We start from the raw sequence: 115,104 nt of genomic DNA, 5'->3' as shown, positions 1-115,104 counted from the left end.
AGCTCCTTCTCTGTTCGCTCGACTTGCATGTATTAGGCACGCCGCCAGCGTTCGTCCTGAGCCAGGATCAAACTCTCCATAAAAAGAAATTTGATAAGCTCAAATTGTTTTGCTGGCATCATGTTTGATGTCCAAAATTTTGTTTCGTTCACTAACTCAAGGTTAGTTACTAAAAACTTTATTGATTACGTTTTGCTTGTTCAGTTTTCAAGGTTCATTTCGTTGTCGTTGTTTTTTCAGCGACTTCTTTATATTAACATTTAACTCAATTCATGTCAACAACTTTTTTAAAAAGTTTTTTTCCGTTCGTTGAGTTTTTTATTATGTCTTAGCGACAATTAATATAATACAATATCAATTAATTAAAAGTCAATAACTTTTTTATAAAAAATATCGAGGTATTTTTCATACCTCGATAACTAGCATACTACAGTCCTTGCTCCATTTCTAGAGCTTCTTTATTTACCTTATAATGACGGTGGAATATCATTTCACTTTTCGCAACGATCGGTTCAATTTGAATATAACCTTTGTCCACTAGATATTCTACAAATACTTCTAAATCTACTGAGTAATTCATGAGCTCACCATGATCATGCAATTCCTGAATAGTCCAAGTATCCTTTGTTTGCATGACTTCTAAAATATGTTGGGCGCCGTCTCGAGTACGTGAATGTATTAAAAACTCACTCGCTAAAAACAATAGCTCTAATCGTTTCTCTATTGGCTCAGTACTTGTAACGAGCTCCTCGTACAATTTATAAATCGCTGGTTCTATTTTTTTCACCTGTGCCCAAACAGTTACTTCAGGATAAAGTCCACTATCAATAATGGATAAACGTCCTAAGTGATGTAACGAATCTACTACATGATTATAAGCATCAAGATAGCTACCTTTATCAAAGTATTCTTTTCCTTCTAAGTAGCGACGAATTAATTTTGAAAATTGAATGCCTGTTTTGATTTTACGACCACTAAACGGAAACTCCTGTAATTCAATTTTTAATTTATGAAGAAATTCATTACGATCAAATAATACTCTTCCAAAGAAAATCCAATCGACCACTTTTTTATTCGAGCCAATAAGCAACCATTTTCGTATTATTTTCTCGGTAACCGTATGTAAAGCTACTTTATTTCCTTCATATAGGTAATGTTTCGTAAAGACTGGCTGTTCTGCTTCTTTTACGATAATAAGTAAGATTGTATCAAATGTATCTGTAACATTACTTTGTTCCTCTCGTTTTTCCACTAAAATAACGCCTAGTGTATTCGACTGACTTGCACGTTCTTGATATATTGGACGCAAAACTTGTTCCATGTTCAGTCCCCCTCTATTTGTTTGTAACCTTTTATCTTCATTCAGTGGATGTCACGGATTTACACTGTGCTCAATTACGCCAAGGCGAAATTGATTTCGTTAAAATTTCGACATACTCTAAAAGTAATCCTTCTTTCCACGTTTTCAAAGCTAAAATACTTTGTTCTTATATGTTATAGTAGATTTTAGGTTGGGAGGCAAGATGATAAATGAAACCTTACAAAAGTAAAATTAATAAAATCCGTTCATTCGCATTAGCACTTATTTTTATCGGCTTTGTAGTTATGTATGGGGGAATTTTCTTTAAAAACTATCCTATTCTAGTCTTAATTTTCATGACCCTTGGTGTACTTTGTATTATTGGTAGTACAGTTGTTTATGCATGGATTGGACTGCTCTCAACAAAAGCTGTTCAAGTCGAATGCCCTAATTGCCATAAGCATACAAAAGTATTAGGCCGTGTAGATATGTGTATGTACTGCAATGAACCATTAACTCTGGATCCAACTCTAGAAGGAAAAGAGTTCGATCAATCTTATAATAAGACAAAAAATTCCTAGCCCTCATAGAAGAGCTAGGAATTTTTTATTGTACTTTTGCAGATACATCTTTACACGATGGACAAGTGCCGTAAATTTCTAAACGATGCGCATGCACATCAAAGCCTGTTACCTGTGATGCAAAATGTTCAATTTCGTCGAGACCAGGATAATGGAAGTCGACTATTTTTCCACAGCATTCACAAATCATATGATAATGATCGTTTGTAACGAAATCAAAGCGGCTTGAAGCATCACCGAAAGTTAGCTCTTTTACTAGACCAACTTCACGAAATACGCGAAGGTTATTATAGACAGTCGCTACACTCATATTCGGGAATTTCCCTTCAAGTGCTTTATAAATTTCATCGGCAGTTGGATGTGCCATTGTTTGAATTAAATATTCCAAAATAGCATGACGCTGAGGAGTAATACGAACACCAGTTGTTTTCAACGTGTCAAGTGCATCCTGTAAATGCATTTCAGACATCGTCATGCACCTCTTCCATAAAGATTATTAATTGATAATAGTTATAATTAGTGTATCCAATTTAACTTACTTCTGTCAACATTCATACACATTTCACTTTAACTTCAGTCAACGGGTGTCACGGAATAATGCCGAGGTATAATTGATTTAGGACCGCCGCTTCAATAACCTCTTGATAAATCTAGCCTATTTTCTACATCTGTTTCACCACGTAACCACTTCTCTAAATTCGGCTTAAAAATCTCTAAGCTACGTTCAACATAGCGAGAAGAGTGACTTGAAATATGCGGAGACACAATGACATTCGGCAAAGTCCATATTGGATGATCCGCAGCTAAAGGCTCTTGTTCAAATACATCTAAAACAGCGTAACCAATTTCACCTGTTTGAATGGCATGCATCAAAACAGTCTCTTCTACTAAATTCCCACGACCAAAATTCATAAAAATGGCGTCATTTTTCATCGCTTTAAAATGGTCTGCTTTCAATAAATGTGTCGTCTCTTCTGTTTTAGGTAAAACTGAAATGACAATATCAGCCTTAGGTAAAGCTTCGGCTAATTGCTCAAAACTCACCAATTCATTCATATATGCCGCTTCGTTCCCTGAACGGTTACAGCCAATTGTTGCAACACCAAAAGCTTGCAATAAGCGACCTACTTCCGAGCCAATAGCTCCAGGTCCCAAAATAAGTGCTGTGCTATCTCGCAACTCGGTTTGTTTCGCTTTTTTTGACCACTCGCTTTTCTTCTGCTGTTCATACACCCATGGTAGTGCACGCTTAATCGCTAAAATATGAGCAAGCATTGACTCTGCCATTGGCGTTTTATGAATGCCACGCACATTCGAAACTACTATTTCTCGGTCAATAATGGCTTGAGCTGGCATTTTTTCGATCCCTGCTGAGGCTACAAAAATCCATTTAACCTTTGTCGCATACTGAATATTTTCATCATTTAAATCTTCACCATATGTCACAAGCACATCTGCTTCTTGTAGCTCATTTTTTGATAAACCATTTTCAAAAACAAAATCCACTTGTGGAAATTCTGCTATTAGTGGTTCACGTAAATCTGGTCTTGGTTCAAACGTAAAATAAATTCTCATTGCTTCGCCTCCCATTCTGCTAAATATGTATATACTTCTTCAATATGATTTTTCACACGTACTTTACGCCAAGCCTTTATCAAATTTCCTTCGGTATCAATTAAAAATGTTGAACGTTCAATCCCCATATATTCACGTCCATACATCTTCTTCAGCACCCAAACTCCATAGGCCTCTGCCACGGCATGATCCTCATCCACTAATAGTGAGAATGGTAATCCATGTTTATCTATAAATTTAATATGCCTTTTAGCTTCGTCAGGGCTAATACCAAGCACAACTGCATTTAATTTACTAAAATCCTCATGCTTATCACGGAAGTCACAAGCCTCCGTAGTACAGCCTGGTGTCATATCTTTAGGATAAAAATATAAAATAACGTTTCGTCCTTTAAAATCCGCTAACTTTACTACTTCTTCTTTTTCATTCATAAGGGAAAAATCCGGTGCTTTTTTACCTTCTATTAAAGCCATATCAATCTCCTCCTCTGTACGCTTTATTTTACTCTAAATAGCAAAACAAATCATATCCCTTAATTTCTTTGGATTTCTTGCACTGATAGGTCTACAATAGATGAAGTATAAAGATTTAGGAGGCAATATATATGAATCACACAAAATCTGAAGCAGTACACGCAGAAGCGCTACAGCATATCGTTGGTGGTGTAAATAGCCCTTCTCGTTCTTATAAAGCAGTCGGTGGAGGTTCACCTGTTGCTATGACTCGTGGGAAAGGTGCTTATTTTTGGGATGTCGATGGTAACCGTTATATCGACTATCTAGCAGCTTACGGTCCAATCGTTACTGGTCACGGTCACCCACATATCGCAAAGGCTATTACACACGCTGCTGAAAATGGCACTTTATTTGGGACTCCAACTGAATACGAGGTTACTTTTGCTAAGATGCTTAAAGAAGCAATGCCATCTATGGATAAAGTACGCTTTAATAACTCTGGTACAGAAGCTGTCATGACAACAATTCGTGTAGCACGTGCTTATACTGGCCGTACAAAAGTTATGAAATTTGCTGGATGCTACCATGGTCACTTTGACTTAGTATTAGTGGCTGCTGGTTCTGGTCCTGCGACATTAGGTACTCCAGACTCAGCGGGTGTTACAACTTCAACAGCCGAAGAAGTAATCACAGTACCATTCAACAACCCTGAAGCATTTACAGAAGCGATGGATAAATGGGGCGATCAAATCGCTGCCATTTTAATAGAGCCTATTGTTGGGAACTTCGGTATTGTAGAGCCTAACCCTGGCTTCCTAGAATTAGTGCATGCTACAGCGAAGGAAAAAGGTGCATTAACTATTTACGATGAAGTTATTACTGCTTTCCGCTTCCACTACGGCGGTGCCCAAAACTTGTTAGGTTTAACACCTGACCTAACAGCGCTAGGCAAAGTAATCGGTGGTGGTTTACCAATCGGTGCATACGGCGGCCGCAAAGAAATTATGGATACAGTTGCTCCACTTGGACCAGCCTATCAAGCGGGTACAATGGCAGGAAACCCCGCCTCTATGCAAGCTGGTATTGCCTGCCTAGAAGTATTACAAACTCCAGGTATTTATGATGAAATGGATCGTCTTGGAGCTATTTTAGAGGAAGGTATCCTAGCTGCAGCAAAAAAACACGATGTAACAATTACTGTTAATCGCCTTAAAGGTGCTCTTACTATTTACTTTACAGATGTGAAAGTAGAAAACTATGAGCAGGCTGAAAACTCAAATGGTGAAATCTTTGGACGCTTCTTTAAATTAATGCTTGAACAAGGCATTAATTTAGCACCATCAAAATATGAAGCATGGTTCTTAACAACAGAGCATACAGAAGCTGATATTCTTGAAACAATCAAAGCAGTAGATCTTGCATTTTCACAATTGTAATTTGTAATTTTAAAGGCTAAACGCCTAGTGAGAAACGCAATTTATAATAGCATCTAGATTATCTAACTTTTAAAGACGACTCCCATGCGAGTCGTCTTTTTCTTTAAATGACATACAAATCTATGTATTTTATGAGCACTTCCTTCTATAATGTAAAGAAGCATTATTTATGCAGCCTGAGTCCCTCTATTTCAGCGGATGTTTGAACACCTGCTGAATAGTAACTAAGTCTGCATCGGGAGACTTGAAGTTAAAAATTTTAGACAGAAAGGACATCCATTTTCTATGAAATTAGGTGCCCGTGTATTTAAAACTGGTGTTGCCATCGTGTTTGCACTATTTATTGCTGAGTTGCTAGAGCTTCCTTCACCTGTTTTTGCAGGAATTGCAGCAATCTTTGCGATTCAGCCATCTATTTATCGCTCCTATCAAACAATTGTGGAGCAAATACAAGCCAATATTATAGGAGCTACCATCGCGGTCATTTTTGGCTTACTTTTTAGTCACCATGTAGTAGCAATCGGCATTGCAGTCATAGTTGCTATCGGTATTATGTTGAAATTTAAACTTGAAAAATCGTTGTCTCTAGCACTTGTTACTGTTGTAGCTATTATGGAGATTCAAGGAGATGACTTTCTTACATTTGGTCTTATTCGCTTTCTTACCATATTAGTTGGGGTGTTAGCAGCATTTGTTGTCAACCTGTTCTTCCTACCGCCAAAGTATGAAGTAAAGCTATTCCGTAAGATTTACTTTTTACAGGATGATATTATTCGATGGACGCGACTTGCTGTTCGTCAAGCATCTGAGCATACTTCTACTAAAGAAGCATTAAGCAAATTTAAGTCGCGTATGCAACGCGTTGATACACTATATGATTTTTATAAGGAAGAGCGTAATTACTTTAAAAATAAAAAATTTGTAAAAGCACGTAAATTAGTTGTGTATCGTCAAATGATCACAACGTCAAAGAAAAGTTTAGAGCTTCTTCATCGTCTTCATAATCATGAAAACGAATTAGCCCAGCTTCCGACACAATTTCATTTAATGATTCAAGAGCGGCTTGATTTTCTGCTAACTTACCATGAACAGCTACTGTTAAAATACACAGGGAAGTTAAAGCCCGAACATTCGGAGTGGAGTAAAAACATCGATTATGTTCAGCGTAACGAGTTAATGGAAATATTCATCAAGCAGATCAGTTATGCGCATGAGGAAGGCGATACAGAATTTTCGAGCTATCACTTGCTTTATATTTTATCGCGTATTTTAGATTACGAAGAAAACCTAGAGCATTTGGATACGCTCATTGTGTCGTATCAAACTCATCACGGCCATGAAATCAATGTGGAATTTGAAGAGGAATTTGTTTAACAATTTAAAGAGAGCGAAGAGTTGGCATGATGTCCATCTCTTCGCCCTTTTTTATTAGCTTTTCATTTTCGGATCAAGCGCATCACGTAGGCCGTCACCCATTAGATTAAACCCGAGAACCGTTAACATAATAGCTAAGCCTGGGAAAATCATCGTCCACGGAGCCTTTAATAAATATACGCGGGCATCCGCCAGCATTTTCCCCCATTCTGGTGCGGGTGCTTGAGCTCCTAATCCAAGGAAGCCTAGTGCTGCCGCTTCAATAATCGCTGTCGCTATCGCTAGTGTTCCTTGTACGATGATTGGTGTCATCGAGTTTGGCAAAATATGCGAAAACAAAATTCGCGAGTCACGCATTCCAATCGCCTTTGCTGCTACGATATACTCCTCTTCTTTAACACTCAATACTTTCGAACGAATTAAGCGCCCAAAATTCGGTACGTTAATAATGGCAATGGCAATCAGTGCATTTTGTAATGATGGTCCAAGTACTGCTACTACCGCAATCGCTAGTAAAATACTAGGAAATGCTAACAAAATATCGAAAATTCGCGAGATTATCGTATCAACCCATCTTCCATAATACCCCGCAATAATGCCAAGGAAACTACCTACAATAACAGAAAGAATAACCGATAAAAAGCCTACTTTCAAAGAAATTTGAGCTCCATGAATAACTCTAGAGAAAATATCCCGTCCGAAGTCATCCGTTCCAAACCAATGCTCACTTGATGGTGCTAATAAACGCATCGAAAGGTTTTGTTCATTCATTCCTTCAGGAGCAATCTGTGGACCAAATATAGCAAGAAAAATAAAAAATAGTACAATACCTGCACCTACCAGGGAGATTTTACTCTTTTTAAAGCTACGCCAGCCTTCTCTCCAAGGACCTGCCGCTCGTTCACGTCTTGGTGCTACTTCTGTTTTTACATCCATGGCTCCAGTCATTAGTGCTTCTCCCCTCTATTTGTATTTAATCCGCGGATCAATCACTGTATACAGTAAATCCACAATTAAGTTAATCACGATAAAAATAAAAGCAATTACTAAAATACCTGATTGAATAACAGGGTAGTCTCGGAAGCCAATGGCATCATATATATAACGACCAATTCCAGGCCAGCTGAAAATTGTCTCTGTTAAAATAGCACCACCTAGTAGCAATCCTGTTTGCAACCCTATGACAGTTAACACTGGGATAACTGCATTTTTCAATGCATGCTTATAAACAACAATAAACATTTTTTGCCCTTTTGCTCTAGCGGTGCGTACATAGTCAGAACGCATTACTTCAAGCATAGAAGACCTAGTCATTCTTGCAATAATCGCCATTGGAATTGTCGCAAGAGCCATGCCCGGTAATACTAATCGTTTTACTACCTCGGTAAATTGATCAAAGCGGCCTTGGATGAGCGTATCTAGTAAATAAAAATGAGTAATGGCGGTTATTGGGTCTCGCACATCTTCTCGCCCGGATGTCGGGAACCAGCCAAGCTGATTACTGAAAGCCCATTGTTCCATTAAACCGAGCCAGAAAACCGGTACAGACACCCCGACTAAAGCAACTACCATTGCCACATAATCGAACCAAGAATTTTGGAACCATGCAGAAATAATGCCTGCATTTACGCCAATAATCACTGCAATAATCATGGCAAACAGCGCTAGCTCAGCTGTTGCCGCTAAATACGGGAAAATTTCCTCTGATACGGGTAATTTAGTACGTAATGATACTCCTAAATCCCCCTGAAAAATGCCACCTAAATAACTAAAATATTGTGTATACCACGGCTTATTTAATCCTAAACTTGCGTTTAACGCTTCGACCGCTTCTTTCGTTGCCTGCTGCCCTAAAATTACTTGTGCTGGATTACCAGGAATTGCACGAATTAACATGAAGACGATGAAAGTCATTCCAAGCAAAACTGGGATTAGTTGGGATAATCGTTTCCCCATATAGTGAACCATTTTTTTCACCCCTCTGTTATTTTCATAATATACTTTTGCACTAAAAGCATTGAGGTCTTTACACATACTGTAGAAAGGGTCAGCTTTCACCAACAAAAGAATCCGCTAGATTTCTACGGCTTACCCGCAGAAAGCAAGCAGATTCTTTAAAATTTCTTCTCTTCTTAAATTAAAACCTGTTGGGATAGCCGTTTAAACCTACTTCACATCTACTGTATCTAAACGGTCAGAACCTGTCGGATGTGCAACATAGTTTGTAACTTTAGTATTAGCAGCTAAAATTGGCGTAGAGTGAGCAAGCGGAACCCATGGTGCATCTTTAGAGATAATCACTTGTGCTTGCTTGTAAAGGTCATTACGCTTGTCCTCATCCATTTCAGTTTGTGCTGCAACAAATAATTCGTGCACTTCTTTGTTGTCATAGAATGTATAGTTGTTAGAATGGATATTATCTCCGTCTAATAAAGTGTAAAGGAAGTTATCTGCATCCCCGTTATCACCTGTCCAACCAAGTAAGAACGCATCTGCCTCTCCATTTTCCGCCTTTTCTAAATACGTAGCCCATTCAAACGTTACAATCTTAGATTTCATACCAACATCTGCTAAATTCTTCTGAATGGCTTCTGCAATTTTTTGACCGTCAGGCATGTACGGACGTGGTACAGGCATTGCCCATAGCTCGATTTCTTTACCATCATAGCCAGCTTCAGCTAATAATGCTTTTGCTTTTTCTGGATCATAGTCATAGCCTTCAACCTCATCGTTGTAGCCTGCAATTATTGAAGGCATCGGATTTTTTGCTGTCTCGCCTAAGCCTTCATAAAATGCATCTACTAATGCTTGCTTATCGATTGCATGATTTACTGCTTGACGAACCTTTACATTATCGAACGGTGGACGAGTTACTGTTAATCCAAGATAACCAACATTCATAGAAGGACGTTCGATTAATTGTAAATCTGCATTTGATTCGATTGAAGCTTTATCAGATGGACTTAAGCCATCAACTACATCAACCTCAGCGTTAGTTAATGCATTGAATCGTGCGGAGTTATCTGGAATAGAACGGAAAATAACTTTATCTAATTTCGGCAAATCTGCAATACGGTAATCAGGGTTTTTCTCAATAGTGATAGAATCATTTCGTTTCCACTCTACAAATTTAAATGGACCTGTACCTACTGGATGATCTTTAAGTGCCTCATCATTCTTTTCAAATGCTGTTGGTGAGGCAATAGCAAATGGTGACATCGCTAAGTTTTTCAAGAATGGTGCTTGTGGCTGAGCTAGTTTAAATATAACTTTATAATCCCCATCAGCAGTGATCGACTCAATTACTGACTTTTCATTTACCGTGAATTGAGAAGCGTAGTATGGGAATTTATCAGCACCACCAGCTTTCCAGCGCTCAAAATTTTTCACGACTGCTTCAGCATTAAAGTCAGTACCGTCATGGAACTTAACCCCTTCTTCAAGTTGCATAGTATACGTTAACCCATCTTCTGAAGATTCCCAAGATTTTGCTAGCCCTGGGTGCAACGTTACATCGTTCTCTCCAAAGTTAATTAGAGTCTCATAGATATTTACGGTAACTTTAAACGATTCACCTTCTGTTACTGTCGCTGGATCGAGAGCAGTAGAATCGCCACCACGACCATATACTAATGTTTTTGGTCCACTACTGCTAGTTGAGTCACCACCACTTGATGTATCTTTACTACCCGTATCCTTAGAATCTGAACCGCCACAAGCAGCTAAGATTGTCGAGAGAACAAGGATAAGCATTACACCCAAAGTCCAAAGCTTTTTTTTCTTCATTCAATTTCCCCCTAAGTTTTTTTATATCATTGAATGTTGGATTGCATCGTAAAGTGAAAGTTTAATAAGTGTTTTTTCATCCCCACTGTATTAGTTTTCACCAATCGGGCATTTACGGGCAGGTTACTCTCCCACCTAGCTTCTTTACTTTCATTGAATTTTTAGGAAGGAGTCTTGTACCTATCGCTAAGCTTTAGATAAATTACTGCCCCGTTAATGCTGGATAAAGATGACAAGCAACAAAATGACCCGGTTTCACCTCTTGCATTTTCGGAACTACTTGAGAACACTCTTCTTTTTTAAATGGACATCTCGTATGAAAAGTGCACCCACTTGGTGGATTCGAAGCACTCGGAATATCTCCAGAAATAACAAGCTGTTCACGTTCAAACATAGGATCTGGAACAGGTACCGAGGATAGCAACGCCTGTGTATACGGGTGAAGTGGCTCAGCATATAAATCTTCACTTGCTGTCAACTCCACTAATTTCCCTAAATACATCACACCTACACGATTACTAATATGGCGTACAACCCCTAAATCATGGGAGATAAAAATATAAGTTAGCTTTAAATCCTTTTGTAGGTTTTGCAATAAATTCAATACTTGAGCCTGTATAGATACATCGAGAGCTGAGACAGGCTCGTCCGCAATAATCAAGCGCGGATTCGTCATCAGCGCACGGGCAATGCCGATACGCTGTCTTTGACCACCACTAAATTGGTGTGGATACCGTTTCACATGATATTCATTTAACCCAACAATTTCGAGAAGCTCTAACACTTTCTTCTTCCGTTCTTTTGCATTGCCCATCCCATGAACAATAAGGGGCTCCTCCAATATCTTCCCAATATTATGTCTAGGATTAAGAGAAGCATAAGGATCTTGGAAAATCATTTGAATATCTCTACGGGCTTTGCGCATCTCATTATTGGATAATTCAGAAATTATCTTTCCTGCAAATTCAATTTTGCCCTCAGTTGGCTCAAGCAATCGCATTAAAAGTCGACCAGTCGTTGATTTACCGCACCCGGACTCACCTACAATACCTAATGTTTCTCCTTCAAAAACTTCAAAGGAAACATCATCTACTGCCTTTACGTCCCCAACTTGTTTATTAAGGACCCCCTTCCGAATGGGGAAGTACTTTTTCAAACCATCAACTTTCAATAAAGTTTTCGACATGTTGCTCCACCTCCTGTTTCTCTAGTAAAAAGCATCTTGATTTATGCTGCTCTCCTGCTTCATATAAAGGTGGCGTTTCTTGTACACAGCGTTCCATCGCAAATTCGCAACGTGCTGCAAAACGGCAGCCTACCTGAATACTTCCGGGTTTTGGTACACTGCCTGGTATAGAGTAAAGGTTGTCCTTCTTATAACGCATATCTGGTACAGACTTAATAAGTCCTTGTGTATAAGGGTGCTTTGGATTAACGAATATCTCCTGAATAGGCGCCTCCTCTACGATCTGACCTGCATACATCACAATCACTCGCTCGCATGTTTCTGCCACAACGCCTAAATCATGCGTAATTAATAAAACAGCTGTATTTAAACGTTTATTTAAATCTTTCATCAGCTGCAAGATTTGAGCTTGAATCGTAACATCTAGCGCGGTAGTCGGCTCATCAGCAATCAGCACCTTCGGATCACAGACAAGCGCCATCGCAATCATGACCCGTTGTCGCATTCCCCCAGATAGCTGATGTGGATAATCTTTTAATAATTCCTCAGCACGAGGTAAACCTACAAGCTTCATAATTTCAACTGCCCTTGCGAAGGCTTCTTTTTTCGACCATTTTGGATTATGGATTAAAATCGCTTCTTTTAGCTGATCCCCAATTGTAAACAAAGGATTCAAGGATGTCATAGGTTCTTGGAAAATCATCGCCACATCTTTCCCACGAACTTTCTGCATTTGTTTATCAGATAATGTTACGAGGTTTTTGCCATCTAACCTTATTTCCCCTCCTGTTATTTTTCCAGGTGGTGACGGTATTAAGCCCATAATGGACAGGGATGTAACACTTTTTCCACTTCCTGATTCCCCTACTATCCCTAATATTTCTCCCTCATGAACAGAAAAATCAATATCATCTACGGCAGGAATTTGTCCATCATCTGTAAAAAAGGTTGTCTTTAAGCCTTTTATTTCTAGCAGCTTTTTTCTCATGATCAATCTCCCATCGTCCTATATTTTTACTTAATCACTCTAACTATCACTCAATTCCCTATTTTCAGATAATTCTAACCAAAAAACATCGCTCTTTCAATCATAATTGTTCTGCAATAAACATAGATTTTCTACATCGTTCGAGTTTCATATTAATAATGTCTTATTAATTGATACTAATTTATAAATAAGACAAAAAAATAGCCTTCCATTTATACTTAAACGGAAGGCTATTTTTAAATTATTGACTCATTAATAAAATATTGGGATGATATTTTTGCTAAAAACCATAGGTCATGGAAATTAATCCCATGTTATAGATTTTTTCTATTATAACGTGGTGTATCAATCTAAATGTTGCACCTGGAATAAACTAAAGTAGGTGCCCTCTTTTTGCATTAATTGCTCGTGCGTACCACTTTCAATTAATTGTCCATGATCTATAACAATAATTTTATCTGCATGTGTAATCGTAGATAGTCGGTGAGCAATTATTATTGTCGTACGTTCATGTGCAAGTACATCCAATGATTCTTGAATAAGTGCCTCACTTTCTAAATCCAATGCAGAGGTTGCTTCATCCAGTATTAAAATAGGAGGATTTTTTAAAAACACACGAGCGATCGCTACCCGCTGCTTTTGTCCACCTGATAACTTCACACCGCGCTCCCCGACCTTTGTGTCATAACCATCTGGTAAGCTCATAATAAAATCATGTGCATTGGCTGCTTTTGCCGCAGCAATAACCTCTTCATCAGAAGCATCTGGCTTACCCATTAAAATATTTTCTTTTACGGAATCACTAAACAAAATATTATCTTGTAGGACTATTCCAATTTGTGAGCGTAAAGAATGTAGAGATACGTCACGCACATTATAGTCATCAATACATACGGTGCCACTCGTTGTGTCATAAAAACGAGGAATTAAACTAATGATCGTTGATTTTCCTCCACCACTCATTCCTACAAACGCAACTGTCTCGCCAGGTTTAATTGTAAAATTGATATTGTTTAAAATTTGTGAGCCCTCTTCTTCGTATTGAAAGTTCACATTGTCAAAACGAACTTCACCTTTTACCCGAGGTAGCTCTAACGCATTAGCCTTGTTTTTTATTTCATAAGGTTCATCTATTAATTCAAACATTCGATCCATTGATGCAATGGACTGTGTTAACATTGTTGATGAACTTACAAGGCGACGAAGTGGACCATAAAGTCGTTCGATATAGGCAATAAAGGCAACCATCGTCCCGATTGAAAGAGATCCATTAATAACCTGATAGCCTGCATAAGCAATGACTAGGAGTGGTGCTACATCCGTGATTGTATTCACCACTGCAAACGATTTAGCATTCCATCTCGTATGATCCAGCGCTTTCTCTAAAAATTCTCCATTTGCTTCATCGAATAATTTTTGCTCATGTTTTTCGAGCGTAAAGCTTTTAATAATACTCATTCCAGCTACACGTTCATGTAAATAGCTTTGCACTCCAGCTAGTGCTTGTGAACGTTTACGTGTTAAAGACCGAAGCTTGCCAAAGAAGAACTTTACGCTAAACGCATAGAATGGGAACGCAATCAATGCTACTAGCGTTAACTTTACATCCATAGCAAACATAATACCGATTGCAATAACAATTGTCGCAAGGTCCAGCCAAACGTTCATCAAGCCTGTCATAATAAAGTTTTTTGTTTGTTCCACATCATTAATCACTCTTGAAATCACGTCGCCAGCTCTTGTATTGGCATAATATCTTAAACTTAGTCGCTGTAAATGTGCATATATTTGTTTTCGAATATCGAAAAGCACTTTGTTACTGACATTTTGAGCAAAATATTGACGGTAATACTCAATCGGTGGTCGAATAATAAAGAATACAATGATCGTGCCACCTAACCAATAAAACAGTTCTTTAGTCTTCTCTGCATCCGTTAAATGATCTGCAGCAATAATATCATCTAACACAATTTTTATGAGTAATGGAATAAATAACGGAATTGCAAATTTCACTATACCAATTAAAATCGTTAAAATTATTTCCCATGTATATGGTTTTACAAATCTCATATAACGCTTTATACTACCCAATTCATTATCACATCCTTATCAAAAAACCTTTAGCAAATGCAAGGGGAACTCCTTGTATCACTTCGTACATAAAAAGAAACAGACATCCACAAAATGAATGCCCAAACGTATTATAGCAATATTTTGTTTTAAATACAGTTAATTTAGCTTTGTCACGAACTATTTTACAAACAGCTTATGTAACATTCCTTTTTACATTTTTTCCTTTAATCTTTTATATACAAATTCTAGTAATATAAAGATTAAACCTACTAGTATGAACCCGAAAGAAGGTACGTATAATTCCTTATTCATATGTATAGAATCATTCACAAAGTGACCCAAATATCGGACCGCCTCAGCTACAAGTCTGTGCATGAACAACATAAAACTACCAGTCAAAAAAAATAATGTACCTATAATATAACCTGTATTCATAGTTTCCCTCCAAATATTTGTAATACTTTACAATATTACTATAACAAAAACACTGGTAGAGAATTACTTATTTTTCCGATAAAAAAACACCTATTAGTAAAACTAATAGGTGCTACTAACAATCATCTGCTTGCATATCGAGCTGAAACTTATATCGACTTGTCCAGGCATCGATAAAATCAGGTGCAAAGGGTCCTCTTTTTTGTTGAATCCAGCTAATTAATTTATCGACATTGCGCTTTAAAATTTTATCTATGACATCTGGATAAGACATTTCCTTACGATGCAGCTCATATTCATCCTCATCTAAGAGTGAATAAGACAGATCTGGGAAAACTTTAATATCTAAATCATAGTCAATATATTTAATGGCATTATTATCGAAAACAAATGGTGAGCTTAGATTACAATAATAATACACACCATCTTCACGTAGCATGCAAATGATATTAAACCAGTACTCCGCATGGAAATAACAAATAGAAGGCTCTCTCGTTAGCCACGTTCGACCATCGGATTCTGTCACAAGTGTCCGCTCATTCGCACCGATAATGATATTTTTTGTTCCTTTTAAAACCGTTGTTTCTTGCCAAACACGGTGGATACGGCCATTGTGTTTATAACTATGTATTTGTATCGTTTCTCCTTCTACCGGTATTGCCATCTTTGAAGCCCACCTTTTCGTCTATGCTACCTAAATCTAGCAGTCTCTAGTATATTATAGCAATGTGTAGGCGAAAGGTGTAGTTAGAAAACCACAAATTTCCCTGCGCTCTTTTAAATTTGTACTAAATTTCGTTAATTTAAAGCTATCATAACACTAACCTAATTGGAATTTTTTGTTTAAATTCATGTATCGGAGCATGGTTTTATCAGCTACCCGAGCAGTTCCTTATCACCTGAACCGTTTTCTATCTTGCTATAAAAAAATTCAAAAGGAGCTGCCTTTTTTAATCTTTTCGATTTTAGACAGCTCCTCAGAGGTAAATGCAATTATGCAATTACAAAGTGTTATTCACCAAGATCTTGGTTAGTTTTATTGAAGTTACCTGAAGCTTGAGCTTTTTTCTGCTCTGCTTTAGCATTTTGCTTTTGCACTTCATTAACGTCTGTTTCATAACCAAATTCTTGACTTTGACGTTGCATGTTTTTATTCGGTTGGAAATTCTGGTTGTTTTGCTTTTTCATTTTCATTCACCTCCACGCTCATTATTGTGTACCGAGGTGAATGCTTTTATGCCTAAAAATTTTATATAAATAATTTTCTAGATTAATCCTTTATTTCCTGCCAAATTTTTAGCATTGGAACGGACATTGGTAACAATTCTATTTGTTCACGAGTCAGCCATTCGCCCTTTTCTGCTGAGTTACATTTCATAAAATAGCTATTTATATGCCATGTTAAATGTGAAAAAATATGTTTAAATGTCAGCAAATCCTGTTGCGATTGAACATTCATAGCATAATCATTAATAAAAGTATCTATTGAATCTTTACCATGCTCTAGCATTGGGAACTGCCATAGATCAGCTAGTAAACCCTCTGCTGGACGCTGCTCTAATAAAATTCGCCCTTTGTCATCTTGACATACAAGCACATCGTATGTGAGATGCTTCATCTTTATTTTTTTAGATTTGATAGGTAATTTTTCAGGCTCGCCTTCATTAAAAGCAGTACAGTATTCCCGAACTGGACATAATAAACACTTTGGTGAAGTTGGCGTACAAATAAGTGCACCCAGCTCCATTAAGCCTTGATTGAAGGACGATGCATTTTTAGGATCAATTAGTTCTTCAACAGCCTCTTCAAATATCTTTTTAGTCTTTGGAACGGCTATATCATCATGAATAGTAAGCACACGACTTAAAACACGCATAACATTCCCATCCACTGCATGTTCGGGTTTATTATAGGCAATACTTAAAATAGCTCCAGCAGTATACGGACCTACGCCTTTTAATTTTGAAATCTCATGGCGATTATCGGGTACTACCCCACCGTAGTTTTCTAATACCTCACGAACACCCGCTTGTAAGTTACGTGCACGGGAATAATAGCCGAGGCCTTCCCAATGCTTTAATAAGTATTCTTGTGGAGCTTCCGCGAGTAATTCTAATGTTGGAAAACTTTCCATGAAACGATTGTAATAAGGAATAACTGTGTCGACACGTGTTTGCTGTAGCATCACTTCCGATACCCAGATTTTATAAGGGTCCGTCGTATGCCTCCAAGGTAAATCACGTTTCTCAACATTAAACCATTCGACTAAAGATTGTCGAAATTCTGTTACATATGGATAATTCACAGTGACCTCCAGTGTTTTTACGATTTTATTTATAGTAAAAAGAGTATACAATTAAAAAAAGACCATCTGTATAAAACGACAAAAAGCGCCATTATTTTCTAGCTTCAAGATTTAACACGACAGTCTTAATAAGTATTACGGATTATTGAAATATACATGTATGCAAATTGTACTCTATTTAGATGCATACAAGGAGTGGATATTTTTGGATTCAGGCACACATTTCGTTATGGGTATAGCCCTCGGTGGTCTTGCGTTAGCTGATCCCGTTGTAGCAAGTCATTCGATGACCTTTACCGCAGTAATGGCAGGTACAATTATTGGCTCGCAGGCACCTGATGTCGATACAGTTTTAAAACTGCGCAACAACGCAATTTATATTCGACATCATCGTGGCATTACACATTCACTACCAGCAGTAGCTATTTGGCCCATCTTAATTACAGCGGTTTTAGCACTTCTTATTCAAGACGCAAATGTGTTTCATTTATGGCTTTGGACATTTTTAGCTGTAGCACTTCACGTCTTTGTTGATATTTTCAATGCTTATGGTACACAAGCACTTCGACCGTTTTCTAGAAGATGGGTTGCACTTGGTGTCATTAATACATTTGATCCTATTATTTTCACCCTACATTGCATCGGCATTTTGCTTTGGGCATTTGGTGTTAATCCTGTTTGGACATTTAGTATCATGTATCTCATTATTATCGTTTACTACATTTTACGATTCGCAGTCCAAAAGGCTGTAAAGAAAGCTGTGCATAATACCATTCAGGATGAAGAGTATGTTATTGTAGCCCCTACAATGCGGTTCTTCCACTGGCGAATTGCAGCAAAATCTAAAACGCATTATTATGTTGGCCGTGCTTATGGGCGAGCTGTTAATATTTACGATAAATTCGAAATAAAACCTTTACCGAAAACGCCTCTTATTGAAATAGCATTGAAAGATCCCAATCTCGCTGCATTCGTGTCATTCTCACCATTGTATCGTTGGGAAATTTCAGAACTCGATAATGGCTTAACAGAAGTTAGATTAATTGATCTGCGTTACCGTAGTGATAATCGCTATCCTTTCGTAGCTGTCGCTCATTTAAACGAGGACAATGAGATTATCACTTCATACACAGGCTGGATTTTTACAGAAGATAAACTCCAGAAAAAATTACAAGTTGGCGCAAGTAATTAAACATCAGTAAACCCTGGCCATAATTTGGCCAGGGTTTTGTTATTGTACCATATCATCACTAGCATCAAGTAAATGTGCGTACTTGGGATTACGTCCCGCAAATGCATGCAGTTTATCGCCATAGCTGGCAATTAATTGACGCACCAAATTTTCAGTGTATTCCGTACCGCGATAAGCGTAACCAGCTTTCGCAGAAGTCGATTCAAAATCACTCCATAAAAGCTCGATCCATACTCGTGCACGCCCTACTGACATTTCTGGATTTTTTGCAAGCAACTCAGCTGTTAGCTTTTCAATTTTTTCATCCATTTATTTGCCCACCTTTACAGGTGATAGCATTGAAACAGGTAATGCCTCTTGGTATTTTTCGCCCCCTAAGCGATGGCCCCATGCGAAACGTCCTTTTAAATAATCCACTTGGAAAAATTCATTTTCAGAACCGTCAATACGATACATTTCTCCAGGAATTATTGTATCTAAATCCACTAAATAAGCTGCAGCCATTAAAGCCTTGCGCTCGTATACTGCGAATTCATTAATGATGCCTAGCTGTTCCGCCTTACGTGCTTTTTCCTTTATCCTAGCTATTTCTTCACGTAATTCATGCTCTGACATCGCAGCATAATTTTTTTCGTTCATTCCTCATTCTCCTTCTCTTCTATAAAACGATCTATAACTTCTATAGGAAAACCCTTTTGATAGAGCGCCTGCTTTATTTTCATTTTCAATTCAAAACCAGTATACTTCGATGAATACTTTTTCCAAACTTTTTCCCCTTGCACATCAAGTAGCTGTTGCCATTCATCTTCCTCTTGCTCAATCTCTATTTGACTAAGCACCTCATCTACAACACTAAAAGAATAACCTTTTCTCATTAAAAAATCTTGAATTTTAACTTTTATTTGTGTTGGCGTTTTCTTTTTTTCCGATCGAATGACCTTTTCAGCCAATTGTGTCGCAAGCTTTACCTGTTCCCCATGACTATATGTAGCCAATACCTCATCCTGTAAGCTTTTATCAATCCCTTTTTTCATAAGGTCTTGCCTAATTGCTTTGGGTCCTTTTTTCATCGTAGCCTTTTTCGTATCGAGCAACGCCTTGGAGTAAGTCTCATCATTTAAAAAGCCATACGATTTAAGCTTTTGTATAGCCTCTAAAATAACCGCTTCCCCAAATTCTAACGAGAGCAGCTTTTTCTTAACCTCATGCTCACTGCGAATTTGATAAGATAAAAAATTTAACCCTTTATTAAAAGCTTTTCGAATCTCATCCTCATAGGCAATTTCCTGAATATCAAATTCCTCAAGCACTTTGCCCTTCGTTAACCCAAATTGAATGAGAATTGCCTCATCTACAGGAAAAGCGTATTCTTCGTTCAAATATATATTATAACGTTCTGGATTGTTTTTTTGACGTGCAATCTTCGTAATAACACGCATTCGTAACACCTCACTATAACCATTATAACATTTTTCGTGAGTATTGCTTTTTAGGTACTTTCTTGGTTAGCGGGTATTCGCTTCTCTTCCGCGGGTATTCACTTCTCTTCCGCGAGTATTCACCTCTCTTCCTATAGAAGTGGGAGACTCCCGCTAAAAAAAGTTAAATTTCCCTATTTAAAAGGAACTTTTTTAATGAAATCAAGTAGGATAATTTTTAAAAAAATAACACATTCTAATAAAAAAGAAAGGATGCGTTTTTATGTGGAAACAGCATATAGTGGGATCGGTAATTGCTACTTTTATTATTGCCGCGGCAATTAGCTTTAATCCATTTTCGGCCTCCGGCTCTGATGAATACAACTGGGGCATTAAACGAGCGAAAAACGGTGAACCAGCTGAAGCTGGGGCACAGCTTGATCAGATAGTTGAGAAATATGGTGCCATTTATAAAGGAAAGCCTGATAATAAAGTTGCTTATTTAACCTTTGATAACGGATATGAAAATGGGTTTACGGAAAGCATTTTGGATACGTTGAAGAAAGAAAACGCACCAGCTACCTTCTTTTTAACTGGTCATTATTTAGAAAGTGCCCCTGATTTAGTGAAACGCATGGTTAAAGATGGCCATATGATCGGCAACCATTCATATGGTCACCCAAATATGGCGAGACTAACTCCCGATGGTATGCGTACAGAATGGAAAAAGCTTGACGATAAACTGCGTGAATTGACAGGTATTGAACGTACAACATATGCTCGCCCTCCTGAAGGTACATTTAATGCGAAATTATTAGAGGTAGGCAATGCTGAAGGCTATCGTCATATTTTCTGGTCTGTTGCCTTTAAGGATTGGGAAAGGGATGTACGACGTGGCGCAGATTATGCGTATAACGCATTAATGGAACAGCTTCATCCTGGTGCCGTAATATTAATGCATACTGTTGCGCAGGATAACGCTGAAGCTCTTCCTAGGTTTATTGCTGAAGCGAAAAAACAAGGCTATACATTTTTATCTCTTAACGACTTAGTTTTAGAACATGAAGATTTCCCTGTCGCTTTGCAATCGTCTACTCCTTAGTTATAATGGGGAGATGATATTAAAAGAACAGGGACGTGGAAAGCTTGACGCAACAAACAATAATGGAAGTAGGACAAAAATTTCCTCTAATAATAAAAAGACTAGGTATTAATGGTGAAGGCGTAGGCTTTTATAAGCGTAATGTCGTATTTGTAAAGGGTGCCATTCCTGGTGAAGAAATTACAGCACAAGTGACTAAAACACAGCGAAATTTTGCTGAAGCAGAAATAGTAACGATTCGCAAAGCTTCAAAACATCGCCAGGAAGCACCATGCCCAGTTTACAACGAATGCGGCGGCTGTCAGCTTCAACATATGACATATGAAAAACAACTGATTGAAAAGCGTGATATCGTCGTTCAAGCATTAGAACGTTATGCTAAACCATTAGCTAATTCAGTCGAAGTTCGTAAAACTCTAGGGATGGATAATCCATGGAATTACCGAAACAAAAGTCAATATCAAGTACGTAAAGAGGGTAAGCGTGTCTATGCAGGGCTATTTGCAGAAGGTAGCAACAAGTTACTGAACATCAATGATTGCCTAGTGCAACATCCGATTACATCAAAAATCACGGTGGCAACACGTAAAATTTTACAAAAACTGAATATTACTATTTACGATGGTCGTACGCTTGATGGCTTAGTGCGTACGATTGTTGTTCGTACAGGGATTCGTACAGGTGAAACACAAGTCGTGCTTGTCACAACACGTAAGGAAATTCCACATCTAGCCGAGCTCATTGCACGTATTAAAAAAACCGACCCAAGCATCGTGTCGATCGCTCAAAATATTAATCGTGAGAAAACATCGTTAATCTTTGGCGACGAAACGATTGTCCTCGACGGTAAGGAAACGATTCACGAGGAGCTTGGTGAATTAGCCTTTGATTTATCAGCTCGTGCCTTTTTCCAACTGAATCCAACACAGACTGTTCATCTCTATGATGAAATCAAAAAAGCAGCAGCATTAACAGGCAGAGAAACAGTTGTTGATGCTTACTGCGGTGTTGGAACAATCGGTTTATGGCTAGCTGACAAAGCAAAAGAAGTTCGTGGGATGGATGTTATTCCAGAAAGCATTCAGGATGCACGTAAAAATGCACGTAACCATGGCTTCAAGCATACAAAATACGCAGTCGGGACAGCAGAAAGTGTTTTAGCAAAATGGCGCAAGGAAGGATTTACACCAGATGTTATTACAGTGGATCCACCACGCACAGGTCTAGCACCAGAGTTTATCCGCACGGTGTTGAAGCTAAAACCGAAGCGCTTTGTCTATACGTCTTGTAATCCGTCAACATTAGCGAAGGATTTAAATGAATTATCGAAGTTTTATGATGTAGAGTATATCCAGCCAGTGGATATGTTTGCACAAACGGCACAGGTGGAATGCGTTGCGAAGCTTGTGTTGAAAAATAAATAATGTGAAGAAGGACGTCTTGAGGTATACTCTAGGCGTCCTTTTCGTTTTAAAATCGTCCATTTTATATACTAATTCGATGCACCCTAAAAAATGAGTTCTTATAAAAGCAAAACAAACGTCTCCTAAAATTAAGAGACGCCCGTTTTGTATTTTATTTTACTATGTAATGGACAGCTCTGGCTGCATGGATTAGTCATCTAAGTTAAAGTTCTTCTATTATATAGCGATAGACATCAAAGTCCCAATATTACTTGTCAGCAAATTTTATTTGATTTTATGTTTGCTTGTCTGTATAATATCATTCTAGGTGCCAAACCTATGTGACTTGGACGGAACATCCTTGTCACGCAAAGAACGCCATAACAGCACGGATTTGCTGGGCGTTTTTTGTTTTATGAGCGGGAAGATGAGCCCCGCTCTTTTATTTTGTCCAAAATTATACATAGCGCAAAAGCTTCCAAGCTAGCAATTTACTCGAGCTGTTACTTCCTCTACCCGAACTATTTGACTGACTCTCTTCTTTCCGCTTCAAGGATGATTTCAAAAAGACATTACATCGACACTATTCGCTTATTTTTATTTCGTCCAAATACTAACAAAATAATAGCTATAATTAGCAAAAGCATCGCTACTAATAAAAGGAAGCTATAATTTACATATTCTAAATAAATGCCGCCTAAAAATGGCCCTGTTAAGCTACCGATACTAAGGGCAATGCCACAAAGCAGATTTCCTGTTGGTAGAAGCTCTTTTGGTGTTAGGTCTGCCATATAAGTAATACCTAATGAAAACATCGAACCGACTAATGTACCTGTAAAGAAAAATGCTACGGCTACTGCCATTTGAGAATACTCTAAAAAACTGGCAATCCCAAAAATAATAGCCCCTCCAAATGACCCAATCATCAGGACATAACGTCGTCCTATTTTATCCGCTACTGCACCAAGCGGCACCTGCGTTAATATTCCGCCAAATGTAAAGACTGATAACATAATAGGAATCATATTGACGTCAAAATCTTTACGTAAAGCATAGACCGGGAACAAAGCATTTAAAGCAGATTCTAAAAATCCATAAGTGAATGGCCCTAAAAATGCAATCCATCCAAATGCAATGGCTATTTTATAACGATGCCAGCCTCTTGCATGTAAGTCTCCCGTTAAACGCTCTGGTTTTTCATTATGTAAAAGGAATACAAAAGCCCATGCAAATAAACACATAGCAGAGGACACAATAAACGGTAATGCTTCTGCAACTTGTATAAGTTTCACCATTAAAGGTCCAACTGCGAAACCTGTACTAAAGGACAGGCCGTAAATGGCCATACCCTTTCCTAAGCTTTTATGATCTGTGGTGCTTGTAATCCACGTTTGTGTCGCAAAGTGTAATGCATGGTCTCCTACTCCAATGAGTAAGCGTAGGACAAACCAAAAAGTCACACTTTTCCATAAAGGAAATATTAGCAGTGAAACAAACACAAATGCACCGCCAATTAATATAATCGGTTTATAGCCCCATTTTCGTAATGGCTGCTCGATAAATGGTGAGATTAATAAAGTTCCTATGTATAGACCTGTTGCATTCAATCCGTTCAACGCGGAGGATACCCCATCACGTTCGAAAATAATTGAAATTAACGGTAAAAGCATCCCTTGTGAAAAGCCTGAAATAGATACAATCAACACTAGAACGGCAAATCTTTTTTTGCTGTAATCTGAGAAGTACGTCATCTTTTCCTCCAACATCCAATCATTATTCCAAAGAACAGCATACCAAAAAGCCTTAGCGCTCACCACATGTGATTTTACGCTAAGGCCTAACTAACACTTATCTCCATTTAATTGTATAAACACGAATTTCGGCTTTTATATTGGCCGAGTACTTGTTTAAACTCCCTCCTTTTCGAGTTAGAGTCTTTTTAGATTTTTTAAATCAGCTCCTTTGCTTTTTCTTAATATTAATTTAACACACGCCCTCAATATTGTAAATATTCTGTCTATTAATTTTTTAAAATAATCGCTAAGTCCTAGGTGTTTACCTAAACATTGAAATTTAGTCCCGAATCAGCTAAGATGGAGGGGACGAAATGAGGTGTACGTATGTCAAATCCAATCACTGATAAAAAACAGCAAATGAATTACTTAAAAGAGCGTCTTGAAATGTTTTTAGAAGTTTTAGATGCCATCGATCCTGAAACAACTGAATTAGAGGATATTGATCGTTTAATTCAAATGATGGATGATTTAGAGGACAAAATGGAGCAATTTAATGCTCGTGAACAATAACTGATAAAAAGCAAGTGGAAACGCATCCACTTGCTTTTTATTTAAATTAATAGCAATCCCAATTATATAGAACTTTACTAAAATCTTTACGTTTTAGTTCATCCTCTGTGATGAAAAAGTTGCCGACCCCGACATCCCCCCACAGAATATGATCACCTACACTGTCAATTTGAAGCAACAAAATTGTTGAATCTGTATAGTCACCATAAGCTCTTGGATCTTCTTGAGTAAAGAATGGGTATCCCCCGATTTTATGACCTGTACTATTTAATGTTTCATAAAATGAGTCTACTAATTGATCATCGTCTTCGATAGCAACAAGGATCTTCGCATATGTTTTTTCACTTCTAAAGTCATTTGCTGATAATGGTTCATAGCCTGTTCCAAAGGACAATGCCATCTCTTTTTCCACAGGAAAGTATAATTCTTCTTCGTTCGCTTCAACAAACGAGAAATCTTGTACTAACTGTGACTCATCACTAACAATATGTTCGTGAAAAACAACGCGGAAGCCCTCATGATTTTGACCATTGTCAAAATCCATCCCAAGTACATCATCGTAGCCATCAATATAAAACTGCAAGATTCCCTCTTTAGGGAAGTTTGGTAAATGCTTCGGAACATCTGCAAAATTAATTTGAGCTAGTAATTTTAATGGTTGCCCTTCTGGACTTTTCGGATACTCCATTGACAGTGGAAAATACGGATCGCCAGCAAACTTACTTTCAAATAAAGAAGTTTTTCGTACTTCCGTTTCAATCAATACAGTCGGCTGTATCGTATCCTCTATTACAGTCCTATTTTGTTCAAATGCTTCAGGTAAATTAAGTAACTTCATTCTATTACCTCCTAAAGTAAATTCACATTAATTATAGAACAAACGTTCCGTTTTAACAATCTTAATTATGATGAATCGATAGCATATGAATAAGGCAAGAAACTTCCGTTCAGCGGTAGGTATAATCAAATAAGTCCATAAATCAAGTGCTTCTCGGAAGTTTTATCTTACCAGTTCTTAAATCCATCTGCTTCTCGGGAAAACGACTTCGATTCCTACTATATTCCTCTTAAGATATTATTTATTACCCTGCTGCAATTATCTTATTACAACCTTAACAATAAATTGATTAACATAATTTCACATTTATATTTCCTCTTTTTGAGAATAGGCCTTTAATTCCGACCACAATGAGTTGAACTCTTTTTTTCATTAGTTGAAAAGAGTATAATATTACGTGGGAATAATCAAATTTTTATGGGGGGCAATACTAAATGAATATCCAAACTTTGGAGAAAAGTCTTTATGATTTAATTACTGAAACGTCTACGAATCTACCAAAAGACGTACGTCGTGCTATTAAGAAAGCTAAAGAAGCTGAGACTTCAGGTACTCGTGCGGCAATGAGCTTAGACACAATCTCAAATAATATTATTATGGCAGAAGATAATGTATCACCAATCTGTCAAGATACTGGTCTACCAACATTCAAAATCTATACTCCTATTGGTGTAAACCAATTAGAAATTAAAGCAGCTATTAAAAAAGCTATTGTCGATACTTCTGCAGATGCAAAATTGCGTCCAAATGCGGTTGATTCATTAACAGGTGCTAACAGCGGTAATAACCTAGGTGACGGTCTACCTGTTATGAAATTCGAACAATGGGAAAAAGACTATATCACAATTAAATTAATCCTTAAAGGTGGCGGCTGTGAAAATAAAAACATTCAGTATAGCCTACCTTGTGAGGTTGAAGGTCTTGGCCGCGCTGGTCGTGATTTAGATGGTATCCGTAAATGTATCCTTCACTCAGTATACCAAGCGCAAGGTCAAGGCTGTTCAGCTGGTTTCATCGGTGTAGGTATCGGTGGCGACCGCTCTTCTGGTTACGACTTAGCGAAAGAACAATTATTCCGTCATGTGGAAGATACAAATCCAAATGCTGAACTTGCTAAGTTAGAAGAGTATGTAGTGAAAACTGCTAATACATTTGGAATCGGTACAATGGGCTTCGGTGGTGAAGCAACATTACTTGGTTGTAAAATTGGTGTTATGCACCGTATCCCTGCTTCATTCTACGTATCAGTAGCTTATAACTGCTGGGCATACCGTCGTATGGCTGTGGACATCAATCCTCAAACTGGCGAAATTATTAACTGGCATTATCAAGAAGGCGAAAAAATTACATTTAAAGAAGATGAAGTTGCAGCAACAACAGAAGATACTACTACAGATGTAGTGGAACTTACTGCTCCTATTTCTGAAGAACAAATTCGCTCTCTAAAAGTTGGTGACGTTGTATCAATCACTGGTCGTATGTATACAGGCCGTGACGCAATTCACCATCATTTAATGAGCCACGATGCTCCAGTTGATCTTAATGGACAAGTTATTTATCACTGTGGCCCTGTAATGGCAAAAGACGAAGAAGGTAACTGGACAGTAAAAGCAGCTGGTCCAACTACTTCTATTCGTGAGGAGCCATATCAAGGTGACATCATGAAAAAATTCGGTATCCGCGCTGTAATCGGTAAAGGCGGTATGGGACCAAAAACACTTGCTGCATTAGAAGAACACGGTGGCGTTTACTTAAATGCAATCGGTGGTGCTGCACAATACTACGCAGACTGCATTAAAGGTGTTGACGGTGTTGACCTAATGGAATTCGGTATTCCAGAAGCGATGTGGCACTTAAACGTTGAGAAGTTCACAGCTGTTGTAACAATGGACTCTCACGGTAACTCACTACACGCAGATGTAGATAAATCATCTCTAGAAAAACTTGCTCTTCACTCAGAACGAGTATTCTAATAAAGAAGCAATTTCTTTCAGAAGTTAAGCCATTTTTACTACACAAATTTGAAAAGCACAGAATATTCCTATGAATATCTGTGCTTTTCATTTGTTCAAAAACATTTCAAAAAGCCTCACAATCACCCCAAACTCCATCTAATTCCACTTATATTCCACTTTCTATCAATTATGCCTCGGCATAATTGCGTTTAAAATCGACTTCGTGCTTAGGCCTGCTGAAAAAAGTTAAAGTCCTTTCTAATTTCACACTTTCTTTTTCCAAATTCCTTTGTTATAATAATTCTAAATTAGAAAGAAGTTAATTGAAATCTATTTTCAATTAGAAAAAGTTTATAATCATTGATTTATATAGATTTTGATATTGATTTTCATTATCAGGAGGGATAAAAATGGAGTATACTAATCGAGAAAACATTAGCTTAATTGAGAAAACAAAAGAACATGCTGAATTAATCGCCGCCCTTATAGCAGGTTTGTTTATTTTGCTTGCATGGCGTTTAGATACTAGCGAGCAAACAACAGCTTCTATTCTTTTATATATTATTGCATTTTGCGTTGGTGGATTTGCTAAAGCAAAAGAAGGTATTGAAGAAACCATTGAGAATAAGGCGCTTAACGTTGAACTATTGATGGTATTAGCCGCGCTTGGTTCAGCAGCAATAGGTTATTGGACGGAGGGTGCTATTCTAATCTTCATCTTTGCTGTGAGTGGTGCTCTTGAAACATACGCAATGAACAAAAGTCACCGTGAAATTTCTGCACTCATGAATTTACAACCCGAAGAGGCATGGCTTGTTCGTGGTGGTTTTGAACCAATGAAAGTTGCTGTATCAACTCTACAAATTGGTGATCACCTACTTATTAAGCCCGGTGAACGTGTACCGGCAGACGGTGTAATCTTTAAAGGGCAGTCTTCTATCGATGAATCTGCAATTAGCGGCGAACCACTTCCAGTAGCAAAACAGGAAGGCGACGAGTTATTTGCAGGAACAGTGAACTTAAATGGTGCCATTACAATGGAAATGACAAAACCAAATTCTGAAACACTATTCCAAAAAATTATTCAACTTGTACAAAGTGCTCAGAGTGAAAAATCTCCATCACAACAGTTTATAGAAAAATTCGAAGGTACTTATGTGAAATTCGTGCTACTTGCCGTTGCCCTCATGATGTTTCTACCTCACTTTGTACTAGGTTGGGACTGGACGACAACATTCTATCGAGCAATGGTACTCCTAGTAGTTGCTTCTCCGTGCGCACTTGTTGCATCTATTATGCCAGCAACACTTGCTGCCATTTCAAATGGTGCAAAACATGGTGTGCTATTCAAAGGAGGCTTACACTTAGAGCACCTAGGTGCATTGCGTGCACTTGCAGTAGATAAAACAGGCACTTTAACACAAGGTAAACCAACCGTTACTGATTTCATTGTTCGCGAAGGATCAGACCGTAAAAATACAATGTCCATCCTTGCGGGTATTGAAGCTCAATCGAACCATCCACTTGCTCAAGCAATTACTTTATTCGCAAGAAAAGAAGGGATCATACAATTTCCTCAGACCACTATTAAAGATATTCCAGGTTGGGGTATTAAAGGTTACGTTAATGAGGTCGAGTACCTTGTTGGTAAACCAGATTTTGTTGGTGTAGATGAGGCAAATAAATTTGCAAATGGCGTAGCAGAAAAACTCGCTTCAGAAGGAAAAACGGTTATTTTCATTCGTGACAAAGATGGCATCGTTGCATTGGCAGCCTTAAAGGATACCGTGCGAAACGAAGCAAAAAAAGCAGTTTCATTACTAAAAGAACTAGGTATTAATGTTGTCATGCTAACGGGTGACAATGAGAAGACAGCAAAGGTAATTGCCAAGGAAGCAGGTGTGACAGAATACGTCGCAGAGTGTCTCCCTGAAACAAAAGTGACTGAGATGAAACGACTTCTTTCTGAACATAAATTTGTGGGCATGGTCGGTGACGGCATTAATGATGCACCCGCATTAGCAACCGCCACTACCGGAATCGCTATGGGAGAAGGAACAGATGTTGCTTTAGAAACAGCTGATGTCGTTTTAATGAAAAATGACTTATCAAAAATTGCCTATGCCGTACGCTTATCACGCAAAATGCAACGGATCGTCAAACAAAACATCTTCTTCTCAATCGGCGTTATCGTTTTATTAATTGCCTCAAACTTTTTACAAGTCGTCGATTTACCCCTAGGTGTAATCGGTCATGAAGGTAGCACCATTTTAGTTATTTTAAACGGCTTACGTATGCTGAATAAAAACGTCTAAAACAAACAGCCTCGTATCACAAAACGTGATTTCGAGGCTGTCCTTTTTAATATTCCTAACTATTTGTTAAAGTCTCCTGCATCACAAGTTCTTTTTGCAATGCTTTTTTCTGCATCGTCGCATTTAAAACGCCACCAGAAATCACAATAATTCCCGTGAAATATAGCCAAAGCATTAAAATAACTACGCCCCCAATACTGCCATATGTAGCGGAATAATTCGCAAAATTATTAATATAAAAGGAGAAAGCGAACGTAACTGCCAGCCAGCCCAAAGTCGAAAACAATGCACCCGGCCAAACACTCATTAATTTCAAACGTGGATTTGTATTCGGAATAAATCTATAGACCCCTATTAATACGATAAAAATAAGTAAAGGTGGTATCCACCAGCGCATTCTATGCCAGATAATTTCAAATTGCTCCTCAATGCCAACAATCGAAAATAAGAAATGCCCCACTTGTTGCCCAAAAACCGGTAAAAGTAGTGCGACAGCAAAAACAACGACAAATGCTATAGTGAAAATAAGGGATAACCCTCGTTCTAATATACTCCCCCTATTTTCTGTATCGTAGGCCTTATTCAAGGCTCTAATCAACGCATTAATCCCTTTAGATGCAGACCAAATTGTTCCAAGCACCCCGATGGATAATAGACTACTATTACGACTTGTTAAAATTTCATTTAATGTATTTTCAATAAGCCTATATACCTCGTCCGGCATAACATTCACCAGAAAGGAATACACTTGCGTCGTCTCTAAATTCAAATACGGTAGTAATGTAACTAAAAAAATTAATAGCGGGAAAAAAGATAGTAAAAAGAAATAAGCCAATTCTGCGGCAAGAGCTGATATTTCCACTCGTTGAAAGCGGAGAATTAAATCTTGCATAAAGCCTCTCGATGTCATTACATCTACAGTGTCTTCGTCTGGTGAGACAAATGATTTCACCACACCAACAGCTGTACGTATCGATGCTTTTTTCTTTTTCATACAAATTTCCTCCTGTACGAACAACTATTCTTTATCAGGTAAAGCAAAGGCTGCTTTTGTATCATTAATCATGCTTTCGATTGTGGAAGGTAATTCTTTAAATTCATCCACTTTATCAGCAATCGAATTTACATTTTCTGACACACCTTCACATAGCACTTTTGCGGCCAATACTTTTTCCTCAACTAGCACTTGTAATTCCTCTCGATTGGCTGCATAATACGTGATTGCTTCTTTCATCTGTTTCGTTGTAGCTATTGTTTTTTCACGCGTTGTACGGTCCAACATGCTTAACGCAGCACCAACTGCAGCACCAACTACGATGGATGCTAATAATTTACTTCGTCCCATATTAAATACCCCCTGTTTTAAATGTGTTTTAGAATAATAAATTAATTACGCCTCGACATACTTGCCGTCCAGAGGCTTTAACTTCTTACTGCCCTTATTCTACCCAATAACAGTCTATTTTTAAAGCAATGCCCAAATCAGTGTTGACATTTTTTTTATTCAATGAAATGATATTTCCGAGGATGATGAAAGGTAGGTTTAAATAATGGATTTATCAGTACCGTCAAAAGAGAACGTTATTTATATGGTTGATCAAATGAAAGAAAAGCTTCGTATGGTGAATGTCGATGCAATGAAATCGGAAAATTTCAATGAAGCTGATTACGAAGATCTTGTTTATTTATACGAAATGGTCATGAAGCGTGATACATTTAGTCCGAGCGAAATGCAGGCTATCGTTGCTGAATTAGGCGCTTTGCGCAAATAAATAGGATTTTGTAAATAAAAAGCTATTAGCAATAAGGCATCAAAGCCTGTTACTAATAGCTTTTTTTCTATTTTGCTTTTTTTGCAGCAGTACCATCCTCAGTGACAAGAGGTTGTATTAAGACTTCTACACGACGGTTTTTAGAACGTCCTTCTGCAGAATCATTTGGTGCAATGGCACGGTTCTCACCGAAACCTTGTGCACTAAAGTTTCGACGATTTAACTCCGAGTTACTGTTTATTAAAATTTCTGCGAAGTTCACTGCACGCAATACTGAGAGTTGTAAGTTAGAAGTGAAGTTAGGACCAGCTGGAACATTATCCGTATGGCCCGTAATCACAATACTACGCGGTGGATTAGATACTAATACATCTGAAAGTTCTTTAGCTATCGAATTATATTCTGGTTTAATCTCTGCTTTCCCTGGATCAAACAAAATACTATCACGAATTGTTACAAGTAAACCCTCATCAGTCATCGCTGTTGCAAATTGACCTTCCATCTCATTAACTGCGATAAAATTATCAACGTTATCTTTAATTTCAGCTAACTCCTTCTGATCCTTTAAATACGCGGAGTTTTGCGCTTGTTGTGGTGTTTTGTCACTTTCTGCATTTGGACTTTCTATCGGTGCAGGCTGCTCTAAAAAGCCTGTACCACCATCAAATACTTGATTAAACACAGCTGACATTCTCTCTAGTTTTTCTTGGTCTACTGAACTTGATGCAAATAATATGATAAATACTGCTAATAGCAGCGTTAAAATATCTGCATACGGAACTAACCAAGACTCATCGATATGCTCATCATGCTTTTTTTTCTTAGCTTTCTTTGCCAAGGCCGCCCGCCCCGCTTTCATCAGAAATTTGACGACGTTCTTCCATTGTTAAGTAAGAAGATAATTTTTGTTCGATAACACGTGGCGCCTCCCCTTCTAAGACAGAAAGGATGCCTTCAATCATCATTCTTTTTTGCTTAACTTCGATAGCAGATTTACGTTTTAATTTATTCGCAAATGGATGCCATAAAACATAACCTGTAAAAATACCTAGTAATGTAGCCATAAAAGCAGCTGAAATAGCATGTCCTAGCTTTTCTATGTCATTCATATCTGCTAACGCGGCGATTAAACCTACTACCGCACCGAGTACCCCTAAAGTCGGGGCATATGTACCAGCTTGTGTAAAGATTGCAGAACCACTAGCATGACGTTCTTCCATTGCTTCGACTTCTTCTGTTAGGACGTCACGAATATAATCCGCATTTTGACCATCAATTGCTAACGTAAGTCCGTTTTTCAAAAATGGGTCTTCTATTTCTGAAGCTTTACTTTCAAGCGCTAGTAGACCTTCACGGCGAGCTAAATCAGCCCATTGTGAAAACATCTTAATAATCTCAATATCATCCGCTAATTTTGTTTCTTTAAAAAGAATTTTAAATAGCTTTGGTACACGCTTTAACTCCTTCATTGGGAAGGCAATTGTTACTGCGGAAATTGTACCGAAGATGATAATTAGAATGGCAGCTGGGTTATAAAACGCACTTAAACTTACACCCTTTAGCACCATTCCTGTTAATAGCGCTACTAGCGCAAGTATTAACCCTACAATCGACGATATATCCATTCTAGAACCTCCAAATCTCCTATTAAGCTTTATTTCGTCTTTTTTTCCATAATTTTAATATAGTATAAATGTATTTCACATTTTTTTCGATGTAATAAATACTTTTTATTCACTTTCCGACCATATTTGATTATATCGAATTAAGAATAATACATTAAATTGTCTTTATTTGAAATCACTTAAGAATTTGTTATTATCCTTCAACACAAAATTATTAAAATTTGCTGAATGAGTCGTAAAAGAAGGAGTAAATACCTAAAAATATCAATTTCACTATATAAGCTATTCGACGGACAATCAAAAACCACTTCAGATAATTACTAAAATTTTATAAGAAAATAGTGTAAAACAACTGTTTATTGGTGTGTCAGACGATACTTTTTTTCACTCTCACAATTAAAGTGCTTCTAAAGAATCATTTATTTTTTTCCTCTATTTAATCAATTATACCTCGGCATAATTGCGTATGGATTCGGCTTTATGCTTGGGCAAAAAACTTTTTTCACCACCTAAAGGTACGGAATTACCTATTTCACTGTCTTGCTACAGAGAATGCTGCCTATTATTTTCGTATGGAGGGTAGAAAGAGAATGTCGTTTGGAGAGCTATTGAAGAATGAGCTAAATCAAAGCTTGACGCATGACTTTACGATCAATCTTGAGGTAAATGAATATAAATAACATTACTGCGGATAGGTAAAAAAGAATCTGTTCTTTGTAATAAAAACTAGGCATTTTAAGTATTTTATACCTACTAATCTTAGTCCAGACTAGGTATCTTATGGATGTCATAAATTCTCCTTAGATTTTCCTAGCAACCTATTGTATAATTACTTTAGATATTATTGTAGATTATTTCAGTAGAGAGGAGCTTTTATTATGTTCATTACGACTGTACTAGGCTTTTCAGCCGTTTTACTAATTTCTACGGGATTCTTCATCCACTACCTACAAGTTGGTTTAGATACTAAGTCTTCAGTAACTATAGATCCAAAACCAAGTGAAAAATTCTAATCTATCTATAAAAAACAGCTACATAACGTAGCTGTTTTTTATTTTTTTACTTATTTCATTTCGCTAAAAGATTACTAAACTTCTTTTTTTCTTAAAAAAATTGCGTGAATATTGTCATTATTATTTGCATATTGATCATTTTGCTCTAAAATATTTCTGTAGGGAAGGGAGCAATCTTTCATGACAATGTTACAAGATATTCTTAAATTTAATGAAGATTTCGTTCAAGAAAAAAAGTATGAGCCTTTTATTACAACAAAGTATCCTGATAAACGCATCGTTGTGTTATCGTGTATGGATACTCGACTTGTAGAGCTGTTACCTAAAGCTATGAATTTACGTAATGGCGATGTAAAAATCGTTAAAAGTGCTGGGGCATTAGTTAGTCACCCTTTTGGTGCAATTATGCGTAGTTTACTTGTAGCTGTTTATGAACTACAAGCAGATGAAGTGTATGTTGTTGGACATTACGACTGCGGTATGAGCGCAGTTGACCCAGAAGCAATGCTAAGTAAAATGGTTGCTAGAGGAATTAACCCTGAAACTATCAAAACGGTAGAAAATTCAGGTCTTGATTTAAAAGAGTTTTTACGTGGCTTTGGCGACGTAGCAACAAGTGTTAAGAAAAGCGTAGATACAATTCGCAATCACCCGTTAATGGTGAAAGATGTGCCCGTTCATGGATTAGTAGTTGATCCAAATACAGGTCGCCTTGACTTAATCATAGACGGTAGCAAACAATAGTAAAGATAAGAAGCGTCTATCCTTCATGACTTGAAAGTTAGACGCTTCTTTTTATTCGTTCTCTAAACGTGCATACATGTAATGATCCACCCATTTGCCATTAATGTACAGCAGCTTTCTCAAGAGGCCTTCTTGCTGAAACCCAGACTTTTCTAAAACACGGATAGAAGGATTATTTTGTGTTGAAACATAAGCCTCTACACGATGTAAGCCTACTTGCTCGAACGCAAATTGCACAACCATATTAACCGCTTCTGTTACGATCCCTTTCCCCACATAAATTTCATCCATCGCATAGCCAACAAATGCACTGGAATACGGTAAACGTTTTACTGCATAAAGAGCAATATGTCCTATTAGATTATTTGTACCCGGCTCAAAAATACCGAAAGTAAACTCCCTCTTTGAGTCCATTAAGTATAAGCTTTCTTGAATTTTTTTATATTGAGCATTAATTGTATAATATTCAGGTCGTTGTAACGGTTCGTATGTAGACCAAAAATATTTATTGCGGCTTACGAGATCAGTTAAACTTTGTGCATCTTTTTCGTAAAATGTGCGAATGTAGCATTTATCCCCCTGAATTGATACCACATTTTCACCCTTTTTCCTCAATAGTCTCCAAATTTTAAGCACCATTTCTCCACACTAACCTTCCGATAATTGTTTAAAGCCTGCATTCAATTTTCAATGGATCTAACCCTAATAGCCTGAAGTTTCACTGTATCTCACTTTAAAGGTCAATAACTGGTCAATAACTGTCGTTCCCTGTTTTAAATTGATTTTCAATCAACATAGTCGACGATTAGCTGACTATTATGCTCACTAACAATTTGTGGGTAAACACCCACCGAATTGAAGTTTTATTTTATTGTATGTAAAAAAAGATGCTGCTACAACTAAAACATCTCGTCTTGTTGTTACAGCATCAATAACATTATTTCACTTTTTGTTTTTGTTTTTTAGGCTTCTCTTCTAGCAATTCAAGGCTAGACGATTCAGCATCTTCTAAATGCGTTTTGTCTAAGACATTCGTTAAATGAAGGCCACGTTTTTTTGCTTCACGTTCGATATGTGCTAGTGTCTCTTGCAGTACCTGTACACGAGCATACTTTTTATCGTCTCCTGATATTAGAACCCATGGAGCATTTTTCTTATCAGTCTTCTCAAACATTTCATTTGCAGCCTCTACATACAGTGGTGTTTTTTCACGATTTCGCCAGTCTTCATCTGTTAGCTTCCAAGACTTATATGGATCCTGCTCACGTTCTTTAAAACGTTTAAGTTGCTCCTCATCTGATACTTGAAGCCAAAACTTAATGACAATATAATCTCCTGCCGTTAAAATCTTTTCAAAATTATTCATTTCTCCGTATGCACGAGACCACTCTTCATTTGTTGCAAATCCTTCAATACGCTCAACTAATACACGACCATACCAAGAGCGATCAAAAATTGCGATTTGTCCATGCTGTGGCAGCTTTCTCCAAAAGCGTTGTAAATAATTGTAGCGTAGTTCATGGGGCTGAGGCGCTGAAATCGGGTGTACGACATAACCACGTGGATCAACACGTTCAATTAGACGCTTAATAGCGCCCCCCTTACCAGCGGCATCCATACCTTCAAATACTAAAATTAACCCTATTTTATTGTTTAATAAAAACTGTTGAGCATTTAACATTTCATACTGGAGTACTTTTAATTTCTTTTTATACATTTTCTTATCTAGATTAACTGTTAGATCTAGATCATTTAAATTTTGAGTCATTAAAACTTCACTCCTTACATTTGTATACTTCCATTGTACTAAAGAAATATATGAACGCCTATTTAAATGGTAAATTGTAGATAATTTTAGCGAAACAACACGATACATTGTTGGAAATTTCCGTTATAATGAAAATAGTACGTTACAGTCCTATACTTATTTGTCTTTTCCCTATACAATTTAACACGAAGGGAGAGGAAAACATGCCTCGATTTTTTTTGATGACAATCACTTACATTGTCTCACTTATCCTAACCTTTTCATCCTATTTCATGAAAATAAACGGTCAATCTTCCTTAGAGATTTCAAATCGTTTTCCAGTAATATTTGCACCTTTTAATGTTAGTTATGTGATTTGGATTGTGGTTTACATGTTACTTGGTTATTGGTTAGTCATGAATCTAAAAAAGACAACTATTAAACAGACTGTTCTCTTTAGTAGCATATGTATCATGCAGGCGCTAGCAATTGTTGTTTGGCATCACGAATTATTTATCATGTCAATCGTCAGTACGTTTATTTTAGTACTGTATTTATCAAAGTTGTACAAAACGTACCCTTTCAGCAATAACTCACTTACAGGTCGTTTACCCTTCTCGATTTACTTCGCATGGGTTACATTCAGCCTGATGACAAATGTAAGCTTCACGCTAACATCCTACCAATGGAATGGTTTTGGACTTAGTGATCCATTGTGGGCAGTTATTTTACTGACACTTGGGGTTGCAATAGCACTACATATTCGATTCCATTATTTTGATATTATCTATCCAAGTGTATTTATCTGGTCCTATATAGGGGTCGTATTACATAATGGTTTTGATGAGCTACTTGTGTCAACGGCAGCCTTGTTTTTATGTGGGGTGCTACTTGTCGGTATATTATTTATTAAAAAAAATCCTGCCCACCAAAAATAAATTGGTAGCAGGATTTTAGCTTTTTTATTGTTCATCAAGTGAAGTTAAAATAATTGGTTTGTCTTTTGTAACGATAATTGAATGCTCGATTTGAGCAACTAATGATTTGTCTGGCGTAACGAATGTCCAGCCATCACCAGACTCCACAATATGCTCCGCTTTCGCTGAGATAAATGGCTCAACTGCAAGAACCATACCCTCTTTCATAATTGTAGAATCCCATGCATCATAATAGTTTAAAATATGGTTTGGCTCATCATGTAAAGAACGACCTAAACCATGTCCTGTTAGGTTCATAATCACTGTTAAATCATTAGCATATGCTTCACGCTCAACAGCTTTTCCGATTTGGTTTAATTTTGATCCAGCTTTTACTTTTGTCATCGCACGATCAAAAGCACTTTTGGCTACGCGACACAACTTTTCTTTATCCTCATAACCTTCACCAACTACAAATGAAATGCCTGTATCAGCAAAATAGCCGTTTAATGAACCAGATACATCTATATTGACGATATCTCCTTCTTTAATCACACGTTCACCTGGAATACCATGTGCGACTTCCTCATTAACACTAATACATGTGTATCCTGGGAAATCATACTCCCCTTTAGGTCCAGAAACTGCTCCGGCCTCAGCAAACATACGGCCTGCAATTTCATCTAGTTCTAGTGTTGTTACACCTGGTTTTGTAGCAGCCTTCATTGCTTCACGAATTTCAGCACAAATACGGCCGATTTTTTTAAAGGCTTCAATTTCTTCTTGCGTTTTTACAATCATTTTTAACGTCCCTTTCATCTAATATCTACTATTTAATATAACATAACTTTCTATGCTTAAAACGCTAAACGCTTTAAATATTATATGCCATCTTAAATTATAAAGTGCTGAAAACAGGCTTATCTCCATAACGTGAGATTGATTTCCGTTCCGGCTGGGCGCTTTGTTGCTGGCGCTTCGCTTAACTCTGCTTTTTTATTTTCCGCTAACTGAATCTAACTATTTCACAGTTGCAGCACTAGAAAAGACAAAAAGCACCTTTATTCAGATGCTTTTTAAAAAGATTCAGTGGTTTACTGTTATTCAACTGACAATAGGTGCTTAAACATGACTGACTTTGAGTTCTCTTAGAATTAAAAGAGCACCAACTCCATAAACAATAGACATTGCTAAAGGTACTAGAGTGAAAGCTTGACCAACAAAGAAGCCACCTAAAATTAGAGCAGAAAGACAGATTCCTAAAGTAACAAATAAATATGCTTTGCTTTTATAAATCCATATGTAAGGCAGAAAATGAGAGCCTGCTAGTAGGCCAATTGTGAAGGGCAGGTATTCAGGTATTTTCATATACACAATTATAAATACAGGTATATAAAAAGCTTGAGGAGCTGCTACTATTCCACTTAAAGTACCTAAAGGGTTGTCAGTAGAGAGTAAATTAACACCCAGAATTTTACTAATGACAATCCCAATAGGAAAGATGACACCTAAGCCAAATATCCAAATTAAACGTATAGCTTCTATTGGGAAAACTAAGGGCATAAAGGCGAAAATTAAAAAGACAACGGCGCCAGAAAGCAAAATGGGGTATCCTTTTTTTGCTTCAAATATAATTTCTTTTTGTAAATTTTCAAGTGTTTTATTCATTAACGCACTCCCCCTTCATAAAATCGGCAAAAGATTTATATAATATACCATCATTCAACTATTTTTACCATTGATTATTCAATAATGCAATTTTTGTCATAACTGAAAGCTATGGAGAAATTGCTTAGGAAGGGAAACTTGATTACTGCACAGTATCTAAATTTAATCTGTCTTTATGTTTTGATAGCAACAATCTTTAACAGCCTAAAAATAAAAACCCTTCACTCATGTGAAGGGCATAATCATTATGATTTTCGTTGCATTAATTGAGGTGCTGCCGTAAATAACAAAACACCGACAATCGCTGTTAAAATCGTTGCTGGTAGCATATATGTTCCATTATAGATGATTGAATAAACCCATGCATTTTGATTGCCAGCATACTCTGCGAAAAATACAGCGCCTCCAATGGTATGTGCTGCATAACGTAAAAAGCCCGCTAATACCGTTCCTACAATAATATAAAGCGCCATTTTCTTTTTATTTAAATCTTTTGCTGCCTCAAGCACTGGCCCACGCACTACGGCCGCTAAGCCTACTACCGTAAAGGCAACACCATAATCAAGTGTTCCTTGAAGCCAATGTATAATATAGGCACCAAACATTGTTTGCATAACACCAATAAGTAAACCCGTTACCATGCCTGGAATAAGGCCCCAGCGAAATGCTATTAACATTATTGGCACCATTACGAGACTAACAGAGCCTCCTTGTGCCCATACTTTAAAGGAAACCTGATCAAGCACAAGGCCAATCGCTGCGAATATCGCAATTTCCACAAGCATTAATAGTTTTTTATTGTCCATAATTATTCTCTCCTTTGTTCCGATGTAGGATACAAGAGCAGGAATAGAAATCAGTTGGCAAATATGTCCCTATCTAGCATCAATAAAGATAAAAAAACGATGCCAGGACAGAGCCTCACATCGTAAAAGTGTCGGTTTCTATCCACATCCCTACGCAAGCGTTAACTTACAGGTTCAAAGAGTTAAGGCATTACGTGCCCAGTCTCAGCTGACATCATCAGCTCCCCTTGTGGTCGTTACATCTTAATTTAGTTGAACAACCTCATTGTACGCAAACACTGTAACGATTACAACCTCTTCCACATTAATTTTTTTTGAAACTTTACTGTTTTTCATGCGTAAATATTTAAAAAGGAGGTACAACTATGGAGAACCAAAAAATTTTATCTGCCTTTAGTTATCTCAGTATCTTTTTTGCACCCTTTATTGTGCCATTAGTCGTTTACTTTGTTTCAAAAGATAACGACGTAAAGAGTCATTCTCTTCGAGCATTAATATCACATTTAATCCCAGTCGTATTTGGAATAATATTTTTTGCAGTCTTTATTTTCTCAACTTTATCATTCAACACTTTTGAACCAGATTCAGGTAGTAGTTCTTTTCTTATCATTTGGTTAGTTTCATTTTTGATTTACATTCTTGTTTCAATCGGAATTGTCATTTGGAATATTATTCAAGCAGTTCGCGTTATCCGATAAGTTTCATTTCAACCTTGAACAGAGAGTACTAAAAGGAGCTGTTATTTTTTGAAAGTATCTAAAGTTGTCAAAACCGCCGTAAAATTAGCACCAATCGTTATTCCAATTGTAAAAAAAGTAATCGCTGCAAAAAAAGGAACATATCCTAACGTAAATAAAAAGTAATAAAAAGGCGTATTTCCACACATCGGAAATACGCCTCTTTTTTATTTCACTTCAAAATATGTTTGACTGTGACCATTCATTGTTTTTTCAACGTGCAACACTGCAGGCATTGTAGCTTTTAACTCTGCAACGTGCGAAATGACGCCAATCATGCGTCCAGAATCTTGTAAATCAATAAGCGTATCAATCGCCTTATTTAATGCCTCTTCATCAAGAGAACCAAAGCCCTCATCAATAAACATTGTTTCAATACGGATATTACCTTGAAAGCTTTGAATGACATCTGCCATCCCAAGGGCAAGACTTAAAGAAGCATTAAACTTTTCTCCCCCTGATAATGTTTTTACATCACGTAATTGGTCTGTATAGGCATCATACACATCTAGCCCAAGTCCACTTTGCTTAGCATGCTTTTCTAAACGATCTGAACGTCGTAGCTCAAATTGACCGTTGGATAAATGATAAAGCCGGACATTTGCTGCCTCTGTAATTTTATCTAAATAATTGATTTGAATATAACGCTCAAAGGACAGCTTTTTCACATTTTGCCCATTTAACATTGCATAAAGTTCCTTTACTCGTCCCGCTTCTTTTTCAAGTAAGCGTATTTCCAGCTCCGCTTCCTCTACTTTTTCGATAAAGTCTGTGCAAGCTTTCGCAAATCCTTCCATCTGCTGCAATACTTTAAAGGCTTCCTCATAGGTTACACGAAGCATCTCTAACTTTTCTTCCATTGCCGTTAAATCTTGTTTCTCTTGTCCTTTAAGGTGCTTCGCTCCCTCAGTAATTTGCACCTGTAAAGTGTGGATTTGCATAGCATAATCACTGCATGCCTTCCGTAAAGCTTCTATTTGCAACACGCTACGCTTCCCAGTAGCAAATTCTTCATAGCTTTCAAAGCCGGCTTCCTTCATACTTACTGAAAATTGTTCGCGCTTTTCATCCATTTTCAGCTTTAGCTCCTCAAAAGCCTGTTTCGCTATTTCGACGGTCATTCTAGCATTGTTTGCTGCTTCCTTGGCAGCTTGCAAACTTTGTTGGCTAATAGTCCACGCAGTTTGTAAGGCAACCTTTTGAGAACCTATATGAGCAATTTCCTGTTTCATTGCATATAGCGTCGTAAGATTTTCTGGAATATGTTTTTGCTGCTCTTCCACAACTACTTGTTGTTTAGTCAATTCCTTCGTCTTTTCAGCTAAATATTGCTCTAGCTTTAATTGCTTTTCTTGTAGCTGCTCCATTCGTGCACGATGATCCTTTTGTTGCATGCGTACATCAGACAATTGATTGCTTACTACTTTTAAGATAGTAATTTGTTGCTCTATATTTTGTAAGGAAGCTACAATTTGTGCTTGGTTCGATTGATCAACCTCATTCAACTCTAACTGTTCTAATGCCTCTTGCAGAAGATGCTTTGAAGAATTCAATAAAGCTTCTTTCTCTAAAAACTTGCGCTCAGCATTAGTAGCCTTTACTCGCAAAACTTCCACCTGTGCTAATTCGATCATCTCTAATTGCTCACGATGTGTTTCGAGATGTGTTGTACTACCGCACACTGGGCAAGCCTCTCCATCCTTAAGCTGCTGTGCTAAAATACTTGCCTGACTCGCAATCCATTGCTGCTCCAACTTTTGAAGAGCTTTCTTACTTTCTTGATAGTGAACATTAGTCATGGCTACATCCTGCTCTGCCATTTCTACTGCTCTAGTGTATTTTTCAACTTGCGCTAAGTATGATACTTGCTCTTTTAGCTTCGGTAACTGTTCTAAAAAACCTTCATATGGCTCAAGTTGTTTTTCATATTGTTCAATTGTTGTTGCTAGATGCTGAACTTGCATTTGTCCTGTTTCTACAATTTTACGATTATCGTCTACTGCTAGTTTGGCTGTTGTAACATATTGTTCAGCTATTTGCAGTTGCTGAAGATTATTCTCATACGCCTCGAAAGTTGGTAATAATGCTTGGAGCTGTAACTCCCGTTGTAAAACGTGTTGGCGTTCAGGTTCCTTCGCCTCTTCAACATTAAATCTTTCTTGCGCTATTTTTAACTGAGCTTCTGCGTTTTGTTGCTCTGTCACTGCTTGTTGACAGGATTGTTCTTTACGATTTTGCTCAGCACGTAAATCGACGCATTGTTGCTCAAGTATAACAAGACGTTCTGCTTTTTCTGCTAATGCAATTTCACGTTCTTTTGCGCTATATACACCTTGCTCTTGTAGCAATGCTTGCAAACGGTTCTGGCGATTCGTTTGCTCATCAAATTGCTCATTCAATGTTTTCGCCATACTATAAAACTCTTGCTCTTTTTGATGATGCGCATAAGCTACTTTATAACGCTGCTGTTCCAATTGTATACATTCAGTATAGTAGGTCTGCTCTTCTTCCAGAGCCTTCTTTAGCTGATGCATATTTTCGGTATTATTAGTAATGCAAGTAAATAGAGATGACGTGCGCTGTGGCAAAGCCCCCGCAATTTGGCCAAGAAGATGCTCTTTTAATTGCTTCGCGCGCAGTAAATCACTTTCTGTTTCTTTTCGTTTCGCATCAAGTCTTTTTGTCATAGCACCAAAACGGTCTGTTTTAAAAATCTTGCGCAAAATAACTTCTTTATTCGTAGAATCTGAAGTTAATAGTTTGCGAAATTCACCTTGTGGCAGCATAACAATTTGACTAAATTGATCCTTTGTCAGGCCTATTATTTCCTGTAGCTTTTTATCTACCTCAAGTGTTTGCTGTTTTTCTACAATACTATAATCAAGTGTGTCTCCTTTGATTTCAGCCAGCTCTATTTTCTTACCAGTAACACTTTTGTTCTTTTCTTTAATATGACCTGGCTGACGTACTATTTGATACACTCTATCATGCATTTCAAAAACAAGTTCCACAGCAGTATACACATCATCATCTGCAAACCCGCTTCGTAACATTGCCGTATCTTGACGGTCTTCACCACTACCCGATCCGTAAAGTGCATAGCATATAGCATCAAAAATCGTCGTTTTCCCCGCACCTGTTTTTCCAGATATCGCAAATAGACGATGTTCACCTAGCTGTTGAAAATCAATAACCTCTGTATTTTTATATGGACCGAATGCAGTAATCGTTAACTTTAAAGGCTTCATTTTACTGTTTCTCGCTCCTCATCTAATAATTCTTGCAGCATCTCTGTAAATAGACGCTCTGTATCTTGATCTGGCTGTATACCTATTATATCTGTAAAAAATGATCGGAATAAATCGATGTCTTCTATCTTCTCTGTCTCAACCGCTTGAATTTCTTGTGCTACTTCTTGGCGTATTGTTTTACGCTCAACATGCATCGCATGAGGAAACACTGTACGAATACGTTCCATCGGCGAAGTTACTGGCGTAGTATCTGTTAAACGTACAAATACATAATCATCACTTGGTGGTAATTGCAATAAATCATCCAGTATCCCCTCTACCACTCGTAAATCTCGTCTCGGTATAAGCTTTCGCTTCGTAACTGTTATTTCTCCCTGTTCATCTAGCTCAACTATTAAAAAGCCCTTCTCATGTAGGTGCTCTGATAATGAATACTTCAATGGAGAACCGGCATATCGAATCGTTTCATTCAACACAAAATGCGCTTTATGCAAATGTCCAAGTGCAGTGTAATGAAAAGGCTTAAACAATGCCGCATTTATGCAATCCGAGCCCCCTATTGATAAAGGTCGCTCTGATTCACTCGTATTTGCTTCTTCTTCTCCATACTTCGTCACAAAGGCATGTCCCACAAAAACATTACGTTTTGTAGAATCTAAACTTTGCCCAATATATTCAATAATTTTTTCCATCGCCTCTTGATGAGAACGAATGGAATCATCCTCTAAAATCGTCCGTACTGACGCTGGCTCTGCATAAGGTACGAGATGAAAATGTACTTCACCATATTCATCATGTAAAACGATCGGTGCATGGTCTTTCGTAAACTGGCCTTTAATATGTAATCCACTATCACTCATTAAACTACTGCCAAAGTTTAATCGACCTGCACTATCGTGATTCCCGGCAACTGCTAACACAGGAATTTTCTTATCAAGCACAATTTCCGCCAAAATATCATTTAGTAAATTCACTGCCTCAATCGGAGGCATCGAACGGTCATATAAATCACCTGCTATAACGATAACATCTGGTTTCTCTTCATCTATAGCTAGCTTAAATTGCTGTAAAATAAAATGTTGATCCTCGGTCATGTAGACGCCTTGTACAAGCTTCCCTAAATGCCAATCTGCTGTATGAAATATTTTCATTTTGTGCGCCTCCTGTCTATTTCATTTTATCATGGCTGTTGGATTGTTTGTTTTTCCTTTTAATAGTTTAAAAATTATAATAGGGCTCCTCATCATAACTTAGAGCTGACGTGTCAGGGTGTATCCATCGTTTCGGGCTGTACGGTCACTTCGATGATTCTTTCCGTCGCTCTGATGATTCCTTCCGTCGCCTATATTTTGATAGATCTTCAACATAAAAAAGAGCATCCTTATCGAATGCCCTGTTACATTAAAAATTTTCTTTAGCTCTTACCTTCTCCATAAAAGCAGCATATCCTTTAAAACTTGGGAGGGCACGCGCTGTAGGAGTTGTTTTTTCTTTTTCCTCTCGTTTCTGCTCTGCCTTCACCAATTGTTCTAAAATCTGGTCAAATGAAATAGGGTTGGGCTTTGGCAATTCGTTTGAAGAAATGGCTAGAGCTTTACTTCCACTATATTCATGTAAAAATGCATTTGCCATTTGGCGATAGCCTTCAAAATTAGGATGTACATCAGAGATATTGGGTAAAAAGTTTCTAGCGTTTAACCCAAAAGCATCATATATGTCTACATAAGCTGCTCCAGCATGCTCTGCCTGTTGCTGTAAAATCTTATTTAGCTTAACGAGCTGTGCATTTGTTCCTTCTTTTTGCGAAGGGTGAACATTTGGATAAGCAAAATAATAGCCCATTACATAAATCTTTGCTTTAGGTGCTCGCTCTTTTAACCCTTCTAAAATCTTCTCCATATTTTTTCTGGCAATGTTTAATGCATAATCGATTTGTAGCTGTGAAAAGGCTAATGTACCGGCAGTTGGATTAACTTGCACTAGCCGCAGTAAATCATTGGCGCCTGCCGAAACAGTAATAAGTGTTGCATTTGCTAATAAGTCACTTGCTTCCTCTGATTTTACTCGTTTCAAAACGTCGGCTGTTGTATAGCCTGGAAAAGCGAGCTCCTTCGTATAGAAGCTCAATTGTCCAGTCATTCCTAATTTCATGGCGATTAAATCACTGTAGCCTGTATCAATCTGTTGATAAGGTGTTTGACCAGCCGCCAAGGAATCTCCAATTGACAGGTAGTTTTCGGTCTGAGCTAAAGCAGATGAAATACTAAATACCATCGTGAGTATAACTGTACCAATTATGGTTAGTAATCGTTTCATCTGCTCAACTCCCTTCTTTAAATCAAGAGCCTAAAATGCCCAGCTACCTTTGCGGAAAATTGGCTCTACAGTTCCGTCTGGTAAAATACCGTCGATGTCCATCTCACCGCTGCCAATCATAAAGTCCTCATGTGTTACTGAAATATTTGCACCTAATGCTTCAAGCTGCCCTTTTTCTAAATCTCTTCCACCCTCTAAGCAAGTTGGATAAGCTTCGCCAATCGCTAAATGGTTCGATGCATTTTCATCAAACAATGTACTAAAATATAAAATCTCTGATGCTGAAATTGGTGATTCATGCGGTACAAGCGCTACCTCACCTAAATAGCAAGAGCCTTCATCTACATTAATAAGCTCCTGTAATAAATCATGCCCTACCTGTGCTTCAGCATTAACAATTTTTCCTTCTTCAAATGTTAGCTTAAATCCATCGATAATATTCCCTTGATAAACTAATGGTTTTGTATTACTGACATAGCCATTAACACCTTGTTTCATCGGTAACGTATAAACCTCTTCTGTCGGCATATTAGCAATAAAGATCGTATCATCTGGCGTTTTACCACCTCCAGTAATCCATTTATGCTGTGGCGCTAAGGCAATTGTTAAATCCGTACCTGGCGCTGTATAGTGAAGCTTCGCATATTTTTTACTGTTCAGTAGGGTCGCACGAGATTCTAAATTTGTTACATGTTCATTCCAGTTTTCAACAGCATCGCCTTCACCGATACGAACAGTTTTAAAAATAGCCTCCCATAATGCTGGTACTTGCTCCTCAGCAGCTAAGTTCGGGAATACCTTCGAAGCCCACTTTAGTGAAGGGACGGCAACGATCGACCAGGCGATTAAATCTTTCATTATTGCGTTGCGATAATTTTTCAGAGCAGCTCCTGATACTTTTTGATGGGTAGCTAGACGATCTGCTGAAATACCTGCTAATTTATCAGGGTTTGCAGCATCAATCCATAATAGTGCTCCTTTACGTTCGATCACCTCATCACGCATTTTAACTACCCATTCTGGGAAACGATTAAATTCTTCATCTGAGGCATTCTCAAAATAAGCTCGATCCATTTCATCATCTGAAAAATTAACATGAACACGTCCTGCCCCAGCTTTATAAGCCTCTTTCACGACTAAACGGGCGAAATCCAATGCATCGACTGATGTATTGATTAATAAATATTGCCCTTGTTGAATATTAACACCGACTTTTACCGCAAGTTCTGCATATGCTTGTAATTTTTCTTCAAACGTCATATTATTTACCTCGCTTTTGTCCAATTGTTTTTGAATTGCCCTCCATTAGCTTGCCTTCATGCCAAACTTTTTGGACAGGTTTTCCAGAGATTTCTCTAGTCCATTTTTTATACGTTTTTTCATCACGATATGATAATAATGTTAATACTTCGCCATCTGCTCCAGCACGACCTGTACGGCCAGAACGATGTAAGTACTGCTCAATTGTTCTTGGAACATCGACATGAATAACATGTGTTAAACCTGCAATATCTAAACCACGTGCAGCAATATCAGTAGCAATTAAAACACGCGCTTCTCCTTTACGGAATGCATCTAATGTCTTTTTACGTTCTTCTTTTTTCATGTCAGAGTGTAATGTCACAATCGGTGCCGCGCGGTATTGTAATTTCGTTTCCTTCATCAGCAATTGATCTATATTGTTGACGAAAGCTAGTGCACGTAATCCTTCAGTATGTGATAGTCGACGTAGGAAATCAGTTTTATCTCGCTCCTCTACTTTCACGAAAGAGTGTACAACTTTACCAACCTTCAACATATCTTCAGGTTTAATTTTGAAGCGTACTGGCTCGAACATCATGCGACTAGCTACTAATTCAATTTCCTCCGTAATTGTTGCTGAAACAACAACTACTTGCCGTCCATATGCTGAACCTTCGATAAAGGATTTTACGACAACGCGATATTCACGACTAAGTAACTGATCACATTCATCTAAAATAACTGTTTCTATTTCTTTTAGCTTTAATTTTCCAGCACGTGCTAATTCATTTAATCGGCCTGGTGTTCCTACAACGATCGTCGGTTTTTTCTTTAACTTTTCGATTTGACGTGCAGAGTTTGCACCACCAATTAGTTGCTGAACCGAAATATCAGAACCTGCTGTCCATTCACGGATAACCTCTACAATTTGCATTGCTAGCTCCTGTGATGGGGCTACGATAAGTCCTTGTGTTTGTTTTTTTGAACCGTTTACTTTATTTAGTAAAGGAAGTACATATGCTAACGTCTTCCCCGATCCTGTCGGCGATTCAGCTACAATATCCTTGCCCTCAAGCATTGCTGGAATCATTTCTTCTTGAATTTTCATCGGTTCTTCAAATTTCCATTTTGCTTGTAAATCTTCATTTAATAAATTTATTACTGACATGTAATTTCCCACCTTCTATCTACTTGACACTAGTTTAACACACTAATCATTTTCCTACTTCATATGTACATAAACCAATTTATAAACTCACCTAACGAATTTTGAGATGGGCGTCTTCTTGCACAATAATGCGAAAAAAATCTGCCCGATTCATCCACGGGAATTGTAAGCCTACAAGCCCTCATAGACACCGGAGTTTCTTTGAAGGTTTACAGCTTACCCGCGTAGAGCGAGCAGATTTTTATTTGGTTGATTCAATTGTTAATCTACTATTTCATAGCCGCATGCTTCTATAGCACGCTCTGCTAAAACAATTAATGAGTCGATATAGGTGTCACTTAATTTTAAATCTCGATTGACGACAGATAATTCTGTACATCCTAATACGATACGATCACAATTAAGTGCAAGCATTGCCTCTTCTATCGGTTGCCAATCCTCTTGAGAGACATCTTTCCCAGCCTTTACATAATCATAAATAATAGACATGACTTTTTCTTTCATCACATCGTTTGGGACAACTGGTGTTATGCCAAATTCCTCTAACGCATCTTGATACATACGTGAAGTCAATGTACCTGTTGTCGCTAAAATACCTACACGCTCAGCCCCTAAATCAGAGGCACGCTTTGCTGTTTCCTTTATCATATGTAATACAGGGACTGGAGAACCTTCAACAATCTCATCGTAAAAGGTATGTGCTGTATTACATGGAATAGCAATCATATCTGCCCCAACAGAAGCAAGCTTTTTAGCATCTGCGACTATTACTGGTACAGGATTTTCCTTTGTATCATCTAAAATAAAGGCAGTACGATCAGGGATATTCGTATCATTATCAATGATTGTATGTAAATGCTCCTGATCCTTCGATGCCTTCGTACGTCTTACAATCATTTCACCGATAAACATCGTTGCTAGTGGACCTACGCCACCTATTATACCTAAAGTTTGTTTTTTCATTAGTTTGACAGACCTTTGTTGTTAAAATATTTCTTATATTGGCGATAAAAATTTAAATTATCGAGCGTTATATTCAACCAACGCTTCGCATTCATATCCTTATAATTAAAGATGGAATCCGTAGCCATTCCTTGGCGAATAAGGCTCTTCGCTTCAATTACTAGCTGTTCATTTTGTACATATTTAAAGAGTACACCATTTGGCACAATCGTCCAAAGATGCTTATTCTGAACATAAGTTAGCTGTTGCTTACTTCCTCGGATAAAATCATCCGCAACATATTGCATTAAATTATAGCCACTTGCTGTCACATAATAATTAGAAAGTTCATTATGTAATTCAATACTTAATAACTTATATTGACCGTCGCGTTCATCATACTTCATATCAAACGTGGCAAAGCCTTGGAATCGAATCTCCTCTAGAAACAATTTGACGCGTTCCATTAAGTCTTGATCATATGCTGTCATTATGGCTACATAGCGACCAATCCCCTCTGGAGAATGCTCTTCTAAAATCGGGTTACCTACAGAAAGCAACTTTACCTTATTATCTTGCCCAACATAAGCATTTACGACACACATATGAGCATCTTCGCCTGGAATATATTGCTGTACCATTATGTCATCTCGGTATGCAGATTCCTTATAAATGGCGTGGAAAATAGCATCCTTTTCGTCGTTATCTTTCGCAATATACACTTTTTTCTTGCCTGGAAAAATACATGCAGCATACTTTGTCATATTCAGCGGTTTAATGACTACTGGATATTCAAAAGGGATGTCAAGTTCCTCATAGTCATTGACAGTGCAAACATGCATTGCCGGATAGTGAAAGCCGAACTTTGCACAAAGTTCATACATACTCTCGCGTGTTAATAACTCTTGCGCAAGGTTTGCATCCACATAAGGAACTACAAAATACTCTGCTAGCTCCTCTTTATGTTGTACAATTTTTTTTACGTAAAATTCATCGCAGGCTAATAAAAGCAATTTTTTACCTGTAAATTCCTCTGCAATTGCCTTTAACGCCACGACAAAACGATCTTCAATATGGAGTCTTGGAACTTCACGAAATGTTAATAAATCACTGTGCTGTATTTTCTCCATATTCGTATGATTTAATGCAAGTGGTTTAACGCCATAGGACTCGTAAAATGCTCTCGCCATGCCATAAGCATTCATTTCATCTCCTAATAAAACCGGTAAAAAAGCGTGCTCAATGACCATTCTGCTCAACTCACTTTAGTTTTTTAGGCCTATCACCATAATGTGGGGTTGATTTCCGTTCTGGCTACCAGCCTCCACCCCAATCAACTTATATAAATGGACTTTTTAACGAATGTCATCCTTATTACTTGGTGATGAGTCTTTTTTATAAGTGTAACATACTTTCCTTGTACTCCTTATACCTCTTCTTTGAATCATTTATGAACGGCTACAGCATGTTTACCTAACTCTCTATAGCTTTTAAAAAACTGATCCACATTATACGTGACAAAGCCTTTTAATGGGTCCATGACAACTACTTTATCACCTAAATGCCCAGTTAAAACAACAGCATGTAAGTTCATATACGCTTCATGCGGCAATGTTTCACCTTCATATACCCAGCCCTTTTCTGAATTTTCCTCCGGCTTTGATAAATCCAATGTAACCCATGTCACAACAGGGACTCCATCTCGAACAAGCTGTAAAATCTCATCCTGCGAGGCATTGCTCTTATTTGTCACTCGTAAATCTGCCTGTTTATCCGCTATGACTGCTTCTGCTGCTTTGACAATCGGAGCTGCAAAGACATACATTCCATGTGTTTTATCACGAGGATTGCCTGCAAAAGCCTGCTCTGGATTTGGACCAAATCGCTGTCCGTTGACAGTGCTTATTGTTTGCTTTGGTAAATAGTGATCAGCCATTTCCAGCTTCGTAACATCCAGCCCATAATAATTTAATACAGCTGTTAATGATGTTATTTCACATCCATGTGGTAGTTCCGGATTTTGCATAACAACTGGTACATCTAGCTCCTGCTCGTCTCTTGAAAAATGTGTTTGCAATCGATAATACGGCTTTGTCGCATCATATGTAAAATGTTCGATTGTCGTATAACCATCGTTTTTCGTACTATTTTCAAGTGTAGTTGCAGCTATCGCATATTGCTGCCCCTCTTTAAGTTTCGAAAATTTCGCTTCGCCCTCTTCAGAGCCAACTGCATCCTCCACTACCTCACCTGTCTTTACATCTGTAGCAGTGATATAAAGGTTAGGTATCGGTGCACCACTATTAAACTCTACCGTTAACACAGTTAATCCATTGTTTTGCGTTTCCTGCTGAGAAAACGAATTGCAACTCGAAAGTAGCATGATGATCATAATACCTATTAGTAAAAGGCGTTTATACCTCGTCCACAAGACAAATTCCGCTCCTATCTTGTTTGAAGACAATAACTTCAACTCTATTATATTTCAATTTGTCGTAGACTCTATTATACGCTAATTTCATAGACGTTCCTATTTTAACCTCTTTCAGCAAAGTGTTTTTTGGAGCGAAAGCGAAGCGTCAGCTACAGATGTTTTTTGGAATGAAAGACTGCCACTGGCCTAAAACCTCTATCGAAAGTTACGGAATTAGGCCGAGACATCATTGATCTTCATTCACACTTTACCGATAAAGGTATTATTGGCTTTGCTACTTTCGGGTTTCACTTTACACGCTTAGTTTATGGTGCTGCTTACGCTTGGTCGTAATGTATGCTTCAAAACCTTACCAGAAGCATTGCGCGGCAGTTCAGTTAAAAATTCAATTTCATGTGGCACTTTATATTTTGCAAGCTGCGTCCGACAATAAGCCAATATCGCCTCTTCATCGGAAGACTCCCCTTCCTTCAATACGACAAACGCTTTCGGAACTTCGCCATACACTTCATGTGGTAAACCTACAACGGCTGCCTCTAAAATTTCTGGCAGTTGATATAAAACCTCTTCTATCTCGATAGGATAAATATTTTCGCCACCTCGAATGATCATATCCTTTTTACGATCTACAATATAGAGATAACCTTCCTCATCAAAACGCCCTAAATCTCCTGAATAGAGCCAGCTATCTTTAATTGTTCTAGCTGTTTCTTCAGGATTACGTAAATAGCCTTTCATTACCTGGGGTCCTTTGATACATATTTCTCCTACCTCACCCGTTGATACAGTTTCACCAAAGCTATCAACAACACGGACTTCTGTTTGTGCTAAAGGTTTTCCTACCGAACCAATTTTCGTCAAGGCATCGGCATCTAAAAGGGAAGAGGTCGCAGGCGAATTTTCAGTTTGTCCATACAGGTTTTGTACTTTCACATTAGGAAAAGTCTCTTTCACTTGCTTAACAAGTTCATAAGGCATCGGTGCCGCCCCGTAACATAATAAACGTAAATTTTTAAATGTATGTTCCTTAAAATTAGGTGTGTTTAAAATTATTGTATACATTGATGGAACACCAAAGAAAATTGTCGCAGCTGTAGCAGCAAGCTGTTCTAATGTATTTGACGAAGAAAACGCCTCTTCTATAACAATCGTACCGCCTTTATAAAACATCGGCATCGCAAATACATGAAGACCTGCACAATGAAATAAAGGCGTACAAATAAACATGCGATCCTCATTGCTCATATCCATTGATGACGACCATATATCCGCAGTTGAAACAATATTTTGATGAGTTAGCATTACTCCTTTTGGTTTTCCCGTCGTGCCAGAAGTATACATAACAACAGCAGTATCATGAGGCTCCAATTTGATATCTTTTCTTTGACCTGAATTGTTTTTAATAATGTCTCTCATTTCATTGAGCCCTACAATATGTTGAAATGGATTCGCAATCGTTGTGAGTACATCCTCTAACCTTTCATCATAAATAAGTCCTTTAGCTTCAGAATGATTAAAAATATATTCGACCTCTGGAGCTGCTAATTTTGTATTAATGGGCATGACAACGTAACCCGCTAACTGAACACCGATATAAGCAATTAAAAATAAATCTGAATTGAGCGTGTATAATGCAATTACATCATCTTTTTCAAAGCCTTGCTCTTGTAAGTACGCTGCGAATTTTTCTGCACTTTTATAAAATTCACTATAGGATAGCTCTGTCCCATCGTATATCGTCGCAATCCTTTTTGGTTGTTGCATAGCATAGTTTTGTAAAATGTCTGTCATTAACATCGTCATCATAAGCCCCCCAAATCTTTAATTCATTTCCCTCATACCGTACAAAATCGCCATAAATTAAATAACACTAAGAAAATTCAGAAAATTACAATTATATTTTATCAATCTATGAAAAGGTTGGCAATTTTTCTTCCCATAAAAAAGTTGAGATTCTGAGTGAAAGCCCTGAGGGCCCCAATTGGGAACTGAAATTAACTCCGCGTTATAGTGATGAACGAAAATATGACGAATATGTAACTAAATATACATAAACATTTTACTTTTCTATCAATTTCTGTTAGGTGTATGATATTTGTATAATGATTAGCTTCTTTCAGCAAATGTTTTATGTACCGAAAGCAAAGCGACAGGTACAGGTGCTTTGACACCCGCTGAAAAAAGTTTTAAGAAAGGCCTGATTAAAATGCTGTACGCACTTTTAGGAGATTTACATTCTAATATAGAAGATACGAAGGCAGTTCTAGCCCATATTCAACACACTGCGAAAGATGCAAAAGTATTGGGATTAGGTGATTTATACGAATGTACTGTAAGTAAGAAAAAAGCACAAACAATGTCGGGTTTACCGCTTCAAAAAGCTGCAATAGTGGAAAATGATTTTGAAAGTTTGCTAACGTTCCCCTCTATTCGTGGCAATCAAGAGGAGCGAATTACGCGCGTAACTGGCATCGAACGTTTTAAAGAGCTACCTGAAACAATGGAGATTGATGGTGCTACGCTTATGCATGGCCATCAATTTCAATGGAGTGTGACGTGGCAACCAACATTTCCGCCATTCAAAAAATCGCTCCTTTTCTTCGGACATAGTCATGAATCAGGTCTTTATCATCGCAATAAAAAGTTACGTATTCGTATTCGCTTTGGCGAACCAATCGCATTACAAGAAAAGCAGTATGGCATCAATGTTGGATCAGTTGTCGATCACCGTGAATGGTGTCTCTACGATAGTCATAAACGAACAGTAACATTTATGTGCGCTCCATCTGTTGAGAATGATTAATTTTTTAAATCCTTGGTAAGCCTTACTCTGTAGTTTCGCTAATATACATAGCACTCACAAAAAACGCTAAAGTCGGCTTCGACCCTAGCGTTTTTTAGCTCCATGCTCAACTAGCAATTTTCGCAATCCTTTAAAGCATCCAGTAATTTTTCCATTTCACAAATACGATCGCACATAGTTTTAATCATATTTTGAAGAATCGGTATTAATTCCTGGCAAATACAGAACCTTAAAACATTTTGTGCTAGTCGAACGCCTCCTTGATGATGAACAATCATTTCTCGAAGAAAGTTTATATTAATATTATTAGATACTGGTGGTAAACTCATTGCTTGGAACATAGCCCCGGTAATTTCTTTGTATGCACACATATATTCATACAATTCACATTCCGAATTTTGTACGATACAGCACCTATTTTGTATCGCTTCCAGGCATTCAACAATTTCTGTACTAGTTGCTATTATTTCTAATGCGAGATTTTGCACAAATATATTAGTGGTATATCGTAAAACATTTTCCGACATTCTAATTGCAGCTACTTGATGCGGTAATATTTGCTTAATAAAATTTTCTGAAATACTGCAGGTAATTGTCACATAGGTCATACCCTGCATCATTTTATTGAGGATTCTTTCGTATTCCTCTAAATATGCCTTTGTTACATTACTAAGTACAATTGGTTTAGTCATTAGACACACTCCTTTCAGAGTAATATATGTCCGATAGGTTGTTGTGCGGTAGACAATTGTACCAAATGACCTTTATTGTTTCGTAACAGCAGTTGAAGTTATTTTTAATCATCTTTTTTATATGTATCCAAGCATTTTTGACAAATACATCGCTCTTTAGGTACCGCTTCAAAAATTTCTTTAGGAAAACTTTCTGTCATACACCAGCAATCCTTTTGCCCCTTTACTATCCCACAATGATTTTCTTGCCCACATAACGGACAACGTTTTTCCTTCATTCGTCCACCTCCTTACATGTGCTTATATTTTATAATATAGCGAGATGTTAGTCAGTGAATTTTCTTCATTTCAATCGAGCTTTACGGCATAAATAAGAGAGGAGTACTTCATTTCATACTCCCCCCATAATAATTTATTGGTTTTTCCCATGAATCTCTTGCTTTACTTCTTCAACATCTGTATCACTATATTTTTTCGTACCAACCCCACCGCTTTGGGCTAGCAGTTTTTTCACTTCATTGTAAGATAAACCACTTTCCGCATTTTGTCTTTTTACCTCAATAATATCCGTTCCAGCAGAAGTAAACTGAGTTTCGTTATGATCAGTCATGAAAATCCCTACCTTCTATAATTCATCTGGCTGCAATTCGATCAATTCATCGCCTTCTCGTTCTACTTTTTTATTGAGCTCCTTAACCGGTATAGCATCAACCGTTTGCATATCTTCGTGTAAATCGAAAATACTTATATTATCAGATTCCACCATGTCTGGCTTGTTCTTGCTTGCTAAGTTCATAAACACCTTTTTTTCATGTGGTAAGTTTTCTATGTCCATCATTGCTCACTCCTTTACTAATAGAATGTGCAGTGTTGAACAAATCATGTACCTTTCGTTTTCGAGCTTTTATCGATGCGATGATATTCAGATATTTGAATGACCCGAACATATCTTGTATGCAGCTCATGATACATCCCTCTACTGTCTGTAAAGGATATATATTGATCTCGTTCGCTTCGAACTAATGCCTCTGCTTTTTCTTGTGATTCTATATGGATAAATCTCCTTACATAATGCATTTCATCAAAAAAATAAGTAATTTTAAATTCTTTCATAATAACTCCTCGATTACTGGAAATGGTTTGTTACTGCTTATCCTATCCAACTAACTACAGTTGCTATTCTCATGAAAATATTAAGGTATTTTTTATATCTACGGCATAACCTGTATTAATGCAACCACTTTATAGGAGGTGATGATTTTGATCCATACAGTTAAAGTAGGCGAAACCTTGTCCCAAATAGCTAGAAATTATCGTACACCGTTATCGTCCATAATTGCTGCTAATCCAGGGATAGATCCGAATGTACTTTATATAGGACAACAAATTGTTATTCCTGGATTTCCAAACCCAAATACGATCCCTTATAGAATAGATATTTCTACTGAAAATCGATGGCTACGGTTATATAAGGATAATGTTCTTCAAAAGCAATACCCAATTGCGGTTGGAAGGATGTTACATGATACACCTACTGGCGATTTTATAATCATTAACAAGGCTCCAAATCCCGGTGGTCCTTTTGGAACAATGTGGATGAGTTTATCTAAAGAGCATTACGGTATTCATGGAACTAATGATCCTAGCTCTATTGGTCATGCTGTTTCACGTGGCTGTATTCGTATGCATAATAAGGATGTCGAAGAGCTTGCAAGCATTGTCCCAATCGGTACTGGAGTTTTTATTCATCCATAAAAAGCCTCCAGACTAAAAACATTCCTAAAATTTTATCGGAATGTTTTTTAGTTTTATCGGAACATTATGTAGATTTATCGGAATGTTTTCAAATTCATCGGTACATTATGCTGATTTATTGGAATAAAAAAGCAACCTGAAATCAAACCTCAGATTGCCATCGCTTTTAACCTTCACCTCTAGATTGTGCAAGCTTCGATAAATAGTATTGCTCCTCTCTTAGCATATGATCCGCCATTAGAGCTGTAAACGTTCCTAATACTTCTGCACTTAACTCCATTTCCTCTAACTCGCGTAAAAACGTTTTGAATAATTTCATTTCTAGATCTACATCTTGATTAAAGCGAGTTAATGCAGGGAAAGAGTCTATATTTGAACGTAAATATCCTGTAAGCTCCACTGCTTTTAAATAAAACTGTTCAAAATGTTGGGCAAAGGTAGTACTTTTTTGTCTCAATCTTCTTTCTACGCCATCCAAATCGTCATGAATAATACCTGCATGTCCTGAAGCATCTAAAAGCCAGAGTAAGTGATGATGTAGCTCATGAAAGATTGGCGGGACTTCCCCTTTCTTCAGATAGCTAAGTACATTTTGATATTCCTCTAGTTCATTCACCATGTGATTAATAAAGGAAGGTGATAAATGGATATTAATATTTCCCGATAATTGCTTTCGAAGGATATAAAATTTAAATTGCTTTAATTGCGTTACAGCTTCATCGACAGTAAGTGAAAAAGAAGCCGCATTATTGGCATCAATTGAATTCACATAGGTAAGAAGCTGAGAAAATTGATGAATAAATGAACTTGCTCTTTTTATATCCTCTGTTTCCGATGGATACAATGAATCATGAATAAATTGAGAATGGTCTTTTAATATTCTTAGCCAAAACCTATGTTCAAACATCGCATGCTGTAAGTAATTCGACAACCAGTCACATCCCCTTTATGCTCTACGTTCCTCTATTCTATTCTTCTTGAAAACCTAATATTATTGCCAAATGTTCTTTTCGTATAGGATGAAACGCTTCAAGCTATACTACATAATGCGAAATAAATCCAATGACATCCAAAACACTTGAAAATTAGGAGGAGATATACTTGTCCACAAAAAACAATACAGTATCAATTTTCGCCTTAGGTGGCATTAATGAGATTGGTAAAAATATGTATGTAGTACAGGTTGGGAATGATATTTTAATTATCGACTGTGGCGCTAAATTTCCAGACGAAAGCTTATTAGGCATCGATTTAATCATTCCTGACATTACGTACTTACAGGAAAATAAAGAGAAAATTAAAGCATTAATTGTGACACATGGTCACGAGGATCATATTGGCGGTATCCCTTATCTGCTTAAAAAAATAAATGTCCCTATTTATGCTACACGCTTTACGCTTGGGTTAATCCAGCTAAAGCTGAAAGAGCATAAGCTTTTAAGAGAGTCAGAATTAATTGAAATTAATTCCGATTCATCTTTAAATTTCGGACAAGTTGATGTTAGTTTCTTTAGAACAAACCATAGTATACCTGATTGCTTAGGTATCGTTATGAACACACCTGAAGGAAATGTTGTACACACTGGCGATTTTAAATTTGATTTAACACCTGTCAATGATCAGTTTGCAGATATTCATAAGATGTCCGAGATTGGATCAGAAGGTGTACTATTACTTATTTCTGAAAGTACTAATGCAGAACGACCTGGTCTAACTCCTTCCGAGAAGCTTGTCGGTAATCATATTGAAGATGCTTTTTTACATGCCGACCGTAAAATTGTGATCTCTACTTTCGCCTCTAATGTTAATCGCATACAGCAAATTGTAAATGCAACGATTGCTACAAATAGAAAGCTTGCATTACTTGGCCGTAGTATGGTGAATGTTGTAGATGTCGCACTTGAGCGAGGCTATTTAGACGTTCCAGAGGATTTGTTAATTGATGCACGCGAAGTGAAATATCTCCCCCCTGAAGAAATTGTTGTACTATGTACGGGAAGTCAGGGAGAGCCATTAGCTGCACTCTCTCGCTTAGCAAGCGGCAATCATCGCGAAGTGAAAATTTTACCTGAGGACACAGTTATTTTAGCTTCATCCCCTATTCCAGGGAATGAGAAAGGTGTATCACGGATCGTTGATAATTTATTCCAGCTAGGTGCGAAAGTTATTTATGGTTCCTCTAGTCATACAGGTATGCACGTTTCTGGTCATGGTCATCAGGAAGATTTAAAACTGATGCTGACACTAATGAAACCTAAATTTTTCATTCCGATTCATGGTGAATTCCGTATGTTACATCAGCATCGTTTACTAGCTGAGTCCGTTGGTGTCAAAAGAGGACATACGTTTATTATGAAAAACGGGGATGTTGTTGATATTGAAAATTCCATGGCTAGACAAACACGTAAAATTCCTTCAGGGGATACGTATGTCGACGGAATCGGTATCGGTGAAGTCGAAGGAATAGTTTTACGCGATCGTAAACAGCTTTCTGAAGACGGTATGCTTGTCATCGTGATCACACTTAATAAAGTAGATGGTGCCTTTATTTCAGAACCAGATACAATTTCACGAGGCTTTGTTTATGCTAAAGACTTTGAGGCGCTTTTAACGAAAGTAAATATTCTCGTGAAAGAAACGGTAAATGAGCTTCAAGAAGAAAATAAGCAGCAAATACATGTTTTAAAAAGAGAAATCAAAAGAACTGTCGGTCAGTATCTATTTTCGCAAACAAAAAGAAAACCAATGATTTTACCAATAATCATTGAAATTTAAAAATGTCGGTGTAAAGGCACAAGCCCAAACACCGACATTTTTATCCCGTAAATTGAGGCTGTGATGAATTTATTTATGCTCACCCTTAAAAATTTTATATAACATATGATTGTAAAGATACTGAGCCTGTTGAAACCCATAATGTAAACTTTTTGAATGATGTTCAACTTGCACCGAAACATTGTCAAAATGCTGCGGTAGCCCCTCTACTGCTGTCAACAACGGCTCTTTACTTTTTAATAAAAGCTGAATCGTATTTAAAGTTTGCACTATTTTATGTTGGATATCTATCATCGGAAGATTAATCGGTATATGGTACAAATGCTGCCATTCTTTATTCATTTTATACCATCTAAGAAAATGTAATAAATAATCGCTTAAAACAATTGTTTCATTTGGAATAATAGCAACGATCTCACTTGCGATACATAGTTCAGTTTCACTCTGATATATATATTTATTGGTGTCCTTCAAATTAGCTTTAGTTAGAATGATGGTTTTAGCTGGTACCGGTACACATTTGCAATGTTTTCCAAAGGTAATATTAACTTTTGGTAATTGCTCAATATCACCGTCTAGCATTAACTTTTTTAAATTATCTGCTGTAATGAGAGGTACACCGATGTTTGTAAAATACTTTTTGCTCGGTATTATTTTTCCCTCTTCTATTGTAGCAACCTCATCTAATCGATAACACTTTACCATGCCTGAATCCTCCAATCCTTCACTTAATTAGGTATACTCTAAAACAAGCTACTGAAGAATCAACCACACTGTTTTACACAAGTCTTTTCTCATAATAAAAACCCCTACTAATTATTGTACCATTTTACTATAACATTTTGTCTATTATACCACTATAATGGTATAGGCATTTTTAATGTTTTTCACTAGCTTTTTACATAGAGGTGAATCATATGTCAGACTTTTTAAAGCTAGTAGGCGAACAACTCCGTATTATTAGAGTTTCAAAGGGGCTTAGTCAGGAAGAAGTAGCAGAAAAAACAGGGAAACTAGGTTTTAGTAAAGGACGAATCTCAAACATTGAACATGGGCAATCTAATATCACATTAAGCACTTTAGAAACGCTGATGAAAGCATTAGATATTGCACCTGAGGAGCTTTTTAATTTTCAAAAATTATCTGGTGTCACTGATATTGAAGAAAAGAACATTATGCTCGACATACATCGATCATTATTAAGGGAGCGCAATTTAGACGAGGTGAAATACGTAGTACGTATTACGAATGATTTTTTAAATACTATTGATTCACAATCAAAGAAAAATAGCTCCAATAATCAATAACGTTGGAGCTATTTTAGCGAGCTACAATTTTTTTCTAAAGTTCTACTTAATGTGTAGGGCTTTGGTTGACCCGCTTCGCTCACATTTAATAAATCGCATACGTATGAACAAGTGCCCTATTTTTAATGTGGACTTCTCTATTTGCTTGAATAGAGTAAAATCCCCCTATACAAAAAATCCATTTAGTTTAAAACCAAATGGATCTGTTTATTACATTCCAAATTTTTGACGATAGCCGCATTTTCTACATAGCTCTTCGACTGCTTCCCTACGTGAAAATCCATCGACAATATTATTCGCACGTTCACCTTGAACAATGTCTGTGAAGGATTTCTCGTTCACATTCCCCAAATTAATGACGCCCTCACCGTCAAGACAGCATGGCACTACTGTACCATCCACTAAAATAGCGGCTTGGCTTCTAAGTGCATGGCAAAAGCCTTTTCCTTCATCCTCAGGCTCCAATAAACTTGGCCACTTGAATTCATGATCCTGATTTAAATAAATATTATTAGCAATCTTTACACCTTTACCAGGCTGTACTTTTTCTTCGATGCGATAATCCAGATTATATTCATTTTCTAGAATTTCGAGTGTTTCACGATTTCTTCGTGCCGCGATATCTGTCATATGATCCTTTTGTAAATTCCATAAACGATATGAAATAATCGTATTATAATCTTTTGAATCACGCACAAAGTCTAATATATCCCCTAAGTATTTCTCACGATTTTCCGACCCCTCATGACCGTCGAAACTATGCAATGAAAAATTGATTTGGCGTAAAGCTGGTTTCCCTAATATCTTTTCACGATTCTTTTTAATCAGTGTACCGTTCGTTGTAATATTAACTTTAAAACCTTTCTCATGTGCTGCGTCAAGCAACTGATCAATACGCGGGTGTAAAAGAGGCTCTCCTTTTACATGCAAATAAATATATTTCGTATGAGGACGTATTTCATCCAATATTTTATTAAATTGTTCTACTTTAATAAGTCCCTTTGCACGAGCAGTTGGAGGACAAAAGCTACATGCTAAATTGCAGACACTCGTTATTTCTATATAAACCTTTTTAAATGTTCTCAACGTTGATTCACCGTTCCAGTTCTTCTTATATTCAAATCCTATTCATTTTAACAAATTTTACGATAAGGAACAGTTTTTCAGTCTCCATCCCTCACATTATTTATCAACTTAGGGCTACATGAACAAGTAAACTTGAGAAAGATTAATAACTTAGTATTAATGCTGAAAATAAGGAGGTGAAAACTATGTCTGACGATAAATTTGATAATGAACGTTCAAAGGAGCCAGCTAAAAATAATATTACCATCCATCTTACTATTAATATTGGCAATACAGATAACCATGTTAAACAAAAGGCTGAAGGTAGAGGACAAATAAATAATGATGTAGGTACTAACGCCAACCAAGGCGACCAAAACGCCAAAAACGGTAGTACTAGAAATGTAAACTCACAATTGGCTGATGGAGACGGCAGAAGTGAAATCGCTGGTGACGATAATGATGAAACTTGGGGATAACAAAGAATAAAAGTAAAGGACAGCTTAGTAATCAACAGCGATATCCATTCATCTTCGAAACATAGTGAAAGTAGTGAAGATGAATCCTCTCCATTGTTAGATGAATATAAAAACGAATAAAACTTATGGGCTCATCACCAAAGTTCTGGATAAAATATATTGAAAGTACGCTATGTTATAAATTGATCTTCGTTACGGCTGGGCGACTCCTCGGGGATCAGCGGTAGAGGAACGAAGGCTAAAACCACCACGTTCTGTGATAACGCCTTCGTGACCAACATCCTGTTGCCCCGACGCCTCCAGGAAGCTTTGCGCTGTGCGAAAGCGTAGCGACAGCAACAACAAATGTTTTAACTGTGCGAAAGCGAAGCGTCAGCAACAACAAATGTTTTAACTGTGCGAAAGCGAAGCGTCAGCAGCAAAGCGCCCAGTAGGAACGGAAATCAACCCTACATTATGGAAATGAACCTTTATGTAAGACTTTCAAAAATTAAAACTTCTATCTGCTGGAATATTTTATACCAACAGATAGAAGTTTTTTGTTACACATTACGTTTATAGTTTTTTGTCCCATCATATGAATAAAGCATTGGCTTTCCATCCACATATGTTTCTAAATGAACAGGACGACCCCATAGCTGATAAATATAGGGCAAAACGTTCTCTAAATAGTGCGGATCGAGCTCCGTTCCCTCAAAGCCATGCGATAAATAGAGCTCTCCATTGCGAAGGTAATCGCCATTTTTAACGACGATATACGGGAATCCCCCGTTTACACGCATCGATACGAGCTGATCACGTACCATTTCATGATCCTTATCTGTAATACGGTATTCATTCCCCTTTTTCTGGAACAAATAAAGATCCTCTCGCTTAGCTAGATCCTTCGTTAAATAGTTGCGTATAAAGGATATGTCCGACTCTATCTCTCTTACCTCAAACATTTTCTCTCGACCTGAGTTAGGTTGAACGCCTAGCTTTCTCATCTCTTCTGTCGGATGATTATAACGGTTTTCAATATCCTCGAAAATTTTCACACCAAGGTAATAAGGATTAATCGTCGTTTTTGAAGGCTGCACAACACCTGCATTTAATTTCGCATACTCAATCGTTTCAGCTGTTGTTAGCTTGAGCTCACGCATAATACGTTGATGCCAAAAAGAAGCCCAACCCTCATTCATAATTTTTGTCTCTAATTGTGGCCAAAAATAAAGCATTTCCTCACGCATCATCGTTAATATATCTCGCTGCCAGTCCTCGAGCTCTCGACTGTGCTCCTCTAAAAATAGCAATAAATCTTTTTCTGGTTTTGGGGGGAAGTGCTTTATTTTTCGCCTGATCGATTTATACTCTTTTTCCTTTTCATCTAATCTCCATAGATCATCATACGGCGATTTTGATTGAGAAATCTCCTCTTCAAATTCATCCTCCGTATTCCAAGCCAATTTTGGTCGTAAAAGGGATGGGTCGATATGCTCCTGAATCGCTAAAATCGCATCTAAAAACTGCTCGACTTCATCCTTTCCATATTCTCTTTCATAACCAGCTATCCTTTCAGCTGTTGCCGTCATGCTCTCCACCATATCTCTTCTAGTATTGGAGAAGCGTACATTATTCTTAAAGAAATCGCAGTGCGCTAATACATGCGCAATAATTAATTTATTTTGTGTTAACGTATTTGTATCAAGTAAAAATGCATAACATGGGTTTGAGTTAATCACTAGCTCATAGATTTGACTTAGCCCTAAATCATATTGAAGCTTCATTTTATGAAATTGTTTACCGAAGCTCCAATGTGAAAATCGAGTAGGCATACCATATGCGCCAAATGTATAAATAATATCTGCCGGACAAATTTCATAACGCATCGGAAAGAAATCTAAGCCAAAGCTTGAGGCAATTTCTGTAATTTCATCAATCGCTCGTTCAAGCTCTTTCATCTCCACTTTTTAGTCCCCTCCTTTGAACATGGTTTATGATTCATTTTTTTTAAAAAAGCTCTTTAAGGCATCGTATACATCGCCTTTTTTTCTTAAAATATGATACCTAAACTTAGGATCATCTACTTTTTTATAGGTGTACATAAGTGTAGAGAAGCGGTTATGCTGATTGACTTCCCCATATCCAAACATGCTCGATACTTCCATCAACTCTCCCACTAGCTTCAAGCACTTTTCATTATCCATTGATATATTTTCACCATCTGAAAAATGTACTGGATAAATATTGTAGCGAGAAGGATTATACTTTTCCCGAATTAGCTCCAATGCCTTTATATAGGCAGATGAACAAATCGTCCCTCCACTTTCTCCCTTCGTGAAAAATTCTTCTTCTGTCACTACTTTTGCCTCTGTATGATGCGCAATAAACTCAATTTCCACGGTTTCATACTTGGAGCGCAAAAATTTTGTCATCCAAAAGAAGAAGCTCCTAGCACAATATTTTTCGAAAGAACCCATCGAGCCACTTGTATCCATCATGGCAAGAACTACTGCCTTTGATTCAGGTTTTTCCACTTCATCCCACGTTTTAAAACGTAGATCATCATTATGAATCGGCGTAATTTCTGGTTTTCCTTTCATCGCATTACGCTTTAGCGCATTAAGGATGGTGCGCTTTTTATCGACATTTCCCATTAAACCTTTTTTTCGAATATCGTTAAATTCGATTTTTTCCGTTTTAATATCCGCTTTTTCTTTTTGCTGCAGGTTTGGTAGTTCAAGCTCGTTAAATAACACATTTTGAACCTCTTCAATGCTTACCTCAGCTTCATAATAATCATGGCCTGGCTTGTCACCAGCTTCTTTTCCTTTACCATTAGCCTGATTGCCTTTGCTTGCATCACGCGCAACCACATCACCTACATTACTGTCTCCTTGCCCTTGCCCAACATGCTTGGAGTTATCATAGTTATATCGAATTTTATATTCATCAAGTGAACGTATAGGGATTTTTATAACCTCTCGACCATTGGACATGACAATACTTTCTTCACTAACTAAATCAGGTAAATTATTTTTAATAGCATCTTTTACTTTTTCCATATGCCGTTGCTGGTCCTGGTGCCCTTTACGATGGAGGGACCAATTTTCCTGAGAAATGGCAAAACGTTTATTTTCGTTTTCAGTCATTTTTATCCTCACCCATCTATCAAATTCGTTTTTTCTATACTATGCTAGTGATTCACTTTCTTGAACTTTTTTAGAAAAATCAATTACACTTCGTGGTTACTTCACTTATGGCAAAAACTAAGTGAATGAAGATCAATTTCGCCTTGGCGTAATTGTTGTTATTGTTGTTGCTGTCGCTTCGCTTTCGCACAGATAAATCCTTGTTGTTGCTGCCGCTCGCTTTCGCACAAATAAAACCTTGTTGTTGCTGCCACTTCACTTTCGCACAGATAAAACCTTGTTGCTGTCCCACAGAAATTTGCCACAGGACATAGCGAGTTCCTCTATTTCAGTAGATGTTTGGACACCCACTGAATGAAGATAAAAGGAGTGCCCTTAAATGGACACTCCTATTCACTCCTATCAATAGTCTTATAATTTCCTCTGAATAGGTCAAAATTATTAACGATTTAACAGGCTACCTACGTACTGCAATAATTCATTAGCAGATGTTGGATTATAGCCATGTTCATCAACAAGTCTCGCTACAACTTCATTAATCTTCTTCAGCTGTAATTCATCTGGCATTTTTGAAGATGTTGTAATTTTCACGACATCCTTGAGATCCGCAAATAGTTTCTTCTGTATTGCCTCTCGTAATCTTTCATGAGAATTATAGTCAAAACGCTTACCTTTTCGAGCATAAGCAGAAATACGAATGAGTATCTCTTCACGGAATGCTTTTTTCGCATTTTCCGAAATGCCAATTTGCTCCTCGATAGAGCGCATTAATTTTTCATCTGGATTCATTTCCTCACCAGTCAATGGATCTAAAATTTTATTTTTATTACAAAACGCTTCTACATTATCAAGATAATTATTCATTAATGTTTTTGCAGACTCTTCATATGAATAAACGAAAGCTTTTTGCACTTCGTTCTTCGCAATATCATCATACTCTCTTCGAGCAACTGCAATATAGTTCATATATTTTTCTCGATCTTCCTGAGAAATTGAAGCATGTTGGTCAAGCCCATCTTTTAGTGCACGCAGAACATCTAACGCATTAATGGATGGTACCTCTTTTCGGATAATAGCAGAAGAAATACGATTAATAATATACCGTGGATCAATACCGTTCATGCCTTCGTTCGGAAACTCTTTTTTAAGTTCCTCTAAGTCAACGGAATTAAATCCCTCCACATTTTCTCCGTCGTACAGTCGCATTTTTTTAATAAGATCCACACCTTGTTTTTTCGGTACTTCCAGTCTTGTTAGAACCGAAAAGATTGCTGCGGCCTTTAATGCATGTGGCGCAATATGAACATGGGACATATCGCTCTCTTTAATCATTTTTTCGTAAATCAATTCTTCCTGACTAACTTTTAAGTTATACGGAATCGGCATCACAATAATACGAGAATGTAATGCTTCATTCTTTTTATTTGAAATAAATGAGCGATACTCCGTTTCGTTTGTATGTGCAACAATTAACTCATCTGCACTAATTAACGCAAATCGCCCTGCTTTAAAATTACCTTCCTGCGTTAAAGACAATAAATTCCACAAGAATTTTTCATCAAGTTTTAACATTTCTTGGAATTCCATCATACCTCTGTTTGCCTTATTTAGCTCACCATCAAAACGATAAGCACGAGGATCAGATTCTGAACCAAATTCGCCAATTGTGGAAAAATCGATACTACCTGTTAAATCAGCAATATCTTGCGATTTAGGATCTGATGGTGTAAATGTTCCTATGCCTACACGTTTGTCTTCCGAAAAAGTAATACGTTCAATCATCACATTTTCAATGCGTCCATCATACTCCTTTTCAAGACGCATCGTATTTAAAGGCGATAAACTTCCTTCAATTCGTATACCATACTCCTCGTAAAATTCATTACGCAAATGATGTGGAATTAAATGTAGTGGATCTTCATGCATTGGACATCCTTTAATTGCGAAAACCGCGCCTTCATCTGTTCGCGAAAATTGCTCAAGTCCGCGTTTCAACAAGGTCACTATTGTTGATTTACCACCACTTACTGGTCCCATTAATAACAAAATACGTTTTCTAACATCTAATCTTCGTGCTGCCGGATGGAAATATTCCTCCACCAGTCTTTCAATTGCTGTTTCAAGCCCAAAAATTTCTTGCCCGAAAAATTTGTACATTTTTTGCCCATCGCGTTCCTCTACACCACTACTCTTTATCATATTGTAGACGCGTGAATGGGCTGTTTGAGCGACTTCAGGTCTTTCCTTGATGATGTTTAAGTAATCTGCAAATGTACCTTCCCACTTTAGCCGGTTTTCTTCTTCGCGATAGCTTTTCACTTTATCTAAAATGTTAATAGCCTTCCCTCCATTCAGGGCTTGATTTATAACATAGTATGAAGGAAATGGCATTATGATACCCAATACTTTTTCTTTGTCAAAGTTTCTTCTTATTGCCTTTAATTTTTTCCTGCTGAATAAGGAATTTTATCGCAAAAACAAAAATAACGGATTTAAACATGAACCATTTCACCTGACGCTTTTTAGCCAATTTCCAGGGATTATTTTTTTGAAACTATGCCTGAATATAAGTTAATCTTCGTTACGACTGAGCGACTCCTTGGGGATTAGCAATATAGAGGAACGAAGGCTAAAAGCATCACATCCTGTGATAACGCCTTCGTGACCAACATCCTGTTGCCCCGACGCCCCAGGAAGCTCTGCTCTGTGCGAAAGCGAAGCGGCAGCTACAAAGCGCCTAGTCGGAACGGAAATCAACCCTACGCTATGAGCCAGGTTTTTTTCACGAAAATTGCTCATTTTTACCGCTTCGTTTTCCCACAAAAAGTACTGAATGAAGATAAAAAATTCGGTTATTCTAACGTTAGAAAGGAGGTCCTTTATTGAATCGCCATTTTATATTCCTTTTATCATGGATGTTATTATGGAGTTTTACTCTCCCCACTGTTGCGTTCGCAAAAGAAGAACCTACACAAGAAGAAATTGTGCAGCAACGTATGGCCTACTACGTACAATTTGACGAATTACTCATCCCTTGGCATTTCTTAGCAGCCATTGACCAATACGAACGCAATTTGCAATCCGTTCGTAAAGATATTCCGGAACGGGATGGTATTATTTCCATTCAATTTTCTGATGAATATTGGTCAGGCGCTTTAAATCCTGTAAGAGATGATACTCGCCCAGATACTATTAGTTACTTTGGCGGAATGGGGTTAGATGGCAACGGTGATGGAGTTGCCAGTCCAAAGGATGATACCGATACAATATTCTCCATGGCTACTTTTTTAAGCAAATTTGGAACAACTGATGAAGACTTTAAATTAGCTTTATGGGAGTATTACGGAAGTGAACAGGCTGTAAATCAAATCTTCACCATTTCCAAAATGTATAGTCATTTCAAAACAACTGAGCTTGACGATCACACATTCCCAGTCCCTACTAATTATGATTACAGCTATCGAAGTACATGGGGTGCCAATAGGGGCTGGGGTGGACGACGTATTCATGAAGGTACAGATATTTTCGCTAGCTATGGTACTCCAGTGCTCTCTACCTCTTATGGGGTAGTAGAGATAAAGGGCTGGAACCAATTTGGTGGTTGGCGCATAGGCATTCGAGATAATCACAACTCCTATCATTATTATGCCCATCTCGGTAGTTATAATAAGAAAATTAAAGTAGGAGACCTTGTCGAACCTGGAACTGTCCTCGGTACTGTTGGTAGCTCTGGCTACGGTAAAGAAGGAACTTCCGGAAAATTCCCGCCTCATCTTCACTACGGCATTTACAAATTCAATGGACGTACAGAATGGGCATTTGATCCATATCCATCTTTACTGCAATGGGAACGACAAGCAAAAAAAGCAAAGCAAAACAGTAATTAAATGTTGCACACAAAAAAGAAGGATAGATAAAATTATCCATCCTTCTTTTTTGCTACATATATCCGGTAATTTCTAAAGCTTCTATGATTTTTTAGCCGAGCTCAGTCGCTAATCTACCACAAGCTTTCTACCTCTGATCTGTCCGTTTCTCCCCTTCAATTTTTAGAACTAGCTTGTTGCTATTTTCCCTGAGGGAATTTTCCCAGCTCCGTATCTTTGCCCTGAGCGTCTACAATTCCATAAGTGAATAAGCCACGCATATACTCGTCCAAGAAATAAACATAGCTTTTAAAGGTTGGTTTCGCTCCCCACTCTCGTTTAGCCACATCATCCTTCTGCCATTTAATGACTGCCAGACCTTCATTATTCACTTCATAATAAGCATCGCCAGAGCCGGCGAGATCCAGCGGGAAACGCAATGCTTCTCCTTCTGGAAACGTGTAATAGAAGTAATTATACCCTTCACCAGCATGAAGAGGTGGCACTTCCTCTGTAAGTTTTTCTAGTCCGAGCGCAATATGACGCGCCTTCATGAGATCCCCGTGCATCAGTGTCTCGTATTCTTCCTGACCCGCAGGTGTACGGACAATAACCCGTTTATCTTTGTTATTGTAATAGACATAACCGCCAAGTGTCTCGCTAATGAAACGAATTGGCACATAAGTGCTACCGTTTTTATTTACTACTGCAGCATCTAATTTTATTGTTTCCCATTAACCGTTGCTGTCTTTTTTCCCGCCACAAGCTGTACTTTCTTACTCTTATCTTTATTTTGAATCGTGACGACACCGGTCTTAGGATTATAAGCGAGCACAGGCCATGACGGGTCGCTCAGAGACCTTAGTTTAACCATTGTTCGTCCTTCAACCGTAATAAAGTCATACTCAGCTTTACCGTTGACAAAAAGAGAATTAGAGGAAGCCGCATGTGCTGAAGTATTGCCAATAAAGCTCACAAGTATCACGAAGCCTATTATTTTGAAGCATTTGTTCATACCATATCCCTCCTATAATCGCATCGTTTTTCTGAACAATTATAATTCAAACTAAAATATGGATAATAATAGCAACAACTTTATAAAAGCTCATCAGTTAGGTATAAATACATAAAGGCATTAAAAAAACATCAGAATTTCTATTTAGACGTATATATTTAACTATCTATCATTCATAACTAGAAATTGTTATTGTACTAAAAAACCATTTTTAATTTTTTCCATTAAAAGGGCTTATGTATATATCTAATTAGTTATAAAATATATTTGTACTATAACAATTATGATTTCGATTTTTTTACAGTTCTACATTGAAAATGAACAATAAAAGGATGGGAAAAGATGAAGGGAATATATCAGTTTAAAACACTTAAAGCCCGAATTTTAAGTGCATTTCTTTTTTTGATTGTATTAGTTGTTGGTTTTACAGCCTATACGTACATTTCTAATAATAAGATGGAAAAACAAGCAGAAGGTTTAGTGAAAGAAGATTTACAAGTCTTAACAGCAAGTAAAGATTTAGCAATGTCTATGAGTGTTCGTCTCTCTGCAGCTTTAAGTTATGTTGTATCAGGTGATGAAAAATACATAGAAACTTTTAATGAATATCGTAAAATTGCTGAGGAAAGTAATAGTATTGTAGAAAAATACGAAAATACACCTGAACGTGTGGCACTAGTAGAAATGGCACGTACATGGAGCAATCGCGTAAATACCGAAGTATTCGATGTTTATAAAAAAGGGGATAAAGAATTAGCATTAAAAAATTTAACAGCTATCAATAATCTCGTAACCGATGTTCGTCTTGGTTATGAAGAATTGGCCGATAAACGCTCAGTCGCCATTACTAAGGTAGGGGATGACGTAGTATCAACAGGTTTAAGCAATAAAACAGTTGGGCTAATTGTTAGCATTGTATTGACAGTCGCAGGTATCCTAATCGCTATTGTTACTGCTAGCAATATTTCTAAACCTATTACAATTGTCTCAAAGCGCATGAGCGAATTAGCGGATGGTAATCTGCAACATGAACTACTTCCAGTAACTCATCGAGATGAGATTGGTCAATTAATGCTTTCCGCAAATAATATGAATGAAAAGTTAAAGCAAACAATTAGCTCCATTCATACTGTTTCCGAAACAGTAGCAGCTAGTAGCGAAGAACTGGCCCAATCGGCTAATGAAGTACAATCAGGTACAGAGCAAATTACCGTAACTATGCAGGAGCTAGCCTCTGGCACTGAAACACAAGCATCTACTGCAGGTGATTTAGCCGAAACAATGACTTCTTTCCAACGTAGTATTCATGAAACAACACAGGAAGGCATTGAATTAAAAGCGCATTCCAATCTTGTACAAGAACTAACAACTACAGGTAAAGGCTTAATGGTACAATCAACACAACAAATGACAACCATTAATGAAATTGTTTTAGATTCAGTGAAAAAAGTTGAAGGCTTAAATGTGCAGTCTGCGGAAATTTCCAAGCTTGTTTCTGTCATTGATGATATTTCAAATCAAACAAATTTACTAGCCTTAAACGCTGCCATTGAAGCAGCTCGCGCAGGTGAGCACGGAAAAGGTTTTGCAGTTGTAGCCGATGAAGTTCGGAAGCTTGCAGAAGAAGTACAGTATTCTGTCACGGATATTTCAACAATCGTCAACCGAATACAAGGTGAAACTGGCAATGTAACAACCGCTCTACAATCCGGCTACGAGGAAGTTAAAAGAGGAACCGTACAACTAAATCAAACAAATGAAACATTTGAACAAATTTCGGAAGCTGTTGAGGAAATGATTCTTAACATAAATACCATTTCAAGCAATTTAAATAAAGTTGCTCAAAATTCCGAATCCATCAATGTCTCCATCGATGAAATGGCTTCTATTTCACAAGAGTCTGCAGCTGGTGTAGAACAAACAACAGCAACTGTAGAGGAAACAGCTGCTACTATGGAGGAAATTTCAAGGGGTGCAAATCATCTCGCTAGTATGGCCGAAGAACTAAATAGCCAATTACAGCAATTTAAAATTTAAGGTTCAAGGTGGTACCTGATCACTTCAGGGCGATTCTACTTAAAACAGCTATCTCGACATTACGGTCGAGATAGCTGTTTTTACCTTAATACTAATGCCTAACTGGTACCCTTTCCAGCTCATAACGATTGATTATCACGCTGATCTTCTGAAACCATTCCTCACATTGTTCCAGCACTTCTTGATACTCATCCTCTTCTCTTGATAGAGGCTCACTGTTATCCATAAAAACATATTCTAAAATGGGGTAAGATAAATTATCAGTTACAATTTTCAACGTCAACGAAGACATAGTGTCAGACTCAGAGTCCTCGTCATCTAATTCCTCTTCTTCTATATCCGTATCTTCGCCAAGTAATAAACCACTTATGAAGTTATTGCTCGTCCTAGCAATGTACATGTCGTCCTCTACTATAGCTACTTCATATATTTTTTCGAATGGAATTTCTTTTTTTATCAAATCTTCTTCTAAATCTTCTCTACTTGCTAGGATAAGTGTATTTGTAGGTTCATTTAATAATAAAGCACTTAAACAATCATTTGAGATGATGCACTGTGTATGAGGGATAGCCATAAGCTCCTCCTCACTCGCCTCTTTCATTTCATTTAATGTATTAATATAGATAAATCGTTCTTTCACATACCGAAAAATCCCTGCTATTACTAGCCCTAAGCCAATTACAAAATATACCTTACTAAATATAGCCGTTTCGACTGAGTTTGCTAGTAATATATAGATCATCCCAAGAAATAAAATAAAAAAGGTTTTCATCCATCTCCCACCCTCAAAAAGATAATCGATAGGATTATTTCATCCATATTAATTGAAATTTTATTCTAACGATTATCTTTTCATTCTTAATTTCTATAGGAATTATTTGTGCTGCTAGCATCCACATCAAACTTTGAAACGGATTTTTCAAGTTCCTCCGCCATTTTGTTCAGTTTTAAAACAGAATGGAGGATATCTTGATTGTAGCTTTCTTGTTCCATCGTTAGCTCTACAACACTTTCTGTTGCCTTTGCAGCCTTATTCGCAAGCATCGTTGTTTCCACAACTCCTGCTGTAATCTCCTCAGAAAATGCAGACATCTCTTCTGAGGTTACCGAAACTTGTTTTGTATGAGATACTACGCCCTGAATAGATTGGAGAATACTTTCGAATGATTTTCCGGCTTCTTCTACAGCACGTAAACCGTCTTCTACATTTTCAGTGACAACATTCATAGTTTGCACGGTTAAGCTTGTATCCGTATTTATTTTAGAAATCAAGTTTGATATGCTATTCGCCGATTTTTCTGATTGCTCCGCTAGCTTCCTTACTTCTTCAGCTACTACGGCAAAGCCCTTTCCAGATTCACCAGCTCTAGCTGCTTCGATCGCAGCATTTAATGCAAGTAGATTCGTTTGTGAAGCAATATCACGAATCATATTTATAATAAGTGATACTTCATTTGATTGACTCTCTAGTTTTTTTATGGCATTTGCGGATAATTGAACGGATTCATTAATAATATTCATTTGATGAACTACTTTTTCAATATTTCCATTTCCAAGCTCTACATTTTGTAAGCTAATAGATGATAATTGAGATACATTTGAAGAAGCCTCGGCAATTTGTTGAATCCCCTGCGACATTTGCTCTAATGTAGCTGAGCTTTCCTCTGAGTTTTTATACTGTGCATGTGCGCCAGCCGATACTTCCTGGATGGAGGCTGAAATATGACTAATTGCTTCATGTGCCTTTTCACTACTTTTTGCTACTCCGTTCGTCGTATCGATTAACTGCTTAGAGCCAGAATTGATTCCAATAATAATATTTTGCAGGTCCAACACCATTTGTTGGAATGCATTTGTTAAAACACCAATTTCATCTTTTCGATCTGTTTCTATTTTTACTGTTAAATCACCATTACCAACTTGCTTTACTTGTGATGTTAATTTTCTTATTGGCTTCGTTAAATAATCTGTAAAGAAATAAACAATGCCGATTCCTACTATTAATACTATTAGCGTAATCAATATAATTTTCATTTGACTCGCATTCATGGCCGTATAGACTTCTGTGGCATCTATATCTGCCCCTACTAAGCCTATAACTTCACCAGCATCATTTTTTATCGGTGCATATATGGCAAGTACAGCGCCGTATTGTGAATCATTTGATAACTGAAATTGTATTTGCCCTGTTTCAAATACTTGCTTCATTTTAGGATAAGATTCTGGTGATTCCTCCTCAACCCCAATCGTTGAATCCTCACTCGGTACACTATCTACCATATAATAGTAGTCATATCCCTCACCATTTTTTATCCGAGTCATCGAATATAAACTAGATACTTTATGAAGCTCTTTAACAGAGCTTAATTCTTTTTGTAATTCATAATAAAAGTCATCTTTTTTTGCATCAATTTCTAATTTTTGATAGCCTTTAACATCTATCTTTGAGATTGCTTGATCCATCATATTTTTATTTTGCTCACCAACTGTCTCTTTCACCAGCTCCAATGACGAACGATAAATAAAAAAGCTAATCAGTAAACACGAAACAACAAGTAAAATAGAAAATACCATTAACATTTTAATTTTTAAGCTACTTCTCATCGTTGAACTCCTTTAAACTTTTTTTCTATGTGAATGCTTACTGTAAAATTTTTAATTTTAGTAGCAATAAATTTTACAATATTTCCCCCTACTCCAATGTTGGTATTTTCGAAACATTCGAATTTACTTGCTAAAACTAGCTAGAATTGGTCATTTTTGAGTATTATTTTCTGCATAAAAAAAACACAAGAGCATGAAATTTCCATACTTTCGTGTCAGCTTGTCGACATAAAAATAACTATAAAATAATGTAAATCAATAAGCAAAGATTGATTTCTACTCCGAGTTAACGCTTTCCACGCAAGATAATCCTGCAGAAGTCTACGCATTGCTTTCGCTACAAAAGACATTTCCTTAAAAAAGTTAAAACAGCTACAACACAATATTGTAGCTGTTACTATAATTTAAAATAATCAATTACCCCTAAATGATTATTCATATTAAAAATACTTATCCGTTTAGTGTCATAACTAAAACTGCCGGTATAAATGACACAGCAAACATACTCGCATACCACATCGATGTACGGCGTAATGAAAAACGAACTTGTTTCTTTTCTGCATAAAAAATGTCTATCATAATTGCAGCAACAACAAGTGGGATAGTAACACATGCGATAGCAACTAATAAAATTTTTAAACTGAACATAAAAGCACCCCTCTGTTCGTGAACATTTATTTTCCATCTTTGTGACAACTTTATGTCAATTTCAGTGTACACAATTCCGTCACAAAATGTCAACTACATTCGACTAAGAAAAATGTGCTTTTTACAGAAAATTTTCGACTTATCATAGATATTTACGTAAAAATCTTCATAAATAAAGCAGCTGCAAAATTGCAGCTGCTTTATTTATGAGTAATTCATTGGCTATTCACTTAAATTTCCACTTGACTAAAATCAATAGAACGTTCCAGACTTCACGCTTCTTTTTAATCAATAATATATTTTAGTTCGAGCCATTTTAGTCTCTATATTTATATGTTAACCCTCTTAAAAAATTCCTTACAAAGCGATCGCCACATTCTTTATAGTTACGATGGCTTGGATTTCTTAAAATGGCACCTAATTCGCCTTTCGAGACGTTAACGCCACCATCATATAAAATATCGAGCATCTCCTCACTCGTTAAGGCTAACGCTATCTTCACTTTCTTTAATAGCATATTATTAGGACTTTCTTTTCCTGAAACAGGGGGTGGTCCTTCTGGCTGACCAGATTTAGGCTTTTGCGGACCTCGTTTAAATGTAATAAATCCATTTAAAAAAGCCTCTACCATTTTATTATTACATTTGATGTATTCTTCTGGTGCTTCTTCCTCATCATTTACTTTAATAAGCATGTTCAATACTTCTTCCTTCGTAAAGTCCATACCGCCTAGCTTAAAAATTTCAACCATATCTTTATTTTTGATATCTAATGCATATCTTAAACGAATTAAAATATCATTGTTCGTCATTTAAAAAACCTCCATTTTAACTGTAAAGCGCTTCTAACAATCGTATCTTCAAGATTGTAGCATTACTTTATTATAGCAGAGACATTCACAATTTTAGCTAGCTTTCCAAAAGTTACTTTACTATAGTATTTAGAATGCGCATTTTACTTTTTTAAATGTATGATTAGCCAACTCTCGACCATTCTAATCACAAGGAGGTGAGAAAAATGGCTAATCGTAGTTCAAATAAACTTCTAGTTCCTGGTGTACATGAAGCTGTTACTCAATTGAAGTATGAAATCGCACAAGAATTTAATGTACAATTAGGGCCAGAAGCCTCTTCTCGTGCAAACGGTTCAGTCGGAGGAGAAATTACAAAACGCCTCGTAGAAATGGCTGAAAAACGTTCAAAAGGTTTATTATAATAATAAATATCAAAAAGAACGAATCCCTTTTATTTAATTGGAATTCGTTCTTTCATGTTTTTGCTATTACATCATTCTACCCGTCCATCTCAATCAACATTGTTTGATTCGAAGTTATCCAGCAATGTACGCACTTCATCTGTTGATTTCGTGTTCATCAATTGATTTCTTAATTCACCAGCTCCACGGAATCCTTTGACATAAATTTTGAAAAAGCGATGAAGCCCAGAGATTGAACGTGGTAGTACTTCCGCATATTGATCTTGAAGATCCAGCTGCAGTCTTAAAAGATCAAGGTACTCTTTACTGCTATGCTCTTTTGGCTCTTTTTCAAAAGCAAAAGGATTTTTAAAAATACCTCGCCCGATCATAACACCATCAATACCATATTGTTCAGCAAGCTTCAGCCCAGTTTGACGGTCAGGAATGTCTCCATTGATTGTTAGTAGTGTATTTGGTGCGATACGGTCACGTAATTTTTTGATTTCCGGAATTAGCTCCCAATGTGCATCTACTTGGCTCATTTCCTTTCTTGTACGTAAATGAATAGAAAGGTTCGCAATATCCTGTTGTAAAATATGCGTCAGCCACTCCTCCCACTCATTTACCTCTTTAAAGCCAAGTCGTGTCTTCACGCTGACAGGTAGCCCTCCTGCTTTTGCTGCTTGAATAAGCTCGGCCGCAACGTCTGGACGCAGAATAAGGCCACTGCCTTTCCCTCTCGATGCCACATTCGGGACAGGACAGCCCATATTAATATCGATGCCTTTAAAACCTAGCTCCGCCACGCCAATACTCATTTGACGGAAATATTCGGGATTATCCCCCCAAATATGCGCCACCATTGGCTGTTCATCTTCTGTAAAAATCAAACGGCCACGCACACTTTTCATGCCCTCTGGATGACAATAGCTATCTGAGTTTGTAAACTCTGTGAAAAATACGTCCGGTTTACCGGCTTCACTTACTACATGACGAAAAACAACATCCGTCACATCTTCCATTGGTGCAAGTACAAAAAATGGTCGTGGTAAATCACGCCAAAAATTATCTATCATTTCAAACTCAATTCCTCTCAATATGGATACAACTTTAAGCTCTCGATCAAAAAAATATGAAGCAAATGTTCCACTTCTTTTTACACTTATATCATGCTCAATAACTGATTATCAAACACAAAAATCGGCAATGTTTATTTTAACGAAAAAAGCAGATGGTATAGATTTTTTCTATATCAACTGCTTTTCTATTATACTAACTCCAACCAAGCGACCGCTTCACAATGCGTCGAATGCGGGAACATATCCACAGGTTGAATCTCCTGTGTTTGATAACCCCCATCCTCCAAAATTCGAAGGTCACGTGCTAGTGTAGCTGGATTACAGGACACATAAACAACACGCTTAGGACGTTGCACTAAAATCGTCTGAAGAAGCGCCTCATCACAGCCTTTGCGTGGTGGGTCAACTACTAAAACATCCGCTTCTTTGCCTTCCTTATACCAACGTGGAATGACTTCTTCTGCTGGCCCGGCCTCGAAATACGTATTTGTAAACCCATTTAGTGCTGCATTGCGTTTTGCATCTTCAATCGCTTGCGGGACAATTTCAACACCCATAACAGCCTTTGCTTGTTGTGCAAGGAATAGTGAAATTGTGCCGATACCACAGTAAGCATCGATTACTCGTTCATCACCTTGTAAGTTAGCGTAGTCTAATGCTTGTTTGTATAGAACTTCCGTTTGCTCAGGGTTTACTTGATAAAATGAACGGGCTGATATTTCAAAGCGAACATCGCCAATTGTATCAATAATAACGTCCTTGCCCCACAGGTTTACGGTTTCATCACCGAAAATAACGTTCGTTTTGTCGCTATTAACGTTTTGCATAATAGATGTGACATTCGGGACAAGCTTCTGAATTGTCGCAACAGCAGCATCTTTTTGCGGGAATTTTTTCTTTTTAGTTACGAGAACAACCATCACTTCACCAGTTGCTCGTGCCTTACGAACAACTACGTGGCGCAGCATTCCCTCATGCGATAATTCGTTGTATGGTCGAACACCGATTGCCGCTAGTTCCTTTTTCAAACCTGCAAGAATAGCGTCCGCTTCTCCTGTCTGAATTAAGCATCGCTCCATATCCACAATGCTATGAGACTTCGTTTTGTAGAAACCAGCAATTGCTTGTCCTGCTTCATTTGAGGAGAAAGGTATTTGCGCTTTATTACGATAATGCCAAGGTTCTTCCATGCCCTTCACTGGTAGAACAGGCGCATCAATTTTACCAATGCGCTGCATGACATTACGCACCATGTTTTCTTTCCATTTTAACTGTCCTTCATAAGACAGGTGCTGTAATTGGCAGCCGCCACATTGTTTAAAATATTCACAAGGCGCATCAACACGATCTGATGACGGTTCGAGTATTTCTACGACCTTTGCGAAGCCGTAGTTTTTTAACGTTTTTACAACATGTACTTCCGCCGTTTCACTAGGAAGTGCACCTTGGATAAATAACGGATAGCCATCAACCTTTGCGACGCCATTTCCATCATGTGTTAAATCTTCTATATAAACTGTTAGTCGGTCATTCTTTTTCACGGGTGCTGACATTCGTACATCCTCCATTTCAATCTCTATATTGTAGCATGTTGAGGCGGATGAAAAAAGAACTTGGCTTCATATTGACGGCTCAAATGTTTTCGGCGACTGATCAGGTTAGACATGATTGGGAACCGCTCTCTCTTCAAACTGATCACCTTTCCACGAGTAGAAAAAAGAGCCGCTATTCGCGACTCTTCCCCTCTTTCCTTACTGTATGGTAATCTCTAGGTGCCCACCAGAAAGCAGCGACTACACCTAGGATGACGACTATAAATGGTGCATAAAAAATCAAAAAACTTGTCATAGTTGTATCCCTCCTATGCGTGATTGTCTTCTTTTCCTGTCACATAATTTTTGTTGAAAAGGAATAGCTTCAACAACAAGAACAGTGATGGAATAAGCAGACATAGTCCCAAAACAAACGCAATGACGAGCGCAATTGCCATTTGTGTACTTGTAAAGCTATCGTAAATTGTTAAATATGGATACAGTAAATATGGGTATTGGGCAATTCCATATGCAAAGAATGCCACTGCAAATTGGGCAATCAATAAACTAACCGCTAGACCATAATTTTTTCGCATCCATATTAACACTACAGTAATAATAAACAGCACCGCAGAAATGGCAAACATCCACCATAAATTAACCATGTTATTGTAACTTTCAGGGTTAATGAATTTCATTTCGTACATAATGCCGAGCGCACTCACCATTAATGGTATCGCCCAAGCAAGCGCGTATTTTCGCATTAAATTTGTAGCTTCTCGATCCTTTGCTTTATGTGCATACCAAGTTAAAAACACGGCTGAAATATAAAGTACCGCTGCAATGCTCAGCACGACAATACTCCAAGCAAACGGACTCGTATACAACTTCCAATAATTCAAGACCGGTTGCCCATCAATAAGATCAACATAGCCGCCCGCAGCAATCGCGAATACAACAGAGAGTGAGGCAGGAATGAGTAATCCTGCTATACCATATGTCAACGTGTAACCAATATGCCCACGTGCGCCATATGATTCAAATGCATAGTAGGAGCCTCGTATTGCAAGAAGCACTAGCGAAATACTAACTGGAACAAGTAAAATCGTTCCATAATAGAAAGCTGTTTGTGGGAAAAATCCAACAATCCCAACAAAAAAGAATACTAAAAAGACATTCGTTACTTCCCAAACTGGTGATAAATAACGTTTAATAATATTCGTTAAAATGTGATTTTTTCCGATAAGTAGGCTGTAGGCATTAAAAAAGCCTGCACCAAAATCGATTGAAGCTACAATGACATAACCAAATAGGAAAATCCATAAAACTGAAATACCTAAAATCTCTAATGTCATAAGATGTCACCGCCTTTTTCATCATGGCGATCTTCTATTTCACGCTCAATTGGATTCTTTTTGAACATGCGAACCAACACTACGATACTTCCTACTGCTAATACCGCATATACACCAGTAAACAATAGCATCATTAAGTCTACATGATCACTCGTTGTGGCCCCTTCTGGTGTTCGCATTAATCCATATAAGATCCAAGGCTGTCGTCCCACTTCGGCAAGCCACCATCCTGCTTCAATTGCAATAATGGAAAGTGGTCCACCTGCAACAACAATCCATCTAAACCAACGTCTATGAATAAACTGCCAATCACGTGCTTTCCCGGTTACATAAAGCAATGAAACGAGTGCCATGAACATGCCAATAAACACCATGAGGTCAAACAGATAATGAATATACAGCGGTGGTCGATCTTCTTTAGCAAATTGATCTAAACCAATTACCTCTGCATTTGGATTATTATGTGCTAAAACACTTAAAGCATAAGGTACTTTAATAGCATATTTTACTTCTTCACCATCTAATACACCCAATAGTATAAGAGAAGCTTTATCTCCCGTTTCAAAGTGCCACTCAGCTGCAGCTAATTTTTCTGGTTGATATTCAGCTAAATATTTTCCTGAAAAGTCTCCAATAATCGCTGCTGCAATAGAGAAAATCAGACCAATCTTCATAAGTAGGTATAAAGATTTTTTATGGTATACATGCTTAGAACCTCTAAGTAGACGGTATCCTGCAATGGATGCTAACACAAATGCGGCCGTCATGTAGGCTGTAACGAGTACATGTGCTACCTTTGTCGGCATCGCTGGATTAAACATCGCTAAAAAAGGTTGAATATTTACAAGCTGTCCGTCCACAATGTCAAATCCTTGTGGTGCATTCATAAACGCATTGACAATTGTAATAAACACAGCTGACATTGATGCACCTACAGCAACCGGAATTAATAGTAGCATATGCTTTTTCTGACTATCGAAGCGATCCCAAGTATATAAGTAGATGCCTAGGAAGATGGCTTCAAAGAAAAAGGCAAACGTTTCTAAGAAAAGTGGTAATGCAATCGTTTGGCCAGCAAGCTGCATAAAATTCGGCCATAGTAAAGACAACTGTAAGCCAATTGCTGTCCCTGTTACAACTCCGACGGCAACTGTTATAACAAAGCCGCGCGCCCAACGTCTTGCCATTAAAATATAGTGCTCATCATTCTTTTTATACCCAGTCCATTGTGCGATCATAATCATTAATGGGACACCAACCCCAATCGTTGCATAAATAATATGGAACGATAAAGTTAGCTCCGTTAATGCTCTACTCCAAAAGACTGCTGATTCATTCACCATTTCATTGCCCCCCTAACCTCCAAATATTCTTCCAAGTATGGAAAGTAGCATGATAATTGCAACACCAAAGCTTAGCCAAATGAGCTTTCTTTCCTGTGACTTATACAACGGCAACACTTCCTTTCCCTTATCCATACCCCCATTTTCCACTATTGCAACGAAAAAAACCTTTATAATGGACCGGAATTTCGGCCTATTATAAAGGTTTCAAATTTTGTTCAAGTATTATACTCACATTTGCCAAACATTTTTCTTAATTCATTCACAATACCATTTAAAGGATGGACATATACGCATATGTGGTGTTTAATCCATTAATACCCATAACAAAAGGATTTCTTTTAACTTCAATAGAACTCTTTTTTATGTTTATTGTACACGGTCTTCTTCACGAATATCTGCTAGTGGGACAAAAATTTCAATATGACGCTTTAAGTTTTCAAATGTTGCAGGCGCGTCACCACCATATTCACCATCTAAGTTTAAATGAATTTCATCTTCAGTAGATACTTTGACGACACTTGCTTTTTTATAAATTACACGATCATCATTTAAATGCTCGCCTCTTAATGCCATTGCAGCAAGCTGAATAAATTCAGGCAGGTTTACTTTTTTCAATACGATTAAAGTAAAGTAGCCATCATTAATACTTGCGTCTGGTGCAAGCTTTTCAAAGCCTCCCACCGAATTTGTTAAGCCACATAAAAACATCATGGCATCCCCATCAAACACTTCGCCATCGTATTCAATACGCATGTGAGAAGCTTTAATCGATGGGATCATTTCCACTGCTTTTAAGTAGTAAGCTAACTGCCCTAGCATTGTTTTCATTTTACTTGGCACTTCATAAGTTAATTCTGTAATACGTCCGCCAGCAGCAATATTGATGAAATAGCGTTCCCCATTTAATAAACCAACATCTACTGGTAACGATTCACCTTTAATAATAATGTCAACGGCAGCTTCAATATTTCGAGGAATGTGCACGGCACGGGCAAAGTCATTCGTTGTACCCATCGGAATTAGACCTACTTTCGGCCGGTTCTCAAATGGACTTACACCTGCAACAACTTCATTTAATGTGCCATCTCCACCAACTGCAATAATTATATCAAAGCCACGTTCTACTGCATTTTTTGCAGCAATGGTCGCATCGCCTTCACAGGTTGTTGCGTGACAAGATGTCTCATAGCCTGCTACCTCTAATTTTGCCAATACTTCTGGTAGATGCTTTTTAAACACTTCACGCCCAGATGTAGGATTATAAATGATTCTTGCTCGTTTCATAACATACCTTCCTGCTTCATAAGATTCTATTTCTTTCAACGAATTATTCTTTTAAATGTTGCATTGAAGTCAACAAGAGCAAGGCATGTCCTCATTTTTCTGACATGCAGCCTTGTGATTTACAATTATTGCAATGCAGCTGTTACTTGCTTTTTAAAATCCTCGTAAACATATGTCCAATATGATTTATTCGTCATATTCTCTTCACGGATTTCTGCATATAGCGCTTTTTGTGCATCTTCAAATGTAGGATCTTCTTTATCAGGTAAAGTAGCTCGTTTACTTACTACTAATTCCTGTAATTCTGGTGCTCGTGGTCCCCATTTTCCTACAACCTGACCAGCATCATCTAATAGAATATAAACCGGAATTGCACGGCCACCGTTTGTTAAATAACGATCAATCAAATCTGTATCCGCATCACGTAATACTGCGCGCATGTCTAGTTCTGCTGCCTCTGCAACTCGGCGAATGATTGGATTGTTTAACATTGCGTCCCCGCACCAGTCCTCAGTAATTGTTAAAATTTTTAGTTGATTGTTCTTCAATAGTTCGATAAAGCCATCGTTTATTGGCACTTCGAAACCATCATAAATACGGAAGCTTTCCTCTTTTAACGTCGCCATATGATCCATATATTGTTGAATTGAAATCGCATCATTGAAATATTGTTGTTCCGTTTTCATTGATAGACCTCCTAAAGTTTTATCATGTTCTATTCTATATTTTGCTATGAATACTCCATTTAGACAACTATAAAGTGCTAATTTGGTATTTTTTAGTTCTTTTCTCCATAAATTCGAGTTTATTTCCGTTCCTGCTGAGCTTTTAAATCTCCCAGCCTCTACTCAAAAAAAGCCTTTTTATTGTTATAGATGCCCCTAAAGATTCTTTAGTATGTATTAATTTTTATATATAAAAGGCCAAGAAAGCAAATTTGCTCTCTTGACCTTCCGTTGCAATTGCAATTAACGTTTTGCAATTTCTTGTTGTAATAATTTATTGACCATAGGTGGGTTCGCTTGACCTTTAGTTGCTTTCATAATTTGACCAACTAAGAAGCCGATAGCGCGATCCTTACCGTTTTTGAAGTCTTCGATCGATTGTGCATTGTTGTCTAGAACTTCTGTAACGATAGCAAGTAATGCACCTTCATCAGAAATTTGAACTAAACCTTTTGCTTTAACGATTTCTCCAGCAGAACCGCCATTTTCTACTAATTCAGCAAATACCTTTTTACCGATTTTAGAAGAAATTGTACCGTCAGTGATTAATTTCACCATTTCCGCAAGGTTTTCTGGCGTTAATGCAGTATCTTTAAGGTCTTTTTGTTCTGCATTTAAGTATGCAGAAACATCACCCATAAGCCAGTTTGCTGAAAGTTTTGCATCCGTATCTTTAGCTACCATCGCCTCGAAGAAGTCTGAGATTTCTTTTGAAATAACAAGAACTCCTGCATCATATGGCGTTAAGCCTAATTCTTCAACATAGCGTTTTTTACGAGCATCTGGAAGCTCTGGAATTTCTGATTTTACTCGCTCTAACCATTCATCATCGATTGATAGGCGAACTAAATCTGGCTCTGGGAAGTAACGATAATCGTCTGTTCCTTCTTTTACACGCATAAGAATTGTTTTACCTGTTTTTTCATCGAAACGGCGAGTCTCTTGCTCAATTACCCCACCTGAAAGAAGGACATCAGCTTGGCGTAATTCCTCGTGCTCTAAACCACGGCGAACATAGTTGAAAGAGTTAAGGTTTTTAAGCTCTGTTTTTGTACCAAATTCTTCTTGACCATATGGACGAAGTGAAATGTTGGCGTCACAACGAAGTGAACCTTCTTCCATTTTACAGTCCGATACATCTGAATATTGGATGATTGATTTTATTTTTTCAAGATACGCATACGCTTCGTTTGGCGTGCGAATATCTGGCTCAGAAACGATTTCTACAAGTGGTGTACCTTGACGGTTAAAGTCAACTAAAGAGTGGTCTCCACTGTGAGACAGTTTACCAGCATCTTCTTCCATATGAAGACGTGTAATACCAATACGTTTTGTATAACCATCTACTTCAATATCAACCCAGCCGTTTTTACCGATTGGTTTATCGAATTGAGAAATTTGATAAGCTTTCGGATTATCAGGATAGAAGTAGTTTTTACGGTCAAATTTTGTTTCTTGTTCGATTTCCATGTTTAGTGCAAGTGCTGCACGCATTGCGAAATCTACAACATTTTTATTAAGTACAGGTAGGACCCCAGGATAGCCTAGGTCGATAACTGTAGTATTTGTATTTGGTTCAGCACCGAAGTGAGCTGGTGCTGGTGAGAAGATTTTTGAGTTCGTTTTTAACTCAACGTGTACTTCTAAACCAATGACTGTTTCAAAGTTCATGTTATTTTCCCTCCCAAATTTGAGGAACTTGTTTATGGAACTCCGTTGCTTGTTCAAAAGCATGAGCTACACGGTAAATTGTTGCTTCATCGAAATATTTACCGATAATTTGTAAGCCTAGTGGTAGACCATTTTCAATTCCACATGGGATTGAGATGGCTGGTACACCAGCTAAGTTCATAGGAATCGTTAAAATATCATTTGCATACATCGTCATTGGATCATCAACGTTTTCACCAATTTTAAATGCTGGTGTAGGAGAAGTTGGTCCAATGATTACGTCAAAGTCTTCGAATACTTTGTCGTAGTCTGCTTTGATAAGTGTACGTGCTTGTTGGGCTTTTTTATAGTAAGCATCATACGTACCTGCACTTAGCGAGTAAGTACCAAGCATGATACGACGTTTTACTTCATCGCCAAAGCCTTGTGCACGTGTTTCTTTATAAAGGTCCATCAAATTATCAACGTTTTCTGCACGGAAACCATAACGGATACCGTCAAAACGAGAAAGGTTAGAAGACGCTTCAGAAGAAGAAAGAATATAGTATGCTGCAAGTGCATATTTCGAGTGAGGAAGTGATACTTCTTCTACTGTAGCACCTAGGCCTTTTAATACTTCTAATGCATCAAGCACTGATTGACGTGCTGCTTCGCCAACACCTTCACCAAGGAATTCTTTTGGCACAGCGATACGTAAACCTTTTACGTCACCAGTAAGTGCTGCTGCGTAGTTTGGTACTTCTACGTCTGCAGAAGTTGAATCGTTTGCATCTAATCCTGCGATTGCTTCAAGTAAAAGAGCATTGTCTTCAACATTACGTGTAATTGGTCCGATTTGATCTAAAGAAGATGCAAATGCAACTAGACCAAAACGAGATACACGGCCATATGTAGGCTTCATTCCTACAACACCGCAATAAGCAGCTGGTTGACGGATTGAACCACCTGTATCAGAACCAAGTGAGAATGGTACTTCACCTGCTGCAACTGCTGCTGCAGATGCACCTGAAGATCCACCTGGTACGTGGTTTAAGTTCCATGGATTTTTTGTTGTTTTATAGTATGAGTTTTCATTTGAAGAACCCATTGCAAACTCGTCCATGTTTAATTTACCGATAGTGACCATACCTGCGTCACGTAGCTTTTTAACTACTGTTGCATCGTAAATTGGCATAAAGCCTTCTAAAATTTTAGAAGCACAAGTTGTTTCTAAGCCTTCTGTCACGATGTTGTCTTTAACACCGATAGGAAGACCGAAAAGTGGTCCACGCTCTTCAAATGGCACTTTATCCATTTCAGCTGCTTGTGCAGTTGCTTTTTCTTCGTTTGAAGCAAGGAAAGCTTGTACATCGCCGTCAAGCTTCGCCACACGTTCGAATGCTTCTTTTGTTAAATCAGCGATTGTTAAGTTACCCGCTTTAATATCAGCTTGTAGCTCCTTCGCTGAACGTTCAAATAACGTCATGAGGAATCCTCCTATGTTTTAGTATTACATGATAGCTGGTACTTTTACTTGACCATCTTCTTGTTCTTTTACGTTTAACATCATTACTTCACGGTCTAAACCTTTTGTTGCCACATCTTCACGCATTACGTTTACTAGTGGTAAAACGTGAGTTGTTGGTTCAACATTCGTTGTATCTAACTCGTTTAGTTGCTCTGCGAAGTCAGTAATTTTACCAAGCTGTTCAGCAAATTTCTCTGCTTCCTCTTCCGTAATTGCAAGACGTGCTAAGTTTGCCACGTGCTTAACTTCTTCTTTTGTTAATTTTGCCATTTTTCACACCTCCGAATACTCATTCAATTCATTGCTTTTGTCGATAACAATAGGGTTGAATAAAGTTAACCATGCAAATAATCATAACATTTTTCATATTAAAAATCACAACTTTCACCAAAAATAAAGAAACTTTCACTACTATGACGAAGTGTCGTCTTTATGGACTGTTTTTAGAGTCCTCCATTAAGACTTTGCTCTTTGTGAGCGGAGCATCGATCGCGTTGTTGTGCTTTCTTATGTATCCGTCACTTTGAGGAGTCTATCCATTTTTGCTTTTCTATCCATCATTTCGGTGAGGTTTTCCTCACTTCGGGGAGCTTTCCGTCGTTCCAAGGATTCTTTCCGTCGCTTTCAACTCATATTCATCCCATAAAAAAATATAGTCAGCACAAGGCTGACTATATTTCTAATAGATATGGACGTATGGTTCTTTTTCGTTGGCATTCTTTACGATCAATGCCTCTGGACCGTTAATTGAGGTGATACTTACTTCAACATGAATATTATCAAATTGTTTGATCAGGACACCTGTTAAATATTGAGTGAATCCAATAATTTCAGGTTTACTAAAGAATTGGATGGGCACTTCAATCGATAATTTTTGAATTTTTTTGTTTTGGTAGAAGCCTGTTCCTACTACACTAGTATAGTTTGAAAAATACTTATCTACATCTTGTTTAAAATTCTCAAAGTTTTTGCTGTCATCACGGTATATATCCTGTGATTCACTCGTTGGGAACAGAATATATTCTTCATCCACAGCTTTCCAATCAGATACTTCATTTTGTCCAGCTTTAGCTACGCCATAGTTAAAATATGTTCCTGGAACAATATCATTGCGCGCTTTTTGTTTAAATAAGCCTACTACTATCGGTACATCTTTCAATTCATCACGGGTTCTTAGACGAGACACAATTTCTGAGGCCATCTTCTTCCCTTGCTCAATCAGTTCTGCCTCCGAAATTGGTTTCTCATAGTATTCCCCATACTTTTCTTTTTGATAGTAATAAATAGAGTTTAAGGCAAGTCCTATCGAAATACCACTTAATTTTACTTTGTTATCACTAGTTTTTGTTAAATAATTTTGCTCAACAATATGTGATAAATAGATTGGAGCCTTTTCTGCACGTTCCTCTGCAGGCATTGAGTCCGTCGTCGGAGGATTTAAGCCGTCTTTCTCTTGTGAACTTCGGGCAAGCCAATTTTTCACTGTATTTTCCGCTAAATATTGCCCTTCTTGGAAGAAATAGTTTTCTGTGTCAAACTCATTTTGAGAAAGACGCATTAAACCTGTTTCAACTTCCTTCATATCATATTTTGTATAAATATTCGAAACTACTAATCCCCTACTAGCACTTTGTTTATAGGGTGTTAGCGTTCTATAATATGATTTATCAATCTGTAAGCTTGGAATAATTGTTGTTTCCGCTTTTTCCTGTTGCGTCTCCTGTGTTAGCTCTGTCTCCTTCTTATCAGAAGGCACACAGCCGACTAGCATTGCAGCAGCGATAATTGCTGGAATGAGTCGAAATGACTTCATTATTTTAGTACTCCTTTACTGATGTTCAGATTTTGCTTGACGAATTGTTCATACCTATCTGTGGAAAGGACGAACAATTCATCTTTCTTTACTATAATATTTAGATCATCACCATAACGTGTGATTGATTTCCGTTCCAACTGGGCGCTTTGTAGCTGCCGCTTTGCTTTCGCTACAGAGCAAAGCTTCCTGGTGACGTCCAGTCTCCACTCCAATCAATTTATAAAGTATGCATTTAAACAAATGCCATCCTCAACTTTTGGTGATGAACCTGATAGTATCCATTATTGGGCAAGGTTAAATTGTTCGATCAGGCGATCTTCATTCCAAACTTCAATACCTAACTGCTCGGCTTTTGTTAGTTTAGAACCCGCATCTGCTCCTGCAATAACAAGATCAGTTTTTTTGCTGACACTGCCTGTAACAATACCACCTAACTCTTCTATTTTCGCCTTTGCTTCGTTACGTGTCAATTGCTCAAGTTTACCAGTTAATACGATTGTTTTTCCTGCAAGAGGATTATCCCCTACAGCTACCTCTACCTTTTTACCTTTATACTTCATATTGACGCCTACTTCAGCAAGGCGCCCGATGACTGCACGTGCATCCTCATTTAAAAAATACTCGACAAGTGATGAAGCCATTTTATCGCCGATTTCGTAAATCGCCACGAGTTGCTCCTCTGTTGCTACCATCACCGCTTCCATTGTTCCAAACTCCTCTGAAACAATTTTCGCAGCCTTTTCACCAACATGTCGTATTCCTAATCCAATTAGTAAACGCTCCATCGAATTTTCCTTAGAAGCCTGGATAGCATTGACTAAATTCGCCGCTGATTTTTCTCCCATACGCTCAAGCTCGACAAGCTGTTTCTCCGTTAAGTGATACAAATCAGAGACATCATGAATTAAATCTGCACGTAATAATTGTTCAACGACCTTATCACCAAGTCCGTCGATATTCATCGCATTACGCGATACAAAATATTTAATGCTCTCCGCGATTTGTGCAAAACATGCTGGATTTACACAACGTAAGGCCACTTCCCCTTCAATACGAATAAGTTCGCTATCACAAACAGGACAATTTTCAGGCATTACATACGGAACTGAGTCCTCAGGTCGCTGCTCCAGTATTACACCGACAACTTGTGGAATAATGTCTCCGGCTTTTCGGATAATGACTGTATCCCCTAGACGAATATCTTTATCACGAATTAAATCCTCATTGTGTAATGATGCACGTTGAACCGTCGTACCTGCCACTTGAACAGGCGATAAAATAGCAGTTGGTGTAACAACCCCTGTTCGCCCAACCGTTAAATCAATATCAAGTAATGTTGTGACTACTTCCTCAGCAGGGAATTTATAAGCAATTGCCCAACGTGGACTCTTTGCTGTATAACCTAGCTCATCCTGCTGGGCATAACGATCCACCTTAATGACAATACCGTCAATTTCATAGGCTAAATTCGGACGGTTTTCAGTCCATTTTTCGATAAATGCTAGTACCTCTTCTATCGTTGAACAGCGTTGACGCTCTTTGTTTGATGGGAAACCTAGTCCCTCTAAATAATCAAGCATCTCTGCATGACCGTCAATACCATATGCCTCACCATCTCCCCCAATTGCATAAATAAAGGTAGATAGTTGACGACTCGCTGCTATTTTAGGATCTAACTGGCGTAAAGAGCCTGCAGCCGCATTTCTCGGATTTGCAAACAATTCTTCTCCATTTTCAGCACGTAGAGAATTCAATTTTTCAAATGATTTTTTAGGCATATACGCCTCACCACGTACTTCAATTGTAAGTGGCTCCTTCAATCGAAGTGGTATTGCTCGAATCGTTTTTAAATTTGCTGTAATATCTTCCCCTACAACACCGTCTCCTCGTGTTGCTCCTTGTACAAAAACGCCGTTTTCGTATTTTAAAGAAATAGCAAGACCATCGATTTTCAGCTCGCAAACATAGGAGAATTTATCACCGATTGCTTGACGCACTTTACGGTCAAATTCACGTAAGTCTTCTTCATTAAAAGCGTTTGATAGACTTAGCATAGGGTAATCGTGCGTCACTTTTTTAAAGCCTTCTACCACCGCTCCGCCAACACGTTGTGTCGGTGAATCTGGATAAATAAGTGACGGATTCGCTTCCTCTAATGCAATAAGTTCATGTAATAATTGATCGTAAACACTATCTGCTACGACAGGTTTATCCAATACATAATAGGCATGACCATATTCATGTAACAATTTATTTAATTCAACAACGCGCTGTTCAATTTCGTTCATTTAAGTTCCCCCGGTTACCCTTTTTCAATAGGTGCAAATTGCGCTAGTAATCGCTTAATACCAATAGGTTGTGGAAAGGCAATATCTAGCTCTGTACTATCACCCTCACCTTTTACACTAACAACCATACCTGTTCCCCATTTTTTATGGATTGCTTTGTCTCCAGCCTTCCAGCCAAATTGGTCTCCACCAGTTGTTTGTAAACGAGCTGTTGCAGGCTGTGTTTTCTGAATTGCTCCAAGTGAACGCTTTTGATAGCCACCTGCTGAACGATTGTTAGAGGCAAACGGAACTTCAGGCTTCGCACCACCCTTGGAAACCGATTGTGTAATATCCTCCGAAATTTCACCTAAGAAACGCGAGACATTGTTATAGCTAGAACGACCAAATATCGTACGACTTTGTGCACTCGTTAAATATAAACGTTCTTCTGCACGTGTTATACCTACGTACGCTAAACGACGTTCTTCCTCCATTTCATCCATATCATCAAGTGAACGAGAATGCGGGAAGATATTTTCCTCCATTCCAATGATAAAGACGATTGGGAATTCTAAGCCCTTTGCGGCATGCATTGTCATTAAAATAATATTGCCCTTCGATGCATCATCTTTATCAAGTGCATCTATATCTGCAATTAGCGCTAAATCTGTTAAAAAGGCAACTAAGCTCTTATCATCACTACGCTCCTCGAAAGCCTTTGTTACAGATAAAAATTCTTCAATGTTTTCTAAGCGGCTTTCTGCTTCAATCGTCTTTTCGTTTTGTAGCATTGCACGATAACCAGATTTGTCAATGACCTGCTCTACAATTTCTGTCACCGATAAATATTCTTGCATCTCTGTAAAACCTTTAATCATCGCATAAAATTGCTCAGCTGAATTAGCAGCCTTCCCTGTAAGCCCCATGAATACAAGATCATTCATGGCATCAAAAATTGAGCGCTCTTGATCAATCGCATAGCGCGCCATTTTTTCAAAGGAAGTTGCACCTATACTACGCTTTGGTTCATTAATAATACGAGCAAGTGATAAATCATCATCATTATTGGCAATAAGACGCAAGTAGGCAAGTAAATCCTTAATCTCTTTACGATCATAGAACTTAGTACCACCAACTATTTGATAAGCCATATTAGACTTAACAAGCACTTCCTCCATCACACGAGACTGCGCATTTGTACGATAGAGTATTGCAAAGTCATCAAATGAACGATTTTCTTTTTGAATATGTTGTTGGATTGTTTGTACAACGAATTGTGCTTCCTCTTGCTCGTTATACGCTTTGTACAATACGATTTTTTCACCCTCTGCATTTTCTGTACGCAGTTCTTTTGGATAACGTGTTGTATTATTTTGAATGACGTCATTTGCTGCTTGTAGGATGCGTTTTGTGGAGCGATAATTTTGCTCAAGCATAATGACCTTAGCACTTGGATAATCCTTTTCGAATGAAAGAATATTGCCAATGTCCGCACCACGCCAACGATAAATCGATTGGTCTGAATCACCTACAACACAAATATTTTTAAATTTCTTGGCAAGCATCTGAACAAGTAAATATTGAGATTTATTCGTATCTTGATATTCGTCTACATGGATATATTGGAATTTATTTTGATAGTATTCAAGCACTTCTGGTACACGCTTGAATAATGTAATAGTCGTCATAATTAAATCATCAAAATCGAGTGATTGATTGCGGCGTAGTCTTTTTTCATACCCTTTATAAACTCGGGCGATTGTTTTTTCGTAAGGATTATTTTCATTGATTTGACCTGCATAATCGTCCGCAGCTATACATTCGTTTTTTGCCGAACTAATCGCATTTAAAATCGCACGAGGTTCAAAACGTTTCGTGTCAATATTTTCATCCTTCATAACATTTTTAACAACTGATAGCTGATCAGTGGAATCTAAAATTGAAAAGTTACGTGATATCCCTAGCTGATCAATATTGCGTCGTAAAATTCGCACACACATGGAGTGGAAAGTCGATACCCACATACTATCGCCAGTTCCATTACCGAGAATGCCATCTATACGCTCTCGCATTTCACGTGCAGCTTTATTTGTAAATGTGATAGCTAAAATCTTTGACGGATATATCTCTTTTTCGATGATTAGGTATGCAATACGATGTGTCAATACACGTGTTTTCCCTGATCCAGCACCCGCCATAATTAGAAGCGGTCCTTCAGTTGTTTTGACCGCATTTTCCTGCTCTGTGTTCATACCTGCTAATAAGTTTTTCGTTAACTGCTCCATTTCGCACCGCCTTACAAACGTTTAATTATCAATTATGCCTCGGCATAATTGCGTCCGGAATCGGCTTTGTGCTTTCACAAAGCACTCCTTTTCGATTCCGTGACATCCGCCGGAGGCTTTAACTTCTTTCAGCAACCTGCTGAAAAAGTTAAATTATATATTATTTTTTACAGCCTTAACAGTCGCAAGTGCAGCTTTTAAATCTTCGTAAATAATATTACCAACTACTACTGTATCTGCATATTTTGCCATCTCTGCTGCTTGCTTAGCAGATGTAATGCCGCCACCGTAAAACAGTCGTGTATTTTTCAGTTCATTTTTAACAGCACTTACAACTTCAATATCACCATAAGTACCGCTATACTCTACATAAAATACAGGTAATCTAAAGAAATTTTCAGCCATACGTGCGTAGGCAACAACATCATCGATGGATAGATCGGTTTTCGCCTTCGTTACTTCCGCTACTTTACAAGTCGGGTTTAAAATACAATAACCTTCAGCTACTAATTCATCCCATACCATAATATCTCCATATTCTTTAATTGCTTCATGGTGTAGATTTTTAATCCACTTTGGATCATCACTATTTAACACGGTTGGAATGAAATAATAGTCATAACCTGGTGTTACCGAATCAATATTAGAAATTTCAAGCGCTATCGGTACTTCAAAGCGTCTTACACGAACAAGCAAATCTAATACGCCATCTAAAGTTACATTGTCTGTTCCGCCAACTATAATAACATCTGTCCCTGATTCGCAAATTCTTTCTAGTGCCTCATCTGAAATATCCTTAGCTGGGTCAAGCTTGAACACATGTCTCCATTCTAAATAATCCATCTATTTTACCACCTATCATTTTCTATCTATTCGTTTACAAGTATAGCTTATGACTGTCTACAAAAAAATGAAAAAGACTGAGCAGAACCTCTACCCAGCCTCTTTACCTACTATTCTTTTGGTGCTTGAAATGGCTTTTCATCTGGATACAAACGACCTAACATTTCATCATATGTATCGTTCCCATAATCAAAGCAACGACGTACACGCGAAATAGTTGCTGTACTTGCACCTGTTTCCTTTTTAATGGATTCGTACGTTTTCTTTAAACGTAGTAAATGCGCAACCTCAAAGCGTTGTGCCAACGATTGAATTTCACTAATCGTACATAAATCATCAAAAAACTTATAGCATTCTTCGATGTCTTTCAGCTCTAACACTGCTTTAAATAATTGATCTGTTTGATGCCCACGAATTTTTTCGATTTGCATGCAATCTTCCTCCCTTTAAGGCTGCGTTTTCACCATTGCTTTTAACCCTGGTGAAGTTGGTATGAAGTGAACCCAAGATTTCCCTGGTACTAGCTTCACAAGTTCCCCAGACTCTTCTACAGCCATTGGTATTCCATCAATATTAGCCCATTTGACTTCTCTCATATAGCCATTTTGAAATACATACGCATTTCCACCAGAAGTTAAATCAATTTCTTGGCGCCCCTCATTATCAATCGTCCGATGTTTCATTTCTAAAAATAGAACATTTGCAATAGATAATGTGTCACCTGTTAACATATCCTTTGTGTCAACGCCAGCCGATTGTCTTCCATAACGATTATTTTGATGATCATACAAATACGAATTATGGAAATACTCACTATTTCCGTAGGTAACGTCAACTCGACTTGTTTCAATGCCTATTTTACCACGTTCATCGGGTTCATAAAAAGCCTGACTTACTTTTTCACGGTAACTCATTGAAGCGCCTACTTTTTTCGCCCCATCTACTATATTTTCAGACGTAATATACGAGTTATGCGGAGCAACACGATCTTTCGAACGTTTAAAAAGTGTTCCATCATATTCCATGCCATTTATATTGTCGACTACATCATTAGTAAGCATCGATTTTGCCTCAGGGCTATAGCCATGTGCTACATAAAATGCATCAAAGCCTTTTGCAAGATCAATAAAATAAGATCGAGCACTTCGAACTGGCCCTACAGTTTCTGGAAGTTCACTTTGATACACTGCTAATAAACGCGTAACATCGCCTTCAGCTAGCATTTCATAAATAATATCCGCCGCTTCAATTCCTGATTGCGGACGTGCTTTCGGATGATTATTAATTGTAACCATAATTGGGCGTTGCGTAATTTCTTCCTTCACAGCTTCACCTGTTAATGGAGCAAACTTATCCCCCTGTTGAGCAGGATCTTCCATAACAGTTTCTTCATCAACCTTGTTCGTATCGTCTTCCTTTACTTCCGACGAATCTTTAGAACATCCTCCTATCAACAAAGTACTAAAAGCCATTGCGATAAATAGTTTCTTCGATTTGAACACAAGCATTACTCTCCTTTAATCAATTACACCTAACTGTAATTGTTGTGGCTATACCATAAGGAAGCTTCAACTAACGCATCACTGCTGGTAATAATAACTTATTCTTCATAACATCGAAAATCCCTTTTGGTGTTATCCGGATATATGGTAAATGTGTAGATTGTAAGAATAATAAAGAATAAATGGCGTCTCCTAAGTGGTAACCACGTTCCGCTAATGCTTGTTTTAAGACCTTCTCTTTTTCCGATAGTTCCTTAACATCTCCATCATGTAAAAGTCCACCAATCGTTAATGGAATAGCTGCAATTACTTCACCCTTTTCAGCAAGTACAATCCCACCACGCATTGCCTTCATTTCTTCAAAAGCTGTAATCATATCATCTTTATTTTTTCCGATTAGCAAAATATCGCCTGTATTCGAATATGATGAAGCGAAGCCTTGTACACTAGTAGCAAAACCTTTAATCATCGTGTTAACATGCCAATTGCCATCTCTATTAATAAGCATTAAATAACATTCATCATGATCTGCTAACTGCCCTTCTCTAGTAATTAATGAGTTATATGGTTTGGTAATAACATCATTTACTAACTCAATTCCAAACGGCATCGAAAATTGAAAATCATGAGACGTTAATGAAAAATCTAAGTCAAACGCAGGTAATGCTGAATAGTCAATTGCAGCAAGTCTTTGCACTTGCTCTCCATCGCGTTTTAACCAAACACCCTTCGAAAGTACACTCTCAGGAACTGGGTGCCATTCATCTTGTAAAATATTTAAGGAAGCAAATCGACCAGTTGCGATAAAGCCATGTAAGCTGGTCATATTATAATAGCGTGCCACATTATAGGAAGCCATTTGATAAGCATCGATTGGTGCTACACCTGCATCTAAGGCTGCTTGAATACATTTATCCATCACGCCATCTTCATGGAAAGAAGGTGTTGAGCCATCTGTTGTCATCATTAAATGATCAAAAATAGGCAGCTCTTTTTCGACAATTCCTTTTAATAGATGTGGTAAGTCTGGACGTATTGAAGAATAACGCAGCGTTACAGCATATCCTTGCATAATACGTCGCTCCACTTCTTCAACTGTCATCGCTTCATGATCACCATCTGCACCAAGTAACTTCATACGTGCTAAAGTTCGTTCTGATGCGCCAGGGAAATGCCCTTCTATTTTTTTTCCGTAGCCTTTAGCCATTTGCATGCGATAAAGCATTTGGTCATCTCCATGTAACAACCTTGGCCAGCCTGTTAATTCTCCACCAAGTAAAACATCATCTCGTTCTAACCATTCTAAAATGGACGTATTAGAAAAAATCTCTTCCTCCTGCTCCATCTCAGTTTGCGAATCAAAACGAGTCCACCAATAAAATGAAAACGGTAGTTTTTTCAAATCATCCAAAATTGAAAACGCTTTCTTATTTTCTAAAGATAAAACGAAGCTTAAATTATCTGAAATAAAAGTTGTAGTGCCTAGCTGTCCACAAAAGTCAGCAAAAGATTGTGGATGGTATAACTGGAACGGATGAACATGTGGCTCAATATATCCTGGCACAATTGTTTTATTCGTACAATCGACCACCTCTGCTCCCTCTGATAACGGAGGCATTCTATCACCAGCATAGACAATACGATTTCCTAAAATCCAAATGTTCCCTACTACCCATTGTTTGAGCATGCTATGTAAATAACGCGCATTTTTTAATACAATATCAGGTGCTTTTTTACCATCAATTACAGCTAATTGTTGGCGTAATTCTGTAATTTTCCATACTGGATCCATTCTATTCGCCCCTTCCTAAATTACGTAAAATTTCATCGTGTAAATCCTATTTGAAATCACATACTACTACTGCATAAACGCTTTCTTTCATAAATTTAGTGCTTTATGCAATCATCTTGTTTCAATCGTAACACAGCACTTTCATAAAGCAAAGTGCCCCCCGCTTTATTTTTTCCACAATGACTAAAGGAGGAAATATGATGATGCAGGAAACGAATTTAAGCGAAAAAAATGCCTTCTGTCGCTTTGCAATGGGTACGAGTTTAACGGCATTTGGTATCGCTAAGGTCTCAAGAAATCCTAACTGTACGGCAGGTCGATTGATGATTGCTTTTGGTGCCATGAAAATGGCTGAGGGTATCTTTAAGTATTGCCCGACTAAATCTTTACTGAGCTCAAGTATGGAGAGTGCTATGAACACCAGCAACAATAATAGCAACTCTTTTATGCAAAGTATGCTCAGTGGCCAAAATTCTATGTCATCTGAACAAATCGAAAAACTCATGAAGGATTTCTCCTCTGTTATAACTGGAAATATGTCAGGATCAAGCGCAACTGCGTCAAAGCAATCTGACTCCAGCACTTCCAATCAAACTTCCTCAGAAAGTAAAAGTTCCACAAATAATGCACAAAATCCTTCTTAGTCAAAGGAGCCGTCTCAACTATACAGTTGAGACGGCTTTCACCCTTGTAAATCATACGTTTGAAAACAATAAGAAGTTTCACAGTATGATTAAAATATTTAATTTAGGTTCGATATTAATCATTTTCATTAATTCAAAGGCTCTGATTTCCGCTACGGGCTACTCGCTTTCCTGCGGGCGAACGTCGAGCCGCTTCCTCCGCTATGCTCCGTGCAGGGTCTCGTCTGTCTCGCTTTCCCGCGGGAGTCTAGTAGCCCTACGCTACAATCAGTTAAAAATGGAAATATATTTGCCAAAATAGCAATAAAAAAATCCTTTTATCCCTCAATAATAAAACTTTGGGACGACATTTATTAAAACATTCGCGATGTAAATAAGTTGATCTTCGTTTCGAATGGGCGACTCCTTGGGGATCAGCGTCACAGATGAAACCCCGCAGCGAAGCGACAGCAACAACAAAGCGCCTAGTCGGAACGGAAATCAACCACACGCTATGATAGAAAGCAAAATGTGAAAAAATTATCCTTTTATCGGGCAATTATAAATCTCTATATTTCCCTACTCTATGCGCTTGATATTTATTTTATCATTTACTCAGTCACTACTTAAACGTACGCCAGCCTATATCTTTACGGAAGAAGAAATTGTCCCATTTTTCTGTTGCAATGCCTGCGTATACTTTTTCTTGTGCTTCCTTTAAAGTGGAGGCTTTTGCTCCAACTAATAAAACTCGGCCACCATTCCCTACAAACTTCTCATCTACAAGCTTTGTACCTGCGTGGAATACCGCATGTGAAGCTGATAGAGACTCTAAGTTTGGTAATGCATTGCCTTTTTCAACGTCCCCTGGATAACCTTCTGCGGCAATTACTACACCAAGCATTGCTTCTTCAGACCATTGCAAATCAAATGGCTTTTCATCCATTAATGCCATCATAAATTCGCCAAAGTCAGATGCCATACGTGGTAAAACTACTTGTGTTTCGGGATCTCCGAAGCGTGCATTAAACTCAATCACTTTTGGACCATTTTTCGTTAAAATCAATCCTGCATATAAAATTCCTGTGAACGATACACCATCTGCCTCCATACCTTTCACGGTCGGTTCGACAATTGTCTTATAAGCTTCATCCACTACGTCTTGTGAAATTTGAGGCACCGGGGAATAGGCGCCCATACCACCTGTGTTAGGTCCTTTATCGCCATCATAGGCACGTTTATGGTCTTGAGCAATGACCATTGGATATATGTGACCTTTATGGACAAACGACATAAAGGAGAATTCTTCCCCGTCCAGGAATTCTTCAATGACAACACGTGAAGAGGATTCACCAAAACGTTGGTTCCCAATCATATCCTCTACAGCTGCAATTGCTTCATCTTCAGTCATTGCTACAACTACACCTTTACCAGCTGCCAACCCATCCGCTTTGATCACAATCGGTGCACCTTGCTCTTTAATATAAGCGATAGCCTTTGCAGCCTCAGTAAACGTTTCATGGGCCGCTGTTGGGATATGATATTTATTCATAATATCTTTCGCGTATGATTTACTGCTTTCGATTTGGGCCGCTGCCTTTGTTGGACCAAATACTCGTAAACCGCGAGCAGTAAAGAAATCTACTATACCTTCAGCAAGTGGTTGCTCAGGTCCTACAAAGGTTAAATCTATTGCATTTTCTTTTGCAAATTGTGCAAGACCTGCAAAATCCATCGTATCTATTGCAACGATTTCTGCATCATTTCTCATGCCATCATTACCAGGTGCTACAAATACTTTATTCACAGATGGTGAAATACTAAATTGTTTGGCGATAGCATGCTCACGACCGCCGCTTCCAATGACTAATACTTTCATTTTAGGGAATCCTCCTATTTGTAAGTAAGACCGAGATGAAACAACATCTCGGTCTAGTTTTTAACGTGTTTGAATTAGTGTTTGAAATGACGTACGCCAGTGAATACCATTGCAATGCCGTATTCATTTGCTTTATCGATTGAATCCTGATCTTTTATAGAGCCACCTGGTTGAATAATTGCTGTAATACCAGCCGCTGCAGCTGCTTCTACTGTATCGCTCATTGGGAAGAATGCATCTGATGCTAACGCTGCACCTTTTGCTTTTTCGCCAGCTTGCTCAAATGCGATTTTAGCTGCTCCAACACGGTTCATTTGGCCAGCGCCAACACCCAGTGTCATTTGAGAATCTGTAACGACGATAGCATTAGATTTAACATGCTTCACAACTGCCCAGCCTAGTTGTAATGCTTCCCATTCTTGTGCTGTCGGTTCACGGTCTGTGACAACTTTAATATCTGCATTAGAAAAGCCGTAGCGATCTGGTTCTTGTACGAGAAGGCCGCCTTCAACTGATACAACATTGAATTTGTCTTGTTTTGCTTGCCCGAAAGGAATTGTTAATAGACGAATATTTTTCTTCTTCGTTAAAATTTCAAGTGCTTCTTGGGAGAAAGCTGGTGCAATAATAATTTCTAAAAATATATGGCTTAATTTTTCAGCTGTTGCTGCATCCACTTCCATATTTAAAGCAATAATGCCACCAAAAATAGACGTTGAATCTGCTTCATATGCTTTATCAAACGCTTCTTCTAATGTTGCACCAGTTCCAACACCACAAGGATTCATGTGCTTTACAGCTACAGCAGCAGGCATTTCAAACTCTTTCACAATTTGCAATGCTGCATTCCCGTCCTGAATATTGTTGTAAGATAATTCTTTACCATGCAATTGCGTTGCATAAGCTAATGAAAAATCAGAACCTAGACGTTTTTGATAGAACGCTGCTTTTTGATGAGGATTTTCACCATAGCGTAAGTTTTGTTTTAATTCATATGTCATTGTTAAGTTCTCTGGGAACTCTTCTTCTGTTAAGTGGTTTGATATATATGAATCATAAGCAGCTGTGTGACGGAAAACTTTTGCAGCTAATTTACGACGTGTTTCAATAGTCGTTGCACCATTAGCTTTCAGTTCCTCTAATACGTTCGCATAGTCATTGCTATCCACAATTACTGTTACATATTGATGGTTTTTTGCTGCAGAACGTAACATTGTTGGACCACCGATATCGATATTTTCGATCGCATCATCCCATGTTACATTAGGCTTTGAAATTGTTTCAACGAACGGGTAAAGATTGACACAAACAATCTCAATTGGCTCAATTCCATGCTCATTCATTTGAGCTTGATGAGAAGCATCGTCAAATTTTCCTAATAGTCCACCGTGAATCATTGGATTTAAAGTTTTTACACGGCCATCTAAAATTTCAGGGAATTTAGTTACTTCATCTACTGCTGTTACGGCAACATGATTGTCTTGTAACATTTTTTTCGTACCACCAGTTGATAAAATTTCATAACCTAATGCTACTAGTTCTTTTGCAAATTCTAAAATACCATCTTTATTGGAAACACTGATTAATGCACGTTTTGTCACAACAATATCCTCCTAATTTTTAGGATCACCACCTAAACGTATGCTTGATTTCCGTTCCGGCTGGGCGCTTTCCTGGGGGCGTCCGATGAGCCGCTTCACTCGCGTTGCTCGCTCCAGGGTCTCGGGCCAACACGACGTTGGTCACGAAGGCGTTATCACAGGATGTGATGCTCTTAGCCTTCGTTCCCCTATCGCTAATCCCCAAGGAGTCGCCCAGCCTCCACTCCAATCAACTTACTTACATAGTAGACGTTTTAACAAAAGTCATCCACAACTTTTGGTGATGAACCAATTTTTATCGTGTTTGCCACGAAAATGTCTTGCTATTATTGATAGAGTAGAGTTAGGCTGTATTGTTCCAGAAACCTAACTCCTCACCACTGAATTACTTTAACAATTGCTGTAAAGCTTTTGTATATAGTACATGCTCTTCCCTATGAATTGCCGCTTCTGTTGCCTCACGGTCACCTTCAACGACTTGAACTGCCGCTTGTGTAATAATAGGCCCTGTATCCATACCTTCATCTACAAAATGGACTGTTACCCCAGTTATCTTGACTCCGTGTTCCATCGCTTGACCAATGGCATCTTTACCTGGGAAGGCCGGCAATAGTGAAGGATGAATATTCACAATGCGCTGAGGGTAGGCAGTTAGCAATACCTCACTAATTAAGCGCATATAACCTGCAAGCACAATCCATTCTACATGACGTTCGTGAAGAGCCTCGATAATAGCAGTTTCGTAATCTGCTTTTGATGAAAACTCTTTCGGACTTAAAGCAAGCACTGGAATACTATAGTTTTCAGCACGTGTCACTACATATGCGCTAGGCTTGTCTGTCACAACAAGTTCAATCTTTGCATGTAGTTCGCCACGTTCAATGGCATCTTGAATAGCTTGAAAGTTACTGCCGCTACCTGAAGCAAAAACGGCAATTTTAGTCGGTGCAGTCATTACACTAAACTCCCATCATGTGAGCCATTGAATACAACACCTTCGCCTTTCACAACGCGACCAATTTTGTATGCTTTTTCACCATTTGCCTCTACTGTTGCAAGCACTTTATCTACTTCAGCTGCAGGTACAGCTAACACAAAGCCAATGCCCATGTTAAAGACATTATATAAATCCTTGTCCTCTAACTGTCCTTTTTCTTTTAAAAACTCAAAAATGCGTAAGACTGGCCAAGAACCTAAGTCAATTTCAGTTGCTAAACCTTCTGGCATCATACGTGGTAGGTTTTCATAAAAGCCACCGCCCGTTACATGGGCACAGCCATGAACGTCTGCTGCTTTTAAAGCTGCAAGTACAGGTTTCGCATATAATTTTGTTGGCACTAACAAGGCTTCTCCTATAGGACCAAGATCCTCGTAGCCTTCCACAATCGAATCAACAGCGTACTGATTATCTGCAAAGACAATTTTTCGCACTAATGAGTAACCGTTTGAATGCACCCCACTTGAAGCAATACCAACAAGTACGTCACCCTCCACGATGTTCTCACCTGTTACGATAGCTGATTTTTCACAGGCGCCCACTGCAAAACCAGCTAAATCATACTCATCTTCTTCATAAAGACCTGGCATCTCTGCAGTTTCACCACCGATTAATGCCGCACCAGATTGCACACAGCCATCTGCAACGCCTTTTACAATTTGCTCAATTTTCGCTGGCTCTGCCTTGCCAAGGGCTACATAATCTAAAAAGTACAATGGTTCTGCACCTTGCGCTACGATATCATTGACACACATCGCTACACAGTCCACACCAATTGTGTCATGCTTGTCCACCATAAACGCTAGCTTTAGCTTTGTCCCAACACCATCTGTACCTGAAATAAGAACAGGTTCCTTAAGATTTAGTTCTGACAAGTCAAACATACCACCAAAACCACCGAACGTGCCCATCACACCTAGACGGTTTGTACGTTCAACGTGAGACTTCATTCGTTTTACGGCTTCGTAGCCTGCTTCAATATTTACACCTGCTTGTTCATATGCTTTTGACACGCAGAGTTCCTCCTTATCATCCAAATCTAGATCTGTCATCATTGCTAGATGTATTTAGATGTTTTTCTTAACGTAATAGTTCTTTTTCATGCGGTAAGATTGTATCTGGGAAAATTTCTGTTGGATATTTACCTGTAAAGCATGCTAGGCATAATCCTCGGTTTTCATCTTCATAAGGTCTTGCAATCGTCTCCACCATGCCCTCAACGGAAAGAAATGTTAGTGAATCGGCTCCGATAGTTTCACGGATTTCATCTACATTGTGGCTAGAAGCAATCAATTCTTCATGTGTTGAAGTATCGATGCCATAATAGCAAGGATCCGTCATCGGTGGCGAAGAAATCACAACATGAACTTCTGCTGCCCCTGCATCTTTTAACATTTTTACAATACGTCGTGAAGTTGTACCACGAACAATCGAATCATCCACCATCACTACTCGTTTACCTTTTACGACTTGAACAACTGGAGAAAGCTTCATTTTCACACCGCGTTCACGTAATTCCTGTGTCGGTTGGATAAATGTACGGCCTACATAACGATTTTTAATAAGACCTAGTTCATATGGAATTCCGCTTTCCTCTGCAAAGCCGATTGCTGCTGAAATACTTGAGTCAGGGACACCTGTAACAACATCAGCTTCAATATGTGCACATTCACGAGCAAGCTGTTTTCCCATACGTTTACGCGCCATGTGGACGTTAATACCATCAATATCAGAATCAGGACGTGCTAAATATACGTACTCCATCGCGCACATTGCACGTTTATCCATCTCTACAAAACGATCAGATTTTACACCTTCATCGTTAATAATTAATAACTCACCAGGTTCAACAGAACGAACAAATTCTGCACCTATTAAATCAAATGCACAAGTTTCAGAGGCCACAACCCAACCATCTCCTAGCTTTCCAAGAGATAATGGACGTAAACCATGTGGATCACGTGCGACAAGCATTTCATCTTTAGTCATAATTAAGAACGAGTAAGCACCCTTTAATAATGAAAGGGCATTTTTCACCTTTGCACGGAATGGTGAAAGCGAGCTTTTCTTAATAAGATGCCCAAGCACTTCAGTATCAGAGCTAGAATGGAAAATACTACCTTGACGCTCTAAATACTGTTTTAAGTGCGCTGCATTGACTAAATTACCGTTATGAGCAATTGAAAGGCTACCAGTTGACGAGTGGAATAATAACGGCTGTACATTTTCAATACCGCCACCTCCAGCAGTCGTATAACGGACATGGGCAATTGCTGCTTTGCCGTCCACTGCCTTTAATTTGTCTTCGTTGAAAACATCATTAACTAGTCCTTCGCCTTTCACCGCGCGAAGATGCTGACCGTCAGAAACGACGATTCCAGCGCCTTCTTGGCCACGGTGTTGAAGAGCATGAAGCCCGTAATAACTAAGGTGTGCTGGATTTGGGTTACCCCAAATACCAAACACCCCACATTCTTCGTTTAAGCCTCTGAGTTCAGCAAGCATGGGATTGCTCCTTTCCAATTAGAACGGAATTCCTCCACTGTACCTTCTACAAGCACACCGTTGTCACCGTTGATTTTAACAAGCGCATCGTTTGTTACGACACCAATTTTCTTTGCGTCTTTTACAATTTCTACAAATGCAGATGCATTTTCTTCTTTCACTGTTACAACGAAACGAGATTGTGTTTCACTGAATAATGCTGTTGTAGCAGAGCCTGTTAATGTCACATCAAGACCTAAGTCATTAGCGCCAAATGTTGTTTCAGCTAGCGCCACTGCAAGACCACCTTCTGCTACATCATGTGCAGATTGTACGATTCCTGCTTTAATTGCTTTAAGTAATGCTTGTTGACGGGCAGCTTCGATCTGTAGGTCAATCGCTGGTGCTTTCCCTGAAATAACCCCATTATTGAATAATTTTTGAAGTTCCGAACCACCGAATTCAGTTTTTGTATCGCCGACCACAAATACTACATCACCAGCAGCTTTTACTTCTTGAGTTGTTACATGTGCTAAATCTTCAATTAGTCCAACCATACCGATTGTTGGTGTTGGGTAAACCGCTTCACCAGAACGTTCGTTATAAAGAGACACGTTACCACCGATTACTGGTGAATTCAGTGCTGTACAAGCCGCTGAAATACCATCAGCTGATTTTTCAATTTGCCAGAAGATTTCTGGTTTCTCAGGATTGCCGAAGTTCAAGCAGTCAGTAATCGCTAATGGTGTACCACCAGTTGCTACGATATTACGAGCTGCCTCAGCTACTGCAATGGCACCGCCTACTTCTGGATCTAGGAAAATATAACGAGAGTTACAGTCTGTAGTCATTGCTAATCCTTTGTTCGTACCGCGCACACGGATAACGGCTGCATCAGAACCTGGCGCAACGACTGTTGATGTACGAACTTGATAATCATATTGATCGTAAACCCATTCTTTTGAAGCAACTGTTGGCGCTTTTAAAAGTGCATTTAATGTTTCTTTGTAATCTGTTACCGCTGGTTCTGTGTTTTCCATCGCCTGGAACTCTGCATAGTAAGCAGGCTCTGCAGATGGCTTATGATAAACTGGTGCATCTTCTGCCAGTGCATCAGCAGGTACTTCCGCTACAACTTCACCGTTATGTAAAAGGCGAAGCATTTTATCATCAGTCACTCGACCAATTGCCACAGCATCTAAATCATATTTATCGAAAATCGCTTTAATTTCATCTTCGCGACCTTTTTTCACAACAAGTAGCATACGCTCCTGAGATTCAGATAACATCATTTCATATGCTGTCATACCTGTTTCACGTTGAGGTACTAAGTCTAAGTTCATTTCTACACCAGAACCAGCCTTAGAAGCCATTTCTGCTGATGAAGAAGTAAGACCAGCAGCACCCATGTCTTGAATACCTACTAGAGCGTCAGATTTTACAACTTCTAAACATGCTTCAAGTAAAAGTTTCTCCATAAATGGATCTCCTACTTGTACTGCAGGACGTTGATTCTCAGATTCTTCAGTTAACTCCTCAGAGGCAAATGTTGCACCATGGATACCGTCACGACCTGTTTTAGCACCAACATACATGACTGTATTCCCTACACCAGCTGCGATTCCACGTTGAATATCTTTGTGGTCAATTAAACCTACACACATTGCATTAACTAATGGATTACCTTCATAGCAAGGATCGAATTGAATCTCGCCACCTACTGTAGGAATTCCGATACAGTTACCATAGCCTGCGATACCAGCAACAACTTCTTCAAATAAATATTTACCACGTGCTGACTTTAATTCGCCAAATCGTAGTGAGTTCAGCATTGCAATTGGACGCGCACCCATTGAGAAAACGTCACGGATAATACCACCAACACCTGTGGCAGCACCTTGATAAGGCTCAATTGCTGAAGGATGGTTATGCGATTCCATTTTAAATACAACTGCTTGTTCATCACCAATGTCTACGATACCAGCACCTTCACCTGGACCTTGTAAAACTTGTGGACCCTTCGTAGGGAATTTACGTAACACTGGTTTTGAATTTTTGTATGAGCAGTGCTCAGACCACATTACTGAGAAAAGACCTGTCTCTGTCCAGTTTGGTAGACGTCCTAAAATACCTTCTACCATTGCAAATTCTTCGTCTGACATTCCCATACCAGCGTATAGCTTTTGATCTTTAATTTGGTGTGCTGTTGGCTCAAACTTAGTTGTTGACATGATTTTCCCTCCACTGCTTCACAATTGATTTAAATACTGCTAGACCGTCTGCTCCGCCCACCAGTGCATCAACAGCTCGCTCTGGGTGAGGCATCATACCTAGTACATTGCCGCGCTCGTTTATAATCCCCGCGATATCTTCTAAAGAACCGTTTGGATTTTCGCCTGAGTATGTAAACACGATTTGATTGTTATCTTTTAATGCTTGTAAAGTTTCCTCGTCACAGTAGTAGTTACCTTCACCATGTGCAATTGGAATATTGATTACTTGACCTTGCTCATATTGGTTTGTGAATAATGTATTATTGTTTTCAACTTTAAGCTGGATTGTGCGGCACATGAATTTCAAATTTTTGTTTCGAAGTAATGCACCTGGTAATAAACCTGCTTCAGTTAGGATTTGGAATCCATTACATACTCCTAATACCGGCTTCCCAGCATCAGCTGCCTTTTTGACCTCTGCCATAATATTAGATTGATTGGCCATCGCACCACAGCGAAGGTAATCTCCGTATGAGAAGCCTCCCGGTACTAAAATACCATCAAAGCCACTTAAATCTGTTGCTGTATGCCATACATATTCTACTTCTTCACCTAGCTCGTCTTTAATCGCATGATACATATCGATATCACAGTTTGACCCAGGGAACACGAGTACTGCGAATTTCATGATTAGTTAGCCTCCTCGACTTCGTAACGGTAGTCTTCGATTACAACGTTAGTTAAAACCTTTTCACACATTTCTTTTACTAGAGTATCAATATCACGTTCTGTATCTTTAATTGCTAGTTCAAGATATTTACCAATACGTAAATCTTCTACTTCAGCGTAACCCATTTTCACTAAAGAACCTTGTACAGCTGAACCTTGTGGATCAAGAATGCTCTCACGTAATGTTACGTAAATTTTAACTTTTTTCATTGTTATTTGCCTCCGAGTCTAGAAAGTATAATAGTATAAACTTCAGTTAAATTACCAAGGTCTCTACGAAAGACATCTTTGTCTAACTTTTGCTTTGTAGTTGCATCCCAAAGTCTGCATGTATCTGGTGATATTTCATCTGCCAACAGTACATTTCCATCATTGTCACGTCCAAACTCTAATTTAAAGTCAATTAGTGTAACGTTGACATCTGCAAATATAGGTTGCATAACTTCGTTAACTACAATTGCTCCATCATAAATGGCTGTCACTTCCTCAGGTGTTGCAAGATCAAGTACGTCAATATGCTCCGTCGTAATGAGCGGATCGCCTAGTTCATCGTCTTTATAATAAAACTCAACGATTGGGCGTTTTAATGGTGTACCTTCCTCCAAACCGAGACGTTTCGCTAAGCTACCTGCTGCTATATTACGAACTACGACCTCTATAGGAATAATATCTACCTTTTTTACAAGCTGCTGCGTATCAGATAATTGTTTCACGAAATGTGACGCAATTCCGTTAGCTTGCAATTTTTCGAAAATTAGAGAGGTAATGCGATTATTTAATACGCCTTTACCTTCAATTTCTTCTTTTTTCTCACCATTAAATGCTGTTGCACTATTCTTGTATTCAACGAGTAACACATCTGGCTCCTCTGTTGTATACAATTTTTTTGCTTTACCTTCATACAAAAGTTGACCTGTAGTCATTTCGTTACTCCCCCTGATATTATGAAATACACGCGTATTGTTCAGAATTGAATCGTATACGATTCAATTCTGTAACATCCGCTAGTGGCTCTACTCAATCAATGTTAGTTAAGTCCAAGACGCTCAAAAATCATATCTACATGCTGTAAATGGTAGTTGTAGTCGAAGCACTCATCAAGCTCTTCTTTCGTTAAATACGGTGTGATTTTTTCACTTGCATCGACTAACGTACGGAACTGAACTTGCTCATCCCACGCCTGCATCGCTAAAGGTTGTACTGTATCATACGCTTCCTCACGCACTAACCCTTTATCGATAAGTGCTAATAAGATGCGTTGAGAGTAAATTAGACCAAAAGTGCGACCCATATTACGTTTCATGTTTTCAGGGAATACTGTTAAGTTTTTCACAATGTTACCGAAGCGATTTAACATATAGTTAAGTGTAATTGTTGCATCCGGTAAAATAACACGCTCTGCAGATGAATGTGAAATATCACGCTCATGCCATAATGCTACGTTTTCATAAGCCGTTAGCATATAGCCACGCATTAAACGTGACATACCAACCATGTTTTCAGACCCGATTGGATTTCGTTTATGAGGCATCGCTGACGAACCTTTTTGCCCTTTTGCAAATCTTTCCTCAACTTCACGTGTTTCAGATTTTTGCAAGCCTCGAATCTCTGTTGCAAATTTCTCTATTGATGTTGCGATTAATGCCAACGCCCCAAAATACTGTGCATGGCGATCACGTTGTAATGTTTGTGTTGAAATAGGTGATGCTGTAAGTCCTAATTTATCGCATACATATTGCTCAACTCGAGGATCGATATTGGCATATGTTCCAACTGCACCAGACATTTTTCCTGTTTCAATTACTTTTGCTGCTGCTTCAAAGCGCTCTAAGTTACGCTTCATTTCTTCATACCATAAAGCTAATTTTAAGCCGAAAGTTGTTGGCTCAGCATGAACACCGTGTGTACGTCCCATCATGACCGTATGCTTATACTCTTTCGCTTTCGCTGCTATAATGTCAATGAAATTCATGATGTCTTTACGTAGAATATCATTTGCTTGTTTAATTAAAAAAGAAAGGGCTGTATCGACTACGTCCGTTGAAGTTAAACCATAGTGCACCCATTTTCGCTCATCACCAAGTGTTTCAGATACGGCACGAGTGAATGCTACAACATCATGACGTGTTTCTTTTTCAATCTCTAAAATACGATCCACATCGAATGAAGCATTTTCACGGATTTTAGCTACATCTTCTTTTGGAATGTCGCCTAATTCTGCCCAAGCCTCACATGCTAAAATTTCAACCTCTAGCCAAGCTTGATATTTATTTTGTTCTGTCCAAATTGCGCCCATTTCGGGTCTTGTGTAACGTTCGATCATTGCGTTTCTCCTTCTATTCTGGCCAAATACCAGAACTCTCGATTTGTTGTAGTGTTTCTTCTAAGTTTTTCGTCATAATCGTTACGTGGCCCATCTTACGGTTCACCTTAGCTTCAGCTTTCCCATAAAGATGTATAGACCATTCAGGATATTTAGCAATTGAGTTACTAAGTGGCATGACATGTTGCCCTAAAACATTTATCATAATTGATGGTGCCCAAAGTTGTGGTTTACGCAATGGCCAACCACAAATAGCGCGTATATGCTGATGGAACTGTGAAACATTACATGCTTCTATTGAATAGTGACCTGAATTATGAGGTCTTGGTGCTAATTCATTAATAACAATTCCACCATCTTCTAATACAAACATTTCTACTGCTAATGTGCCCACTAAATTTAAGTAATCAGCTATTTTCAAAGCTTCGCGCTCTGCAGCCTTTGCTGTTTCCTCTTTTATACGAGCTGGCACGATCGTTTCATGTAAAATATGATGAACATGAATATTTTCTCCAACTGGCTGACAATATGATTCACCATTACCGTTTCTTTGAACAATGACAGACACCTCTTTAACGAAAGGTACAAATCCCTCAACAATACATTGTGAATGAGAGAAAAGCCCATTTGCTAACGATAGGTCTTCTGCAGATTTTAAAAGCTGCTGTCCCTTGCCATCGTAACCACCTCTTGCTGTTTTGACTATACAAGGATAACTAATCATATCGATATTGGCTAGTAATTCTTCATATGTATTTACAACCAAATAAGGGGCTACCGGACAACCTGCGTTCATAATCGCTTCTTTTTCAGTCACACGGTTCTGTGTAATGCGTACTAGCTCTGCTCCTTGTGGTACGTAAGCCATTTGTGTTAAACGTTTTAAGCCATCATAATCGATGTTTTCAAACTCATACGTTATAACGTCACTTACCTCAGCAAGTTCTTCTAAAGCTGCCTCATCATCATATTGTGCTACAATACGAACATCCGCAACCTGTCCACATGGTGAATCCATTAATGGTTCAAGAACAGCAACTTTAAAGCCGGCCTCTTTTGCAGCAAGTGCCATCATACGACCAAGTTGCCCTCCTCCGATAATGCCTATCGTCTGCCCTGGATAAATTATCTTTGTCACACTAAGTCACCTGTGCTTTCCAGTACTTGTTGCTTCGTGGCTTCACGTCTAGCATCTAGTTTATTAGCAAGCTGTGCATCTGTTGTCGATAAAATTTGTGCTGCAAGCAAGCCTGCATTCGTCGCTCCTGCTTTGCCAATCGCTACTGTTGCTACAGGTACACCTCCAGGCATTTGAACGATTGATAATAGTGAATCAAGACCGTTAAGAGCACGAGATTGCACAGGTACTCCGATTACCGGTAACGTTGTTTTAGCTGCTACCATTCCTGGTAAATGTGCAGCTCCACCTGCACCAGCGATAATTACTTGAATTCCTCGCTCACGTGCTGATTCTGCATACTCAAACATTAAGTCAGGAGTACGATGTGCAGACACTACCTTTTTCTCGTATGGTACTTGTAATTCATCTAAAATATCACATGCATGTTTCATTGTTTCCCAGTCACTTGAACTCCCCATAATGACACCGATTTTCGGATTCATGATTGTCGCTCCTTTTTAACGTTAGAAAAATGATCAAATATATTAAAGCTACTACAATTCTTTACTTAATCAATTAGGCCTCTGCATAATTGCGTCCGAAATCGGTTTTGTGCTAGCACAAAGAACTCCTTTCCGATTTCCGTGACATCCGCCGGAGGCTTTAACTTATATCAGTGGATGTTACACCCTCTGATCTAAATTAAACAAAGAAAATCCTCAAATAAACTACTCCCTACCATACACGTGAAAGCAGCTTACTTGAGGACTTATTATGAAAAGAATATGCGAATGTACATTTCTGTACACACACCCTTCCGTAACATGCCAAAAGTGCTTTCCCGCATAGTCCGGCATTTACGGTGCCGGGTAGAGACACTAGAGCCAATCCTCTAGCATATATGTGGGATTTATTTGTTTTTCCTTCTCACATTTTAACAAGTCATTCCACTATCGTCAATGCAAAAATGCGAACATTTTATTTTAGGTATTTATAAACGTTCGGATTTTAGTCAAAATCACTCGGATTCTTGGCAGTTCATCGCTTTAAATTGTATTTTTTGACGCAAATACGTTGGTTCTCCATTGACTAAGTGAAAAATAGGTTCTTCTTTTCTTCCCACTGCCATATAGCCATCTTGACGCATTCTTTCCAAACAATCTTCAATTGACTCATTTTCTTCTACTTCATACCAAATTTGCTTTTTTCCCAAATCTTTCTTCCTTTCGATCTTGTATCCAATAATTTTTTCCTCTTATGAGTTTCATTATACCTTTAGTTTGACCCATTAGTATGTTTGATTTGTTAATAAAATGCTCTTCACCCTAACGTTAGGTTGATTTCCATTCTGACTGGGCACTTTCCTGAGGGTGTCCGATAAACCGCTTGCGCCAGTAGTTGTGAGAAAGAGAAGCCTCAGCAACGACGCGATGTTGGTCACAAAGGCGTTCTCACAGGATGTGATAGGTTTAACCTTCATTCCCTTTCTGGCTCTCTACAGGGACTCGTCTGTGACGCTATTTCGCAAGGAGCCGAACACCTTCACATCAACTATTTGGTAATGGTCTACGTTAAATAAATGCCATTCTTAACTTTTGGTAATCTGTGCTTTACAGTTACAATTTTAAAAAAAATTAAAAGAACTGCAGAGACAATATCTGCAGTTCTTTATTAAGGTGTTGAAACCCCATTACGTATACACCTAAGAAAAGGAACAATAAAAAATATTAAGCACAATAAGAACTCGACGAAAATCAGCTTTAATGCCAAAAATCGCACTAATTATTCCTAGTCCTCCTAGATTTATATTATAGATACAAACAATTTTCAACTACATAATTTGCTAGTAAAACTTGCCCTATTTCATTCTTTGAGCAATAAGTGATGGATATATTTTATATATTGAGGCGATGCACACTGTGAGGCTTCCGTTTGAAACGTTCTGGCGACCGACTACGCATATTTTCAAGCATCTCAGCAAGTTGTACGACGTTCTATCCACCTATTCGTTAGATTCCTATCTGTAGCCTTTGTTTCTATAGACAGAATGAGTAGCTTCCTCCATAAACACTACACAGACAGTCTGCTATGCCAGTTTTCTCGGCAGGAGTGTCGCTCCATTATAGTCATTTCTCGACGTATAGTATACAACCTATTTTTTCATTATGTGAATTTTAACTTTTAATAATTTTATCTTTTTATAAAACAAAAAAGCCGAGGAATATATCCTCGACTTTTTAAGGTGCCTAGCGACGTCCTACTCTCACAGGGGGAAGCCCCCAACTACCATCGGCGCTAAAGAGCTTAACTTCCGTGTTCGGTATGGGAACGGGTGTGACCTCTTTGCCA

Annotated in this window: 107 protein-coding genes, 2 rRNA genes, 1 pseudogene and 2 riboswitches; of the genes and pseudogenes, 23 read left to right on the top strand and 87 right to left on the bottom strand. The window is 38.0% G+C overall.

Going from position 1 to position 115,104, the window contains the following annotated elements:
• Positions 1-83: ribosomal RNA gene (locus ACQKN4_RS16960) — 16S ribosomal RNA — on the bottom strand; the annotation flags it as partial.
• Positions 84-427: 344 nt separating this feature from the next.
• Complete coding sequence (locus tag ACQKN4_RS16955; protein ID WP_079564329.1) at positions 428-1,321, bottom strand: nucleotidyltransferase-like protein; 894 nt, start codon at positions 1,319-1,321, stop codon at positions 428-430.
• 209 nt (positions 1,322-1,530) lie between these two features.
• On the opposite strand from ACQKN4_RS16955, the gene ACQKN4_RS16950 reads away from it, so the two are divergent.
• Entirely contained in the window at positions 1,531-1,881 is a 351-nt protein-coding gene (locus ACQKN4_RS16950; protein WP_079564327.1) for a YgzB family protein, read from the top strand.
• Between the two features lie 25 nt (positions 1,882-1,906).
• On the opposite strand, the gene perR is transcribed toward ACQKN4_RS16950, so the two are convergent.
• The 3 genes from perR to bcp all read right to left on the bottom strand — a co-directional run bounded on the left by perR (position 1,907) and on the right by bcp (position 3,929).
• Entirely contained in the window at positions 1,907-2,350 is a 444-nt protein-coding gene (gene perR / locus ACQKN4_RS16945) for a peroxide-responsive transcriptional repressor PerR (protein WP_139377005.1), read from the bottom strand.
• 161 nt (positions 2,351-2,511) lie between these two features.
• Positions 2,512-3,456 carry a D-2-hydroxyacid dehydrogenase gene (locus ACQKN4_RS16940; RefSeq protein ID WP_427484257.1) on the bottom strand — a complete coding sequence of 315 codons (945 nt, stop codon included), beginning with the start codon at positions 3,454-3,456 and terminating at the stop codon, positions 2,512-2,514.
• Positions 3,453-3,929, bottom strand: a complete 477-nt coding sequence (gene bcp, locus ACQKN4_RS16935; protein WP_427484256.1) for a thioredoxin-dependent thiol peroxidase — start codon at positions 3,927-3,929, stop codon at positions 3,453-3,455. The genes ACQKN4_RS16940 and bcp overlap by 4 nt, the downstream gene beginning before the upstream one ends.
• Before the next feature lie 131 nt (positions 3,930-4,060).
• On the opposite strand from bcp, the gene ACQKN4_RS16930 reads away from it, so the two are divergent.
• Together ACQKN4_RS16930 and ACQKN4_RS16925 are read left to right on the top strand one after the other, a co-directional pair.
• Positions 4,061-5,347, top strand: a complete 1,287-nt coding sequence (locus tag ACQKN4_RS16930; RefSeq protein WP_079564317.1) for a glutamate-1-semialdehyde 2,1-aminomutase — start codon at positions 4,061-4,063, stop codon at positions 5,345-5,347.
• Between the two features lie 285 nt (positions 5,348-5,632).
• A complete protein-coding gene (locus ACQKN4_RS16925) occupies positions 5,633-6,721 on the top strand; it encodes an FUSC family protein (RefSeq protein WP_079564315.1) in 1,089 nt (362 codons plus the stop codon).
• Positions 6,722-6,775: 54 nt separating this feature from the next.
• Here the strand turns inward: ACQKN4_RS16925 and nikC are convergent, their stop codons facing one another.
• The 10 genes from nikC to mutY all read right to left on the bottom strand — a co-directional run bounded on the left by nikC (position 6,776) and on the right by mutY (position 17,494).
• Positions 6,776-7,669 (bottom strand): nickel transporter permease, encoded by an 894-nt coding sequence (gene nikC, locus ACQKN4_RS16920; protein ID WP_079564312.1) that lies wholly within the window; start codon positions 7,667-7,669, stop codon positions 6,776-6,778.
• A 15-nt stretch (positions 7,670-7,684) separates the two neighbouring features.
• Positions 7,685-8,689 (bottom strand): ABC transporter permease, encoded by a 1,005-nt coding sequence (locus ACQKN4_RS16915; protein WP_079564309.1) that lies wholly within the window; start codon positions 8,687-8,689, stop codon positions 7,685-7,687.
• 198 nt (positions 8,690-8,887) lie between these two features.
• Positions 8,888-10,507, bottom strand: coding sequence for an ABC transporter substrate-binding protein (locus ACQKN4_RS16910; RefSeq protein WP_427484255.1), 1,620 nt, complete (start codon positions 10,505-10,507; stop codon positions 8,888-8,890).
• 202 nt (positions 10,508-10,709) lie between these two features.
• Complete coding sequence (locus ACQKN4_RS16905) at positions 10,710-11,693, bottom strand: ABC transporter ATP-binding protein (protein WP_427484254.1); 984 nt, start codon at positions 11,691-11,693, stop codon at positions 10,710-10,712.
• Complete coding sequence (locus ACQKN4_RS16900; protein ID WP_079564303.1) at positions 11,668-12,681, bottom strand: ABC transporter ATP-binding protein; 1,014 nt, start codon at positions 12,679-12,681, stop codon at positions 11,668-11,670. Before ACQKN4_RS16900 ends, ACQKN4_RS16905 begins: the two co-directional genes overlap by 26 nt.
• A 345-nt stretch (positions 12,682-13,026) precedes the next feature.
• A complete protein-coding gene (locus ACQKN4_RS16895; RefSeq protein WP_170939012.1) occupies positions 13,027-14,751 on the bottom strand; it encodes an ABC transporter ATP-binding protein in 1,725 nt (574 codons plus the stop codon).
• 213 nt (positions 14,752-14,964) lie between these two features.
• On the bottom strand, positions 14,965-15,189 hold the full coding sequence (locus ACQKN4_RS16890; protein ID WP_079562728.1) for a hypothetical protein: 225 nt from the start codon (positions 15,187-15,189) through the stop codon (positions 14,965-14,967).
• A gap of 115 nt (positions 15,190-15,304) precedes the next feature.
• Positions 15,305-15,853, bottom strand: a complete 549-nt coding sequence (ntdP, locus tag ACQKN4_RS16885) for a nucleoside tri-diphosphate phosphatase (protein WP_079562727.1) — start codon at positions 15,851-15,853, stop codon at positions 15,305-15,307.
• Positions 15,854-16,200: 347 nt separating this feature from the next.
• Positions 16,201-16,377: a gamma-type small acid-soluble spore protein gene (locus ACQKN4_RS16880; protein WP_079562726.1), complete on the bottom strand. Its 177-nt coding sequence runs from the start codon at positions 16,375-16,377 to the stop codon at positions 16,201-16,203.
• Positions 16,378-16,459: 82 nt separating this feature from the next.
• Positions 16,460-17,494, bottom strand: coding sequence for an A/G-specific adenine glycosylase (gene mutY / locus ACQKN4_RS16875; RefSeq protein ID WP_079562725.1), 1,035 nt, complete (start codon positions 17,492-17,494; stop codon positions 16,460-16,462).
• A 205-nt stretch (positions 17,495-17,699) separates the two neighbouring features.
• On the opposite strand from mutY, the gene ACQKN4_RS16870 reads away from it, so the two are divergent.
• Positions 17,700-18,686 (top strand): metal-dependent hydrolase, encoded by a 987-nt coding sequence (locus ACQKN4_RS16870; RefSeq protein WP_079562724.1) that lies wholly within the window; start codon positions 17,700-17,702, stop codon positions 18,684-18,686.
• Positions 18,687-18,725: 39 nt separating this feature from the next.
• Here ACQKN4_RS16870 and ACQKN4_RS16865 read toward each other — a convergent pair whose 3' ends face one another.
• The 3 genes from ACQKN4_RS16865 to recX are packed head-to-tail and all read right to left on the bottom strand — an operon-like array spanning position 18,726 to position 20,125.
• Positions 18,726-18,995, bottom strand: a complete 270-nt coding sequence (locus ACQKN4_RS16865; RefSeq protein WP_079562723.1) for a YfhJ family protein — start codon at positions 18,993-18,995, stop codon at positions 18,726-18,728.
• Positions 18,996-19,325, bottom strand: coding sequence for a YfhH family protein (locus ACQKN4_RS16860; protein ID WP_079562722.1), 330 nt, complete (start codon positions 19,323-19,325; stop codon positions 18,996-18,998).
• A complete protein-coding gene (gene recX, locus ACQKN4_RS16855; protein ID WP_427484253.1) occupies positions 19,322-20,125 on the bottom strand; it encodes a recombination regulator RecX in 804 nt (267 codons plus the stop codon). The genes ACQKN4_RS16860 and recX overlap by 4 nt, the downstream gene beginning before the upstream one ends.
• A 262-nt stretch (positions 20,126-20,387) precedes the next feature.
• Between recX and ACQKN4_RS16850 the strand changes: the two genes are divergently transcribed.
• Complete coding sequence (locus ACQKN4_RS16850; RefSeq protein WP_323650759.1) at positions 20,388-21,206, top strand: polysaccharide deacetylase family protein; 819 nt, start codon at positions 20,388-20,390, stop codon at positions 21,204-21,206.
• A gap of 44 nt (positions 21,207-21,250) precedes the next feature.
• Positions 21,251-22,630 carry a 23S rRNA (uracil(1939)-C(5))-methyltransferase RlmD gene (rlmD, locus tag ACQKN4_RS16845; protein ID WP_427484252.1) on the top strand — a complete coding sequence of 460 codons (1,380 nt, stop codon included), beginning with the start codon at positions 21,251-21,253 and terminating at the stop codon, positions 22,628-22,630.
• A gap of 551 nt (positions 22,631-23,181) precedes the next feature.
• Here rlmD (ACQKN4_RS16845) and ACQKN4_RS16840 read toward each other — a convergent pair.
• Positions 23,182-24,360 carry an MFS transporter gene (locus ACQKN4_RS16840; protein ID WP_079562719.1) on the bottom strand — a complete coding sequence of 393 codons (1,179 nt, stop codon included), beginning with the start codon at positions 24,358-24,360 and terminating at the stop codon, positions 23,182-23,184.
• 369 nt (positions 24,361-24,729) lie between these two features.
• Between ACQKN4_RS16840 and ACQKN4_RS16835 the strand changes: the two genes are divergently transcribed.
• Positions 24,730-24,915: an SE1561 family protein gene (locus ACQKN4_RS16835; RefSeq protein WP_049668848.1), complete on the top strand. Its 186-nt coding sequence runs from the start codon at positions 24,730-24,732 to the stop codon at positions 24,913-24,915.
• A gap of 46 nt (positions 24,916-24,961) precedes the next feature.
• On the opposite strand, the gene ACQKN4_RS16830 is transcribed toward ACQKN4_RS16835, so the two are convergent.
• The gene (locus tag ACQKN4_RS16830) at positions 24,962-25,753 is read right to left on the bottom strand and encodes a YwqG family protein (RefSeq protein ID WP_427484251.1); all 792 of its coding nucleotides are present in this window, start codon (positions 25,751-25,753) and stop codon (positions 24,962-24,964) included.
• A gap of 434 nt (positions 25,754-26,187) precedes the next feature.
• On the opposite strand from ACQKN4_RS16830, the gene ACQKN4_RS16825 reads away from it, so the two are divergent.
• Positions 26,188-27,726, top strand: a complete 1,539-nt coding sequence (locus ACQKN4_RS16825; protein WP_427484250.1) for a fumarate hydratase — start codon at positions 26,188-26,190, stop codon at positions 27,724-27,726.
• A 392-nt stretch (positions 27,727-28,118) separates the two neighbouring features.
• Entirely contained in the window at positions 28,119-30,023 is a 1,905-nt protein-coding gene (locus tag ACQKN4_RS16820; protein ID WP_427484249.1) for a heavy metal translocating P-type ATPase, read from the top strand.
• A 55-nt stretch (positions 30,024-30,078) separates the two neighbouring features.
• Here ACQKN4_RS16820 and ACQKN4_RS16815 read toward each other — a convergent pair whose 3' ends face one another.
• Together ACQKN4_RS16815 and ACQKN4_RS16810 are read right to left on the bottom strand one after the other, a co-directional pair.
• Positions 30,079-31,017: a YihY/virulence factor BrkB family protein gene (locus ACQKN4_RS16815; protein WP_427484248.1), complete on the bottom strand. Its 939-nt coding sequence runs from the start codon at positions 31,015-31,017 to the stop codon at positions 30,079-30,081.
• Between the two features lie 24 nt (positions 31,018-31,041).
• Positions 31,042-31,368, bottom strand: coding sequence for a hypothetical protein (locus ACQKN4_RS16810; RefSeq protein WP_079562714.1), 327 nt, complete (start codon positions 31,366-31,368; stop codon positions 31,042-31,044).
• Positions 31,369-31,573: 205 nt separating this feature from the next.
• Here ACQKN4_RS16810 and ACQKN4_RS16805 point away from each other — a divergent pair, with 205 nt between their 5' ends.
• Entirely contained in the window at positions 31,574-31,795 is a 222-nt protein-coding gene (locus tag ACQKN4_RS16805) for a DUF1128 domain-containing protein (protein WP_079562713.1), read from the top strand.
• A 67-nt stretch (positions 31,796-31,862) separates the two neighbouring features.
• Here the strand turns inward: ACQKN4_RS16805 and motB are convergent, their stop codons facing one another.
• Both motB and motA read right to left on the bottom strand, forming a co-directional pair.
• The gene (gene motB / locus ACQKN4_RS16800; RefSeq protein ID WP_079562712.1) at positions 31,863-32,633 is read right to left on the bottom strand and encodes a flagellar motor protein MotB; all 771 of its coding nucleotides are present in this window, start codon (positions 32,631-32,633) and stop codon (positions 31,863-31,865) included.
• Entirely contained in the window at positions 32,617-33,420 is an 804-nt protein-coding gene (gene motA, locus ACQKN4_RS16795; protein ID WP_079562711.1) for a flagellar motor stator protein MotA, read from the bottom strand. The genes motB and motA overlap by 17 nt, the downstream gene beginning before the upstream one ends.
• An 878-nt stretch (positions 33,421-34,298) precedes the next feature.
• Between motA and ACQKN4_RS16790 the strand changes: the two genes are divergently transcribed.
• Positions 34,299-34,433, top strand: a complete 135-nt coding sequence (locus tag ACQKN4_RS16790; protein ID WP_276207769.1) for a hypothetical protein — start codon at positions 34,299-34,301, stop codon at positions 34,431-34,433.
• Between the two features lie 180 nt (positions 34,434-34,613).
• Entirely contained in the window at positions 34,614-35,177 is a 564-nt protein-coding gene (locus ACQKN4_RS16785) for a beta-class carbonic anhydrase (RefSeq protein WP_427484247.1), read from the top strand.
• A 51-nt stretch (positions 35,178-35,228) separates the two neighbouring features.
• On the opposite strand, the gene ACQKN4_RS16780 is transcribed toward ACQKN4_RS16785, so the two are convergent.
• On the bottom strand, positions 35,229-35,816 hold the full coding sequence (locus tag ACQKN4_RS16780) for a GNAT family N-acetyltransferase (RefSeq protein ID WP_427484246.1): 588 nt from the start codon (positions 35,814-35,816) through the stop codon (positions 35,229-35,231).
• 298 nt (positions 35,817-36,114) lie between these two features.
• Positions 36,115-36,945 carry a polyphosphate kinase 2 family protein gene (locus ACQKN4_RS16775; RefSeq protein ID WP_427484245.1) on the bottom strand — a complete coding sequence of 277 codons (831 nt, stop codon included), beginning with the start codon at positions 36,943-36,945 and terminating at the stop codon, positions 36,115-36,117.
• A gap of 203 nt (positions 36,946-37,148) precedes the next feature.
• On the opposite strand from ACQKN4_RS16775, the gene ACQKN4_RS16770 reads away from it, so the two are divergent.
• Positions 37,149-37,862 (top strand): hypothetical protein, encoded by a 714-nt coding sequence (locus ACQKN4_RS16770; protein WP_427484244.1) that lies wholly within the window; start codon positions 37,149-37,151, stop codon positions 37,860-37,862.
• A gap of 24 nt (positions 37,863-37,886) precedes the next feature.
• Here the strand turns inward: ACQKN4_RS16770 and map are convergent, their stop codons facing one another.
• The 3 genes from map to thiT all read right to left on the bottom strand — a co-directional run bounded on the left by map (position 37,887) and on the right by thiT (position 40,315).
• Positions 37,887-38,642 (bottom strand): type I methionyl aminopeptidase, encoded by a 756-nt coding sequence (gene map, locus ACQKN4_RS16765; RefSeq protein WP_079562706.1) that lies wholly within the window; start codon positions 38,640-38,642, stop codon positions 37,887-37,889.
• A gap of 321 nt (positions 38,643-38,963) precedes the next feature.
• A complete protein-coding gene (locus ACQKN4_RS16760; RefSeq protein WP_079562705.1) occupies positions 38,964-39,509 on the bottom strand; it encodes a DUF7010 family protein in 546 nt (181 codons plus the stop codon).
• Positions 39,510-39,754: 245 nt separating this feature from the next.
• The gene (thiT, locus tag ACQKN4_RS16755; RefSeq protein ID WP_427484243.1) at positions 39,755-40,315 is read right to left on the bottom strand and encodes an energy-coupled thiamine transporter ThiT; all 561 of its coding nucleotides are present in this window, start codon (positions 40,313-40,315) and stop codon (positions 39,755-39,757) included.
• 130 nt (positions 40,316-40,445) lie between these two features.
• A riboswitch (TPP riboswitch) is annotated at positions 40,446-40,553 on the bottom strand.
• 127 nt (positions 40,554-40,680) lie between these two features.
• Between thiT and ACQKN4_RS16750 the strand changes: the two genes are divergently transcribed.
• Entirely contained in the window at positions 40,681-41,013 is a 333-nt protein-coding gene (locus tag ACQKN4_RS16750; protein ID WP_427484242.1) for a DUF4870 domain-containing protein, read from the top strand.
• 206 nt (positions 41,014-41,219) lie between these two features.
• Here the strand turns inward: ACQKN4_RS16750 and ACQKN4_RS16745 are convergent, their stop codons facing one another.
• The 9 genes from ACQKN4_RS16745 to ACQKN4_RS16705 form a co-directional block, all read right to left on the bottom strand.
• Positions 41,220-44,300 (bottom strand): AAA family ATPase, encoded by a 3,081-nt coding sequence (locus ACQKN4_RS16745; RefSeq protein WP_427484241.1) that lies wholly within the window; start codon positions 44,298-44,300, stop codon positions 41,220-41,222.
• Positions 44,297-45,454: an exonuclease SbcCD subunit D gene (locus ACQKN4_RS16740; RefSeq protein ID WP_079562701.1), complete on the bottom strand. Its 1,158-nt coding sequence runs from the start codon at positions 45,452-45,454 to the stop codon at positions 44,297-44,299. Before ACQKN4_RS16740 ends, ACQKN4_RS16745 begins: the two co-directional genes overlap by 4 nt.
• A 250-nt stretch (positions 45,455-45,704) precedes the next feature.
• On the bottom strand, positions 45,705-46,619 hold the full coding sequence (locus ACQKN4_RS16735) for an SGNH/GDSL hydrolase family protein (RefSeq protein ID WP_427484240.1): 915 nt from the start codon (positions 46,617-46,619) through the stop codon (positions 45,705-45,707).
• Between the two features lie 30 nt (positions 46,620-46,649).
• The gene (locus tag ACQKN4_RS16730) at positions 46,650-47,879 is read right to left on the bottom strand and encodes an aminopeptidase (RefSeq protein WP_079562699.1); all 1,230 of its coding nucleotides are present in this window, start codon (positions 47,877-47,879) and stop codon (positions 46,650-46,652) included.
• Between the two features lies 1 nt (position 47,880).
• A complete protein-coding gene (locus tag ACQKN4_RS16725; protein WP_427484239.1) occupies positions 47,881-49,029 on the bottom strand; it encodes a DEAD/DEAH box helicase in 1,149 nt (382 codons plus the stop codon).
• Between the two features lie 261 nt (positions 49,030-49,290).
• Positions 49,291-49,992, bottom strand: a complete 702-nt coding sequence (locus tag ACQKN4_RS16720) for an aspartate/glutamate racemase family protein (RefSeq protein ID WP_427484238.1) — start codon at positions 49,990-49,992, stop codon at positions 49,291-49,293.
• Positions 49,992-51,221, bottom strand: coding sequence for an ATP-grasp domain-containing protein (locus ACQKN4_RS16715; RefSeq protein WP_427484237.1), 1,230 nt, complete (start codon positions 51,219-51,221; stop codon positions 49,992-49,994). Before ACQKN4_RS16715 ends, ACQKN4_RS16720 begins: the two co-directional genes overlap by 1 nt.
• A 194-nt stretch (positions 51,222-51,415) precedes the next feature.
• Positions 51,416-52,402, bottom strand: coding sequence for a C39 family peptidase (locus ACQKN4_RS16710; RefSeq protein WP_079562695.1), 987 nt, complete (start codon positions 52,400-52,402; stop codon positions 51,416-51,418).
• Between the two features lie 303 nt (positions 52,403-52,705).
• Positions 52,706-54,208 carry a class I adenylate-forming enzyme family protein gene (locus ACQKN4_RS16705; protein WP_427484259.1) on the bottom strand — a complete coding sequence of 501 codons (1,503 nt, stop codon included), beginning with the start codon at positions 54,206-54,208 and terminating at the stop codon, positions 52,706-52,708.
• A 403-nt stretch (positions 54,209-54,611) separates the two neighbouring features.
• On the opposite strand from ACQKN4_RS16705, the gene ACQKN4_RS16700 reads away from it, so the two are divergent.
• Complete coding sequence (locus ACQKN4_RS16700; RefSeq protein ID WP_079562732.1) at positions 54,612-55,208, top strand: metallophosphoesterase family protein; 597 nt, start codon at positions 54,612-54,614, stop codon at positions 55,206-55,208.
• A gap of 110 nt (positions 55,209-55,318) precedes the next feature.
• On the opposite strand, the gene ACQKN4_RS16695 is transcribed toward ACQKN4_RS16700, so the two are convergent.
• The 5 genes from ACQKN4_RS16695 to ACQKN4_RS16675 all read right to left on the bottom strand — a co-directional run bounded on the left by ACQKN4_RS16695 (position 55,319) and on the right by ACQKN4_RS16675 (position 57,013).
• Positions 55,319-55,900, bottom strand: coding sequence for a DUF305 domain-containing protein (locus ACQKN4_RS16695; protein ID WP_079562693.1), 582 nt, complete (start codon positions 55,898-55,900; stop codon positions 55,319-55,321).
• A gap of 104 nt (positions 55,901-56,004) precedes the next feature.
• Positions 56,005-56,178 (bottom strand): cysteine-rich CWC family protein, encoded by a 174-nt coding sequence (locus ACQKN4_RS16690; RefSeq protein WP_079562692.1) that lies wholly within the window; start codon positions 56,176-56,178, stop codon positions 56,005-56,007.
• A 134-nt stretch (positions 56,179-56,312) separates the two neighbouring features.
• Complete coding sequence (locus tag ACQKN4_RS16685; protein WP_427484236.1) at positions 56,313-56,510, bottom strand: gamma-type small acid-soluble spore protein; 198 nt, start codon at positions 56,508-56,510, stop codon at positions 56,313-56,315.
• A 15-nt stretch (positions 56,511-56,525) separates the two neighbouring features.
• Complete coding sequence (locus tag ACQKN4_RS16680; protein ID WP_079562690.1) at positions 56,526-56,735, bottom strand: hypothetical protein; 210 nt, start codon at positions 56,733-56,735, stop codon at positions 56,526-56,528.
• 44 nt (positions 56,736-56,779) lie between these two features.
• Positions 56,780-57,013 (bottom strand): hypothetical protein, encoded by a 234-nt coding sequence (locus ACQKN4_RS16675; RefSeq protein WP_079562689.1) that lies wholly within the window; start codon positions 57,011-57,013, stop codon positions 56,780-56,782.
• Between the two features lie 147 nt (positions 57,014-57,160).
• Between ACQKN4_RS16675 and ACQKN4_RS16670 the strand changes: the two genes are divergently transcribed.
• Complete coding sequence (locus tag ACQKN4_RS16670; RefSeq protein ID WP_079562688.1) at positions 57,161-57,655, top strand: L,D-transpeptidase family protein; 495 nt, start codon at positions 57,161-57,163, stop codon at positions 57,653-57,655.
• Positions 57,656-57,821: 166 nt separating this feature from the next.
• Here the strand turns inward: ACQKN4_RS16670 and ACQKN4_RS16665 are convergent, their stop codons facing one another.
• Entirely contained in the window at positions 57,822-58,586 is a 765-nt protein-coding gene (locus tag ACQKN4_RS16665; RefSeq protein WP_079562687.1) for a DUF2935 domain-containing protein, read from the bottom strand.
• A gap of 170 nt (positions 58,587-58,756) precedes the next feature.
• Here ACQKN4_RS16665 and ACQKN4_RS16660 point away from each other — a divergent pair, with 170 nt between their 5' ends.
• A complete protein-coding gene (locus ACQKN4_RS16660; protein ID WP_427484235.1) occupies positions 58,757-60,430 on the top strand; it encodes a ribonuclease J in 1,674 nt (557 codons plus the stop codon).
• 69 nt (positions 60,431-60,499) lie between these two features.
• Here ACQKN4_RS16660 and ACQKN4_RS16655 read toward each other — a convergent pair whose 3' ends face one another.
• A complete protein-coding gene (locus ACQKN4_RS16655; protein WP_427484234.1) occupies positions 60,500-61,135 on the bottom strand; it encodes a restriction endonuclease subunit S in 636 nt (211 codons plus the stop codon).
• 212 nt (positions 61,136-61,347) lie between these two features.
• Here ACQKN4_RS16655 and ACQKN4_RS16650 point away from each other — a divergent pair, with 212 nt between their 5' ends.
• Positions 61,348-61,737 (top strand): helix-turn-helix domain-containing protein, encoded by a 390-nt coding sequence (locus ACQKN4_RS16650; RefSeq protein ID WP_079562684.1) that lies wholly within the window; start codon positions 61,348-61,350, stop codon positions 61,735-61,737.
• A 210-nt stretch (positions 61,738-61,947) separates the two neighbouring features.
• Here ACQKN4_RS16650 and ACQKN4_RS16645 read toward each other — a convergent pair whose 3' ends face one another.
• Positions 61,948-62,823 carry a radical SAM/SPASM domain-containing protein gene (locus ACQKN4_RS16645; RefSeq protein ID WP_079562683.1) on the bottom strand — a complete coding sequence of 292 codons (876 nt, stop codon included), beginning with the start codon at positions 62,821-62,823 and terminating at the stop codon, positions 61,948-61,950.
• Between the two features lie 185 nt (positions 62,824-63,008).
• On the opposite strand from ACQKN4_RS16645, the gene ACQKN4_RS16640 reads away from it, so the two are divergent.
• The gene (locus ACQKN4_RS16640; RefSeq protein ID WP_240518325.1) at positions 63,009-63,281 is read left to right on the top strand and encodes a hypothetical protein; all 273 of its coding nucleotides are present in this window, start codon (positions 63,009-63,011) and stop codon (positions 63,279-63,281) included.
• Between the two features lie 542 nt (positions 63,282-63,823).
• On the opposite strand, the gene ACQKN4_RS16635 is transcribed toward ACQKN4_RS16640, so the two are convergent.
• The 4 genes from ACQKN4_RS16635 to ACQKN4_RS16620 all read right to left on the bottom strand — a co-directional run bounded on the left by ACQKN4_RS16635 (position 63,824) and on the right by ACQKN4_RS16620 (position 68,749).
• Complete coding sequence (locus tag ACQKN4_RS16635; RefSeq protein ID WP_427484258.1) at positions 63,824-65,221, bottom strand: SpoVR family protein; 1,398 nt, start codon at positions 65,219-65,221, stop codon at positions 63,824-63,826.
• A 33-nt stretch (positions 65,222-65,254) separates the two neighbouring features.
• On the bottom strand, positions 65,255-66,412 hold the full coding sequence (yhbH, locus tag ACQKN4_RS16630) for a sporulation protein YhbH (protein WP_079562682.1): 1,158 nt from the start codon (positions 66,410-66,412) through the stop codon (positions 65,255-65,257).
• Positions 66,413-66,491: 79 nt separating this feature from the next.
• A complete protein-coding gene (locus ACQKN4_RS16625) occupies positions 66,492-66,704 on the bottom strand; it encodes a hypothetical protein (protein WP_427484233.1) in 213 nt (70 codons plus the stop codon).
• Between the two features lie 149 nt (positions 66,705-66,853).
• Positions 66,854-68,749 (bottom strand): PrkA family serine protein kinase, encoded by a 1,896-nt coding sequence (locus tag ACQKN4_RS16620; RefSeq protein ID WP_079562730.1) that lies wholly within the window; start codon positions 68,747-68,749, stop codon positions 66,854-66,856.
• Between the two features lie 545 nt (positions 68,750-69,294).
• Here ACQKN4_RS16620 and ACQKN4_RS16615 point away from each other — a divergent pair.
• Positions 69,295-70,299 (top strand): M23 family metallopeptidase, encoded by a 1,005-nt coding sequence (locus tag ACQKN4_RS16615; protein ID WP_079562680.1) that lies wholly within the window; start codon positions 69,295-69,297, stop codon positions 70,297-70,299.
• A 179-nt stretch (positions 70,300-70,478) separates the two neighbouring features.
• On the opposite strand, the pseudogene ACQKN4_RS16610 reads toward ACQKN4_RS16615, so the two are convergent.
• Positions 70,479-71,152: pseudogene (locus ACQKN4_RS16610) on the bottom strand (copper amine oxidase N-terminal domain-containing protein).
• A 483-nt stretch (positions 71,153-71,635) separates the two neighbouring features.
• Between ACQKN4_RS16610 and ACQKN4_RS16605 the strand changes: the two are divergent.
• Positions 71,636-73,330: a methyl-accepting chemotaxis protein gene (locus ACQKN4_RS16605; protein ID WP_427484232.1), complete on the top strand. Its 1,695-nt coding sequence runs from the start codon at positions 71,636-71,638 to the stop codon at positions 73,328-73,330.
• A gap of 91 nt (positions 73,331-73,421) precedes the next feature.
• Here the strand turns inward: ACQKN4_RS16605 and ACQKN4_RS16600 are convergent, their stop codons facing one another.
• From ACQKN4_RS16600 to ACQKN4_RS16585, 4 genes are all read right to left on the bottom strand, one after another.
• Entirely contained in the window at positions 73,422-74,102 is a 681-nt protein-coding gene (locus tag ACQKN4_RS16600; protein WP_079562677.1) for a hypothetical protein, read from the bottom strand.
• Positions 74,103-74,188: 86 nt separating this feature from the next.
• Positions 74,189-75,934, bottom strand: a complete 1,746-nt coding sequence (locus tag ACQKN4_RS16595; protein WP_427484231.1) for a methyl-accepting chemotaxis protein — start codon at positions 75,932-75,934, stop codon at positions 74,189-74,191.
• Positions 75,935-76,384: 450 nt separating this feature from the next.
• Positions 76,385-76,582: a hypothetical protein gene (locus ACQKN4_RS16590; protein WP_079562675.1), complete on the bottom strand. Its 198-nt coding sequence runs from the start codon at positions 76,580-76,582 to the stop codon at positions 76,385-76,387.
• 316 nt (positions 76,583-76,898) lie between these two features.
• A complete protein-coding gene (locus tag ACQKN4_RS16585; protein WP_079562674.1) occupies positions 76,899-77,393 on the bottom strand; it encodes a DUF1456 family protein in 495 nt (164 codons plus the stop codon).
• Positions 77,394-77,599: 206 nt separating this feature from the next.
• Between ACQKN4_RS16585 and ACQKN4_RS16580 the strand changes: the two genes are divergently transcribed.
• Complete coding sequence (locus tag ACQKN4_RS16580) at positions 77,600-77,797, top strand: alpha/beta-type small acid-soluble spore protein (RefSeq protein ID WP_079562673.1); 198 nt, start codon at positions 77,600-77,602, stop codon at positions 77,795-77,797.
• 89 nt (positions 77,798-77,886) lie between these two features.
• Here ACQKN4_RS16580 and ACQKN4_RS16575 read toward each other — a convergent pair whose 3' ends face one another.
• From ACQKN4_RS16575 to ACQKN4_RS16490, 18 genes are all read right to left on the bottom strand, one after another.
• Complete coding sequence (locus tag ACQKN4_RS16575) at positions 77,887-78,855, bottom strand: tRNA dihydrouridine synthase (RefSeq protein ID WP_079562672.1); 969 nt, start codon at positions 78,853-78,855, stop codon at positions 77,887-77,889.
• A gap of 191 nt (positions 78,856-79,046) precedes the next feature.
• Positions 79,047-80,411 carry a 23S rRNA (uracil(1939)-C(5))-methyltransferase RlmD gene (rlmD, locus tag ACQKN4_RS16570; RefSeq protein WP_079562671.1) on the bottom strand — a complete coding sequence of 455 codons (1,365 nt, stop codon included), beginning with the start codon at positions 80,409-80,411 and terminating at the stop codon, positions 79,047-79,049.
• A 172-nt stretch (positions 80,412-80,583) separates the two neighbouring features.
• Positions 80,584-80,706, bottom strand: coding sequence for a cytochrome bd oxidase small subunit CydS (gene cydS / locus ACQKN4_RS16565; RefSeq protein WP_256469478.1), 123 nt, complete (start codon positions 80,704-80,706; stop codon positions 80,584-80,586).
• A gap of 13 nt (positions 80,707-80,719) precedes the next feature.
• The gene (locus ACQKN4_RS16560) at positions 80,720-81,745 is read right to left on the bottom strand and encodes a cytochrome d ubiquinol oxidase subunit II (RefSeq protein ID WP_427484230.1); all 1,026 of its coding nucleotides are present in this window, start codon (positions 81,743-81,745) and stop codon (positions 80,720-80,722) included.
• A complete protein-coding gene (locus ACQKN4_RS16555; RefSeq protein WP_079562669.1) occupies positions 81,742-83,088 on the bottom strand; it encodes a cytochrome ubiquinol oxidase subunit I in 1,347 nt (448 codons plus the stop codon). Before ACQKN4_RS16555 ends, ACQKN4_RS16560 begins: the two co-directional genes overlap by 4 nt.
• Positions 83,089-83,100: 12 nt before the next feature.
• Positions 83,101-83,223 carry a hypothetical protein gene (locus ACQKN4_RS16550; RefSeq protein ID WP_276569507.1) on the bottom strand — a complete coding sequence of 41 codons (123 nt, stop codon included), beginning with the start codon at positions 83,221-83,223 and terminating at the stop codon, positions 83,101-83,103.
• 234 nt (positions 83,224-83,457) lie between these two features.
• A complete protein-coding gene (locus tag ACQKN4_RS16545; protein ID WP_079562668.1) occupies positions 83,458-84,375 on the bottom strand; it encodes a diacylglycerol kinase in 918 nt (305 codons plus the stop codon).
• A 125-nt stretch (positions 84,376-84,500) separates the two neighbouring features.
• On the bottom strand, positions 84,501-85,061 hold the full coding sequence (locus ACQKN4_RS16540; RefSeq protein ID WP_427484229.1) for a thioredoxin family protein: 561 nt from the start codon (positions 85,059-85,061) through the stop codon (positions 84,501-84,503).
• Between the two features lie 282 nt (positions 85,062-85,343).
• Positions 85,344-86,771: an Asp-tRNA(Asn)/Glu-tRNA(Gln) amidotransferase subunit GatB gene (gatB, locus tag ACQKN4_RS16535; protein WP_427484228.1), complete on the bottom strand. Its 1,428-nt coding sequence runs from the start codon at positions 86,769-86,771 to the stop codon at positions 85,344-85,346.
• A gap of 1 nt (position 86,772) precedes the next feature.
• A complete protein-coding gene (gene gatA, locus ACQKN4_RS16530) occupies positions 86,773-88,236 on the bottom strand; it encodes an Asp-tRNA(Asn)/Glu-tRNA(Gln) amidotransferase subunit GatA (RefSeq protein WP_079562665.1) in 1,464 nt (487 codons plus the stop codon).
• A gap of 24 nt (positions 88,237-88,260) precedes the next feature.
• A complete protein-coding gene (gene gatC / locus ACQKN4_RS16525; RefSeq protein WP_010857153.1) occupies positions 88,261-88,548 on the bottom strand; it encodes an Asp-tRNA(Asn)/Glu-tRNA(Gln) amidotransferase subunit GatC in 288 nt (95 codons plus the stop codon).
• Positions 88,549-88,957: 409 nt separating this feature from the next.
• Complete coding sequence (locus tag ACQKN4_RS16520) at positions 88,958-90,091, bottom strand: CamS family sex pheromone protein (RefSeq protein WP_427484227.1); 1,134 nt, start codon at positions 90,089-90,091, stop codon at positions 88,958-88,960.
• A gap of 284 nt (positions 90,092-90,375) precedes the next feature.
• Positions 90,376-92,382: an NAD-dependent DNA ligase LigA gene (gene ligA / locus ACQKN4_RS16515; protein ID WP_079562662.1), complete on the bottom strand. Its 2,007-nt coding sequence runs from the start codon at positions 92,380-92,382 to the stop codon at positions 90,376-90,378.
• Between the two features lie 14 nt (positions 92,383-92,396).
• The gene (pcrA, locus tag ACQKN4_RS16510) at positions 92,397-94,649 is read right to left on the bottom strand and encodes a DNA helicase PcrA (protein ID WP_427484226.1); all 2,253 of its coding nucleotides are present in this window, start codon (positions 94,647-94,649) and stop codon (positions 92,397-92,399) included.
• A 153-nt stretch (positions 94,650-94,802) separates the two neighbouring features.
• Positions 94,803-95,492, bottom strand: a complete 690-nt coding sequence (locus ACQKN4_RS16505; RefSeq protein WP_079562660.1) for a heptaprenylglyceryl phosphate synthase — start codon at positions 95,490-95,492, stop codon at positions 94,803-94,805.
• Positions 95,493-95,602: 110 nt separating this feature from the next.
• Positions 95,603-95,923, bottom strand: coding sequence for a YerC/YecD family TrpR-related protein (locus ACQKN4_RS16500; protein ID WP_004225717.1), 321 nt, complete (start codon positions 95,921-95,923; stop codon positions 95,603-95,605).
• A gap of 15 nt (positions 95,924-95,938) precedes the next feature.
• The gene (locus tag ACQKN4_RS16495; RefSeq protein WP_427484225.1) at positions 95,939-96,994 is read right to left on the bottom strand and encodes a DUF3048 domain-containing protein; all 1,056 of its coding nucleotides are present in this window, start codon (positions 96,992-96,994) and stop codon (positions 95,939-95,941) included.
• Between the two features lie 70 nt (positions 96,995-97,064).
• Entirely contained in the window at positions 97,065-98,786 is a 1,722-nt protein-coding gene (locus ACQKN4_RS16490) for an adenine deaminase C-terminal domain-containing protein (RefSeq protein ID WP_427484224.1), read from the bottom strand.
• A gap of 179 nt (positions 98,787-98,965) precedes the next feature.
• Here ACQKN4_RS16490 and ACQKN4_RS16485 point away from each other — a divergent pair, with 179 nt between their 5' ends.
• Positions 98,966-99,430, top strand: a complete 465-nt coding sequence (locus ACQKN4_RS16485; protein WP_170939008.1) for a YgaP-like transmembrane domain — start codon at positions 98,966-98,968, stop codon at positions 99,428-99,430.
• A gap of 601 nt (positions 99,431-100,031) precedes the next feature.
• Here the strand turns inward: ACQKN4_RS16485 and purD are convergent.
• The 14 genes from purD to rrf all read right to left on the bottom strand — a co-directional run.
• Positions 100,032-101,288, bottom strand: a complete 1,257-nt coding sequence (purD, locus tag ACQKN4_RS16480; protein ID WP_427484223.1) for a phosphoribosylamine--glycine ligase — start codon at positions 101,286-101,288, stop codon at positions 100,032-100,034.
• A gap of 74 nt (positions 101,289-101,362) precedes the next feature.
• The gene (gene purH, locus ACQKN4_RS16475) at positions 101,363-102,889 is read right to left on the bottom strand and encodes a bifunctional phosphoribosylaminoimidazolecarboxamide formyltransferase/IMP cyclohydrolase (protein ID WP_079562655.1); all 1,527 of its coding nucleotides are present in this window, start codon (positions 102,887-102,889) and stop codon (positions 101,363-101,365) included.
• A 385-nt stretch (positions 102,890-103,274) separates the two neighbouring features.
• Complete coding sequence (gene purN, locus ACQKN4_RS16470; protein WP_427484222.1) at positions 103,275-103,844, bottom strand: phosphoribosylglycinamide formyltransferase; 570 nt, start codon at positions 103,842-103,844, stop codon at positions 103,275-103,277.
• Positions 103,844-104,899: a phosphoribosylformylglycinamidine cyclo-ligase gene (gene purM, locus ACQKN4_RS16465; RefSeq protein WP_079562652.1), complete on the bottom strand. Its 1,056-nt coding sequence runs from the start codon at positions 104,897-104,899 to the stop codon at positions 103,844-103,846. The genes purN and purM overlap by 1 nt, the downstream gene beginning before the upstream one ends.
• A 67-nt stretch (positions 104,900-104,966) precedes the next feature.
• The gene (gene purF, locus ACQKN4_RS16460; RefSeq protein WP_427484221.1) at positions 104,967-106,391 is read right to left on the bottom strand and encodes an amidophosphoribosyltransferase; all 1,425 of its coding nucleotides are present in this window, start codon (positions 106,389-106,391) and stop codon (positions 104,967-104,969) included.
• On the bottom strand, positions 106,367-108,601 hold the full coding sequence (gene purL, locus ACQKN4_RS16455) for a phosphoribosylformylglycinamidine synthase subunit PurL (RefSeq protein WP_427484220.1): 2,235 nt from the start codon (positions 108,599-108,601) through the stop codon (positions 106,367-106,369). Before purL ends, purF begins: the two co-directional genes overlap by 25 nt.
• The gene (purQ, locus tag ACQKN4_RS16450; RefSeq protein ID WP_079562649.1) at positions 108,588-109,271 is read right to left on the bottom strand and encodes a phosphoribosylformylglycinamidine synthase subunit PurQ; all 684 of its coding nucleotides are present in this window, start codon (positions 109,269-109,271) and stop codon (positions 108,588-108,590) included. Before purQ ends, purL begins: the two co-directional genes overlap by 14 nt.
• Before the next feature lie 2 nt (positions 109,272-109,273).
• On the bottom strand, positions 109,274-109,522 hold the full coding sequence (gene purS / locus ACQKN4_RS16445) for a phosphoribosylformylglycinamidine synthase subunit PurS (protein ID WP_079562648.1): 249 nt from the start codon (positions 109,520-109,522) through the stop codon (positions 109,274-109,276).
• A 2-nt stretch (positions 109,523-109,524) separates the two neighbouring features.
• Entirely contained in the window at positions 109,525-110,235 is a 711-nt protein-coding gene (purC, locus tag ACQKN4_RS16440; protein WP_079562647.1) for a phosphoribosylaminoimidazolesuccinocarboxamide synthase, read from the bottom strand.
• A gap of 104 nt (positions 110,236-110,339) precedes the next feature.
• Positions 110,340-111,635 (bottom strand): adenylosuccinate lyase, encoded by a 1,296-nt coding sequence (purB, locus tag ACQKN4_RS16435; protein ID WP_427484219.1) that lies wholly within the window; start codon positions 111,633-111,635, stop codon positions 110,340-110,342.
• 13 nt (positions 111,636-111,648) lie between these two features.
• The gene (gene purK, locus ACQKN4_RS16430) at positions 111,649-112,773 is read right to left on the bottom strand and encodes a 5-(carboxyamino)imidazole ribonucleotide synthase (RefSeq protein ID WP_427484218.1); all 1,125 of its coding nucleotides are present in this window, start codon (positions 112,771-112,773) and stop codon (positions 111,649-111,651) included.
• Positions 112,770-113,258 (bottom strand): 5-(carboxyamino)imidazole ribonucleotide mutase, encoded by a 489-nt coding sequence (gene purE / locus ACQKN4_RS16425; protein ID WP_079562644.1) that lies wholly within the window; start codon positions 113,256-113,258, stop codon positions 112,770-112,772. Before purE ends, purK begins: the two co-directional genes overlap by 4 nt.
• A 323-nt stretch (positions 113,259-113,581) precedes the next feature.
• Positions 113,582-113,680: riboswitch (purine riboswitch) on the bottom strand.
• A 93-nt stretch (positions 113,681-113,773) separates the two neighbouring features.
• The gene (locus ACQKN4_RS16420; RefSeq protein ID WP_079562643.1) at positions 113,774-113,968 is read right to left on the bottom strand and encodes an NETI motif-containing protein; all 195 of its coding nucleotides are present in this window, start codon (positions 113,966-113,968) and stop codon (positions 113,774-113,776) included.
• Between the two features lie 1,031 nt (positions 113,969-114,999).
• Positions 115,000-115,104 (bottom strand): 5S ribosomal RNA (rrf, locus tag ACQKN4_RS16415); the annotation flags it as partial.

Origin of the sequence: Lysinibacillus sp. NPDC093692, assembly GCF_050280125.1 — a bacterium.
Lineage (GTDB): Bacteria > Bacillota > Bacilli > Bacillales_A > Planococcaceae > Lysinibacillus.
Note: the sequence above shows the minus strand (reverse complement) of the source record. Positions and strands in the feature narration are given on the sequence as shown.

What these genes read in the sequence shown, in the direction of transcription:
- ACQKN4_RS16955 (WP_079564329.1), bottom strand. Translation starts at nt 1,321, where the DNA reads ATGGAACAAGTTTTGCGTCCAATATATCAAGAACGTGCAAGTCAGTCG.
- ACQKN4_RS16950 (WP_079564327.1), top strand. Translation starts at nt 1,531, where the DNA reads ATGAAACCTTACAAAAGTAAAATTAATAAAATCCGTTCATTCGCATTA.
- perR (WP_139377005.1), bottom strand. Translation starts at nt 2,350, where the DNA reads ATGTCTGAAATGCATTTACAGGATGCACTTGACACGTTGAAAACAACT.
- ACQKN4_RS16940 (WP_427484257.1), bottom strand. Translation starts at nt 3,456, where the DNA reads ATGAGAATTTATTTTACGTTTGAACCAAGACCAGATTTACGTGAACCA.
- bcp (WP_427484256.1), bottom strand. Translation starts at nt 3,929, where the DNA reads ATGGCTTTAATAGAAGGTAAAAAAGCACCGGATTTTTCCCTTATGAAT.
- ACQKN4_RS16930 (WP_079564317.1), top strand. Translation starts at nt 4,061, where the DNA reads ATGAATCACACAAAATCTGAAGCAGTACACGCAGAAGCGCTACAGCAT.
- ACQKN4_RS16925 (WP_079564315.1), top strand. Translation starts at nt 5,633, where the DNA reads ATGAAATTAGGTGCCCGTGTATTTAAAACTGGTGTTGCCATCGTGTTT.
- nikC (WP_079564312.1), bottom strand. Translation starts at nt 7,669, where the DNA reads ATGACTGGAGCCATGGATGTAAAAACAGAAGTAGCACCAAGACGTGAA.
- ACQKN4_RS16915 (WP_079564309.1), bottom strand. Translation starts at nt 8,689, where the DNA reads ATGGTTCACTATATGGGGAAACGATTATCCCAACTAATCCCAGTTTTG.
- ACQKN4_RS16910 (WP_427484255.1), bottom strand. Translation starts at nt 10,507, where the DNA reads ATGAAGAAAAAAAAGCTTTGGACTTTGGGTGTAATGCTTATCCTTGTT.
- ACQKN4_RS16905 (WP_427484254.1), bottom strand. Translation starts at nt 11,693, where the DNA reads ATGTCGAAAACTTTATTGAAAGTTGATGGTTTGAAAAAGTACTTCCCC.
- ACQKN4_RS16900 (WP_079564303.1), bottom strand. Translation starts at nt 12,681, where the DNA reads ATGAGAAAAAAGCTGCTAGAAATAAAAGGCTTAAAGACAACCTTTTTT.
- ACQKN4_RS16895 (WP_170939012.1), bottom strand. Translation starts at nt 14,751, where the DNA reads ATGAGATTTGTAAAACCATATACATGGGAAATAATTTTAACGATTTTA.
- ACQKN4_RS16890 (WP_079562728.1), bottom strand. Translation starts at nt 15,189, where the DNA reads ATGAATACAGGTTATATTATAGGTACATTATTTTTTTTGACTGGTAGT.
- ntdP (WP_079562727.1), bottom strand. Translation starts at nt 15,853, where the DNA reads ATGGCAATACCGGTAGAAGGAGAAACGATACAAATACATAGTTATAAA.
- ACQKN4_RS16880 (WP_079562726.1), bottom strand. Translation starts at nt 16,377, where the DNA reads ATGAAAAAGCAAAACAACCAGAATTTCCAACCGAATAAAAACATGCAA.
- ACQKN4_RS16865 (WP_079562723.1), bottom strand. Translation starts at nt 18,995, where the DNA reads ATGGATGAAAAAATTGAAAAGCTAACAGCTGAGTTGCTTGCAAAAAAT.
- ACQKN4_RS16860 (WP_079562722.1), bottom strand. Translation starts at nt 19,325, where the DNA reads ATGAACGAAAAAAATTATGCTGCGATGTCAGAGCATGAATTACGTGAA.
- recX (WP_427484253.1), bottom strand. Translation starts at nt 20,125, where the DNA reads ATGCGTGTTATTACGAAGATTGCACGTCAAAAAAACAATCCAGAACGT.
- ACQKN4_RS16850 (WP_323650759.1), top strand. Translation starts at nt 20,388, where the DNA reads ATGTGGAAACAGCATATAGTGGGATCGGTAATTGCTACTTTTATTATT.
- ACQKN4_RS16840 (WP_079562719.1), bottom strand. Translation starts at nt 24,360, where the DNA reads ATGACGTACTTCTCAGATTACAGCAAAAAAAGATTTGCCGTTCTAGTG.
- ACQKN4_RS16835 (WP_049668848.1), top strand. Translation starts at nt 24,730, where the DNA reads ATGTCAAATCCAATCACTGATAAAAAACAGCAAATGAATTACTTAAAA.
- ACQKN4_RS16830 (WP_427484251.1), bottom strand. Translation starts at nt 25,753, where the DNA reads ATGAAGTTACTTAATTTACCTGAAGCATTTGAACAAAATAGGACTGTA.
- ACQKN4_RS16825 (WP_427484250.1), top strand. Translation starts at nt 26,188, where the DNA reads ATGAATATCCAAACTTTGGAGAAAAGTCTTTATGATTTAATTACTGAA.
- ACQKN4_RS16820 (WP_427484249.1), top strand. Translation starts at nt 28,119, where the DNA reads ATGGAGTATACTAATCGAGAAAACATTAGCTTAATTGAGAAAACAAAA.
- ACQKN4_RS16815 (WP_427484248.1), bottom strand. Translation starts at nt 31,017, where the DNA reads ATGAAAAAGAAAAAAGCATCGATACGTACAGCTGTTGGTGTGGTGAAA.
- ACQKN4_RS16810 (WP_079562714.1), bottom strand. Translation starts at nt 31,368, where the DNA reads ATGGGACGAAGTAAATTATTAGCATCCATCGTAGTTGGTGCTGCAGTT.
- ACQKN4_RS16805 (WP_079562713.1), top strand. Translation starts at nt 31,574, where the DNA reads ATGGATTTATCAGTACCGTCAAAAGAGAACGTTATTTATATGGTTGAT.
- motA (WP_079562711.1), bottom strand. Translation starts at nt 33,420, where the DNA reads ATGGATATATCGTCGATTGTAGGGTTAATACTTGCGCTAGTAGCGCTA.
- ACQKN4_RS16790 (WP_276207769.1), top strand. Translation starts at nt 34,299, where the DNA reads ATGTTCATTACGACTGTACTAGGCTTTTCAGCCGTTTTACTAATTTCT.
- ACQKN4_RS16785 (WP_427484247.1), top strand. Translation starts at nt 34,614, where the DNA reads ATGACAATGTTACAAGATATTCTTAAATTTAATGAAGATTTCGTTCAA.
- ACQKN4_RS16780 (WP_427484246.1), bottom strand. Translation starts at nt 35,816, where the DNA reads ATGGTGCTTAAAATTTGGAGACTATTGAGGAAAAAGGGTGAAAATGTG.
- ACQKN4_RS16775 (WP_427484245.1), bottom strand. Translation starts at nt 36,945, where the DNA reads ATGACTCAAAATTTAAATGATCTAGATCTAACAGTTAATCTAGATAAG.
- ACQKN4_RS16770 (WP_427484244.1), top strand. Translation starts at nt 37,149, where the DNA reads ATGCCTCGATTTTTTTTGATGACAATCACTTACATTGTCTCACTTATC.
- map (WP_079562706.1), bottom strand. Translation starts at nt 38,642, where the DNA reads ATGATTGTAAAAACGCAAGAAGAAATTGAAGCCTTTAAAAAAATCGGC.
- ACQKN4_RS16760 (WP_079562705.1), bottom strand. Translation starts at nt 39,509, where the DNA reads ATGAATAAAACACTTGAAAATTTACAAAAAGAAATTATATTTGAAGCA.
- thiT (WP_427484243.1), bottom strand. Translation starts at nt 40,315, where the DNA reads ATGGACAATAAAAAACTATTAATGCTTGTGGAAATTGCGATATTCGCA.
- ACQKN4_RS16750 (WP_427484242.1), top strand. Translation starts at nt 40,681, where the DNA reads ATGGAGAACCAAAAAATTTTATCTGCCTTTAGTTATCTCAGTATCTTT.
- ACQKN4_RS16745 (WP_427484241.1), bottom strand. Translation starts at nt 44,300, where the DNA reads ATGAAGCCTTTAAAGTTAACGATTACTGCATTCGGTCCATATAAAAAT.
- ACQKN4_RS16740 (WP_079562701.1), bottom strand. Translation starts at nt 45,454, where the DNA reads ATGAAAATATTTCATACAGCAGATTGGCATTTAGGGAAGCTTGTACAA.
- ACQKN4_RS16735 (WP_427484240.1), bottom strand. Translation starts at nt 46,619, where the DNA reads ATGAAACGATTACTAACCATAATTGGTACAGTTATACTCACGATGGTA.
- ACQKN4_RS16730 (WP_079562699.1), bottom strand. Translation starts at nt 47,879, where the DNA reads ATGACGTTTGAAGAAAAATTACAAGCATATGCAGAACTTGCGGTAAAA.
- ACQKN4_RS16725 (WP_427484239.1), bottom strand. Translation starts at nt 49,029, where the DNA reads ATGTCAGTAATAAATTTATTAAATGAAGATTTACAAGCAAAATGGAAA.
- ACQKN4_RS16720 (WP_427484238.1), bottom strand. Translation starts at nt 49,992, where the DNA reads ATGAAAAAACAAACTTTAGGTATAATAGGTGGCGTAGGTCCACTAGCA.
- ACQKN4_RS16715 (WP_427484237.1), bottom strand. Translation starts at nt 51,221, where the DNA reads ATGGTCATTGAGCACGCTTTTTTACCGGTTTTATTAGGAGATGAAATG.
- ACQKN4_RS16705 (WP_427484259.1), bottom strand. Translation starts at nt 54,208, where the DNA reads ATGACGATGTTAATGACAGACATTTTACAAAACTATGCTATGCAACAA.
- ACQKN4_RS16700 (WP_079562732.1), top strand. Translation starts at nt 54,612, where the DNA reads ATGCTGTACGCACTTTTAGGAGATTTACATTCTAATATAGAAGATACG.
- ACQKN4_RS16695 (WP_079562693.1), bottom strand. Translation starts at nt 55,900, where the DNA reads ATGACTAAACCAATTGTACTTAGTAATGTAACAAAGGCATATTTAGAG.
- ACQKN4_RS16690 (WP_079562692.1), bottom strand. Translation starts at nt 56,178, where the DNA reads ATGAAGGAAAAACGTTGTCCGTTATGTGGGCAAGAAAATCATTGTGGG.
- ACQKN4_RS16685 (WP_427484236.1), bottom strand. Translation starts at nt 56,510, where the DNA reads ATGACTGATCATAACGAAACTCAGTTTACTTCTGCTGGAACGGATATT.
- ACQKN4_RS16680 (WP_079562690.1), bottom strand. Translation starts at nt 56,735, where the DNA reads ATGGACATAGAAAACTTACCACATGAAAAAAAGGTGTTTATGAACTTA.
- ACQKN4_RS16675 (WP_079562689.1), bottom strand. Translation starts at nt 57,013, where the DNA reads ATGAAAGAATTTAAAATTACTTATTTTTTTGATGAAATGCATTATGTA.
- ACQKN4_RS16655 (WP_427484234.1), bottom strand. Translation starts at nt 61,135, where the DNA reads ATGGTAAAGTGTTATCGATTAGATGAGGTTGCTACAATAGAAGAGGGA.
- ACQKN4_RS16650 (WP_079562684.1), top strand. Translation starts at nt 61,348, where the DNA reads ATGTCAGACTTTTTAAAGCTAGTAGGCGAACAACTCCGTATTATTAGA.
- ACQKN4_RS16640 (WP_240518325.1), top strand. Translation starts at nt 63,009, where the DNA reads ATGTCTGACGATAAATTTGATAATGAACGTTCAAAGGAGCCAGCTAAA.
- ACQKN4_RS16635 (WP_427484258.1), bottom strand. Translation starts at nt 65,221, where the DNA reads ATGAAAGAGCTTGAACGAGCGATTGATGAAATTACAGAAATTGCCTCA.
- yhbH (WP_079562682.1), bottom strand. Translation starts at nt 66,412, where the DNA reads ATGACTGAAAACGAAAATAAACGTTTTGCCATTTCTCAGGAAAATTGG.
- ACQKN4_RS16605 (WP_427484232.1), top strand. Translation starts at nt 71,636, where the DNA reads ATGAAGGGAATATATCAGTTTAAAACACTTAAAGCCCGAATTTTAAGT.
- ACQKN4_RS16600 (WP_079562677.1), bottom strand. Translation starts at nt 74,102, where the DNA reads ATGAAAACCTTTTTTATTTTATTTCTTGGGATGATCTATATATTACTA.
- ACQKN4_RS16595 (WP_427484231.1), bottom strand. Translation starts at nt 75,934, where the DNA reads ATGAGAAGTAGCTTAAAAATTAAAATGTTAATGGTATTTTCTATTTTA.
- ACQKN4_RS16590 (WP_079562675.1), bottom strand. Translation starts at nt 76,582, where the DNA reads ATGTTCAGTTTAAAAATTTTATTAGTTGCTATCGCATGTGTTACTATC.
- ACQKN4_RS16585 (WP_079562674.1), bottom strand. Translation starts at nt 77,393, where the DNA reads ATGACGAACAATGATATTTTAATTCGTTTAAGATATGCATTAGATATC.
- ACQKN4_RS16580 (WP_079562673.1), top strand. Translation starts at nt 77,600, where the DNA reads ATGGCTAATCGTAGTTCAAATAAACTTCTAGTTCCTGGTGTACATGAA.
- ACQKN4_RS16575 (WP_079562672.1), bottom strand. Translation starts at nt 78,855, where the DNA reads ATGATAGATAATTTTTGGCGTGATTTACCACGACCATTTTTTGTACTT.
- rlmD (WP_079562671.1), bottom strand. Translation starts at nt 80,411, where the DNA reads ATGTCAGCACCCGTGAAAAAGAATGACCGACTAACAGTTTATATAGAA.
- cydS (WP_256469478.1), bottom strand. Translation starts at nt 80,706, where the DNA reads ATGACAAGTTTTTTGATTTTTTATGCACCATTTATAGTCGTCATCCTA.
- ACQKN4_RS16560 (WP_427484230.1), bottom strand. Translation starts at nt 81,745, where the DNA reads ATGACATTAGAGATTTTAGGTATTTCAGTTTTATGGATTTTCCTATTT.
- ACQKN4_RS16555 (WP_079562669.1), bottom strand. Translation starts at nt 83,088, where the DNA reads ATGGTGAATGAATCAGCAGTCTTTTGGAGTAGAGCATTAACGGAGCTA.
- ACQKN4_RS16550 (WP_276569507.1), bottom strand. Translation starts at nt 83,223, where the DNA reads ATGGATAAGGGAAAGGAAGTGTTGCCGTTGTATAAGTCACAGGAAAGA.
- ACQKN4_RS16545 (WP_079562668.1), bottom strand. Translation starts at nt 84,375, where the DNA reads ATGAAACGAGCAAGAATCATTTATAATCCTACATCTGGGCGTGAAGTG.
- ACQKN4_RS16540 (WP_427484229.1), bottom strand. Translation starts at nt 85,061, where the DNA reads ATGAAAACGGAACAACAATATTTCAATGATGCGATTTCAATTCAACAA.
- gatB (WP_427484228.1), bottom strand. Translation starts at nt 86,771, where the DNA reads ATGAACTTTGAAACAGTCATTGGTTTAGAAGTACACGTTGAGTTAAAA.
- gatA (WP_079562665.1), bottom strand. Translation starts at nt 88,236, where the DNA reads ATGACGTTATTTGAACGTTCAGCGAAGGAGCTACAAGCTGATATTAAA.
- gatC (WP_010857153.1), bottom strand. Translation starts at nt 88,548, where the DNA reads ATGGCAAAATTAACAAAAGAAGAAGTTAAGCACGTGGCAAACTTAGCA.
- ACQKN4_RS16520 (WP_427484227.1), bottom strand. Translation starts at nt 90,091, where the DNA reads ATGAAGTCATTTCGACTCATTCCAGCAATTATCGCTGCTGCAATGCTA.
- ligA (WP_079562662.1), bottom strand. Translation starts at nt 92,382, where the DNA reads ATGAACGAAATTGAACAGCGCGTTGTTGAATTAAATAAATTGTTACAT.
- pcrA (WP_427484226.1), bottom strand. Translation starts at nt 94,649, where the DNA reads ATGGAGCAGTTAACGAAAAACTTATTAGCAGGTATGAACACAGAGCAG.
- ACQKN4_RS16505 (WP_079562660.1), bottom strand. Translation starts at nt 95,492, where the DNA reads ATGGATTATTTAGAATGGAGACATGTGTTCAAGCTTGACCCAGCTAAG.
- ACQKN4_RS16500 (WP_004225717.1), bottom strand. Translation starts at nt 95,923, where the DNA reads ATGCAAATCGAAAAAATTCGTGGGCATCAAACAGATCAATTATTTAAA.
- ACQKN4_RS16490 (WP_427484224.1), bottom strand. Translation starts at nt 98,786, where the DNA reads ATGGATCCAGTATGGAAAATTACAGAATTACGCCAACAATTAGCTGTA.
- ACQKN4_RS16485 (WP_170939008.1), top strand. Translation starts at nt 98,966, where the DNA reads ATGACTAAAGGAGGAAATATGATGATGCAGGAAACGAATTTAAGCGAA.
- purD (WP_427484223.1), bottom strand. Translation starts at nt 101,288, where the DNA reads ATGAAAGTATTAGTCATTGGAAGCGGCGGTCGTGAGCATGCTATCGCC.
- purN (WP_427484222.1), bottom strand. Translation starts at nt 103,844, where the DNA reads ATGACTGCACCGACTAAAATTGCCGTTTTTGCTTCAGGTAGCGGCAGT.
- purF (WP_427484221.1), bottom strand. Translation starts at nt 106,391, where the DNA reads ATGCTTGCTGAACTCAGAGGCTTAAACGAAGAATGTGGGGTGTTTGGT.
- purL (WP_427484220.1), bottom strand. Translation starts at nt 108,601, where the DNA reads ATGTCAACAACTAAGTTTGAGCCAACAGCACACCAAATTAAAGATCAA.
- purQ (WP_079562649.1), bottom strand. Translation starts at nt 109,271, where the DNA reads ATGAAATTCGCAGTACTCGTGTTCCCTGGGTCAAACTGTGATATCGAT.
- purS (WP_079562648.1), bottom strand. Translation starts at nt 109,522, where the DNA reads ATGAAAAAAGTTAAAATTTACGTAACATTACGTGAGAGCATTCTTGAT.
- purC (WP_079562647.1), bottom strand. Translation starts at nt 110,235, where the DNA reads ATGACTACAGGTCAACTTTTGTATGAAGGTAAAGCAAAAAAATTGTAT.
- purB (WP_427484219.1), bottom strand. Translation starts at nt 111,635, where the DNA reads ATGATCGAACGTTACACAAGACCCGAAATGGGCGCAATTTGGACAGAA.
- purE (WP_079562644.1), bottom strand. Translation starts at nt 113,258, where the DNA reads ATGAATCCGAAAATCGGTGTCATTATGGGGAGTTCAAGTGACTGGGAA.